Source organism: Paenibacillus sp. FSL R5-0486 (assembly GCF_037975155.1).
GTDB lineage: Bacteria > Bacillota > Bacilli > Paenibacillales > Paenibacillaceae > Paenibacillus > Paenibacillus amylolyticus.
Window position 1 is genome coordinate 1,153,426 of sequence record NZ_CP150237.1, and the last position, 115,343, is coordinate 1,268,768.

A 115,343-nucleotide genomic window follows, 5' to 3' on the forward strand; every position below is an offset into this window, starting at 1 on the left:
AACATCATGAAGAGCATCCGGACTGGATCATCTATGGTAGTGAGACGTCTTCGGTGGTGCAGAGTCGTGGCATCTATCACTTCCCGTTCGAACAGCCGATTCTGGCAGATGATGACGAGCAGTGCTCGGCTTTGGGTAACAGTACGACCAGCTGGGGCGCGAAGTCGGCAGAATACTGCATCTTGGCAGAACGGGATACACCATATTCGCTGGGTCAGTTCCTGTGGACCGGATTCGATTATATCGGAGAACCGACACCGTATCATACGAAGAATTCGTATTTTGGACAGTTGGATACGGCAACGTTCCCGAAAGACTCTTATTATATCTACCAAGCGGCTTGGACGGATTATAAGAAAAGTCCGATGGTTCACCTGTTCCCTTATTGGGATTTCAGCCCGGGTCAGATTATTGATGTACGCGTGTGCAGCAACGCGCCGAAGATTGAGCTGCAACTCAACGGTAAAACCATTGGTACGTACGATATCGATCATGCCAACGGAACACAGCTGTCTGGCTGGTGGAAAGTGCCGTACGAAGAGGGCGAGCTGAAAGCGATCGCTTACGATGAGAACGGCCAGATCATTGCAACCGATGTGCAAAGATCCTATACGGATGCGAAGAAGATTCGTCTGCAAGCGGATCGGGAGCAGCTACAAGCGAATGGCACAGACCTTATTTTTGTAGAAATTGATGTGGAAGATGAAGCGGGTAATCCGGTTCACAATGCGAACAACCGCGTGCAAGTTCAGGTGACTGGTGCAGGACGACTGCTGGGTCTGGATAATGGGGACAGCACCGACTATGATCCCTACAAAGGGTTGAGCAGAAGACTATTCAGCGGCAAGCTGATGGCGATCATCGGAGCGACAAATGAAGCTGGAACGGTACGGATTGAAGTTTCTTCCGAAGGGTTGGAAGGAGCTACGGCTGAATTTGAATCTCTACTTGTGGCGGCTGAACTTAATGATGAGAAACAAGTACAATCTGTCTTCATGAACAATGAAGAACGTCCAGTGCTTACGGGGAATGCTCAGGAAATTCCTTTGCGGAAAATCGAGATCATCAGTACTGCAGGACAGTTGCTCGATCCGTCCAACCCAGAGCTTACTGTAACCGCCAAGCTGTATCCAGAGAACACCTCCTACCGCGACATAGAGTGGGCTGTTGTGAACGATGCAGGAATTGAATCCAACATTGCCAAAGTGGAAGCTGTTCAAGCAGAAACCGGCGATAACGGTGGGCATCAACATGCGGTGAAGGTATCGGCTATAGGTGACGGGGAGTTCCGGCTTCGCGCAACCAGTACCAACGGTACGGATAAAACGAAACTCATCTCCCAGCTGGAGTTCAAGGCGGACGGTCTCGGTACAGCCTACAAAGATCCATACGGCTTCATCACGGGTGGACTGTACGATTACACCAAAGGTGAGGTTGGTAACGGCAATGAGCGCGGGGTAGCGACAAGTCGGGATGGAGAGACGCATGTAGGCTTCCGTAATATTGACTTTGGACCGTACGGCTCCGATACCATAACGATTCCTATCTTTACGCTATCCACTGAGGATTACTTCATTCAGATCTGGGAAGGTATGCCGGATGAAGAGGGAAGCACGATGATCGCAGATGTGGTGTATGACAAAGAGTCCATTTGGAATGTGTACCAGGAAGAGACCTACCAATTGTCCAAGCGCCTTAGCGGGATCACGTCGATCTGTTTTGTGCTGAAGCAGAAGATTCATATTAAAGGTTTCTCTTTCGAACGTCAGAGTCGGGCCTTTGAACAGAATGCGGCTGCATCCTGTGATCATCTCTACGGAGATACGTTCAAAATCGAAGCTGACCGTGTTGAAGGTATCGGAAACAATGTGTCACTGGAGTTTGAAAATATGGACTTTACGGCAGAAGGCACTTCGAAGCTCGTGATCTATGGTCATTCACCGATTGATAAAAATACGATTCATATTCGCTTTGCAGGTGCGGACGGACAGAGCAACCAGTTGGTTGAGTTCACGCAGTCAGGTAGATATGAGGAGCGGGTGTTTGAGCTTGAGCAAGTGACAGGTGTGCAGAAAGTAAGCTTTATCTTCCTGCCCGGCAGTCAGTTTGACTTCGGCTGGTTCAGATTCGAGAAATAAATGTGATCGAAATATAAAACCCCTTCAAGCAGGCAGCGGTTCATGGAAACGTGGATCTGAATCGCTTGCGTGAAGGGTTTTTCTTGTATGTAGGTGTGAGAGAAAACATCAATGAAACTGCTCTGCTTCAACTGAGAGATCTAAGTGATGACCTATTCTGCTATAAATGTACAACTTAATATCCGTGTCTTGTAATGCAAGCAGGTTGATCGTTTTAACACTATTTCTGCTGATAGATGTTTCCATAGGTTCACTTCCTTCATCTACATACATCTTCACATATACCGTTTGGTTGCTGTTGTTTCCAACTGATATGTTGGCATGTGTCCCATTCGAAGCAACCATTGTAAAGCTGCCGTTGTATGCGGAACGACCTTCATGTTGAGTTGGGGCAATAAGCAGAACAGATGTAGATGTTGGGAAGGAGCGCTCCATTTCATGGGCAAAAGCGGTTGACTGCCGTTCGTTCGTTGAAGCTAGAGTCGCTGTATTGGCCGAATGGGTGGATATGAGTACAGATAGAGCCAGTGCTACACCGAGCATTGTTTTTAATGTCATTAAACTAACCCCCTACTGAATGATAAATCATTAAAATTTTCGTTCCTGTTTATACATTTCTATGATTCTAAACGTTCGGGACAACGAGGGAGTTACAGATGAATGACAAATTAAGCATAATCATGCAACAAAGGATAGTATTGAACCGTTTCATAGATGAGGTGATGGAATGAGAAAAAGTATGCTTATCCTATCGTTGGCTTTAATGCTGTTAACTGCCTGTCAGGCAAATGAACCAACAACGATTGCTTCCGGAAATACGCAGGCTTTTCCAGAAATAATTGAGCCGCATAACCCAGAGCAAGCGGAGCAAGGCGGGGATGTGGTTGTGCTTCATGGAGGCATACGGAACGAAGATAAGTGGAACACATTTATGAAGAATGTGGAGAAAAAACAACAGGATCAGGTTCGTGTAACGATGTATACCATTGAAGGTGGGCCCATTATCCAGGAATTGATCTATGATGGTACAGCTATTCAATCGACTTACGATAACTCAAGGGATGCCTACGGCTCCAAACAGGGAATGAAGACTGACACCTGCAAAGGGATCGGGACAATGAAGAGTGAGCAGGGACATATTTTTTACGTGTTAACCGGGTGCGAGAAGGAAGAGAACCCCTTTTGGATGCCTAAGTTGTAAATGAGATGTATCCACATGCAAATTCTTAATAAAAACTGTGAAGCCGAGACTGGCTATGCAGGTTTTTGTTGCTATTTGAAAGGTGAAAAATCGAGATTTTATCTGTACAAAGCATTGGACTCTTTATTATAAAACCCATATGTCAAATCATTCTCAGACTGTCCACCGCCCTGAATTTCATAACCCAACTGCACTTCATGATCTGTATAGGTTGCATTACGCAGTGTGATGGTAAGCTCATCTACGGTTTTGGTTTGAAGTGGGATGTTTGAATCGGGAAGTGCGGATCCTTCTTTATTAGTTACAGAAAAATAAAGCACAAGTTGAAGTATCAATATGATAAGAGCAATAATGATAAAGATGATGATATTCCTTTTGTTCAATGTGCATCTTCCTTTCAGCGAATAGATTTTTAATGAAGTGAATTTAGTGGTTAATAACCAATTATATCATATTTTGGGTGGTGATTTAAATGAAGAGGCTTTGGGTGTTATGTATTTTGATACTTTTAGTGACAGGGTGTGGTCAGAACAATAGAGAGAAAGCCATTGATTATCTAACGCAAAATCAAAGAAATGATGCATCACTCATTGTATTTACCGACCGACCTTCGGAGCGACCATTTATTGTTGAGTTACAGACGCAATTAAATGAAGTGAATAACGAGAATTTGAGGGCAGAAGGCCCAATAACTAACGTAACCTTTTATAATGTCCGTGATGAGAATAAGTTTAATTATGAGAAGATTTTTGGTCTGAAATCATATCCGTACATGATCCTATTCGAGAAAGGCCAGATTACATTGGAGACGCAGGAACCGGAAGAGATCGTTCAGCATTTTAAGAAGAGGTAAGAGTCTACTGAAAAACGTGCACGAACACGTAAAATATCTGGCTAATGAATGTTGCCTGGATCGAGAAAGCTCGATTGGTCCAGCAAAAGAAATTGGAACTCTATCGAAACCCGCTGAACTCTATAGATGAAGTTTGCTCCCATGATCGTCTGAGTTAAACATAAAATATGATCTGTGAGGTCCTACTGGGGGAGACAATGAAGCCATGCTGGCAAGACAAAGGACAACTATAGCAAGACTCATGTCTTTTTTATTGGGCTCCCTCCATAGTTATTCGCACACTCTCCGAATGTGCTAAGGACATAGTATAGGGCATATATACTGTGTGCCTTGGCCTAAGGAGATGACCATTTTGAAGTATCTGAACAAGAGGACAGCCACCCTCAACAAATTAAGGCCCAGTCGTTCTACGTCGAAATGCAGAAACAAACACTTGGGAAAGCGAAAGAAATGCCATATTATCCGTAGGTCTTATCGGAGAAAACGCTGCTCACTGAAGCGTCCATTAAGATCACAGAAGTTGGCCTGTGGCAAAAAAGTCATTGCATTACCGAGAGGGGGAGGCAGCAACCCGGTATGTTGTGAGCCCGGCCCCCTGCTTGCTCCGTTGAGACAACATGAATTTGAGACTGTGAATCCCCCTGGAACGCAAGGTGTGGCAGGTGCCCAAGGCCCCGCAGGCCCTCACGGCGCGCCGGGTCAACAAGGGGTTCCCGGAGCGCAAGGCCCGGCAGGTCCTCAGGGTGAACCGGGTCAACCGGGAGTTCCCGGAGCGCAGGGTCCCGCTGGCCCTCAGGGTGTGCCGGGTCAACCGGGAGTTCCCGGAGCGCAAGGCCCGGCAGGGCCTCAAGGTGAATCGGGTCAACCCGGAGTTCCCGGGGCGCAAGGTCCCGCAGGTCCTCAAGGTGAGCCGGGTCAACCTGGAGTTCCCGGGGCGCAAGGTCCCGCTGGCCCTCAGGGTGAGCCGGGTCAACCCGGAGTTCCCGGAGCGCAGGGTCCCGCAGGTCCTCAGGGTGAGCCAGGTCAACCGGGAACTCCCGGAGTCCAAGGACCAACGGGTCCCCCAGGTGAGCAAGGTCCGCCGGGCACCGTACCCGGAATTGAAATCATTCCTACGGCAAACCGTTACTTCTATTTTCCGGATACCGATCTGGATTTGTCGGCATCGGTTGTAATTCCTGCCACGGAATTCACAAATGACGATGGCGACAGCATAACCGAATTTGCCGGGGTTGGACTTACTAGTTTCAACAATCTTTATATAAACGGGATTGTCCAACCAGGAAACTCATACAGTGTAAGTGCGGAGAGGTTGTTTTTTTCGTCACAAAACGGTGAGATCTTTGCAGGGACACCTATCACTATCGAGATAATTATAATAACAGCCAATATCATAAATGGTTAAAATTGGTTGTAGTTGCTGGTTCCTTTGCCTTCACTACTCCCAAACCTACCACATATACTATGTTAGGTAGGAGGTGAGAAACATGCCACTTGTGACACCATTTCAGAACAGTTTAAGATTTGTTGCAACCATTGGTGATGGGACCGGCACTGGGGCAACGTTTGCCATTGCTGCGACTGCCTTTACAAACGACGCTGGTGTAGCTGCAACCGCATTTCCAGGCACTTACAACTACTACAATCTTTATATTAACGGCCTTATGCAAACAGCAGATACATCCTCGGCTACGACGACTACAATTACAATTCCCGGTGGAGATGCATTAAATGATGGAACTCCAATTGTTGTTCAATTTGTAGTGTCTTAAAGAAGATCTAATCATGCTGTATTGTTATCTTGTGCGACTTCTATCTGTGATAGAAGTCGTTCTTTTTGTACAAGATACCCAGTCGGCTCAAAGGCATTCATCCATGCATTAATGTGCAAAAATAGTTACCCAAGGATGTTGCCGAACTACCGGATAACCTCTGAGGAAATGATCCTTCCGTTTGATTCCAAACCTCCTTCTCACTTGTTAAAATTTAGGTACATAAACTACGGTCAGGTTGGCGGGTGATAAGGAAATGCAGCGAATTGAGGTACATCCCGATCTATTGGAGGAAAAGGCCCGGTTGGTCCAGCAGAAGAAACAGGAACTGGAGAAATCAATTTATATGTTGCAATCCGAGTGGTCGGGTGTGACAGGAGAGCGTTTCTTCTGGGATTTTATGCAGGTGAAAGAAGTATTCCCGACTACAATCGGGCTGTTGGACGAAATCCAGAAAGAGTTTACGTTTATCGCGAAGAACTTCAAAACAACGGACGGCTCAGGCGAGGTTGCGCTGTACATTCCAGAGGAACTAAAGCGAAATTTCGCTGTAGGGCTACTTGATAAATCAGTAGGAGAAACAATAACGGGAATGGGTCAGACGGCAGAAGCTTTCTTCGAGAACCCATTCAGTACATTAAGCAGTGTGGCATATGCCATGACAGTGGGCAAAGTTGTAGACGTTGGGCGTGGTATTCAGTTTGCATGGGATACCGCTTGGGGCACGGGAACGGCGCGGTCTGACATAGAGCAATTTGTGGAAGAGCAGAAGAAGCAGATTGATGAGAGTGGAGCAGGGTATTACGGTGGAGCGATGACGGGACAGGCTTTGGCGTATGTTTTGTTTGGCAAAGCTTTTCGTTCGAAGGACGACATTGGTTCGGGTGGAAATAAGAAGGAGCCTCAAAAGGGAATTGACAGTCCCAGAGATCTAATAAAGCCAAGTGGATCACCTAATCCAGAAGCCTTACCAAGTGGAGCGAGAACAAAAATTCCGAATAATGCGGATAAGGCGACTAAACAGTCTTTAGAACTAGAAAATGATGCTGCTGATCAATTGGCGAGAAGTGGATATCGGATTGAACAGAACCCTAAAGTTTTAGATAGTGATGGAATTGATTCCAAAAGAGATCCCGATTTTAGAATTGAAGGGCGTATATTTGACTGTTATGCACCAACTGAGAATAAAGGTATTAGAGGTATTTGGAGTGAGGTTCAAGAAAAGGTTGTTATTAAACAACAAACCAAGAATGTGGTGATTAATTTAACAAAGTGGTCTGGAGATGATTCTGCGTTGCTTAAGCAATTTAAAGAATGGGAAATCCAAGGTTTAGAAGAAGTTATCGCAATCAAAAAGGATGGTAAGATCATATCGGTATTCCCTTAAAGTAGAGGAGACAAGTTTATGGAATATTCACTGAAGTTGAATGGAAAACAAGATCCTTTATGGTTGAAAAGATTAATTGAAAGTAAGAATTTTGAAGTGAATTATATGAACCGACAACACAATGCATTGTTCATTCATGAGTTTGATCTAAGCGGTGGTTTAAAAATTACTGTTTATGATAATAATTTTCCAGCTGATCATCCAGCAGCTTCTTATGAAACTATGTTTCAAGAAGAGGATTTTATTTATCAACAAACAATATCTTTTGAATTGGAGAATAATCAACAATATGAATTATGGTATAAAACAATGTACGAGATTTCTTTTTCTGTTATCGGATCACTCAAAGTAGATGGGGTATTCTATCACACATCTGGAGAAGAGATATTTTTCTTTAAAAACGGAAAGTATACGTTCAACGGAACATATCTTGAATTACTCCAAACGCATTACGGAGAACTTCTCGAAAATATTGAGTATTCAGTTTTTATGAAATCTCTCAACTGAATTACAGATAAATAATGCATAAAAGCAATTCTACCAGACAAACGTAGAGGTTCATTTTTATGGAATGAGGATACTAGCAAGTACTACGAATATGAGATTAATTGCTGAATGTTGGGGTGAAACAGAATGTTATTGGAAAATGCAGTATCCAAATTAAATAGTATAAATTGGGGTTCAGTAGGTACTGGTGTCTCTGAGAAGGATACTAACCTCGGCTATGAATTTCTCAGAAGAATGGCTCAGTTTTATAAAGCGGAGCAGCTGAAGCCTATGCCACCTGCATTTACAAATGTGGCGAAACTGCTAGGAGATCAAGAAGAGGAATTAGATATTTCAGCTTATTGGTATTATCCCCTCAAGGTAGACAGTGAAAAAAAGAGATCATGTTAAAATGAACTCAACACTGAAAACCGGAGGGGATTTTTGCTATGCCAGCGAAAAAGGGCCAAACTTTTAATCAATATAGTGAAGAAACGAAGAAAGAGGCTGTTCGTCTGCGATTGGAAGAAGGTTGGACATACAGTCGGATCATGGAGAAGTTTGGTATTAAGAGTGAGAGCCAGATTATTACTTGGGTACGTAAAAGCCAAAATGGAGAGAGTTTTGAGGATTATCGAGGACGTTGGACGAAGAAGCATTTTAGCAGTGCAGAAGAAGAAAATGCTTATCTGAAAGCGCAGGTAGAATATCTAAAAAAGCTCAATCCGAATTTGCACGGAGAGGGAAGCTGGATTTCGAAGCCCGGTGCCAGTCCGTTCGAGAAATAAGTAAGTGGGCACCTGTGGTTTGGTTGTGTAAAATTGCTGAAATTTCTCGTGCAGGTTACTACAAATGGAAGAAGAATATCGTCCTCCGAGAGAAACGAGCAGATCGGGATACGGATCTAAAAGCACATATTTTAGGCATTCACCGGCTTCGTCCTTATTTCGGCTACAAACGTATGCGAACCGCGTTAGGAAAGGAAGGCCTCGTGGTGAATCACAAAAAGGTACGCCGCTTAATGAGAGAACTCCAGATTCGTTCCGTGATTCGCAAGAAACGTCCATTTGCTGGCCGGAAACCGTCAGTTCTATTCCGTAATGTCTTAAATCGGGAATTCTCGGCGGTAGCTCCTGTGCAGAAACTCGTGACGGATATTACATATGTCCGGATCGGGCATGATTTTGCTTATCTCTCGGTTGTGATGGATCTATACAACAACGAGATTGTAGCTTGGGAACTCTCCGAGCGAAATGACTTAAAACTTGTGATGGAAACGGTAAAGAAACTGAAATGTGGACCGGCCTTACTCCATTCCGACCAGGGATTCCAGTATACAACACAGAGCTATGCCAAATTGCTTGAAGAGAAGAAGCTAACAGGAAGCCATTCTCGGCGTGGGAACTGCTATGACAATGCATGTATTGAGTCGTTCTTCTCCCACTTAAAGACGGAGAAGTTATATTTGGAGAAGCCTCAGAATCTGGAACAAGCAAGGAACCAAATTACAGAGTATATGTTGTTTTACAACAAGGACCGTTTCCAAAACAAACTCGGCGACCTCTCCCCAATTGAATTCCGGGAAAAAGTCGCCGCTTAATGGAGTTTCTCTTTTTTTATTGTCTACTTGACGGGGCTATGACCATATTGTAGTTCAGAGGCTGTTGCTTATTTGAATCAAAACTCATATGTGAAAAGAATATTTGAATACTATTTACAGTTGGCGAAGTACGCAGAGAATAACACGGGCATTAGTCAATATCTAGACATTTATGAACCGTTAATTAAACTTTTTGAAAGGGGTGGCTCTTTTACCATCAAACCACTCTCTCTAGAAATTATACAAGTCTCACATTTCCCACTAAACAATTGGTATGAAAAATTTGTGGAGAAAGATCCGATTGATATTAATAATTAATTGTATTCATACAAACAGCACTCCTACCAAATTATAGTAGAGGTTTGTATGTAATAGTAGGAGGAGATTAAATGGCAACTGACTGCTCCTTGAAATGTGAAGAAGTTGTGTTGACAAAAGAAACTCTGATTGAGAAATTAACTAAGATCAATATTATTTGTGATGAAGTAATACAATTAGACAAAGGATTAAAAATTGAGGAAACAGTAAATAAAGTTGGATTTTCAATTGCTTTAATTGATACTTCAGCTAGTCCATTTGGTTACGATTCAGAGTTTCTTGCCAATGATTTTAAATATAATCAGAGTTTAAATTTCCGAATAGATAATGACTGGGATAGTATAGAGGCAATTATCCGCATTCTTGTACTTGTCTTTGAAATAATCGATTCGACGGAAAGTAACCTTTTGTTTCTTCTTAATGATAATGAATGTGTTTATAGAATTGATGGGATTCTAAGAATTAATAACGAAGACGGTTTTTGGGATCGAGTAGAGTACAGAAGGTTTATTGAAACCAGAGAATATAAAGATATGTAGAAGATTTTTAGTGAGATCAATTCAACAGGATTCTACTCATCGAATAGAGGAGGATCAGTACATGGATTACGAATTATTTCTACGATCTAATTTAGATCTTAATTCTTTAGGGAAGCTGTTAGAAAGATATACCATTGAATTTGTTAACGGATCAGTTTCATTTAATAGTAACGATGAAGAAATAGTAATTGGATCTAATTTTTTCTCTTTGACTCTTGAAATTGAAGATATTTCTGACATAGCTTTTGTTAGAAATCATTACAACTTAGATGTTAATGTGTGCATTAGGGTTCAGTTATTTGATAATACATTTTATGAAGGACTTGAGCATTTATTTAAAATCATAGGAAACCTTATAGGAAATACTAGTGGTAATCTTTTATTTCTAGAAGATGGTTCTACTCAACTACTTAGAATGGAGAATGGTCTGTTGGCGGTTAATAATCGGTTGGATGAATATCAAACTAAATACCTAACTCCAAGCCTTCTTCTTTTACTTGACCGTCCTTATATTGAAAAGGAATTATCAAGTTAAAAAAAGCAGCAGGTAATGAAATAATGATACTACTCAAAGGCACTTCTACCAGGCAAACGTAGAGGTGCTTCTTACTATTAAAAACTTAGGAGAACAAATTGCTATGATATCAATGAAACGATTTGTAATGATTGGATGCTGCATTGGCCTAGCATTATTGCTTGTTCTAACCTATAGCTTTTATAAAGAAAAAAGAATGTATGAACAGTATCTAACGATGAATGTACGACAAGATATGGTTGATACGAAAAGTGCGATTATAGATAATGATATTTTATTCGACCAAATACTTAAGAATGAGAAAATAACAAACGAGATGGTGGAGGATGGAGAACAAGCCAGCCAGCTCTATTACAACTTTACAAATATGACGCAGATTATAGATAAGTATAACTTGATGAATTTAAGTTTCAGTCAAGAAGTCAATTGGTTGGTCAAACCTACAGCATTACTCACAAACGTCTTAGGTCAAGATGACATAATGCCACTTACCCTTCACCGTATGGGAATGACATTCGTAAGGCTGGATTCAATCAGTTATCCTGTAAAACCCCAACTTAAAACCAGGATCGAGGAATATCAGCAGTTAAATCAGCGATGGCTCAACATTGTTGGGGATTTTGAATCCAAGGAAACTAACGAGAAGGATTGGCCCCAAATCTTGAATGATTTGGAGCTAGAGACCCGAAATTATTTTCAAGAGATTAATGTGGATTTTGTTGGTGATGACGTTTGGAGAGACGCATTAAATCCAAGGTACGAATGAAGAAATATCTGCAGAGCTGACCGGATCGAACGGGTGGAAGTCAGTTAATCGTTTCATCAGCTTTATACGCCGGCAAAACAGTCATTTTGCCTAAATACAAAGTGCACTAACACGCAAAATATCTGGCTAATGAATGTTTCCCGCCTACTGCTTCTTTAACGAGAAAATGAATCCTACGTTTGATTCCAATCAAACTCTTCACTTGTTAAAATTTAGGTATAACGACTACAGTCAAGTTGGCGGTGAAGATTTAATGCAGCGTATTCAGGTACATCCCGATGTGTTGGACGAGAAAGCCCGGTTGGTCCAGCAGAAGAAACAGGAACTGGAGCGAATGGTCTGGGAACTGGAGAAATCGATCTATATGTTGCAATCCGATTGGTCGGGTGTGACAGGAGAGCGTTTCTTCTGGGATTTTATGCAGGTGAAAGAAGTGTTCCCGACTACACTCGGGCTGTTGGACGAAATCCAGAAAGAGTTTACGTTTATCGCGAGGAACTTCAAAACAACGGACGGCTCAGGCGAGGTTGCGCTGTACATTCCAGAGGAACTAAAGCGAAATTTCGCTGTAGGGCTGCTTGATAAATCAGTAGGAGAAACAATAACGGGAATGGGCCAGACGGCAGAAGCTTTCTTCGATAAGCCGTTCAGTACATTAAGCAGTGTGGCATATGCCATGACAGTGGGCAAAGTTGTAGACGTTGGGCGAGGTATTCAGTTTGCATGGGATACCGCTTGGGGTACGGGAACGGCGAGGTCTGATATAGAGCAATTTGTGGATGAGCAGAAGAAACAGATTGATGAGAGTGGAGCAGGATATTACGGTGGAGCGATGACAGGTCAGGCTCTAGCATATGTATTGTTTGGCAAAGCATTTCGTTCGATGGATGATAAGCATACCGATCTGGGTGGGTCGGGTGGAGGAAAGCCGGGGCATGGGGAAGGAAATAAAAGGACGGGTAGAACTCATTATTTAGAATCTGTTAATAAGTTTGAGGATCAAATTCGAAATAAACCCTTGGAACACGGGCAATTTTTTGATAAGAATGGTAATTTAATAGGAGAAACGGTTGTTGGTACTGAAAAGTCTATAAATATAAGTAACCATAAAGATGTAGCTAAAGATACGGTATTTACTCATAACCATCCAACTAACGGGCCTTTCAGTCTTGAGGATATAGCCACTGCAATAGATTTTAATATGGCTGAGATAAGAGCTGTTTCTCCAAATGGTACTAATTTGAGTATGAAACGAGGGGCAGAAGGTTGGAAAGAAAATGCAGAAGACATAGGAATTATATTCGCTAATATTCAAAAAGAGCTAAGAAGTGATCTAAAAGCACAAGAATATTTCAAAACTGGTAATAAAGATGCAGTGTGGGATATGCTATTTGACAGAGTTGCCAAAAAAATAGGTGGGGAATATACAAAACATTAAAAGGTAGGTTAAACAATGAATAAAGAATTTCTTTACACTAAGCCCTATGTTCCCGGGATAATAGACGATACACCAGTGGATCTCGAATCGTGGTTTCTAGATGATTCAAGAGAGAGGATGGAAGAGAAATTAAGAAATATTTCTCTGAATGACCTAATCATTGAGTTAATTAATATATTTAAAGACGGAGATCCGAATTATCAAGTTCTCTTAGGGTTATTAGGAGAAAAAGTGGTTAAGGAGGATAGAGAAGACAAGATTGTTTATTGTCTAGGTGATATTTTGCGTGCTGACGACGATATAAAGAGAATCGAGATTGAAATTGATGATAAGGGTCTGAATATAAAGAAAATGAACATTTTTGTTATTCCAGCCGCGCTTTTGGTACTTCAAAAGGAGATAACTAGCCTTTGTGCTGATATTCAAACTCAAAAAACAAGCGATTATTTATCAATCTTTATTAAAGATAAGATGGTAACCGTATTTTCAAACTAAGAGAGAAGACTGTCATACTAACTTATAATTCTAAGTGATACAGTGAAAAGATGATATGAGTTGCGCACATCTATACACGATTTAAAGTCACATCATTAAGCACTTCTACCAGACCACAAGTAGAGGTGCTTTTTCTATGAAATCAAACAATTAATGAAATCTTCCACAGATTGGTCGATAATATAGAAGAAGCAACTTTCAGCTACATATACATAGAGAACTATCCACAACCTTCCTAACTCTCGCGAGGTACATTCATGAAACAAGGCATATATGAACAGCTTATCAACACAATCACCAAGCATGAGATTTCGGCGCTGGACCCGGATGTGTACAACATCGGGACCGAGAAGCTAGATGCAGAGGAAGCTCGCAAGCTACTGTCCACTTTTGGCGGCGGTGACCCGGCGAGCGCTCAAGATTGTACGGGAACAGACAGAAGATAAGACAGCAGTGTTGGCACAGATCCGAACGTGTAATGAGATTATTGCTACCCTGAAAGGCACACTGGGGGAAGAAGAGTACAACGAATTGCAACTGGATGAGCAGGGGGAAGTGTTGACCCTTGTGTATTCCAAGCTGAACAGCATTCGTGCGGTCCGGGATACCAAAATCGTTCGTCCAGATACGCCGATCTCCCAAAGCTCTTTGTTCACAGGTGCCAAGTCCGAGCCGAGTATGTTATTAGAGTTGCAAAAGGAGATCGTGACCGCCGATCGGATCGATTGGCTGGTGTCATTTATCAAATTCAGCGGGCTTCGCCTGCTTCTGGAACAGCTTCAACAGTTCACGACTGGCGGAGGCAAGATGCGGATCATCACGACGACTTATATGGAAGCAACCGACCTCAAGGCCATTACTGAACTTAGCAAATTGCCTAACACGGAAATCCAGATTTCCTATGATACCAAAGTGACTCGGCTGCACGCCAAAACGTATATTTTCCACCGCGATACCGGGTTCACAACAGCCTATGTCGGCTCCTCTAACCTATCCAACCCAGCGCTGACCAGTGGTATGGAGTGGAACCTCAAGGTGACGGAGAAAGATTCACTCGATGTGCTGCGCAAGATTGAAGCGACCTTCGAGAGTTACTGGAATGACCGTGAATTCACGCGATATGTAGCTGAGGATGAAGGGCATGAGGCACAGTTGAAGGCGGCTCTGAATCGTAAAAAAGATCAGTCCAACCACTTTCACCTCGACATCCAGCCTTACGATTACCAAAAAGAAGTGCTGGAACAGCTGAACGCCGAGCGTACGTTGTATGGACGAACCCGCAACCTGATCGTCGCCGCCACAGGCGTTGGCAAAACGGTCATCTCTGCCTTCGACTACAAGCGATTCCGGGCAAGCCATACGGGAGCAAAGCTGCTTTTTGTTGCCCATCGGGAAGAAATCTTGAAGCAAAGTCGGGACACGTTCCGGTATATCCTGAAGGATATGAACTTTGGTGAGCTGCATGTCGGGAATTACCGAGCAGAGGCGCTGGATCACTTGTTTGTTAGTATTCAGAGTCTTAACTCCATGAAGCTGACGGAGATCACTAGCCCAGACTATTACGATTACATCATTGTGGATGAATTCCATCATGCGGCTGCACCTTCATACCAGAAGCTGTTGTCCCATTACGAACCGAAGATTTTGCTGGGACTCACCGCGACGCCTGAACGGATGGATGGCAAAGACATTACCGCCTACTTCGATCATACGATTGCCGCCGAGATCCGTCTAACCGATGCAATTGACCGCAAGCTCCTGAGCCCTTTTCAATATTTTGGCGTCACCGATACTGTCGATCTATCTCAGGTGAAGTGGTCGCGTAAAGGCTACGATCTGAACGAACTGGAGAAGCTCTACACTCATAACAAAATCCGTGCCAACCAGATCATCCAAAGTCTGAACAAATACGTAACCGATCTGGATGATGTGAAGGGGCTTGGTTTCTGCGTAGGGGTGGATCATGCGCTGTATATGGCCAAATATTTAACGAAGCCGGCATTCTATCCATGGCCCTTCATGGCGGGTCGAACGAACAGGAGCGTCATTCTGCGAAGGGACAACTGGTGAACGGGGAACTGCGCATGATCTTTGTCATGGATCTGTATAATGAGGGCGTGGATATCCCTGAGGTGAACACCATCCTGTTCCTGCGTCCTACCGAGAGTCTGACCGTATTCCTGCAACAGTTGGGACGTGGACTACGGATGGCAGATGGCAAAGAGTGCCTGACCGTGCTCGACTTCATCGGACAAGCACATCAGGAGTACAGGTTCCAGGATAAATTCCGTGCTCTGATCGGCGCCACCAAACATTCCATCTCGTACTACGTCGAGAACGGCTTCTCGAACCTGCCTCGCGGCACGTTCATTCAATTGGAAAAGCAAGCGAAAGAATACATTATGCGCAATCTCAAGCAAATGAGTCGCAATCGCAGAGCGCTGATCCAGAAGCTGCAAACGTTTCAGCAAGACACCGGACTGCCGCTGACCTTGGCTCATTTTGTAGAGCATTACGGGATGACACTGGTTGAATTGTATGGTGGACGTACGGGCAAAAGGTATTTCCGTGGCATGTTGGCCGAAGCCGGATTAACAGCACCTATTGAAGATGAACACGAGGAGTATATTCGCAGATTGCCATCTGTGTTGACGATCAACTCCCGAAGCTGGCTGACGTTCCTGATTGACTATATTGAAAAAGGTAAAGAAACCGCGACCGCCGATGAACGGCGCATGTTGATTATGTTCTATTACACCTTCCATCGAGCTGCGCCCGAGAAGCTAGGACTGAGTAGCATCGAAGAGGGTGTGCAGCGTGTGCTGTCTTGTGAAGCATTCCGAGTAGAACTTGTGGATATTTTTAAATATAATCTGGCTCATCTGCGATTTGTGGATAAAAGTAATTCGTTCCCGTACACTTGTCCACTGGATATCCACTGTATGTACTCCATCGACCAAGTGCTCGCCGCCTTCGGTTACTGGAATGCCCAGAAATCACCCGCCTTCCGTGAAGGCGTGAAGTATTTTGCCGATGAACAGACGGACATCTTCTTCATTACACTGAACAAATCGGACAAAGACTTTTCACCCTCTACGCTGTACGAGGACTATGCGATTAACGAGCGTTTGTTCCACTGGCAGACTCAGAGCTGGGGATCAGAGCATACGACTACCGCGCAGCGCTATATTCATCATCGCGAGACAGGCAATCGGATCGCGCTATTCGTGCGGGAGTATAAGGAAGAGCATGGCTATACGTCTCCATTTGTTTTCTTGGGTGAAGTGGGTTATGTGAGTCACGAGGGGAACAAACCGATGAGCTTTGTATGGCGACTGCGGGAAGAAATGCCTGCGAAGATGGTGGCGGTGGCGAATAAGTGTATTGTTTGAGAAACAAACCAAGCTCATCATAAGAAGTAAGTCTGGATATTCAAACAGTTATAATGTATTCTTGGGTTGGAATTCAATTTAATTTGCTTTAATTAATAGAGAAGGGAGAATATAGTAAGCAATTAACTGTTAAATAAATTAATTGGCCAGGTGATCTTAATATGGAAGAAGTAGACCTTATACAAAAAATACGTAATACAGAAGTGAGGTTTAAATTATGTCCAGATCTGTGGAACCTGCAGGATTTTGATTGGGCTAATGTGACATTTAATGAAACAAAATTCCTAGACTCTAATGGTAAAGAAATGCATGCAGAGATGGATGATTTGCCTAATAATACAGGCGGGATATACTTTTTTTATATAAGACCGGGTATACTTCCTAATACAGAATATCTTGTTTATATTGGACGTGCTCAATCGACTACGGCTCAAAACTTAAAAAAACGTTGTCGAAGTTATTTTCAAAAATATCCTCAAGAGCGCCCTAAAATAAATTCAATGATCAGGGAATGGGGACCATATTTATACATAAAATATATTGAGCTAAAGGACAATAACACTATAAATGATCTTGAAAAAAAATTGATTAATTCATTTCTTCCACCTTTTAATGATGAAATTCCAAATAAAATTATAAAAAGAGCTGTTAATGCTTTTTGATAAGGATGTGTATAAATTGAAATTGCCTGCTATTCGAGGAAATATAGGAGTATGGACTTATTACGTTTCAACTATGAGTTTCAGTGATATTTCTAAGTATGTAAAAGAGATAAATGATGAGTTACATAAATCGACTACTCTTAGCGAAATGATTCAGAGGAGTATTACAGATAATTACAAAAATATTAAGAAATATATATTGAATCAGGATGAACGCTTTTTTAATTCACTTGTACTTGCTGTATATGACGGCAACCCTCAGTGGGTGGAAGTTGAAATAGATTATGAAGATGGTGAAGAATTTTTTAATATGGGTTTTTTGCAGTTAACTGGGAGAGAGAAAATATTTCCAGTTGATGGTCAACATCGTGCAGAAGGTATAAAGAAGGCTTTGGACGAAGATTCAAGTTTAGCAACTCAATCTGTGCCAGTAATATTTATTGGACATAGTACAGATGATAGGGGGATGGAAAGAACCCGTAGATTGTTTAGTACTTTAAATCGATATGCTAAGCCAGTAAGTATGAGAGATATAATTGCATTAGATGAAGATGATATTGTAGCTGTAATAACAAGAGAACTTTTAGTTGATCATCAACTATTTAAGAATGATCGAGTATATGATTCTAAAGGCAAACCGATTCCGGAAGCTAACAAAAGAGCAATAACTTCAGTTATTACGTTGTATGATTGTAATAAGGAGTTACTCAAGTACTTTAAAGTTATTCGAAATAATAAGACTCGCATTAATGATTATTTAAGACTCCGACCTTCAGACACGGACATTGAAGATTTTAAGGTATTTGTATTCAATTATTGGGATTCATTTATGAAGATTGATGTAATACAACAATTTTTAAATACTAATGAAGATTCACCAGCAGAAAAATTTAGAAATAGAAATAATGGCGGTCATCTTTTGTTTCGTCCGATAGGTTTACTTCCTTTTGTAACAGCTAGTATAGAATTAAAGAGAAGAAATACAGAAATCACTATTGAGACAATTTTTCAAGAATTTGATAAAATTGATCTATTCCTCAATGAACAGCCATGGATAAAATTTTTGTGGAATGACCATGAAAAGAAAGTTATTGCTGGTGACAATCAATTGGTTAAATTATTATTAATGTTTATGTATAAGCCTGATATCTTAAAAGAAAATGAATTTAAAAAATTGGACACAAAATATAAAGGGAAATTAGGTGATATTAAAGAGGCGGATGGAATTCTTTCAGAATTGAAAGAAAAATCCTATCAAATTTAACGATCAAAGCTCAATTTTTTACGAGCGAATGGAAAACAACCATCACATAGATTGATGGTTGTTTTCTTGTTTTTTTTTGTATAATGATTCATCGAATAAGTAGAATAATTCATGGGGATTAAGTTTAAGAGCTGTTGTTAAAGCCAGAATTTTAGATAAAGAAGGGTTTTTGTGACCTCGTTCTATTTCGCTTACATACGATCTGTCCATATCAGCCTTCAAAGCCAAGCTTTCTTGGCTGATATTAAGTTCCAACCGTCTATTTCTGATTATTTCCCCAAAGATGACTAGTTCGATTTCCAAGAGCACAGCTCCTTTAATTTGACTAATATTCAACCTATCATAAAAATCTTACGGAAATTATGTCAACAGGTTATAGCCTACAAAGATAGAGAGTGATATAATTTTGATGTCTATAACCCACAATAATAGAAAGGTGTGAAAGATGCTTTCCAAAAGAAACGTAATCAAAATTGGTCGGTTCAAGAATGTATGTTCCTATTAGATGTTGTCTATGTTGGCTGAACTAGTGTATAATCATCCCTGGAAGGTATTAACCAGGGATGAATCCCACTTGAAAGGAAGTATCATTCATGGCATACGCAAGACATCAAAGTTTCTACATGAGAGATAAATGGCTTAGTAAGGGTTTGAAATCAGTAGAAGATAATAGTCGTTTCTTTTACAATGATGATTCTTTTGAAAAAATTGGCCTTGGTAAAAATATGGTTGAAGCCTTAAAATATTGGCTTTTTGCTTTTGGAGTTATAGAAGAGAATATTGAAGAAGGTTTGAAAGTACATTCTCTTACAAGTTTAGGACATTTGATCTATCAGTTCGATAGAGTTTTGCAACATAACGTTACTTTATCAATCTTACATTATAAATTAATTTGTAATGATAATGATCAATCTACAGTATTTGATTGGTTTTTTAATACCTATAAGGAAACAGCTTTTAAAAAAGTAGACTTAAATTCTTCATTTGAAACTTGGGTTTCTTTGAATGAGACTAAAGAAATCTCTGATAAATCATTAAAAAGAGATATTGATTGTTTGATTCAATTTTATACAAAGCAGCCGAACGAACTTGATCCTGAAGATGTAACGTTCAGCCCGTTTTCGAAATTACAACTGTTAAAAATTGAATCTTCAGTTAGTGAAAGAGAAACCATAAAAAAAGTTTCTCCTGATCTTGAAACTATAGGCGTTAATGCTCTGTATTTTGTACTTCTTGATTACTGTCATAAAAACAAGATCGAATTAGTGAGTATAAATGAGATTGTTAACGAAAAGTATTTGTGGGGTACTACATATAATTTGTCTCGGAACAAGATTATAGAGGCTTTAAATGTGCTAACTAATCATGACAAGTATCCCGTACAATACGTTCGAACTAACAATTTAGATTATATAAAAGTTGCTAAGATAGAGCCAATGGATTTTCTGAATGATGAACTTGGCAAGAGAGTGGTGTTGTAAATATGACTTTTAAAACTAGTGTTAACATTAAGTTTGATATAGGCAATACTGAATTCATTAAGAGGTATATATCCACCCCATCTCATGCAGAGGCTATTAATGGGATTATTGAAGGTTTTACTAAAGAAGATGCAAATCGAGCGCATATTTTGGTTGGCCCGTATGGAACAGGGAAATCATTATTAGCAAATATAATTGCAGGTATGGTTTCTAAATCAGTATCTTCAGAGGATGTCAATTCACTTGTTAATAAATTCATACAAGTAGATGATAGTACCGCTCATTATATAAGTGAGGCATCTCAATTAGAGCGTCGCTATCTTCCTATTATACTAAGTGGGAACGAAGGACGGTTTAGACAATCCATACTTTCAAATTTACTAAAAAAGCTACATGAAGAAAACATACATGTAACCTTACCTGGAGTAAGTACAAAGGTAATTGAAACGATTACTAGTTGGAAGCAAAGTTTTCCTGAGACATATAATTTGTTCCATACCAGATTACTTTCGGAAGGTAAAGAAATTGAACCTTGGATTACAGAAATAAATAAACAAAATGAGGAAGAGATCTCCTACTTTTCTGAATTATACTCTCAATTGACTTCTGGTGCTTCTTTTGACATTGATTACAATCAAAGTTTTATAACTCAAATAGAATATGTTTTAAGAATACTACACGAGAATAATATTGGTGTTTTCATTGTATATGATGAGTTCGCGCGATTCTTACAGGGACTAAATGATTCAAAATTTAATGAGGCTATGCAAGATATACAAGATCTCGCTGAGATAGCCAACCGCAATGAGTTAATACATCTATTGCTTGTTACACATAAAGGTCTTCGTCAGTATTTTAGTGGTTTAGGCGAAGAAGCAATCAGTGAATTTCAACGTATTGAGAAGAGGTTTAGACAATATTTCATTAAGAACGATCAAGCTACGTTTCTTCGTTTGGCTGAAATTGTTATATCTGAAAATTTAGAACATAAGCCTAAAATTAGTGAAGAGTTGTTTAAATATAGCCGCGACAAATTAAGAGAATATCCTTTATACCCAAGCTTAAACCAGACAGAAAAGGAAAAATTGATCTTGAAGGGAATGTTTCCCTTACACCCAGTCTCTCTATTTATGTTGCCACAGTTGACGAGTATATTTGGACAAAACGAAAGAACATTATTTACTTTCTTGGAAAGTCAAGATAGTGGTGGGTTCCAAAATCACATAAATAAAACGGATAACTATTATTTGCCGCATCAATTATTTGATTACTTTTTCCCTGATTCGAGAGATATAACTTCCGAGGAATTATCTGGACACTTTTTACTGTTGAAAAAGGCTATCGCGAGAATCCCAAGTGATCTTTTACAACAAGAGTTAGCTATAAATTTAATAAAGTTCGTATCACTTTGGAATATCTGTGGACTACAGTCTGAAGTAAGATTAACAGATGATTTGATGTCATTTGTATTTACTGGAAATCATGCAGACTTAGAATCAGTTATTCAAATATTAAGTGATAATAAAATACTCAGATACAATAGAGTGAGTAATTACTGGGAGTTGTTTGCAGGTAATTCTGTTAATCTCCAGGAAAGAATAGAGTCAGACAAATCTACTTTTCAAATTAATGGAAAAATACAAAAAGAAATATTGTTCAGAAATTTAAGTAAAAAATATTACTTTCCTCAACAATATAATGATACTAAAGGTATGACACGGTTTGCTTTAGTACAGTTCGTATGTGACTTAGATATTCCAGATTACAGGAATATAGTTGGACAACAAGCCGCTGACCTTAATATTCAATATCTATTGCTGGGGTCTGAATATCATAACAATGAAAAATTTGATGAGATTTTGGAGATAAGTAAAGAGAATGGTACCCTCTTATACTTACATTCTAAGCCCGTAGTCGTTATTCAAGAGGAACTAAAGAACATTTTTGTATTAGAGCAACTTTTAAAAAATAAAACATTTATTGAAGAAGACAAAGGTATTAAAGAAGAGATAAGTATTCTGCTTAATGAATCAAAATTTATGGTTTCTAATTACTTGGATGAAATAGATACCTTTTCAAAAGATTCATGGTACTACAACGGTGAAAAGTTGAGCTTTATAAACGATGTGGCGTTGGGTGATTTCCTGTCACAAAAATGCCATGAATTATTTAGATATACACCTGTCATTCTAAATGATTCGTTTAACAGAACTGTAATATCATCCCCCCAGAAAAATGGTGCTATTAAATTAATTGATTTAATGATAGAGAAACCCCGTGTTGAAAGATTTGGCATTGAGGGTAATGGCCCTGAGTATAGTATATACGCGTCAGTGTTTAAAAATAATGGGCGCTTTGACTTGAATATAAACAATGCCGAGTTTCAAAATATTAAATACGAGCCCTATGCTGTTCTAAGACAGCGATTAATAGAATTATTGGATCGTAAGCCGTATGGTGATTTTAAAGATATTATTAATTTGTTTACAGACTCGCCTTTTGGGATCAGAAAACCAGTTGTACCAGTTTTGTTAGTGGCGATGTTAAGTGATAGGCTAAGTGAATTTATGTTGTATAGCAATGAAATGTTTGTACCAGGGCTTAATGGAAATAAACTTTTTGAAATCATCGTAGAAATAGGAGCAGGTCAATATCAGTATAAGTATGAAAGAATTGATGAAAAGCATATTGATTTCTACAGGAAAATCGAAGTGGAGTTTTTCAATTCTATAGAAGGAAGACTTGTTAATAAATCTCGGACTATTTTTATCGCTGGTACATTACTAAAGTGGTATAGGACTTTACCGAGGTATACGCAGCTATCAAACAGTGTGGACGATCAATTTAGTTGGTTTAGAGAGTGTATCCGTCGCTCTGAAATTAGTCCACAAGAAAGTATGAAAATGCTGTTTGAAAAATTTTACGATGACTTCGATAATATGGTTGCTTTAAAAGCTTATGGAGAGAGTCACATTAATGTAATAGGGAAACAAATCGAAGATGATATTATTTCTATTATAGGAGTAAACAATATCGATGAGCTCTCTGAGTGGCTTGGTAAACAAGATTTGAATGAAATTCCAAGAAACAAACTATTAAATTCTTTGAAGAGAGCCCTACACAACGAAAGCGAACTCGAATCTGGATGGTTCATACGTTTCGTAGAAATGTATGTAGGTGTACGGCTTGAAGATTGGTCTGATGCCACATATGATATTCTTATCAATCAATTGAACCAAGATATTTTAGCGCATGATTCCAACGAAGATATAATAAAAACGAATGAAGGAATTCCAGTACAGATTGGTCATAGTAAAAAAATAATAAATGAAGTAGACTTATCTGTTAAATCTAAAGTAATGTATGATAATTTAGATAGGCTAATTAGTGTTACAAAAAAGAGTGTTTCTCGGCAAGAATTAGAATTCGTAGTATATAAAATATTTGAAAAATATGTAAGTGACATGGAGTGAGGAAATGGACGAAAATAAAAAAAGAAAAGTCCATGTGGCTATGTTCAGTGGTGGAGCAGGAAGTGCGTACGTAGCACATCATATGGTTCAAACTTATGGCAAAGAAAATTGTGTTTTGTTTTTTACAAACACTTTGTGGGAAGATGAAGATAACTATCGATTTATGCAAGAGGTAGCTGACTATATAGGGATAGAAATAACCCAGAGGATTGATGGAAGAACACCAGAAGAGGTATTTCATGAGACACGCTTTCTAGGAAATGCGAGACTAGCGAAATGTTCTGAAGAACTAAAAGTAAGACAAACAATTATATTTTTGGAAGATGAACTTAGAAATGAACAAGATGTAGAGCCTGTTCTTTATTTTGGCATAGGTCCTCACGAGAGTCATCGAGCAGACAATTTAAAGGATTTTTATAGTCATTTCCCCTTGGAGCCTATAGAAACTAGATTTCCCTTAATTGAACTTTTCAGAGAAGACTTAGACGCAAAAGGTATTATTCAAGAAGAGTGGGGAATTAAACTCCCAAGAATGTATACTATTGCTGAACAGTTAGCAGAAGAAGATAATGAGAATGCTAAGATATTGCTTAAACACAATATAAAAGGTTTTTCTCATGCGAATTGTGCGGGAAAATGCGTTAGGGGTGGCTTCCAACACTATGCTATACTTTATGCTATCTGGCCGGAACGTTATAAAGAACAGGAAGAGATGGAAGAACGTTTTAGAGATTCTTTTAAGAAAAATGTCTCGATCCTCAAGAAGAATGCTGGCCCCTACACATTAAAAGAGTTTAGGGAAAAGTTAGAATCAGAGGGATTTGAAAAGTATCTATTTCAAGAGGATGCTGATATTCCTTGTGTTTGTTCATTTTCATAATAGCACCTAAGTCTGGTTATTATACTACCAGACTTTTTTGTTTTCTTATAATGTTAGATTCTTGTATAAAAAGGGAATTCATTTATAATAAATGTAGAGCAAAAGTAGTGATTTTTAGGAAGGAGTAGTACATAATGACTATTATACGATCTGAATGGATCAGTTTTTTGCGGCAGTATGGTCCAATACCACGTAATGATAATATGTATGATGAGGCAATTCATAGGATAATTAGGCGGAAAAAAATAGATCCAATAATTGTTGAATCTGTTTATCTAAGTGAACTTGTTGAAAATTTTAAATCTTCTAATCCAAAGTCTGTAATTCTAACGGGTACGGCCGGGGACGGTAAAACATATAACTGTAGGGAAGTTTGGTTGTCGTTAAACGGTTCGCTACAAACTTGGCAAAATGACGATAAAATAAAAGAAGTATTACTTCCAAGCTCCAAGAAATTATATATTGTAAAAGATCTAAGCGAACTGAGAGATGAGGAAAGAGAAATCTTAAAGTTATTTGTTAATTCTGTTCTTAATTCTAATGATAGCAACGTTTTTTTAATTGCTGCGAATGACGGGCAATTGATTGAAGCGTGGAAACATATTAATTCTGACCATGAGACAGAGCGTGTAAAACAATGCGTAGAGGATTTGCTTGTTTCTGAGCTGAAAGAAATGGTTGGTTATCATTTAAAGTTATACAATCTTAGTCAAATAAGCGCGGCGACTCTTTTTCCACAAATCGTAGATGTGGTACTAGAACATCCAGGATGGAACGATTGTAATAACTGTTCTTTAAAAGAAACAGATGAAACGGATAAAAAGTGTCCCATTTGGGAAAATCGTAAAAGACTTAAAGGTTTCAAGGGGGACAAACTAATCCGTTCAAGAGTTACTGATCTGTTAGAGTTATGTGAACTAAATGGTGTACACCTTCCAATTAGACAATTGCTTCTTCTAGTATCAAATCTGCTGTTGGGTCACCCAGAGGCTAAAGATCGACTGATGTCATGCTTTGATGCGGTAAAAATAGTGGATGATAATAAAACATCGCTTGCAAGTATTTATCGCAATGTTCTAGGTGAGAACCTCACAGAAAGACGTCGTGAGTCAACAGATGTATTTGCTACATTAAGTAGATTTGGAATAGGTTATGAAACAAGCAATACCATTGATAATATTTTAATTTTTGGAGAAGATGATCCTGATCTCAATATGTACTATGAGGAACTCGTACTTAATGATTTATACTATGGTGCTGACCAAAGATTTCGCGCGAATCAGAAGGATTATTTAGAAGGTGTTATAGATAGTGGTGAGAGTTTTTTAAACTCGCTTCAATCTCAGAGACAAAGATTGTTCTTTGTAATTCCAAGAGAAAAAGAGGAAGAACTCAAACTTTGGCATCTCACAACCTTTCAATATGCCGGTGAATTTTTATCTGACGTGTACAGAGTGGCAGCTAAAAATGGAAAAGTTATGTCAAAGATAACTTCGAGAATTTCTCAAGGGTTAAATCGGATTTTTACTGGGTTATTAGCAAAGAACAATGACGAACTGATATTAGCGACATCCGGTAGCCACTCACAGGCTAAAGTTAGTAGAATTTTTGAAGAAAGAATTTCTGTTCCTAAAAAGCGCGGTGAAAATGTGCAAATTAGAATGAACGATATTGGAAAGCTTGTAGTTGAAGTGAAATTATCACCTTCAATTGCTCCTGTAGAATTGCCGTTAACATTAGTTCGATATGAGTTTTTGTCAAGGGTTGCAGAAGGAGCTTTGCCCGGCAGCTTTTCACGAGAATGTTATGAGGATATCCTTGGTTTTAAGAGTAAACTCCTGAAAAAATTGGAACTCCGTCGTAAATTGGATGAAGAAGATATCGTTGATGAAAGTGATCTTTCATTTAGGGTTATCTGGCTTAATCAGGATGGATTGATAGACGATAAAATCGTAGAGGTAAACTACAATGAAGAATAGACTCCCCCGTCCAACTCAAATTGATTCAGATATGTGGGTCGATGAAGCTATTTGGGGACATCGCTTATACGATGAGCAAACTCCATGGCTATGTTTTTTGGAATTTTTAAATGTTCTTCAAGCTGAACTAGATAAAGGAAGAGCATTTGTTGAAGTTGAGCCTAATAAGTTGGCTTATTTGCCCCAATCAAGACTATATTTGCGAAACATTTTGTTTAATAACCCTCAATTAACATTAATAGCTAGCAGATATAAATATGATAATAAAGAAGCATGGTCACAATGGTACGAAGTGATGGGAAAGGGGCAGGCTGGAATTGTAAATGCAGATTTTTCGTATTTAGAGAGGAGTTTTCCTAAATTTGAAGATTTTTCTTTAGTGGTTCAATTTCTAAGAGAGACAACTATAGAAGGAGATAACAATAAACGATGGAGTTCTCAATTTATTTTTCCATATGGACCCAAATGCCTGTACGAAGATCTAAAGGTTAAAGAAAATAAGACTCCCACAAATGACAGAAGATTTTTCGGTAGAACGGGCGAACTTTTATACTTGATGTTGACGAGAAGCGGAAAAGGCCCTAGATTACTTGAAAACTTACAAAAAAGTGTTTTAAACCCAGCTAATAAATTTAATCGTCTCGTAGCTGCATTAGAACCTACTGAAACAGTAAACTCATCTACTGTGAAGCCAGGGGGCTATTTACCTTATTTATCTCTACCAGAATATCAAGCGCTTGCAGATGATTGGTTGAGTTTATTAGAGAGTGACATTCCGAACTATGATGCAATACCTCACCTTGTTAATATAACAGGGTTGCACATGATTATATATAGTTTAAACCGGGCAAAGACTGTATTAGAGGATGACCAAAAGTTAACATTTATATTAGAGATCGTATCACCTAAGAAAACAATTGTCCGGGAGCTATCATCTGATTCATTTACAGAGCACAATAATTTCTCGCGGAAGACAATAGAAGTTTATATTAGACAGATTGTTCATACAGAAGAGTGGAGACAAATAACAGATATTAGTGAAGCAATTTCTTTGTTGAAAAATGTATATTCATGGCCTAAAGACAATAAAGAAAGTGAAATAGAGTCTGCAAATTCGCCTGAAGACGTGATAAATAAATTTGTATCTGCTGCTATAAACAGACATAAACAGCACGTCGATAAGTTTCATAGTATTTGGGGTAAGGAGATTGGACTTTCTTCCAGAAGAGGCTCAAGGAGGCTTAGATACGCTCCTCAAGATACACTATTAAAATCTTTAGTATTATGTGTTGTTCCGAAAAGAATGGAATTTCAAGACTTCTTAGAAAAGTTGTATGAGAAATACGGATTCATTATTGGTGATAAGCAAGCACTCGCCCTTACGGAAGCTGGTAGAGCAGATTTAGAAGCTTTTTCTGACAATGCAAGACGGCTCGAACAACGACTTGCTAGTATGGGATTATTACGGAGATTGTCTGATGCTTGTGCATATGTTGAAAATCCCTTCGGCATTCAGGAGGAAATAAATAAATGAATCAACTAGAATTAATTGGTCAAGTAGCAACAGAGTATCTACGTCGTCAGTTACACAATAGCCAATCTGAAGAAGGTATAGCACGTTTCTTATTGGATAGACTTACAGGCGATCAGGTGTCGTATATCTGTAAAACAATTAATCAGGATGTGTCACTTTCATCAACATTGGCCATTAAAGTTCCTAGGAAACTAGTTGAAGACAGTGGTTTACCTACTGAAATGGTTACGGATGAGAAGACCACATTTTGGAGAAATGCTTCATGTAATAAACCTGCTATTTTGCTAGCTAATACAAATGATGATCAAGGGCAATCTCTAAGAGATATTGCAAGAGTTGGGGCGGGTGATTTAAAGAGTCAACATGAAATTTGGGTTCAGGTAGCAAGCAAAAATCTACCTTTAAGTGATGATCAAAAATGGTATTGGGAACAAGCCTTAAAAGGGCTACAGCAAGCGAATGAGTGTAGCCTAGAGGAATTTAGTGAATTTATAGTAAAGGTTCGTGAAACAATTTACGAAGACAGTGTCCCTGTAGTACGAGCACTTGGTTGGGCTTTGCCAGCTCTTCGTATTCCTCGTGACTCATTTTATTTCGATGCTATTCCTGAAAAAGCATTAGGTCACGCTAATCGATGGAAGAAAATGTTTGTAGATGCATATACCAAAAGATCCTGTTATTTATATAAGCAACATCCGAATCGACAAATTATTGAAAATAGTGATATTCGGACATCTTACGATAAGGTGAAAAGCCAAATTGATCCATCCGTTCAACCCATTATGGAGTTGTTCATTGAGTCTGCTATCAATTGGTCTACTGCTGCAGAAAATCTTGCAGAGTTAGAATGGGAGTCTGATAAAGTAAATTTGTTATTTTTTGAGTTAAAGCCAATGAAAATAGATTTGGCTGAAAAAACTTGCCAACTTTATGAAGATGAGTTTCCCGAAACTCTTACGGAAGATGAATTTACCTATTTGAATGATTTCAAAGAACGGTTTAAAAAACGGCAAGTAAAGGAAGCCACAGAGGAAGATAAGGATTTTTACGATAAGCATCGACAAAATTTAGAAACAGATAAGGCTTTAAAAGCTGAGTGGGATCGGTTTGTTTATGGTAAAGCGATTGAATGCACTGACTTCTTAGTTGGACTATTAGAGGCAACTGAGAGGCTTTTTGCACAGTGTGATAGTTCTACCGGGGAAAAGAAACTGAGAATTCGAACCCAGAAGACAACTAGTAGAAAGTCTTGGTTGGAAATAAATGAAGATGTTGGTTTGTTTTTTTGCAATGCATATAGAGGCTTAGAAAAGCTAACAAATGATTGGCAAGTGACTTGGGATACGTATAATTTATTTGAGTACGATCACTTAGTTTCAGAGTCAAAACAGAGAAAAAATTACAAAAAAAACATATCAACTGCTAAATCTGCTATTCAAATTGGATTTTATCTCGAGTTAACTTATCAAGACTTGCAAGGGGCTAAGCAAAAAAATGAAATTAAGCTTATTTGGCAAGGTAATCCATTAGAGATTGGTCTTGAATTGTATGATGATCTGAGAAGATTAGCCGAGAATCCGTTTTCCTATTCAACCGTTTCACAAAATCCTGTAAGTAAAAAGGGGAAACTTCAAGGACTATCTTTGAGTGATGTAGGTACAATACAAGCGGTGTTTGGTCAGAATAGGGGATCGTTAGTTGGGGTATACAATAAAACGACGGACTTAGAAAAGTTACTCTTAAAAAATTTGAAAAGTTCACTTGAAGAAGAGAGGATCTCGCAAAAGGACTACGCTGTGCTTATAGAAGTATGGACAGAATTCTCGAAGATATATAGACAATCTATCAGTAATTGGCTGAAGGATGGTATCAGCTCTGATTCGATGATTAAACAAAGTGTGTTGTATGATAAATTCTTACATACTCTTCAAGAACACGCGTTGGGAGATTTGAATCGGATTAATATAATGCAACCTATTATGAGTATTGGGAATGTTAGGGTCGACGGGGATAAGAACAAACCAATGACTATAGTAGCTCCATGGCACCCGATGCGTATGGCGGAAAAATCTGTGAAAGCTCGACAAGTTATTGGACTAATTAATTATGTATTAACTACAGATCAAGTAGACTTTGGAGATCAACGATTATTCTTTACAGACCTTAAAGAAGAAATTTTAAGTCCTTACTATCCGGAGGTAGCGGTCGGTTATAAGGGACAGGAACCGGTGCTTCTTGCAATTACGGATTCTAAAAATGATTATACCTTAATGGAATACCCAGTACGTGAAGAAGATGATACACAGACTAATGAAGACCCTAAAGAAGCAAGTAATAAGCTGCTGAATCTTGTTGAACGTTATTTAGATTTACAACCTCATGAAAAAACCAATTTAAGTATAGTATTGTACAATTGTGACTCTACGAGACTACCTGAAACTATTGTGAATTCAATTGCTACGATGCATGAGGCAGAGGATGAAGTTCGTTGTCAAGTTATATTAAGACATCGTGACACGAATAAATTAAATGAATTGTACATGAAAATGATTGAGAATACGGATAGTGATGCGGATTCTTTTGTGGCAAGTGAAGTGACTCGTGACTTTATGGCCCGTTTGCGTGTGGGTGTAATGGCACATGAAGCTACCTCATTAGATACAAAAGAAGGAAAACCAGCCGATATCGTTTTTCTTCAAGACGTGATTTCAAGACAAGCTAGTCTTGAATGGGATGAAGTAGAGATTAGGCAGATTCCAGAGCTTCTCAATCATTACCCTCCTCGATGGGCGAGAAGAAGATCCACGGGCAAGGATGAGCTGAAATCTACCGTATACCTAACGTGTCCGAGTCAACCTTCTGTAGGATGGTCGTATCTTTCGGCAGTTTATTCTGTAGTAAGAGGTAAGGATGTTGCTCCAGGAAGATACTTCTTACCTGCGAGACAGATATCCTTTCAAAATGAAAAAGTTAAAGCTATTTTCGATGAGGCACATAAGTTAGGTGAATGGGTCGTAAACTATGACGAACTACTAGAACGCAGACAACTAAAGAATCTAGGAGTTAAAGTGATAAAATACCAACACAACAAATCTCACGGTTCTAACATAGTTGTCTCATCAAAATCGCAACTAAACTTGCTTAATGTACTAGTGAAAAGAAGACTGTCCGCTTTAAATCTTGGTTTAGCAGATATTGAGCTAGTTGAGCTTACTGATCGCTTCATCGAGGATGCCAATTCAATCTCAGGTGATATCGTACTTCGTGCTGCAAAGCGTGGCGTATTTGCAGGTGAGTTAATTGGAGTGGTGTTAAGTAAAGCGATCCTCCAGTCTGAGATGGAGAAAGAACAAACGGCAGGTTGGTTTTTCTTAGATGATTACGCAACTTGGCTTGGACAAAAAGAGGAACAGATTGCAGATATATTAGCTCTGGCACCTAAATTGATTGATAATAGGAAGCAACTACAGGTATTTATATCTGAGGCGAAGTATGTCGATGCAAAGGGTGTATCTGAAGCGAAAAAGAATTCTTCAAAGCAGTTACGTGATACTGTATCTAGAATGGAAAATGCACTTTTTGGTGATCCAGGAAGGCTTGACCGCGATTTATGGTTATCAAGATTAAGCGATATGTTGAATGATGGTATTGAACTACCTCCTGGGTCCCCATTTAATGTTGAAGAGTTAAGAGAGGGTATTCGTAATGGAGAGGTTCCTATTGAGATTAAGGGATATTCGCATGTATTCTTATCCACTTTGCCTAATATTGCACTGGACAGCGAAAGAGTTCCTATTACTAATTCTAAAAAAAGCTACCAGGAAGTGTTTACTAGGGATTTAGTAAGAGAATTAGTATTGGCATATCACAAAGGAGAGTCTTTTATCTCAATTCGTGAGAAATTGGATGATAGTAAGCCTTGGGAACTAACCGAAGCCAAGCTACCCGCTCCGAGAATCAATTATGTTGCTGCTAGTAATAATGATAACATTTCGAATCAAGGTGTTGTCCGTGATAACTCAGAAGTTGAGAAAATGGAAAGAAGTTCTGAGGAATCCTCGGCGAATACTGATGAGGGTAATAAAGATGCTAACCAAGTAGAAATGAATAATCTAGATAATTTACCAGATGAAAAAAAATCAGTTGTTGGAAGTAAAGCTGATATATCATGGGCAAGTCCTCAATTAGCTAATTGGATTCAGCAAAATTCCCAAAATACTGAAGAAAATAGTGAAGATCAAGCGTGGATTAATGAAATGGTAAATAAACTAAGGCTGGCACTAATAAGTTATAATTTGCAAGCGAAGGTTACTGGCAGTCGGTTAACGCCAAACGCTATAGTAATAAGATTAAAAGGCTCGGATCAATTAAAGGTTGATGATATCGAGAAAAGAAGATCTATACTTCTTACTACGCATGCAATTGACGTAATTAATATCATGGCTCAACCAGGAGAAATTGTTGTTTCTTTGGCCCGACCAAATAGGCAAAGTATTTCGTTGGCTGATGTATGGAAGATAAGAAAGGTACAGAATAATGCATCCGGTCTAAACATGAGTTATGTCATTGGTGTTAAAGAAATTGATGGTGAGCTTCTTTATTTGAATCTAGGTGGAGAGTTTGAAGGTGGAGCCCAACATGCACCACATACCCTTATTGCTGGTGCAACGGGCAGTGGTAAGTCAGTTTTGCTCCAAAACCTTATACTAGACATCTGTATGACTAATAGCAAGGCCATGGCGCAAATTTATTTAATTGACCCTAAGTACGGTGTTGATTATATGCATCTTGCTGATCTGCCTCATCTTGTTGAGGGTATTATTGATGATCAGGGTAAAGCTACGCAGGTACTTGAAGACCTTGTCGTAGAGATGAATGATAGATATCAGAAGTTTAAAGAAAGTAAAGTGAGCAATTTAATAGACTATAATGCCAAAGTATTGGACGGAGAAAAGCTTCCTCTTATCTTCTTAATTCACGATGAGTTCGCAGAATGGATGCTTGTTGATGAATATAAGAGCGCAGTGTCTTCTATTGTTCAACGTTTAGGAGTAAAGGCTCGTGCTGCAGGAATACATTTGATTTTCGCGGCTCAGCGGCCAGACGCAAACGTGCTGCCAGTTCAGTTAAGAGATAATCTAGGAAATCGGTTAATATTGAGAGTTGAAAGTGTGGGGACCTCCGAGATTTCATTAGGTGAAAAGGGCGCGGAGAAACTACTTGGAAAAGGACATTTGGCGGCAAGGCTTCAGGGGGAAAGTGGACTTATATTTGGACAAGTTCCTTTTATTGACTTAAGTAAGCTCCCATTATTACTATAATTTTCTAACTCCACCGTCATTAGACGGTGGAGTTTTTGCCTAATTAACATGTGAGGATATGTTAAGGGCAATCATCAGAACAAGAATAGATATTTAGGGTGGTTTCCCCACAATATCTATTCTTGTTCTCGTCTAAAAAATATAATGTAATCATATTAGAATTTTTGCACGGATAAACCTCAGAATGAGAGAGAAAACTAGGGGGAATTTATAATGGATATGATAGATGGTTCAGTATGTAGAAAAAAAAATCAGATAACAATAGTGGTTTGAATCCAAATCAATAAAGTTAAGGATAATTGTTTATCATCATGTGACTTGATAAAGTTTGAAGACAAGCCTTAATTTATTTCACTTTATTTCTTCTTCCCTTAGAACCCTGCAATATTTCTTTTAAAATATTCCTAGATAAATAGATATTATCTGAAGAAGCCCCTCTTAGCATATCAACTATTTCTTGGATCATGATATCTGTCTCGGTATTCTCAATCTCACCATTCACATAAGCGAAAAGTTGAGAAACATTAACCTCCAACGCCTCTGCAATTTTACCGAGATTCACTAAAGATATATTCTTTTCTCCACGTTCAACCTGTCCAATGTATGTAAAATGAAATCCACCTTTTTCTCCGAGCGCCTCTTGGGAAAGTCCCTTCTCTTTTCTTAAAACCTTGATTCGAGCACCGACCAAATTTAAAATTTCTCTGTCTTCCATTATATGCACCCCCTCTATTTAAAAGTGTAGACAAGATTTCGGAGGCTAAACATGACTATTTAGATCGTATAATTTTATATAAATTATATCTTTGAGTATTTATTATGCTGTATAATAATGGTATTAACTCTTTGGAGGGATGACAATGGCAAAAAAATGGTCAATTACCGAAGCGTACTCTGTTCACCAAGTAGATTTTACCCCACGTTTGCAAGACCATGATATCTCCACACAACCTAGATCCAAACATATTCCTGCTTACCATATGCTACGTACCACAATAATGGCCTATCACCAACATGCTAAGTATCATTTGAAACTTGCCGTCATCATGTGTAATCACAATCAGTTTAAAGCCTGCCTAATTCTATGTGATTGGGCTCTAGCCTCCATGATTAAGGCGCTTTATATCCATAAGTATCATTCAACACATGCACCCAAGGAACTCACGATGAACGAAATTTTGCCTCTAGTGCATAGGGACACTGAACCCGGATTGGATATCGCTTTGTTCATCGGTACGATGCAACATATGTCATCCCTAGCGGATTACCCACATGACCAGCCAATAGAACTGGACAACATTGAAAAGCTTCTTCAACGAACAGAAGAGATATTGGACGAGTTAGCCACTCGATTGGAGGATGATTCAACAGAGTAAGATTTATTTTTTTAAGTGGCTTCTCAGGGTTAAATGCTTGATTAATCTATGTTACGCTTACAAGATGACATCATCCAAATAAAGGATATATGATGCAGAGAAAACAAAGGAAGCTCTTTGCTTTGCATCTGGAAAGTAGGTGTACATTTTGAAAAGAGTGATTGCTATCGCGTTTTTTATATTATCTATATTGGAATTGGTCACTTTAATCCTAATTGGTAAAAGTATGATGAATGGGTATATGGAACCGAGTACGTTTAGAGAGATGATTACATTCCCGCTATTCGCTGCGTACCTCTCGATCTGGATGTTCTTTTCACGGCAAGAGTTTACCGGAGGACGAGTCGCGGGACAGATCAGTTTGACAGCGGCATTGTTGACTTTGTGCCCATTGGTGTGTTTATGGATTGTTTTCTATTAAATAAAGAGATTAAGAAGATTTCCTTTGAATTAGGACCTATGAAGTACGTTGTTGGAAATATTGTTATGGTGAGAAAGGAAAAATCAGGATGTTAGAAGGATGTATATACATCAAGCTTCTGCTAACATGGTAAAATCCTATTTCAAACGCGGAGAATGATATGAGTACAATTAAAGTAACACCGGAGGAGCTGCTGCATGTATCTAAACAGATCGAGCAGGGCAGGCAGCAGTTGGAAGGTATACGTAATGACCTGACTGCAAGGATCGGATTCATCCAGTCTCAGTGGGCGGGAGCAACGCAAGAACGATTTTTTTATGATTTTCAGCAGTCACGTTTTATACTGGATCGAGCACTGGAAAGTATGGTGAAGTCCTCTCAGGATCTAATGTCGATTGCCGAGAGATTCGAACAAGCGGATCAGGAACAGGTGAGCTTGGGGGCCATTGCCGGGCAGGTTGCTGCCCATAAAATGATGAACCACAATACAGGTAACATAGAGAACGAAATACGAATGGTATACAATCCTTTGTTTAGAGTTAACATGCCTGCCAGTGAAGCGGAGGATGGGATGCCAGGGCAAAAAGAGTTTGTTAAGTATTGGGAAAATGGTGGCAGTTATGAAGAAATGAGAGCTGGACCGAAGCAACCTGTGTCAAGTGGTGGGGATATATATGATGAACAGATCAGCGCATTTAAGGAAGGTCATCATCCCGTAACTGGAGAATCCATACCAGCATGGCAAGCAGCAGTTTCTATAGGAGGTCTACAGACTGCTAAGCTCGTATTGGCTTTTACTGGAATGTATAATAGGGGTTATAAGGTTCCGAAAGAAGGATTAGGATTCCCAAAAGGTATGATCGGTGGAAGAATTACAGTAAGTAATGAGAGAATTCACCATGCTTCACTTGGAGATTTTAATTCTAAAAATAGATTGATCAATGGTGGTCACGGTCAAGATAATATTAATTACTTACTTAAAAATAAGATCGCATTTAACATTACTAAAGAATATGAAAACGGTGTACGAGTTGGTAATATACCTAATCACAAAAATAAAGCAAAGCGAAGTGGAGAGGGCCAAGCATGGTTCCCTAAGGAATGGACATCGGAAGATATCAAAAAGTCAGGTGAGCATGTAGCAAATCTGCCTGAGAATAGAGTTAAGGGTGACGGTGAATGGATGTTTGGAAACTATAATAACGTTAGAGTAGGAGTGATCAAGAACGATGGACAGATCGGAACGATTACTCCAGATAACTCAAGACAACCGTGAGGAGAGTAAAACTTGGTAGACTACAGTGAAAAAGTTATCTCATTAGTAAAGAAGAGAAAAGATTTACACCCCGACGATCCAGCTATTCAAACGATATGGAATGAGATGGTAGACATTCTAAAAGAGAATGAGCAGAGCGCCATATCATTTCTAAATCAATGCGGAGAAGAAAATTTATATTGGCTGAGTGAGATATTTGAAGATCTATCTTCTGAATTCCAAAGTCCAGCATTTATAGATTGTCTCATTCAACTGCAAAAGAAGTATCCTGATCTGGATATGGAGCAGGATATAGAATATGCGATTCAATCCATTGAAGAATAATGTTAAAAACATAAGCCTATTTCAACTCCTATACGGAGTAGTCATGGGCTATTTTTATCTCCTCAATCCAATCGACTACTTTACAAAATCACCCCATCCCTTCAGTTGAAAGTATCCAAGCCCAAGAAGCTTAGGGCAGACGAAGATGATTTGTATTGGATCATAGATATAGATGGTGACTTTAACATAATTGGAGTGAGATGATGAGAGTTCAGCTTAAAGATACATTAGCATTACAAACCAATTTATCATTTGATCAAAAATATATCGTATTTGAAATAGAGTCTGCTCCTTCAGGAGATACGTATTACAGGATTGAAAATGATGCTATGCGGGTTGTTCCTTATGATTCGTCACTATTTAATGTAGTTTCAGATAAGTTAAATGGTGACTGGACTATCTTAGATAAGCCTAATCAATCATCAGCCAGATTGCCAAGAGAGATTGCATACATGACATTTTGGGAAGAGTTTTACAATGATGAACCCAAGGCTCTACGGGCGTTTAATCAATCTAAGGCTAGATTATATCTTGAAGAGTTAGATGATACCGAAATCAAAGATATTCTGGAGAGTAACAAAGAGGAAGAGATTTACTTTGTCTTAAATACGTTAATCAGGACGAAGTGTGACACGTTTACGAACGACATGATCCAGGTTGCCAAAAAGAGGCTGGAAGAAAATCGTTACTCACAGGACGACATGTTATTGGCTACATTTCAATATTTGAGTTTGTTTCAAGAAGAACATATCAATGAATTCTTTATATACTACTTGACCAACATCGAGCTTGGAAATGATGAATTAACAGAGATCGTGAGTAATTACTTTGCCTCATAACAGATATGGTGAGTGGATATGGGGCAGACCTTAAAGAATATCATCTTTGTTTTTAAGAAGAAACTTTTTGAGATGGTTACTTTTTCAGATGTAACAGGAATTTTTTTTATTGTTAATCATGATGGAGAATAAAAATGTGCTGGCAGGTAAGCAAGAATAAGATCATTGAAAGTAATCAGGAAAACATAGTTTTCAACAAATGAATAAATGGACTCTCAAGTGGGTGGCATGATGTCAAAAAGTATTTATATGAAGAACAAAGAAGAGGTGCTTGCACCGGAACTTATGGCTTATACCTTGGCCAAATTAGGTTCGTATGAATGGAATAGAACAGAGATGTATAATCCGAATAGGATCTATGAGAATCCTGCAGGTTTTTATTTTAGATTCCACAACTCTGATCAGCTTTACGAGCAATTAAAGCCTTGTATTCAGCACTTTAAGGGCAACCTTGAGTGGATGATCCATGTTAGTCCGTTAACCAATAACCAAAATTACGTTATTGAGCCGGCGGATGTACACTATGCTAAACAAACTGAGGCATATCAGGTGAATTTGGAACTTGAAGAAGTGCTTCAAGATTCATATAAAGAAATCTGTGAGCAAGCCATTCAAGACATTCCATTGTTATGTAATCATATTGAGCAATGGTTTGGTTTGGAACATAAGCAACTACATCCGCCTACAATACCGAATTAATGTGATATGAAGAATTACCTGATGTAAGAGGGTCTGTATTGTGCAAAGTTTAGAAATCATTTTAATTGATTTTAACAAAAATAATCTGGATCGATTCATTAAGAATGATTTGAACATTCAGGTGGATCAGGTCAAAAGTTCTCACTTTTATGATAACCGTAGTGAAAAGGATAATGAATTTCAGCAAATAGAGAGCCTTGAAGAGATTCTTTCTCCTAAGGGAACGGGGAATATATTATTGTCTCAGCTTAACCTAGGTCATGCCTTTAATGACGTGATGATTGTATTTTCATTCGATGAGGAATCTGGAGATATCGTTATGAATTTTCCTGAAGAGGAGTTGTTCAGCGGAGAAAATCCAGAGACAACGTTAAAAGCTCAGAAGTTAATAGAGTATATTCTTGATATTAAGAACAAGTATGCAATTGAGAAGGTTAGAATCGGTCATGAACCAGCTATGGATGATGACACTTGCTTGGTCGAGATTGATATAGAAATGATGGATACGAATGTGATTGTCTCAAAACTGTTGGCTTAGAATCCTTCTGAACCAGAGTTTGATGCAGAAAAATTAGACATTACGAATTACCGAACGCCCATTTCAACTCGAATACGAGTAGTCATGGGTTATTTTTATCTCCTCATTCCAATCCAACTACTTTACAAAATCAACCCATCGCTCTCCATGGCAAATGGTATAATGGCAAAAAGGGAGATTCTGGCGCAAAGCTGGAAAACCTCCAAAGTAGAAAGGATGTTATACCACATGCCTACATATAACAAATTGGTGCGGGACAAGATTCCGCATATTATCACATCCAGCGGTAAGGAATGCCGGACCCGCATTCTAGACTCGGAGGAGTATAAGCAAGAATTAAGAACGAAGCTACAAGAAGAATCGGATGAGTACTTAAATGCATCAAGCGATCAGGAAGCGTTGGAAGAGTTGGCAGACATGCTGGAGGTGATCCGAGCGCTGGCGGAGGTACACGGGGCGAATGCGGCGCAGCTGGATAAGCTTCGGGCAGACAAAGCGGAAGCGCGCGGTGCATTCCAGGAACGGGTGTACCTGATTGATGTCGACGAAGCTTAACGTTAAACTCATTACAGATAACCTGGTCGATGAACTGATTACCCGGATGCACCATGCGTCCGGGATTTATATTATGACGTCCTTTATCATGCAGTCCGGGGTGAAACTACTGGCCCCGCACTTAAAGCGGGCGGCGGAGCGTGGGGCCGAGGTGCGGATGCTCGCGGGAGACTATCTGTATATCACACAGCCGGAAGGCTTGCGGGCGCTCTGTGAGGTTAATCCACGAATTGAGACACGTTTGTGGCAAAGTATGGGTACTTCTTTTCACCCGAAAGCTTATCTGTTCGATGCCGATTGTATAGAAACCATAATCGCTTCATACAAAAACCTCACAAAATCCCCATCGCCAAACTGACCAAAATAACCCGCATAGCGACGATCCGTCGTATAGGTCTCCGCAATACACCTCAGAATCTCAATATCACAGACCATAAACTGCTCCAGACAACTCTTCCATTTACGCACTAACGCTTGTACCTCACGAGAAGCAGGGGACCGATCCTGATGTTTCGCCAATTCCCGAAATACCTGCTCCATGTTGACCGAGAACTGCTGATAGGCTTGTTCTTGCTCTTCCACAGACAGCTCGCTCACATTAGCTTCGAATTCCTGATATTTCTTGGTATCTCCATATACAAACTTCGCCTCGGATTCATATTGTTCTTCAATAGACAGGATGGAAGAGTCGTCAAACAGATTAAGATGAGAGATATCTGTCCCATCCACATACTCGTCCAATTGATGGATGATGGTTTCGAGCTTTTGTTTGCGTTGAACGAGTGTGTTGCGGTGCTCTCTTAGGATATCTTTTTGTTCTTCTTTGGAAAGTTGCATCATGGCCGCAATGTCTTTCAATGAGAAATTCATTTCTTTGAACAACAGAATCATCTGCAGATTCCCGAGTGCCTCTTGATCGTAATACCGATAGCCATTGTCTTCGACTTTGCTCGGTTTTAATAGATCTGTTTTATCATAATAATGTAATGCACGTTTGGTGATGCCAGTGATCTGAATGATATCTTTAACGGTGAAATAGGGTGTCTTCATTCCAAAAGTCCTTTGTTTCAGCAAGAATGACACTTGCCGGAGTGATGGTTGCTTCGGTAATCGGTGTACCTGTTTTGTTCAGATAATATTTAATTAAGTGATAACCGCAAGCATAGCCAGCCGCATAGGGCATACCTACGGGCGTGAAGTTTTGCATGATGGCAAGATCGTCGCCGTATAGATACGGATTAATTTGGTCAAAACCGGTGACATGCAACTGGTCTTTCATTTTTGGTTTGATTACGGTATTCAATGTCTCCATATCTGTTTTGGCTACCCAGGGCCCGAGCAACTCTTCTCCATACAGGGATGTCGCAAAGCTCTCAGCCAGCCCCTCACTAACAACCATCTCGCCAAGCGTAATCTGAGGATTCCACTGGATATATTGATACCTTACGTTATGATTGCATTCATGGGCTAACACGGATTGCATACGAGGTAGAGTATACCTATTGGGGATCAGGTTCGCAATAATATAACCCGGGATTCCACCATCTCCGCTGATGCCTTCGTTCATGGTGAGTGAAGGACTGTTCCTATCGCCTAATAAAATCGTGTATAGATATTCGGAGACCGATAGCTTAATCCCATAATCTGTAAAGGTAGATAGACTCGTACAAACAGCTTCATGACACTGTTGCCAAAATGCTTCGGACGAAATCGATGCTAACGATTGGTTAATCTCAGGTGTGATATCTGCGGGAGCGATATTCATAAAGTTATTCATCATGATCACGTCGAAGCCGTGAGGCTCTTGAGAGCGAAACGGGATCTGTTGAATGTTCCATTTGTTCATGAATGGACTCATCATTCGTTCACGGTATAACTCCAATTTCTCATCGGGTGCAGCCTGAATGATTTCCTCATAGATTTGATCTGAACGTAACGCGGTAATCTTCATCCTTAATCTCTCCTTCATGTAAGCTTGAGATCATTATCAAGTATGACCTAACGTAACAGTCAAGCGTTGATGTTACGCTGCTGGCTCTCAGAATGATTCTGCATCTTCATTGCGAATATCAGAGCAGACAGGATATAGATCAGGCTTAACAAGAGATAAGGGAGTTGCAGCGAGAATACGCGATCGAAAGTCGTTTCACTAACCCTCACCAATAATCCGCCAAGAAGCGTACCAATGGCACTGATCCCAAAGGACAAAAAGCGAAACACACTTCCGACCCGGCCAAGCATCTCATTAGGAACGGAACGTTGCAGGATGGAGGAACGGGTAACATTGTAGACAATAATGAAAAATGCAGCACAGAAGTACAGGCCGCCTACCATATACGCATTTGTAGAAAGACCCACCACACCGTAGATCATTCCCATGCACAAAATGGAGGAAATAATCAATTGTTTTGTACTCCATCTCTTACGCATATAAGCAACAGCCTGGCTCCCTACAATGCTGCCGATTGTTGCAATGGAGATGAGGATACCAAATGCAAAAGCATCCAACTGAAGCACATCTCGTACAAAGAAAATCTGAGTAGCCAGAATGATCGAATACATCAGCGTAACGGTGACAGACAGAATGGCTAATCCGCGGAGAAAACGATCATGATAGACATATTGAATACCGGTCCACATCTCACGTTTCCAATTCTTCATCGGGCGAACTTCCTTCTTGGTTGTTTCCGTATCCCCTGGGTAGAAGTTTCCCTTCAAACTGATTAAAAAAAGCAGAGCAACTACAGCCGTTACGGCGTCTATGGCAAAAGGAAATACAATATGCAGGGTTATGATAAACCCTCCCAGAGCAACGCCCAGAATATCACTTGTGATTAACTGTCCGGCGGTGAACTGCCCATTCGCTTTCTCCAATTTACTTTGATCTACAAGTTGTGGGATTACCGTCTGCACCGTACTGTCGAATACAACTCGGCTCAGGCCAATCCCAAACATGAACAGAGCTAGAATCGGAATGCTCACCCATCCTCCCCAGATGCATAACGTCAGTCCAAGCAGAAGGATCATTCGAGTAAAGCCTGCCCCAATCAGCATATGTTTGCGTGAGTAACGGTCGATGAGGACACCTACAGGAAGACTGAATAGTAGCCAGGGTAAACGAAGTGCCGTCATGGTGACAGAAGCATACAGCGTATCGCTTGTAAGGGTTGATATGAGCCACGGAACCGCAGCGAGTGTAAGTCCATCACCCAAAAATGTAAGCGAAAATGCACCAAATAACTTGGTATAGTTCGACTTGATTTTCATCGTTCCCTCCATCAATAAGATGTTAAGCATAGCAACTTTGAGGTTGGAAAATAATGTGTTTTCACTTAAACCAAATTTAAGTTATTCTAAAATGGTTTTCAATCCTATTTTTACAACAAATAACTTCACAAAACGCTTACAAACTTTCAATTCTACCCTACCTTTTCCGCTACGAAGCTGAGATAATGGGAGAGGAATAAGGCATGAAACAGATGCAACAACCATGTTCACCAACGCCAAAAAAATAAAAGCTGCATATCCATAGGAGGATTATTAATGACGACACAACCATTGAATCTGATCCAATCCACGGAGGGCCAAGCGTTGCTTGCCCAAATGTATGGACAATCACAAGTAGAAGAACAGACTGCACGTTACACAAAGCTGAACGCAACGTTCGAAGAGTACTTCGGCCCGCAAGAGGGAAGCAAGTTGTTCAGTGCAGCAGGACGCAGCGAGATTGGCGGAAACCATACGGATCATAACCATGGTAAAGTGCTGGCGGGCAGCATCACGCTGGATACGATTGCAGTGGCAACACCAACTGCGGATTCCGTTATTACGTTTTACTCAGAAGGTTATGACAAGAAATATGTAATCGATCTCACGAATCTTAAGCCAAATACGGAAGACGATGGCACAACAGCATTGATTCGCGGTATGGCTGCGGGATTTGGAGAATTCGGATATAAGGTAGGCGGCTTCCAAGCGTATCTCTCGAGTAACGTGTTTTCGGCATCTGGGGTGAGTTCCTCGGCGTCATTTGAGATGCTGATCTGTACGATTTTGAATCATTTCTATAATGATGGAGCACTGGATGTTGTGACCTTGGCCAAAATAGGTCAGTATGCGGAGAATCACTATTGGAACAAACCTTCAGGTCTGCTGGATCAGATGGCTTGTGCGTACGGCGGACTGATTGCCATTGATTTTGAGAATCCTGCACAGCCGGTTATCGAGCCTGTTCAATGGGATTTCCAACAGAACGGTTACTCATTGGTCATTGTGAATACAGGTGGTAACCACGCCGATCTGACGGAAGATTACGCTGCTGTGCCATATGAGATGAGAGCGGTTGCTCAGGCGCTGGGTAGTGAGTATGTTCGGGAAATTACAGCTGACGCAATCTACGCCAACCTCAAGAAGGTTCGTTTAGCTGCTGGGGATCGTGCCGTGCTGCGTGCGCTTCATTTCCTGGAGGAAAACAATCGTGTCGATGGTCAGGTTCAGGCGTTGCGTGATGGACGTTTTGCTGATTTCTTGAAACTGATTACGGCGTCCGGTAACTCATCATGGAAGTGGCTGCAGAATGTATATCAGAGTGGTGCTGTGAAGGAACAGGAGATTGGCATCGCGCTGGCACTGACCGAGAATTATCTGCAAAACCTGGGTGATGGCGCTTGTCGTATTCATGGTGGTGGATTCGCAGGGGTTATTCTGACGATCCTTCCGAACGAAAAAGTAGAAGAGTATATGTCCTGGATGCACGACATGCTGGAAACGCCGATTATTGTCGTTAATGTGCGCGCACAGGGTGCAGTATGCCTGAATACATTGATTGCTAACGCGAGCTAAAAATCACTTAAATAAATAGTTCTAGCATGATTCAACGAAGTCCGGGCTATGCCCGGGCTTTTTAGATTGTCCATTTTTTTTAAAAACTTCAAACCTTGAAGGTCTGTAATGTGTTATTTAAGTAGTGGCTATATCTCAATAATGTTCTCATGGGAGGAAGGATCAGATGATTACACCTACAGCAGCTGGGCAGGAAGAGGCTCAATTATACGAGGAGTTGCGGCGTACGATCGATGAATTCGAAGAGGGCGAGCAGCGGCAAATAGTTCTCAATCGGATGATCAAACGGCTCAGGTTCGCCAAGTGGCGCAAAGATCGGATGCGCAAGGTCGATGCATACTGTCAAAGGATCAAACCCGCGACACTTTGGATCATATTAGCCACAGGCGCACTTGCACCAGTCTTGTTATTTAGCATGTTCATCTGGGTTTCGTTGTGGGTGGAATGAAGCTGTAGAGAAGAGGAAAAAGTGTGAAAGCCAGGCGCTGACTGTGGTGGTGTAAAGTGAATTACTGTGTCTGCTGCTCGTAATCCAATTGATGAATCAGGAGGGCTTCATATTTCACGTATCTGATTCGAGTGAGGAGCTAGCATTATGAGTGTATAGACAGTGACGAGTGTAAAGATGTATATAGAGCGTCGCTGCCTGACAAAGTTATAAACCGTTACTTTCACATATTTATGCAAATTACTGAAATTATTCTGGTAACAACGTCCTATAACTTATAATGTGTAATATTTAATGCCTGAAATTTATAAAGACTTTGTGCTCATTTCTTATATGTCGTATACACGATTCAGAGAAGATGGACTATAATGATTCTACTTCTTTGGAAAACAGAGGATAAGATTAGGATATGAAAACCCTGTTATTACATATGAAAGAGCCATGTATCTGTACAAGGCCCTAAAGTTATAAAAGTTAAAATTTCTTATAAACTACTTAAGAGGTTTGATGTCTTCGGGCACTGAGCCTGTTTTGACTTCATAAGTATCATAATCCACCATTGAGAATATTTCTTGGGTCTTATTTCCTTTTACGTACCCTGTCAGTGACACCGTATGAGACAAGTCAGACGGAATGAACTTGTGGCCTGTAAACTCAACATCAATTCCATAGGTTTCTTTAAAATAAGCTAGGCTTGCGATTTCGGCTTTTTGTACAATTTCTTTTTGCTCGTTGGACATGCAACCGCAAAATACAGTGATACTTAAACCAATCAATATTAATAGGGTTAGAGGTGTACGATATTTAATAATAAGCATATCTACTACTCCTTTTTGGAACTTACTTGATTTTTTGGTCAAGTAACTCTTTCGGTACAACGGCTGTTTGAACTTCAAACGTGTCATAATCAATGAGGATGGTGATTTCGGTTTCTTTATTATTTTTAACATGACCACTCAAACTGATATTGTGACTAAGATCTTTTGGCATAAATGTATGATCAGTGAATTCCACTTCAGTATTATAGTGATCAATAAAGTATTGATGACCCACTTGAGTTGCTTCTTCAATAATTTTGTCTTGATTCGGCATAGAATTACATCCTCCCAATATAAGGGCTAAGGTTATAAGTGGAATAGATACAAATTGAATATTTTTTAAAATATTCTTCAACCTCCTATATATGTTAACTTAGCACATTATAATATACTTTAACTTTTTAGATCAGTAAACAGAGAAGAGTTTTTATGGATACCTATATAACTGATAAAACATATAAGGAAATTTCGGAACTGCCCTATCTTAATTTGTATGAAGGAGAGAAGATTTCGTAATCGCTGATCAGCAACGACTGATACAACAGGAACGGAAGATACGTACGATTCATGGAAGGTTGTAGCAGGATACAGTAATTGTCTAAATCTGCTCATAAGTAAATAGTCAGATAGGAAGTAATCCTCCTACCTAACTATTTACTTTCCTTGGGTAAGCAGTGCTATAACTGATTAGTGTATATCAGTAGTATTCTTGTTCAAAGGTTGAATTTTCTCTTGGATATACTGGTGGTAATCGCGGAAGCTGCTGATGTGATGCAAGGAATCGGAATTCTCGGACTGAATCTTAATTTTACCGTCCTGAGGCAGATTTTTCATCTCAGCAATGACGGATTTGGAACCTTGGATATCACCGGACATGTCCTGGATTCGTTGTAATAATGCTGGATGTCCTTCATGCTGGAGCATTTCGGCGAGCGGTCTCATTTCCTCCAGCTTTTGGCTCGACCGTTCAAGTGTGGTCATCACTTTGTCTCCATCTGTACTTGCGCTAAGCGAGACCATTCGGTGAATATGGTCTTTCTCCATACGTTCAAGCGCCTCAAGATGGGAAGCTTCCAGTCGTTTGGGATCGCTCCAGCTCTCCGATCGAACGGTGTCATTCTGTTGCTGGGATGTATTATTCGCAGTGCCATTGCCACAGCCCCATAACAGAGTTGAGCAGGTTAACACGGCTCCAACGGCGATGATACTTTTTAACCTCATGCTGTCACTCCTTCGATAATTTCCTGAAGGTAGTATGAGCAATAATATCCAAAATCATGCTTGATCTGTTCATTTCTTTCCCATAATTAACAAAGGCAAAGAACGAGCTAACTGTATGTATCATTGCAGTTTAGCCGGACCTTACTTTTTTGGATTGCGTCTATCGATGAACCACCCCGGTCCTGTAACACTGATGACTTCCCGTGTGTCATAGTTATATGAAACGGTAATGTGCTCATCTTCATGACCCGTTACATGACCATACAGGTACAAGCGGGAGTGGACCGAAGGGTCGTCAATATCATGACTCGTGATGACAAAGTCTGCGTCGAAATACTCCTTAATGTATTGGATGCTGACGGGTGTAGCTTTTTCAAGAATGTTTTGCTTATCTGATGTGGACAGGCTAGAACATCCTCCTATTGCAAGTGTAAAAACAAGTAAGAATATAGCCAAAAGTTTTGTTTTCATCAAGCTTTCATTCTCCTATTTGGTGATAAAATCTAACGACACTTTTATTCTAATTTTTCTGCTAGTACAATTGCAACGGAATGTAACGAGGTGAGAAGTTTTATGAATCTTTATACTAATAACATCTGGCGCTGGACCATCAATCTTCTGTATCCGGCCATTATATTTGTCTTCCAGAGCTGGGGGCCAATATTGGATTCATGGATTATGCCCATCTTGTTCGTCGCGGTGTTCTGCTTTCTATGGAGCGATGTGAAAGACTTGTTCGTCTCGACGGGATTGACATGGTTTATTGCCATCCCGTGTTGGTGGTATTGGATTGCGCGTCCTAAACCATCATTCGGTGCAGAACATTTTGCCGCACATCTATGGTTAATTGTACTTATGTATATTGTCTTTGTGCTCATTCCTCAGACCTTAATCCTGACTACTCGGTTGCGGGTAATGCATTATTATAAGAAGTGAAAGTTAGATGAGAGTAGGCGGCCGTTGGTCGTCTTTTTAAATGAAATGAACGCATGGGAGAGAGTTCGATTGTTAAGCAAAGATATAACAAGAAGTAAAGGAGAACGAAAAGATACCTCTTTCCTTACTGGATCATGCAGTTGCCATTGTTATGGATTGCTGCATGGATGCTGGTAGATTACTTCGGGGCAGCACTATCTGACATACCATTTCTACGATAATTAATTGTTTATAGAAATTCAATTTTAAGGAGAGGTTAATCTATGCCCAAGACAAGCAACCGTCGACGGGTAGCGTACGTGTTGTTCTTTGTATTGGTCGCTCTGTTTTTGATACGCTCTTGTGGTCCGCAGGACCTCGATTCAGTGCTCAGCAAGAATGGTATTAATGCCGAACTGGTAAAGCTAGTTACAACTTTTGAACCGCGAACACAATTGGTTTTATATCAAGATCTAACTACGAATAACCTGACTCCTGCTTTGATCCAGCAAAAGATGTGGTTCTCCGAACTGGCCAGAATAGGCGGTGGTCTGCAGGATAATCCGGTCGAGCCGCTTTCTTCTCATATATCAGGATACGAGGAGTCTAAAGGCAAAATGATCTATATTATATACGGGTATCTCCACGATGCTGACATTACCCAGGTGCATATTCGCTACGAACCAAATCTGGCATCTTCACGGTTGGAAGCGGAAATCGTGGAATCATCTTCCGATCAATCCAGCCGAAGGTTGTGGTATGCGGTAATCCAGCAGCCGATTACGAGATGATATGGGACATAAAAGGGTTGAACGACGAAGGTCACGTCATCTACTCATCTCTCGATAGTGAGGTTAGGAGGTAACATATGAGTCGTTTAAAAAGAATCAACAAGCCATACTTCATCTTCCTCATATGGAACGTACTCATGATTGGTGCTGTTCGTGGATTAACCTTCCAGCATGAGCCTGGTAGAGGCGTGTCTGGTAACGGTAACCTAGGACTTCTTGTGTTAGCTCCATCTCTTCTGACCTTCCTGATTCTATGTATCTGGACGACAACTTTGTCCAAATGGTGGTTATATGATCAGCGTCAGCGCTGGGGAGGAAAGGTACATGTCTGTGTACCCCTGGTTGCTCTCCTACTGTGTGTGTTGTCAGTCTTTCTGGAGTTACGTATCATCGATGACTTACGCATGCAACTCAATGGATTTACGAATGATCCGAATTCGGCAGTATACCGTTTTGGTTGGCTGAACCAATACACAAACACACTATTTTACAACGTGCCGATCCTGCTGTTCGGCCTGTCTTTCTCCATATTTATAGGATGGCTGATGGAATGGAAACTTCGCAGTTACAAATCCGCATGACCCGAACTACAAACGAACTACCTCCATCTACACAAACACCCCTTATCCGGCTGCATACCGGACAAGGGGTGTTTCGCGTTCTGGCTACACTTTCCTTTTATATTTCCCTGTATATGGGATGGTGAGATGGATTTTCAGATCTTTAATCGAGTCTTCGGTAAGCATCATCTTGCTGCCATTGTTTGATAACTTACGCCAGAGCTTTGGATTTTTACGATACAGTTTCTCCTGAAGACCGTAAATATCCACACCACGCTCAAGGCCGTGACGATAGGTCTGCATGATCTGCTCCCGTAACTTCACTTCACTAATCTGGATCATCTCCTCATAAGAGGTGGGCACCAGGTATTCGTACAGGGCAGTGAGGTAGTGGGCGTCAATGTTAAACGTAACGTGCTCACCCTGAACGACAGGTTTAATTTTGATCTTTGGTAATCCTACACTGAGCGCCCCGTAGATCGTTCCATCCTTCTGGACAAGTAGAGGGGCCCGCCGCATGTCTTTGATTAGCCAGTGATAACCGGGAAGCTGACTGCGTGGGAAATATTCAAAGTCATAGCCAGTCTTTTCGAAAAAGGCCCCTTCCACCAGAAACAAATCATGTTTCTTCTCATTCTCAGCCCACTGGGTATCGTTCAATGCAAGACTCGGCAGATACGTCGTGGTAGCGGGATCATTATGTGTTGCAATGAGCTTAAAGCTAAGCACAGGCGGGTACAACGATTCTTCCATGTATGTGGGGAGTGGATTGTGAAGAATGCTGTCCAGTGGCGACATATTATAGATGGACGTTGCACTTAGGATTTTCTCCAGAGGCTCTCGTGTTCCATACACCCAGGTTGTATAACGGGATTCTGGGAAACGTCCTAGCATATCGAACACTTCTTTGATGTGTTTGCTGGTCAGCACACCTTCGGCCATGACGATGGCTGTCACATGCCCCCAAGCCATATGTAATTGAGCCGTGCGGAACAGCTCGTTCAGCGCCAGACTCATGGTTTTCCCTTCGGCATGTCCGACCCATACAGGTGGTGTATCTGCACTTTTGGTTGAACTTTCACTTTTGGCGACACTGGCAAAATCCAGCGTTTGTACATACAGGTGATACATGCCGTCCTTATAATCAATCCCAAATGCTTTGGCGTAGTCTACCTGTTGAATCTCAAAGGCACTCCAGCATCCACTCGTCATCACGCACATCGATAGGCTTAACAGACCTAGCATATATCGCCGTAACAAACGTTTCATCGTTCATTCCCTTTCTTGCGGGGCTCCTGGGTCTCGAGATAGACGGGTCTTCGTTTACCTAACCCCTTTGGCAGCTTGAATAATGAAGCTATTGCTTGTTTGAAATGAAGGGGTGTTAACGGAGTCAGATATGGAATGCCAAATGATTTGAGATCGGTCAGGTAGATGAGGAACATAATCAACGACAGGATGAACCCATAGATGCCGAGGGATGCCCCCAGGACAAAACAAAGGAACCGCAGGATCAGCACAGAACTGGTCATGACCTGATTCACAATGGTTGCTCCAGCTACGACGGTAACTGCGATGATGACAATCATGAGGGGAGAGACCATGCCGGCTCGAATGGCGGAATCTCCGATAATCAGACCTCCAACGACAGTTAGTGTCTGGCCGATGGCACTTGGCAAACGCACCCCTGCCTCACGGAACAGCTCCATCAGCAGCATAATGAGAAACATCTCCATTCCCGATTCCATCGGAAGTCCCATGCGTCCAACCGAGATCGTCGCGACTAGAGGAAAGGGGATCTGATCCATATGAAAGGATGTCAGCGCAATATAAAAGCCAGGCAGGAACACGGTGATCATCAGGCCAAGAAAGCGCAGCATCCGTCCTACGTTCACAGGCAAGAAGGGAAAGCTGGCATCCTCCGGGGATTTGAGCAAAAGAAACAGATTGACTGGCCCAATGATGGCGCTGGGATTGCCGTCGACAATGAGGATAAAACGTCCATTCAGGAGACATTCTGCAGCAAAGTCAGGCCTGCCCGTATAATGGGTGACGGGAAACAAAGTAATCTTCGAAGGCGACAGCAATTCTTCCAGTTCATTGGCGGTCAAGATGCGTTCGGTCTCAATCTTACGCAACCGATCCTGGACGTCTTCGATTAGCTCCGGATTGGCGATATTCTTGATATACATTAATGCCACCTTGGTTGCAGAACGTGAACCGATCAGTTCGATATTACAGGCCAGTTGGTTCGTACGCAGACGGGTGCGTATCAAGGCAACATTAACGGCAAGTGGTTCAATGAACCCATCTCTTGCCCCGCGGATCGAAACTTCGGTGGTCGATTCCTCCGGTGTCCGAGTAGGGATGTTAGATATATCAATACTCCACATGGCTTGCAGGGAAGGAATACAGATCAACATATGGCCTTCAAAAACACGGAGAGACATCAGTTCAGTTCCAAATGCCGGATCTTGCAGATCCATTCGGGTCCAATCTAGGCTGATGCACTTTTCAATGTCGGATGTACGGATAAAGTGTGTATTTTCATATGTTCGTTTGAGTTCCGGGAGAATAATATCGTAGATCGCTTCACTATCTACCATACCGCTGCAATAGGTCATAAGGAGTTGCATCGGAGGTTCTCCGATCATATGACTATTGATGATGACATCATCAGATCCGGCAAAAAAGGTATTCAGGTTATGCTCGTTCATTCGGAACGGTTCAACGTCAGGATTATTCTTGGGTTGGGTTGAGATCGGCACGTTTGGGAGCCTCCTTGTCCTTTTTGTGGATTAATGCGGCAATGGTCAATATTACGGTAACGATGGATACATAAGCGAGCATGACCGGGAACTGAATATGGTCCACATAATAATCCACGTAATCAATGCGCCACCATTGCATCGCCATGAAGCTCATGATGACGGTAATGGTGAGAATCGCGATATATCGTTTCTTCGGTCTGCGGAAATTCAGCAGATCCACGATGAGATACATGGATATGGCGACCCTTGCGAAGGAACCACTGAGCCACTGATAGATGGACAGAAAATCAACGTGTTGCAAAAGTTTGCCGATATTCACAAGTTTCCATTGCTCATAGGGACTGTTTCGTTGTTTGGCTGCTTCTTCGGGACCAAATTCCACGATGGCTCCGATGGTTGGTCCGATCGCCATACTGAGCATAAACACGCCAAGGATCAGAACGTGCCACCAACGAATTTTGCCTTTGACTTCATGTTGGAATAACATAAGAATCCAGATTTCCATAAGCCCGGCAAGAGAGTAGATCATGCCCCGCCACACGGGACCCATGCCGTTCTCCATAATCGGGAACAATAGACTGTAGTCTTTGTATTTCATATTGGCGGACATTACAAAATAACCTAGCAAAATGACAAAGGGCAACAGCAGACTGGAAGTCATCGCGATGGAGCGTATGCCTTTAGCCGCTGCCCACGCAGCAACCAGTGCTCCGCCACCTGCCAGAACATAGGGAGGTGTGAATTGAAGATACGTGGATACGGTCCAGTTGGTTGTCTCATACAACGTATGTGTGCCAAGCGTGAACAGCAGAATGGAAGCGGAGATTCGGAAGATCCAGGAAGGGACCGCACCGAATTCTCGCGTAATCCAATCTGTTAATCGCTGTCCACGTACACGGCGAATAATGATGTACATCATACATAGAAACAACATGAAAAAAGGGCCAGCCGCCACGACAGACAACCATCCATCCCTGCCTGCTGCTTCGAGAATTCCTGGAATGGACAAGACATGGCAGACCAGTCCGGCACTTAATAAAATGATGGAAAAGGATAACCAGATGGTAATTTGACCTTTTTCACGACTCATGCGAATCCTCCTTTCCAATGAAGGAAGTTTCCGTTAGGTTGTACAGCATACAGGAAGTTGATTCCTTTTTCAGATTTTTTCACAGAAAGCTGCAAGCGATATGGACGGACTACGCAGAAAGCTTTAACATACAGATATAGCAATGTCGAAGACAAGCACTGAGCGAAGCATAGAAAAATAGGGAGGAAACCTGCGATGACAAATACAACGAAGGCACCTGGAGAGACAAAAGTTGGCTTTATTGGTACAGGCGTGATGGGTAAAAGCATGGCTGGGCATATCCAGCAAGCGGGATATCCGCTGCATGTGTACACGCGAACTGCTGCCAAAGCGGAAGCGTTGGTGAAAGAAGGTGCCGTATGGCATGACACACCAGGCAAACTGGCTGCTGCGTGTGATGTCATCATAACGATGGTGGGGTATCCGAAAGATGTAGAGGAGATTTATCTCGGTGAGGATGGTCTCGTAGCCAATGCCAAACCGGGTTCATATCTGATTGATATGACAACATCCAGTCCGTTACTGGCTGCACGAATCTTTGAAGCTGCGGAAGCCAAAGGACTGCATGCACTGGACGCGCCTGTATCGGGCGGTGATATCGGAGCGCAGAACGCCAAGCTTTCCATTATGGTTGGTGGTAGTTCGGAGGCCTTTGAAGCTGTGCGTCCGCTGTTTGAGCAGATGGGCACCAACATTGTGTTGCAAGGCAAGGCGGGAGCCGGGCAGCATACCAAAATGTGCAACCAGATTGCCATTGCCTCTGGCATGATGGGTGTATGCGAAGCACTTGCCTATGCCAAGACGTCTGGTCTGGACGCGGAGACCGTGCTGAAGAGTATTGCTACCGGTGCAGCCGGAAGCTGGTCACTCAGCAATCTCGGTCCGCGCATGATCGCAGGCGATTATGAGCCTGGATTCTATGTGAAACATTTTATCAAAGACATGGGAATTGCACTGGAGTCTGCAAAAGCGATGGGCATGAAAACACCTGGGCTGGCTTTGGCCGAATCCTTGTATCAGGAAATAGCGAATAATGGTCTGGAAGAGAAGGGTACTCAGGTGCTCTACACCTATTATCTTCAGGCTTAACAACCAAGAGAACAGCAGCGTATTCTTTTTCTATTCAGGAAAGGGTTGCGCTGTTTTTTTTAATTTTGCGGCTTGTTTATGCGTCTAAAGTCACGAAATTGGTTAAATATTCATATGTGCTTTGCGTATTGGAGAGATTTTGATCGTTTTCCCTTTATTTTTACCCCGCTTTATCCGACATAAGTAATAGAAGTTTACATAATGAATGTGTCAAAGGATGTTATTCCTCCTGTAATGGTCACCCGTAACCCACACTATAATAGAACGGAGCTTGCCCATGTTCAAGAAAATCCTGTCTCTGTTCAAGACACAACCAGAGCTTGCGAACCAGATTACAGCCTCCGCTTCAGCGTTACCATCAACGACAACCATTCCCCCGCGTATGGTCCGTAGTAAGCGCAAGAAAAAGGCGGAAGGGGATTGGATACGCCAGCCGGAGGAGCCTAGTACAGCAGATCAGCTGATAGGTCTTCCAAGTCAATATAAAGTGCTGAACGACCTGCTCGTTACCAATCCGAAGTCACGCTCCGGTTATTCGCAGATTGATCATGTCGTGATCGGCCCTCGGGCAATCTTTGTAATCGAAACTCGAAATCTGACGACAGGTGAGATTCGCGGCGGAAGAAGAGAGGCCAATTGGTCGGTCAGCAGCAGCCGGGTCAAAATGTACAATCCACTTATGCAGCATCGTGCACATGTGGAAGCCATTCATGCACACCTCGGAGACTACAAAAGAGTACGTCTTGTCTCCATGGTGACCTTCACCAACCGTTGCCGCATCAGTGTTGATCCTGCTGTGAGGTATGTGAATTCGGATGAACTGATCATCTACGATCATGAGTTGGTGGAAACGATTCAGCGGAAGACGGAACGACTTGAGAGTGAGGTTCCCGAAACCGTATTTCAAGAGAAAGATATTCAGGCGATCTACGCTCTGTTATCATCGGTTAATTCCACGGATCCTCAGATTCGGTCAGAGCATATGGAGAAGGCTAAAGGGATCAAATAATTACGCTTCACAAACACTGTTGTCCATACGGGCGGCAGTGTTTTTGCGTTGCGGTGGTAGTTAATGCGCGCCTAGTAAAAGGCTTTAGACACAGGTATATCGTCGTATACAACCGGTTTTTAACTTATGATAGAATGTAGACCATGTCCAATTGTGTGAATCAAGCATGTTATATGAAAGGATATTTTTGTAAGTAGGTGTTCAAGTCTTGGAGCCAGAGGTTAATGGTTCTCAGGAATATACATACGATAGGGGAAGATTATACGATGAAATGGAATTATACGATAAAGACGTTCACAGTTATGCTTGGTTTGGCAGCGATTCTGACAGCTTGTGGTGGCGGAGCTAAAGAGACGTCATTGCCGGAGTCTGCTTCCGGTACAGAAGTTGCTTCATCAGAAACAAGCAGCTCGAATGCTGCTGTAACAGAAACCGCAGCAACCGGTTCGAAGGGGAGTGAGGAGACAGGTTCAACTACAGAAGAATCTTCTTCAACTGACGACGGCAAGATTGGAAAGGACTCCACACTGGAAGAGTTGAAGCAGCAGTATGCCGATAAACTTGGTTATATCCGTATCCCGCTTACAGATCATCCGGTGCGTCGAGTCAGTGAGGAGGGTTCCAAAAATATTAATGTGGCCAACTATAGTGATGCCGTTGTGGACATGAATGCAGAGGTTCCAATTCATTCCGATTCGCAGCGGTTAATTGATGATGCCTTTCCATTTTTCACAACCGTACAAGCACCTGATGAATCTTATATAACTTGGGAAGAAGCAACCAATCTGGAGCGTGCCTTGGTGAAAACACTGTTTATCGCCCGTGAAGGTCTGCTAATTACTGAGGATGCGATGAAAAATAAGGATTATAGCAGCACATCGTTCCAGGATTCGATGGATTTCTTCAGAGTTACAGCGAAATTTGAATCCATGGCACCTGTTGCACAGCATCCGCGTGACATTACGTTGAGTACGCTATACGACAAAGCACGCACGTCATGGGGCAAGCTTGCTGCGATGGACCCGGAGCAGGATGAAGCGGCGTTTGCCGAGATGTACAAGACGACGAGAACCGATGCCAATAATGCCATGGGGTTGCTTAATGTTCTCTTGTCTACCAATGAAGAAGAACGGGTCAAAGAGATTTACGGGGAATAAAAATGCCGTGATCCAGAGTTAATATGGAACATCCCGGTAACATGTCTGGATCACATGCCTTCAAACTCTGACTACCGCTTGAAGCGGGGTCAGGGTTTTTCTGGTTTTTTCCAATAGGTGTATGATATGTTTTTAGGAGTAAGACATGTACGGAATATAGGTGAGGTGTGTGAAAGATGTGGTGGATGAACTTTTGTAAACGCTTTAAATTTAAAACGAAGCTAATCTTGTTTTTATCTACCGCAACGGTCTTAATCTCCGGAATCACAGGGTTGATCACCTATCGTATCCATATCGACCTGTTCAATGAAGAGGTCAGTCGCCAGTATAGTCTTACCGCAGAGCAGATTCTTGCACGTCTGGATTCGAGGGTACACGACATGTATAAAGTCACCGATTATATCACACTGAATCCCTCCGTAAAAAATGCCATCAAAGCACAGACCTCTGGCATCTCGTCCTACGATCAGATGAAGCTAGAAGATGAACTGGATGATCAGTTGTATCAGGTAAGGCTGGATGCACCGGAGATCATGGGGCTCCGCATATATGACCTGAAGGAAAACATATTTAATCTCGGCGCCTTTGCTGGCTCATTTCAACAGATGGATCCTTCCTATCTGGCAGAGATGGTTCATAGACTGGAAGGAACGGGCGGCGAATATGGTTGGAATCGATTGGGGCCGGATGCCTTCTTGCAGGAGGAACAATCCAATTGGATTCTGGCGGGACGATTAATGCGGTCTGTTGATCTGGAGACCTATGGCGTCATGCTAATTCTGTTTAACACCTCGTTGTTCGAATCGTATCTCAAAGATCTGCGACTGAATGAGGAAGTTGCTGTCTACTTGTTTGACGCAGATGGTGGGCTTCTTTATGCCTTTCATAATCAGGATGCGGATCCACCACCACTTACCGAGCTAAGCCTAGGGGCGACGGAGATCAGGGACGAGCAGGGAACAACCCAATTGTATACGAAGCAAACGTCAGACAAAGCGGGCTTCACCCTGGTCAGCAAGGTCTCACTGGCTCAGATTCAGAACAAGGGAAAGATTATTGTAAAAGTTGCTGTGTTCTCTGCGGTAGCCAGCATATTATGCTCCTGGTTCATCATTACCGTAATTAGCGGCAGACTGTTGCGTCCACTTGCGAGTCTAGTCAACGCGATGAAAAGAGTGCGTGATGGACAGTTCGATACACGGGTACGGATCGAGACACGGGATGAGCTCGGTTTCATCGGTGAACGATTCAATGCAATGGCTTCCCGGATTGATACGCTTATACATGAAGTGTACGAGCGCGAACTCAGTGAAAAAGAGGCTGAACTCAAAGCTATTCAGGCCCAGCTGAATCCCCATTTTCTGTATAACACGCTGAGCATGTTTTTCTGGAAGTTCTATATGCTTGGTGATGAGAAATCGGCTCGCCTGGTCACTGCCTTGTCCGAGATGCTGCAGTATACGCTGGAACCCGTGCAGCAACTGACGACCGTTCAGGATGAGATGAAGCAAATAGATCACTACCTGCAGATTCAGCAGGCCCGGTATCAGGAAGCCTTGTCGATTGAAATTGCCGTTCCTGCTGAATTGCTTCGCTGTCAGGTGATCCGGCTGTTGCTTCAGCCCATCGTGGAGAATGTTTTTGTTCATGCCTTCTCGGACAAAAGGAACAACCGCCATCTGGAGATTCGTGGCTCGCGGCAAAACGGGCATGAAGGAGAGCCGGATCTGCTCATCATCGAAATTTCAGATAACGGCTGCGGCATGCACGCATCGGTCATTGAACGCATTATGAAGCCAGTGGCACATGCCGATGAGGAACGTCAGCACATTGGCATGCGGAGTGTACTTCGAAGAATTGAGTTGATTCACGGTGAACCCTACGGTGTACAGATCGAGTCGACTGTGGGAGAGGGTACGCTAGTACGTCTTTGTTTGCCTTATCAGATCGGTGAGGACTTATGCCGGGAAATTCAGGTGACTGAGAGGAGTAGGTTCTGTTGAATGGACGTATGCTTGTAGTGGATGATGAAGCATTATTTCGTCAGGGTCTGATTCATCTGGTTCGCAATAACCCCCTCGGTTGGGAGGTTGTTGGGGAAGCGGCCGATGGAGAAGAAGCGATACAGGCTGTACACAGCTGCACACCTGATCTAATCATTACGGACATCAACATGCCTGTGATGGATGGTCTAGATTTGGCTGAACGCATACACGAGAGTGGACTGGACATTATGATTATCATTTTGACAGGTTATCGAGAGTTCGAATATGCACAGCGTGCCATCCGATATGGAGCAATTGAATTTTTGTTAAAGCCGTTCTCGCTCGATGAAGCATGCCAGGTGTTACAAAAGGCACATGAACGATATCGCCGAAAACAGTCCGACATTCGGATCAGGGAACAATACAGCCAGGTGGACCGTACCGAGAGACTGCGAGAGGAACTGACTTTGTTGCTGCTCCACCATCAATTCGGATCGATAATGAATCGGATCGAGATGTTGCTGGAAGAAGCGTCCGTGATGAGCTTGTCACAAGGCAAAGCGGAGATTCATATGCTTATGAAGGTCATGACGGACTTACTGGTACAACAGCTTCAGCCTCAGGAATCCAGTGGTATGGACTCAACTGCCCCAGATCCACTGCTCTGGATTCATACCATACCTGAAGTCATCGCTTGGGCCAGATGCAAGAGCGAAGAGTGGGTGGATATGCTGATGCGGCTAACTCAGGAACAGCAGGATCATGTTGTTACACGTGTTATACAGTATATTGAAATGAACTATTCCAGCACATGCACGTTGCAGGCCGTGGCTGCCCATGTTCATGTGACACCCAACTACTTGAGCCATTTGTTCAAAAAAGAAACAGGACAAGGCTTCAGCCAATATGTCAGCAAGCGCCGAATTGATAAGGCGAAGCTACTGCTGCACAGCACTCGGCAGAGCATGGCAGATATCGCGGAACTGACCGGGTTCGATAACTCCAGTTATTTTACAACTGTATTCAAACAGATGACGGGGGTATCGCCCCGCGAATATCGCAAGCAAGTAGCCAAGTGAAGTGCCCGGTAGCAATCCCCCTTGAACTGCTGCAGGGTCACAATTAAAGAGAAGCCTCCTCTTAATATCTGTTTGTTTCCAAGGGCAACCCCACCATGTGGGGTTATTTTTGCGTAGAAAATTATAAAAGGATCGTTAAATAACAAATGTTTACGCTTACATTTTTATCTAAAATACAACTATAGTACATCAACAGCAGAGAGGAGTGATGGATGTGAAGGGGGAACTGACCGCAGGTCCGCCGTCTGGATTACAACCGCCGGACAGTGAAATGAAGCATCGGATTCGGCAGCAGCGGCTTCGACAATTCAAGATGAATATACCGTTAATCTTGATGTTTGTTCCGGTGATTATGTTCTACCTTACCTTTCGTTATGCACCCATCGGAGGGCTGGTCATGGCCTTTAAGGATTACAACTTCTATGATGGGCTGTGGAACAGTCCATGGGTGGGCTTTCAGCATTTTCAGACGCTGTTCAGTGATCCGCGCACGGTGGAGATTATTCGCAACACCTTGTTCCTCAGTCTGTTAAGCATCATTATCGGGTTTCCCATTCCGATCATTCTGGCCATTATGCTAAATGAAGTGCGAAACATGGCCTTTAAGCGAACGGTGCAGACGGTGGTCTATATGCCACACTTCTTTTCCTGGGTCATCATTGCGATGATGATCATGACGGTTTTCTCTTTGGAAAATGGGATCGTCAACCGCTGGGTCGAGGCCTGGACGGGAGCGCCTTATCCGTTCATGTACAACAAGGGTTCGTGGGTAGCGGTGTTTGTTGGCTCAGGGATCTGGAAGGACATGGGCTTTAATGCCATCATTTTTCTCGCGGCACTAACGACCATTGATCCGAGTCAATACGAGGCTGCACAGATGGATGGGGCCAGCAAAATGCGCCAGATCTGGCATGTCACCCTTCCGGGTATACGCTCCACCATTATTCTCCTGCTTATTCTGTCGATGGGGCGGGTGATGGAGGTCGGATTCGACCAGGTATATATGCTTCAGAATTCCAATGTCAATGAGATAGCAGATGTAATCAGTACGTATATCTACCGCACCGGTCTTCAGGGAGCACAGTTCAGCCTGACAACGGCGATGGGATTGTTCGAATCACTGGTTGCATTTATCCTTATTTTCAGTGCAAATTATATCGCGCGTCGATTTAACGAAGGTTTGTGGTAGGGAGGGAGAACAGCATGAGAAAAACCAAAGGAGAAAAAGTCTTTTATCTAATCAATTATGTATTGTTGTCATTGGTTGCCGTCAGCTGTATCCTGCCCTTACTGAACATTGTTGCCTTGTCATTTAGTGATGCGAGAGCGGTTGTTTCAGGTCAAGTGGGGTTATGGCCCGTCGATTTCACCTGGTTCTCCTATCACAGCCTAATTACGGGAACGCCGATTCTGAATGCATTCTGGAACAGTGTGGAGATCACATTGATCGGTACAGGGCTCAGCATGGCGGTGACGATTATGGCGGCATATCCGCTGTCACGTAGACATTTTTATCACCGGCGCTTCTTTACGATGGCGATGGTGTTCACGATGATTTTTAACGGTGGACTCATCCCGACTTATTTGGTCGTGCAAAATCTCGGTCTTGTGAACAGTTACGGCGCGCTCTGGCTACCGGGCCTGGTGAGCACTTACAACATGCTGATTATGCGATCTTATTTTGAAAATCTGCCGGGGGAAGTGGACGAGGCTGCGCGCATCGATGGTTGTGGTGAACTGGGGCTTTTGTTCCGAATCGTGTTGCCATTATCCAAACCTTTGCTGGCGACTATTGCTCTCTTTTACGGCGTGGGTTACTGGAATTCGTTCATGAGTGTGATGATTTATATCAATGATACGTCCAAATACAACATGACCGTGCTCGTCCAAAATATGATTATGTCCAATCTGAATGTACAGGATTTTACTGATCCAACGATGATATCGAATCTGACCCCGGAAGGCATCCGGGCAGCAGCTGTCATTGTGATGGTCATACCCATTTTGGCAGTGTATCCGTTCTTGCAGAAGTACTTCGTTAAAGGGGTCATGCTTGGATCAATTAAAGGTTAAAGCAGGCTGTGGGTTAACCCGCATGGGTTCATAATACAGGAGAGAAAGAGGGTCTTATCTATGGCGTTAACGATGAAGGCATGGATGAAGTCGGGTCTCGTTCTGGGCTTGATCGGTGGTTTGCTGGCGGGATGTACAGGAGGTAATGGTAGCGAACAGGCGGAAGGCGAAGGCAACAGGGGGAACATTACGTCAACGATCTATGATCGGGGCGCGGTCCCAAGCGGCATGGGTACGATCGAAGATAATATGTGGTCCAAGTGGATTAACGAGAATGGCCCGGCAAATGTAAAATATACAGCAGTTCCCCGCTGGGAATCTCAGTCGAAACTTAACGTATTATTCGCTTCTGGCAGTGCACCGGATATCATTTTTGAATTCGGTACGCCCATCCGTAACACACTGTTTAATCAAAAACAGCTGATGCCACTGGATGAGTTGATCGAGAACTCGAGTGTGGAATACAAAGCCTTGATGGAGAAATATCCCCAGCTCAAGAAGGCCGGCATCAAAAGCGATGGTAAGCTCTATGAAGTGGGACGTATGAACGAGGTGTTTCCACTAACGAGCTTTTTCATTCGGGAAGACTGGCTGGAAAAGTTGAATCTGGAGGTACCGACCAATGAGGAAGAGATGCTGGCGGTAGCCAAGGCATTCACGGAGAATGATCCCGATGGAAACGGAGCTAAGGATACATATGGCATCGGTGGATTTCAGTTCGGCGATACAGCGGGTCTGTTCCGCTATATGTACAACGCCAACTGGGTGAATGTGGAGGACGGGGAGATGGTGGTTGGTCCCAACAACATGAAAGAAGCCACGGCATTCAAACGTGCATTATATGAAGCAGGAGTGGTGGATAAGGACTTATTGACCGACAAGGATGGGGCCAAGGCAAAGCAGGATTTCCTGAATGGCAAAATCGGTATGTACGCAGCCATGACTTCGGATTATACCGGGTTTGCAGCGAAGGAACTGGATACACTGATGCAGAATGTTCCCGAAGCCAAATTAAAGGTCATCGCTCTGCCAACCACGTCCGTAGGACAGCACACGATGGTGTGGAATAACCCGGTTCAGATGACTGCAGCTGTGAATGCACGAGCCAAAAATCCGGAAGCAGTTATGCAATATATCGATTTTCTGACCAAAATAGAGTCAGGCCGAACCTTCAAAAATGGATTTGAAAACACGCATTATACGCTGAACGATCAAGGCTGTCCGCGGATCTCGGAGCAGGAGAAATACAAGCAGGAGATCAGCTGGGCAGGCGATTACGCCATGTTGTACAGCCGTCTGGAGGAAGGCAAATGCGGGTACACAGAAATGCTGTTCAGCGAAGAGATCCCATCCCAGAAGGAAGGACTTCGACTATTCAAGGAAGCGCGTGAGGTATACATGACGGATCTTCCGGTAGGAGAGGGTGTTACCCATTCGGAACATATGCCGCAGCTACCCAAGGATCTTCAGGTGAAGTTGACCAATGTGACAACAGCGATCAATGATATCTTTACCCGTTCCATCATTGGCGGAAGCAAATATACAGTCGAACAGGCTGCAACGGAAGCACAGCAGAAGTGGGAGCAAGGCGGGGGCCCGGAGATTGAAGCATGGTACAAAGACTGGTGGAGCAAGGAAAAGGATAATGTACTAGTCTGGGACGACTTCTATGAAATCTATGAACAACAACAGGCTGATTTTGAAAAATCGGAATAAATTCACGGATTCAAATCATTCATGAAATTTATAATTTTGGTGTTGGTAGAAATAAGCGCTCTGATCCCCTGATCAGAGCCTTTTTATGTTTGGGCTTCAAATAGGGGAATATTTGACTGAAAAATGAAGTGAATAGAAAGTTCTCGCATCTCGCTTGAAACTATATCCAGAACAATGCGTATCATAAGGTATTAATTGTTTTTTAATGTAGAAAATTGCCGTATTTCAGAGTATAGTTAAGGAATAATTTAACTTATATTCAACATGATGTAGATATGAAAGTTACTGAAAAATCTTGAAAAGAATGTACGGAACACCAGGTTGAAACTATTGGAGGTTGAGTATGAGTTCATTTAAAAGCTGGTTAAATTCAACAAAACAAGGACTTGAAGAGCAAGTCAAAAAGTTTAAAAATAAAGATTTTATGGATGCCGTGGTTGCAGGTTGTGCACTGGTTGCTTTTGCAGATGGTTCCATTGACGAAGCGGAAAAGAACAAGATGGCCGGTTATATCAACCTGAGTCAGGAATTGAAAGTATTTGATATGGCTGAAGTGATTACACGCTTTAATCATTATGTTGCGAACTTTGAGTTCTCTCCAGAGATCGGGAAGCAGGAAGCGCTGAAAGCTATTGGGAAATTCAAAGCCAAGCCAGATGTAGGACGCGTTATTGTGGGTGTATGCAGTGCGATTGGTTCAGCTGATGGCAACTTTGATGATCAGGAGAAAAGAGTCGTTGCCGAGATATGCATTGTACTTGGACTGAACCCGAGTGAATTCAATCTCTAAGTAGCTATTTTGCATATGAAGGGAGGTGAAAATCAGTGGCAAGCATTAATTTGGTCAAAGGACAGAAGATTGATTTAACCAAAGGCAATGCAGGACTTACTGAGGTGATTGCTGGTCTCGGTTGGGACCCGGTAACTGCCAAAGGTTTCTTTGGAAGAAAAAAACAAGCGGATATCGATTGTGATGCATCGGCGATCATGTTGAATGAGGAAGGCAAGTTGGTCAAGGACTCCAACCTGGTTTGCTTCCACAACAAGCAAAGTGCATGTCGTTCGGTTATCCATTCAGGTGACAATTTAACAGGACAGGGAGACGGCGACGACGAACAGATCAAAATGGATCTGTCCCGTATTCCTGCTGATGTTCATAAAGTATTAATCGTTGTTAATATCTACGATTGTGTCAATCGCAAGCAAGATTTTGGCATGATTGAGAAGGCTTATATTCGTATTCTGGATGGTAAAAATTCCAGTGAGCTCGTGAAGTTCAATCTATCCGAAAACTACACAGGTTCAACAGCGTTGATCTGTGGTGAATTGTATCGTCATGGAGGCGAATGGAAATTCTCGGCAATTGGAGAGGGTTCCCATGCGGTACATATCAACGAACTCGCTCGCAGGTACTCCTAAGTACAAGATTTAACCTAAATCGACAATAATCCTGATATTCATATGTCACGATAACTACAATACACTTAAATAAGCGAGGATGATCATACGATGGCAATTAATCTCTCTAAAGGTCAAAAAATCGATCTGACTAAAACGAACCCAGGTTTGACAAAAATCACAGTAGGCTTGGGCTGGGATACCAATAAGTATGATGGCGGAAAAGACTTTGACCTGGATGTATCGGTATTCTGTGCCAATGCAAACGGTAAAGTAGAAGGCGAGAAAAACTTCATCTTCTTCAACAATCCACAAAATGAAAATGGTTCTGTTGTTCACACCGGTGACAACCGTACAGGAGATGGCGATGGTGATGACGAGCAGATCAATATCGACCTGCCTAACGTACCCGCAAATGTAGAGAAAATTGCATTCTCCATTACGATCTACGAAGCTACAGAACGTAGCCAGAACTTCGGACAAGTCTCCCGTGCTTATGTGCGAATCGTTAACGAAGCAAACAGCGAAGAACTGATTCGTTTCGACCTGGGAGAAGACTTTTCCATCGAAACAGGTGTAGTTGTTGGTGAATTGTATCGTCATAACGGCGAGTGGAAGTTCAGTGCCATTGGTAGTGGTTACCAGGATGGATTGGTTGGATTGACACGCGACTACGGTTTGCAATAGGACGTACAGTACGACTTACAGGATGGGAAGAACCGTCTCCTGGACGGTTCTCCTTTTCATTTAATCACATATTTTGGAAAGGTGGAAAAACAAATGACGATCAGTCTTGCCAAAGGACAACGTATTGACCTGACTAAGACGAATCCGGGCCTTACCCGTGTGGTGGTTGGTTTGGGTTGGGATACAAACAAATATAGTGGTGGAGTCGACTTTGACCTGGACGCTTCGGCTTTTTTGTTGTACGAAGATGGAAAAGCCAAAGGTACGGATGACTTTGTTTTTTACAACAATCCAAGCGGCGGTGCGGGTTCAGTAACACATACTGGTGATAACCGTACAGGTGAAGGTGATGGCGATGATGAGCAAGTTGTTGTTGATTTCAGTAAAATCCCTGCGCACATTCACCGGATTGGTATTACCGTAACCATCTATGATGGAGATGGACGAGGGCAGAATTTTGGACAAGTCTCCAATGCTTTTGTTCGTGTTGTAGATGCTGCAAGTGATCGGGAAGTGCTTCGTTTCGACCTCGGAGAAGACTACTCTACCGAAACAGCTGTAGTGTTCTGTGAGTTTTACCGTGCAGGTGCGGACTGGAAATTCCAGGCGGTAGGCAGTGGCTTCACAGGTGGACTATCTGCTTTATGCAAAAATTACGGGCTGGATGCACAATAACATAACTTGGCATAGAAAGGTGAATCTGCTATGGCGATTTCTGTCGTGAAAGGCCAGAAGAGTGATCTGACCAAAACCAATCCGGGCTTGTCCCGTCTAACGGTAGGCATTGGTTGGGAGGCAGCCTCGGGTGTAGAGCTGGACACATCAGCATTCCTTCTGGGTTCAGACAATAAAGTGGCTGGAGATGAGGATTTTATCTTTTATAATCAGCCCTCTACCTCGTTCATCACGTACATGGATGGTGGACAGGTTGGTGGCGAGAAGAAACAATTCGCCATTGATCTTGGCAAAATCCCTGCCCGAATTGAGAAAATCGCCTTCAGCCTGACGATTCATGACGGTGAAGCACGACGCCATCATTTTGGACAGGTTCAGCATGGTTTTCTACGGTTTGCCAATGCAGCTACAGGTCAGGAAGTAATGAGATATGATCTGGGAAGCGGTTTTACAGTGGAGACCGCGATTGTCATCGGTGAATTGTATCGTCATAACGGAGAATGGAAGTTCAATGCGATAGGATCGGGTTTTGCAGGCGGATTGAATGCACTCTGCGCTAACTTTGGTGTGGATGTGGATGGTGGATCGGACCCTGTACCAACGACTTCAACCGTTCCTCCGACAGCTGTACCGACTCCACCACCCCCGGCGCCCGCACCAGAACCGACGCCTGCTCCTGTGAATTCGATCAATTTCAGCAAAATTGAATTGAAGAAGAAGGGCGACACCATTAACCTCAAGAAAAATGCGGGGGGACTTGGTGAAATCCTGATTAACCTGAACTGGAATCAACAGGGTAGCAAAGGGTTGTTTGGTCGTAGCAAGAGTGTGGATCTGGACTTGGGCTGTCTGTTCGAGATGAAGGATGGTACACGAGATGTGATTCAGGCATTGGGACAAACGTTTGGTTCACTGAATCGTTTCCCTTATATTGCACTAGATGGGGATGACCGGACGGGATCTGTTAAGACGGGAGAGAATCTGCGGATTAATGGTGCCCGTATCTCGGAAATTGAGCGCATCTTGGTATTTACCTATATTTATGGTGGTGTGGCCAACTGGTCTCAAGTAGATGGTGTGGTAACTATCCAGCAGAAGGATGGCCCGGATATCATTGTCCGAATGAATGAATACGGGAGCCCGCTTGGCATGTGTGGCATCGCGATGTTACGCAATGTGAACAATGAGACATTCAGTATTGAACGAATCGTGCAGTTCTATAATGGCCATCAGGCGTTGGACGAGGCTCATGATTGGGGAATGCAGTGGGTTGCGGGAAGAAAGTAATCATTTGAATTTAATCAATATATAAACGCTGTATCGGTCAGCGCCATTGCAAGGATACTGTTGACCAACGTTATCCTCGATAATAGACCATCAATCCCTCCAGACTAAGGAGGGATTGGTTTTTATGCCCCGACAGCTGGAATCAACTATTGCAGATTGGCTATTGCCAAAGGTGCGAGGAGGAGACAACCCTGAAATATTTTAACTTTTTGAGTCTGGAAGAAGAAGATACTTTATTTTTCTCTTCACCCGTCTCGTTCAATCACCGGACTTCCAAAGATCTACTGGCATATGCTGTTGGGGCTGCTCTATATATGCCCGCGACGCGCACACATATCGCGGACGACATTATGAATGGTAAACATGAAGGTCTGACGACCATTATTATTGATCTGGAGGACGCTGTGGGTGACGATCAAGTAGAGTTTGCCGAGCAGTGTCTGGTACAGCATCTAACTCAACTGATGACTTATATGGAGACAGGCATGCTGAGTCAGGATCAAATGCCTCTTCTGTTTGCTCGTGTACGTTCACCAGAACAGTTGGAACGTCTCATTGATACGTTGGGAGCATTGGTGTCCATGCTGACAGGCGTGGCTTTGCCCAAGTTTTGTGTGGGCAATGGAAGAGCCTATTTCGACCAGATCCGCAGTTATAATCAACGGAAACCGGATCATTATCCCGTTCTCTATGGAATGCCTATATTGGAAACGGCTTCAATAATATATCGGGAGACACGTTGGGAGACCTTACTGGGCCTTCGGAACATCCTAGATGAAAATGTTGAATATGTGCTCAATGTACGCATAGGTGCGACCGATTTCTCCAGCCTGTTTGGATTACGCCGAAGCCCGGAATTGACTATATACGATATCGCCACGATCCGTGACTGCATCTCGGATATTATCAATCTGTTTGGACGGATGGACAAGCCGTATGTGATCTCGGGTCCTGTCTGGGAATATTTCAGTCAGCGGGAGCGCGTGTTCAAACCTCAATTACGACAGACTCCATTCGAAGAAACCCTTGGCAAATCAGGGCTGCATCTGAGGATGAAATATATTACGAACACAATGGATGGATTGATGCGTGAAGTCATGATGGATAAGGAAAATGGAATTGTAGGCAAAACGATCATTCATCCTTCTCATATTAAACCCGTACAAGCGATGTACGTTGTTACACATGAGGAATATTCCGATGCACAAGACATCATCGCCCGTAATGACGGTAGCCTGGGTGTGTTCAAAAGTAATTACTATAACAAAATGAATGAGATTAAACCACACTTGAGCTGGGCGAATCGAATTCTAATCCGATCACAAATATATGGGGTGTTACATGAACAGCAGCATTTTGTCGGGCTCTTGCCCAAGCACGAACAACAACATAACTACGTTCCCAATTCTTGATCAATTCAGTCTGAACGTTCAGGTTACACATAACCCGTTACAACTTCCACTAGAATCTCTATTTTCCATGGCTGCACGCATCAATAAGAAACGTTCATTTCTGTTTGTAAGCAGACTGCTGGGCAAGCACATCCCGGTTAACCCGTATACCTCGCTTCTGAGTGGCGCGGCATTGGCTGTTCTGTTATATGAGCACCTGACTGAAAAGACGGAAGAGACGAAAGTTCAGATCACCGAGTGGAAACGGGAAATGGTCGAGGGGCTGATTGATCCCAAGCAAGCCCGGCAAGTGTACAACATGCTGTTGCAAGAAAGCTTGAGTTTGCCGGAAACGATTCGTTTTGTTGGTTTTGCCGAGACCGCTACAGCGTTGGGTCACAGCATGTACGAGATGTTTGCTGATCAAGCTTCTTATATTCACACCACTCGCGAGTATGTTCCAGCGATGCATCCAGATATTCAATTTGAAGAAGAACATTCCCATGCGATGGCTCATCGTTGTTATGCGTTGGATCATGAAGCTTTTGCAGGAGAGGGCCCGATTGTTCTGGTGGACGACGAGATTACGACGGGCAAAACGACGTTGAATATCATTAGGGATATTCAGGCCAGATATCCTCGGAAGCAATATGTGATTGCTTCGCTGTTGGACTGGCGTACGGAAGCGGACGAACTTCGGTTTGCCGAACTGGAAGCTGAATTGGGGATTACCATTACACCGTTAAGCCTGTTGAAGGGCCGTATTGAAGTAGTGGGTACTCCACAGTTGGAAGCAACACAGCAAGATGAGCAGCTATCCCATCCTGCCGTAACGCTTCAAACCTCTACCGTTGCCGATGCCTTCGATCAGCTGCACGCTACTTCGGAGGATGGTGAAGGTAAACGTAGCACAGCGAGCTACGTCCAGCATACGGGCAGGTTTGGTATGCAATCCCGTCATAATGGCGAATTGCGCCAGGAGATTAGCCGGATTGCAGAACGGCTTCGGACGCAGCGTACGGGAGAACGGACTTTGGTGATGGGAACAGGGGAGTTCATGTACATTCCGATGCGTATTGCTGCCGAGATGGGAGAAGGCGTGTTGTATCAATCCACTACCCGCAGTCCAATCCATACACATCCGGCTCCAGGATATGCTGTTCGTAGTGGTGCCGGATATGCCTCACCGGAAGACGCATCTGTTCGTAACTTTATCTATAACATCGCTCCGGGACAATATGATGAGATTTTTGTTCTGCTGGAGAGACAGATGTCCGAAGAAAGAATGGAACCGATGTTGAAGGTACTGGGGCAGTTGGGGTGTGGACACATTCATATCGTATATTGCGGCTTGCCAGAGAAGACAGGGGACAACGAGCAATGAACTTAACTACACTGGAGCTAATCAGACAACGTGAGATTCCGTCTCCTGAGCCAATGGGCAGTTATGCTGCATCAGACGTTGTTTTCCTACTGAAGGATATCAGCCATGTGGATCTGGAAAAGGGAACGGGTGAACGGGAGCAGGCGATCCAATCCGGGGTTCATTATTCGGAGATGCTGCCCGTGGAATACCAGCCCACAGCAGAATACATTGAGCTGTTCCATCAGACGCTGGAACAATCCGCTGCAAGAATCGCGCGTCATACCGCCATTGTGGCTGAGAAGATTGTAGAGCGCAGGGGACTGAATCTTGTGCTAGTATCTCTGGCTCGAGCCGGAACACCTGTGGGCATCCTGATCAAACGTTATATTGAATTGAAATACAAAGTGACGATTCCGCATTATAGCATTTCAATTATTCGTGGCAAGGGTATGGACGAGAACGCAATTTTATATATTTTACAGCAGCATGGTCTGGAAACAGCTATTCAGTTTGTAGACGGTTGGACAGGCAAAGGGGCTATTCGCAAAGTGCTGAAAGAGTCCTGTGACCAAATGGAACGGACTTATGGCATAAGTCTCGATGATGATCTTGCCGTGTTGGCCGATCCGGGGCAATGCTCAGGCACCTTTGGGACAAGGGAAGATTATCTTATTCCTAGTGCTTGTCTGAATTCCACGGTATCGGGACTGGTGAGCCGTACAGTACTTCGCGATGATCTGATTGGACCGTCAGATTTTCACGGGGCCAAATGGTATCGTGAATGGTCCTCTGCGGATGTGTCGACCGAATACGTGGATACTATTGCTCAGCATTTTCCGCAGATGATGGACCTGACGGAGATTCAAACGGAGGACAATGCTACTGGTACTTCGGAAATCACCTGGAAAGGCTGGCAGGATATCGAGTCCATCCAGCAATCCTTTGGCATTGCGAACATCAATCTGATCAAACCTGGAATCGGAGAAACAACCCGGGTGTTACTGCGCCGTGTCCCTTGGAAGATTCTTGTGGACCGTCTGGATAATCCGGATTTGCAACATATCATAATGCTCGCCAGAGACAGAAATGTGCCGGTTGAGGTATATCCGGGATTAACCTATTCCTGTTGCGGCATTATTCAATCCCTGGGAGGTGGAGGAGAATGATGATCTACGCAAGTGATCTGGACCAGACGCTGGTGTACTCCCGTCGTGCGCTCCGTATTCCCGAAGATACACCGGGACTTGTTCCCGCAGAGTGGATTAACGGCAAGTTGTCCGCTTTTATGTCAGCATATGCACTGGAGCGGTTGCAGTCTTTGCCACAAGACATTGTATTCATGCCTGTGACGACACGTACCGTGGAGCAGTACCGGCGCATTCATATTTTTCAGAGCGAATGTATTCCGAAATATGCGGTGACGAGTAATGGTGGCAACATCATTGTTGACGGTCAGGTAGACGATGAATGGAATCTGCATATTCGTTCTTTGCTTCGTCAGCAGGCAGCTACTCCCGAAGAGATCCTGAATTTATTTGACGATGTGCTGAGCCCGGAGTGGGTAATTAATCAGCGATTGTGTGATGAGCTGTTCTTTGCATTGCTGATCGAACGTGACAAGCTTCCAATGGAGCATATTGCGGAAAAGATTCGGGTGTTAGAGACGCTGGGATGGGAGAGTTCGATTCAGGGGCGGAAGCTCTATCTGGTGCCTTCGGCCGTGAACAAACGAGCTGCAGTGGAGCATATTAGGCAACGTATTGGCGATATGCCTGTGATTGCTTCGGGTGATTCCTTGCTGGATCGTTGTTTGCTGGACTTTGCGCACTACGCCATTGCTCCGTCTCACGGAGAGTTACATGTGGAGAGACAGCGTGTACCTGAGCAGGTACCGTATCAATTTACGGAACAATTCGGTGCTTTTGCAGCAGATGAGATTCTCGATTACGTTCACCGTATTCATAACGATCAACAGACCCAGATAGACCATGCCGAGATAAGGGAGACCGTATAAATGAAAAAAATGAAGATTTACTTCAACCGTTGGTTCTCTGTAACGTATCATTATATGAATGCGATTCGGGACAATGAGGACGGTATGGAATTTGAGATCTACGGTACTCATCCTGATCCTGGACATATGGCATTACAGGGCTGTGATGTTGCAGAAGTTGAACCGCGTCTAACGGGCCGGGAGTATGTTGATTTTTGCCTCGACTTTTGCCGTCGTCATCAGATTGATGTGTTTATTCCACGCTGGAACATGCTGGACATCAGCAGACATATCTCCCTGTTCGAAGAGATCGGTACACGGGTTATCGTATGCTCGGACACGGAATTGCTGGAACAATTGATGGAGAAAGACCGGTTCTATGAATCGGTGCGTGAGAAGGGCATTATGGAGATTCCGGATTATTTCACGGTCAGTAATGCTGCACAATTCCAGCAAGCCTATGAGGCGCTACGTGCACGTGGACACGATGTATGCTTCAAACCATGTAATGGTGAGGGTGGTATGGGATTCCGAGTGATTAATAATGAACGTGATCCGTTGCAGGAGTTGTTCGGATACGCGCTTAACTCCATTTCGTATGAAGATGCCCTGCGTGCGTTCTCTTCTGCTCCGTCCTTTCAAAATGTCATGGTGATGGAGGTACTGGAAGGATATGAATACAGCATTGATTGTCTTTCGAATCGCAATGGGAAACTATTAACGGCTATCCCGCGTAGAAAAGAAAGAGGACGTTTGCGCTTGCTTGAAGAAAACGAGGAATTGCTGGCGATTGCCCGCAATGTGGCAGAAGTATATCGGATTCCTTATAATTTTAATATACAGATGAAATATCGCAAGGATACACCGAAGTTGCTGGAGATCAATCCGCGTATGTCGGGTGGGTTGCACATGTCTTGTCTGTCGGGCGTGAACTTCCCGTATCTGGCGGTCAAGTCTGCACTTGGCCATGATATTGGACCACTTCATCCGAAGTTTGGCATACTGGGAAGTCATATCGAACAACCATTTATAATCGACGTTCAGAAGGTAAGCGGAGTACACCACGTCTAGCTGAGAATTTCCCTCAACATTGACACCTTCTGGATGGTTTTTTTACAATACGGATATGTGTTGTTAAGGCAGGAGGACAAGTAATGTTACGGAAAACGAAGATAGGTATAGGCGCATTGGTCGGTTATGGTCTCGCGGCGATCACGAGTCCCTTTCTACCGGATGTCATCACGTGGGCAATTCCGGCACTGGCAACTGTGGTCGGAGGATTGATTCCTTCACGTTCCACGCCACGTACACAGGTCCAGGGTTCGTCATCAGCCCCTGTACCCATTACAGATATCGGAAATGAACCATCCCGCTTGAATGGTGGACAAGCACCGAGCACAGTGCCAACAGGGGCGCGAGAAGCTTCTCTGGCAGAGCCCCAACCGAGTTCCACTCCCGCACAGCATGCAAGCACAGAACAAGCGAAGCCTTCCCGGACTGAACCAGATCCTGTATTTGATCCGGTGATTGAATACCTGGAAGTTCTGGAGGATATGATCATCTCCGAAGGTCAGAAGAACGAGCTGGATAATGAGATCGTGGAGAAATCATTGGCGTTGTTTGCCCGTTTGCAGCGTGTGATTCCTTCCCTTCAGGAACTAAATAACGGAGATATCAACCATACGGTGCGCAGACTGATTTTAAAAGACCTGAACGGTTTTATTAATCCATTTTTACGTTTAAGTGGAGAAGCCAAACGCAACAATCGGCGTATGCTGCTGAATGGTCTTCGAGACGTGGATTCCAAGATATCGGATATTGTATCAACGATTGAACATAAAGACTTAATGGAGCTCCAGAACAAAGCGGAACTAATACATCAACGGTATAACAGCTCTGAATTATAGGAGGGATTGGCATGGCAACGGAATGGGCTCAGTTGAAGCAGGAAGATGAGCAACGGATTAACCAGGAAGCAACACAGCTTATTCAGAAAGTGTCCCAAAGTGATCCGGCTCATCTGGATACCTTAATGGATGATATCGGCAAGTTGGGCGTGAAAACACAAGAGAGAGCAGGGCAGACTCTCAAGTTGCTTGATCGTCCAGTCAATGAACTGATGTCCGGGAATCGGGCAGAGGTATCAAACATGATCCTGAAGCTCCGTGATGAATGTGAGAGTTTGCAGCAGAGTAAAAATGTGAGTTTTGTCGGGAAGTTGTTACGTAAAAGCCCGCTGAAAAACTATGTATACCGTTATCAATCCGTTCGCACGAACATTGATGCCATCATTAACGGGTTGCGGGACGGCAAGGACAACCTGGAAGAAAGCATCGTAAATATGCGCCAATTGAAACGTTCCTCCATTCAGGAGATCTACAATCTGCAGACCAAAATCTCTTTTGGTAATCAATTGAAAGCATTGTTCGAAACCGAGATTGCCAAGCCTGAGAACGAGAATCGTAAAGCACATCTGGAGCGTGGGTTGCGCAAAGTGGTTACACGTACCCAATCCATGACAGAGATGATCATGCTGTACAATCAGGCAATCGCAGCTACCGACATCATTAATGATAACAATGACAAGCTGATTGATTCCGTTAATAATGCCATTGATAAAACAGCGAATCTGATCACCGTTTCGGCCATGATTGCGATGGCTCTTAATGATCAGGAGAAGGTCATTTCTGCTGTGGAAGCTACGAATAAGACGATTGAAGATCAATTCAAGGAGAACGCCAGATTGTTGAAGACAACAACAGAGAAAACAAATGAACTGTTGTCCAAACCGGCGATGTCCCTTGAAGCGGTCAATCAGGCGATGGGTGATCTGATGTCTGCGCTGGATCTGTCCGAGCAGTCTAATCGCCGGATCATCGAGAGCTGTAATGACTATACCAACAAAATGACAACCCTTAACGCTAAAATGAGCGATCGACTGGGTCTGGAAGGGCCGAAGGCTGCTGCCATTCCGGAGAAAAACAAACCGGATTCCAGTGCATTAGGATCTTTCCTGGATTAGGGTAGGACTCGCTGCATATCGTATCGAGATTGCTACATGGTTTTATTTTCTACGAGGGACGCCGAGTGCGTCTCTTTGTTTCATTTATTTGATAGAATGAAGGTAAAATCTGGGGTTGTGCGAAGGAGCTTGCTGAACATGCTGGACTTTTCATTCGAGATTATTGATGAGACCAAGATTAATATTCAATACAAATATGGCAGTGAGTTCTTTAACTTTAACCTGTATTATGCAAACGGGGAGTGGACGCTACATCCTTTTGACGGCATACTGATCCAAAACCGTGAAATGTGCAGTCTGATTGTATCGGAGCTACTCCGTAACAAAGATTTTCATGTCATGTTGGCTAAAGAGAAAATCATCTTATCCCAATTACGCACCAGTGTTAACCTCCAGTCCAATGAGCCGGATGAATGGGTAGCAGATCGGAGAAACGCAGATTATTCCAGTCCTGATGATGAGTTGATGGATTACATAGGGAACCACAGTTTCGAAGACATATTACAGCTTGAGCAAGAACAGATTGAGGCCAGAGTGCAATTCTTCCAACAGATCATTCAGAGAATGTTTATGGAGGGGCTTGGACCGGAAGATGCTGATTTCATCAAAGTTCAGGCCGTGATTCGGATATATAAAGAGACATACGATCGTCTTGGTGAGTTGAATGATCATAATAGGGGTGATCGTGGACGCAGAAGATGGTAGGATGTAAAGGTGAAAAAAAGGTTCATCAGCCATAGGCAGATGAACCTTTTTGTTCTTCTGATATTCAAGGGAGATGAATGGTTTGGATATGATCGGTATGCATAATTAAAGAAGTCCCATCCGCTTCTACCAACGCAAGCAAGTGGCTGTCTGCACTCTTCAATAACCCTGCTCTGTAGGGCTTGCAACCGAGGTTGAGTACAACAAGTTCACCTATCATTTTATGAAGTTGCTGATCAAGTGTACGGGAGAGTGACATGGACGAAGGTTGCATAGGGAAATGTTGTTTACTAAGGGAGTAGGGTGTGCTGTTAACAGGTGAAGGAATGATATACTTCAGATGATTAATGGAGACATAGATAGAATGATATAACGGAGAGTAGAACATAAAGTAGTCATTCATAATATTTGTAATATACCCATGCAATGTTTTCCCTCCGATGGATATTTCACTGAAACGTCCACGGGCGTTCATCAGCATTTTGCGGTAAGAGATGTTGGTGTGATCCATCTCGGGGTCAGGTGTTGGCACAATCATACTTGAATCATCTGCTGTGCCGACATGCATGGATTGAACATGATGAAGTGGAATATAAACAAATCGCTGGTTTCCGTAGACTACAATCAGATCCTGGCCTACATCAATGATCTCACCCTGGATCGGTAGTTTACAGCCAGACAGCTCCAATTCGACGGATTTACCCAGCCAATGCGTAAGAAGTTCCACAGTATTCCTCCTCTCAATAGAGAATAGATGTCCAAATATATAGTGAAATTAGGCTAACAATTAGACTGATTGGTATCACAATAAAGGTAACTTTCATATACTGTTTCCAGGAGATTCGAATATGATGGGTCTTTAATATATACATCCAAATTAACGTTGCCAAGGTGCCAATAGGCGTCAGCAAGGCTCCGATATCACTTCCCAGAATGTTAGCAAGATATGCAAGATGCAGTTGAGATTCACTTAGTGGAAGATCTGTAACAGCAAAGGTCCCAATCATGACGGAGGGCAAATTGTTGAATAGATTGGAAAGCAGAGTGAGCATTAACCCCGATACAGCAATGATGCTGGCATTTCCTCCTTCTATTATAGGTTTCATCCACTGAATGATCCAAGCGGTCATGCCTGCGCGGTGAAGACTATCCACAATAACATAAATGCTGAAGGCAAAGAGTAGAATGTGCCAGGGCGTTTGTGTTATCACATCTTTGAGTCCAGTCCGGGTGCGATACCAACGCACAGCGAGCATGAGAATAACACCAGTGATTGCAACTACCTCCATGGGTATACCAACTTGCTCAGCTAGAAAATATCCTGCACGGATAAATACAACGATGCCTATACAGACACGGAACAGCCACCAGTCTACTTTATTCTCGGATTCAGCCGTCTGTAGCGGATGATATCCTGAACCGGATGAAGACTGCAGGGATACAGGGAAATGATGAATAACTTTGGGAATACTTCTACGAAAATAATAGAACAGCAGTACGGTCATCACCATGATCGCAAGCATGGATGGCACAAACATCATCTGAGTATAAGTATTCAGATTTAAGCCAACCATTTGCAAAGCAATCAGATTTGCCAGATTACTAAGTCCAATTGGCGCACTGGAAGCCGTGGCGATGAGCGCACCTGAGATCAGGTAGGGTAACTGTTGATGCATTTTCAGACGAAGTATAGAACAGATTCGAATAATAATCGGAGTTGTGATCAGAATACTGCCATCATTGTTGAAGAAGATGGTCATGAGAAAACAAAGTAATAGAATTAGCCAGAACAATCGAAAGCCGGAACCTCTTGCTTTCTCAATCATATTCAAAGCGATCCAGCGAAAAAAACCGATGCTATCTAAAATAATCGACATGACAATGGTAGAGAGGATTGTTACGGCTGCACCAGATACGATCCCGAAGATTCCAACAATGTGAGCATAGCTGCTCACTCCAGTTAAAATAAGAAGAAGGGCGCCAAGCGAGGTGGGTATAGATTCATTCAATCCGCCAGGACGCCACATCAGGAAAATGACAGTGATGATAAAGACCCCGAAGGTTAACCACAACTGGTAGTCAGGCATTTACTGTGATTCACCTCCCAGGGGGAGAAGTCCTGACGAAGCCTGAAGCAGATGTTCATGGGATGGAGTGGGCCTTCCGGGTGCAACGATCCAGTAAAAAGGCACACCAATCAAGACTAATGCGACGAAGATCAACATGATAATTCCCCCCTTTAAGCTGGTAGATAACTTAAGTTGTCAGTTTATTTCAGTTACTTCTTTTTACCGCCGGATTTGTTGCCACGGGACTGGTTGCCTTGATTGCCTCGCGACTTGTTACCACCAGATTTATTTCCTTGGGATTGGTTGCCTTGAACTCGTTGCCCCTGAGAACGATTGCCTTGGTTGTTCCGTGACTTGTTGCCGCCGGACTTATTACCCTGGGATTGGTTCCCTTGAGCTGCTTGGTTCCCTTGAGAACGGTTGCCACGAGACTGGTTGCCTTGAGCCGCCTGATTACCTTGGGCTGCTTGGTTCCCTTGACTTGTATTACTACTGTTGTTGTTGTTCCCACCACCACGTACGAGGGATACAGATTTCACATGTTGCATCGGAATACGAACAATCTCCTGATTTTTCAAAGTCATGATCAATTGGTTCTGGTTGGCATCGGCCAGGATGCCTTCCACTTTTTCAGGTCCTCCCCGGTTAATCTGAACACGGCGGAAGCGGAGTGCTTGCATAACGCCCAAAAACGTGTTGGAAGGAATAGGATTCCCCATGGCTGCATTTCGGTTACCACCGGAACGGCCTGTATCTGTTATGCTTTTGACATGTGATTCATTAACGTAGACAATCCCTTCTTTGCAGTTCATCGCCATATAGTCCCAGCGTACGTCCGTGAGTGTACCTTGTACTGAATCAGGTCCTCCCCGGTTAATCTTAATCTCTCTTCCCAACAAACCTCTCATTCCTTGACCATTCATAGACATTGTGTTTGACCCCTTCCATGATATAAGTTCAGATGGACAAAAATGGTGGATGTAATTATGATCCCTTCCATTCGTCATTCGTGTCTGTCTGTAGTTTAAGCATATGTGACATGCCTCTTGGAGGGACTAGCCAGTTAACTATATTTATACCATTTCAGCTATAATCTATGAAAATGATGTAAATTTATAGATTAATAACCCGGTTATTCCGCATTATGACAAGTGAATTGGGATGTGATAAGTATCAGGACTGTGCATTCGCCCGTACGACTTTCTGTGCATCTGCATAGGATGGTGTAAGAGCCTACGGGCGAATCTTACAGGTATTCGAAAGGCGGATGGAAATGGCTCTACCTGTCTACCATATCAGCTTGTCTCCAACCGAATATCAACAGTTAACGTCCAATATATGGTCAGAGACGTTTGTGAACAGCACGATGCAGATGGACGGCAAGCCGTTTCCGATCCGGCTTCGATACCGTGGAGGACATACGCGCGGTTATCCCAAAAAATCATTTGAGGTTCGTACATCCAGCCGGACGTATCATTTTAATGCGGAGTATGATGATCCTTCGTTGTTGCGCAATGCACTTTCTTTTCGTTTTTTTGAGTCGATTCGTGTACCCGCACCGTCTACACAACACTGCGTACTCTATCTGAACGGGCAACTTTTGGGTGTATACCTGCGGATCGAAGGGGTGAAATCCTTCTTTTTTCGCCAAAGGAAAATCCCTGTGCGCAGTATCTTCTATGCGGTGAATGATCATGCTGGTTTTACGATGAATTCGGAATCCTCTTCAACAAGTACCGATTTATTGTCCGGATACAGCTTAATTCGTGGCAAAGATGTGGATCGCACAAGGCTACGTAATTTTATTCAGCAGTTGAACACAAAGTCCAGGTTGGAATTGTTACGTTTTTTACAGTCGAGGGTGGATACAGACAATTATTTACGCTGGTTAAGTGGAGCTGTGCTTACAGGGAACTTCGATGGATTTCATCAGAATTACACATGGTATGAGAAAATCAAAAGCGGTAAATATGGCATCCTGCCTTGGGATTATGAGGGTACTTGGGGGAGGAACTGTTATGGAACACGAGTTGACCCCAATCTTGTTCGTATTCAGGGGTATAACAGACTTACCGGACGATTGCTGGCATTCCGCAGTTTCCGTGAGCAATATAAGAAGTTGATGCGTCAGCATCTGATGAATGCTTTTACAGAGAAGCGAATTATGCCTTTAGTCCATCGATTGCACAATGAGATTCGTGAAGATATCTACAAAGATCCTTACATGAAATGGCCTATGGACGTATTTGCAGGTGAACCGGAAAGAATTCGCGAATATGTGGTGAAACGTCGGGAGTATCTAAGTGAAAAACTACGTCAGCTGTAAGCACATAACTAGCGCGGGGAAGGGAGACCTTCCTTTTTTTACTGCCAAAATGAAGAGAAGTTTATTGTATTGGGAAAAGTAGGGTAATAAGAATAGAAGCGGCATTGTAAAATACGCTATAATAACCATATGTGTACATAGAAATGATTACATATTGGACGCTGTGGAGAAAACAACATGTCTAATGGAGGCTCTGAGCTGGAACGTGTTATCGGTTTAGGGTGCTCCGAGCCGGAGGAATGCTTATGATCAAGCTGTTGTACTACTTGAAGAAGTACCGAGTTGCCGCGATTGCAGCCCTGGTCATGATGTTAATTGAGCTTGCGGTGGAGCTGGCTCAGCCTTATCTGATCTCCAAGATCATTGATAACGGGATTCAGCAGGGAGACCTTTCTGTCGTCTGGTTGTGGGGCGGTGTGCTGGTTGGCAGTGCTGTTGTGGCTTTTGCTGCTGGAATTGCCAGTTCGTTCTTTGCATCCCATGCAAGTCTGGGGTTCGGATACGATCTGCGGGAGAAGTTGTATGAGAAAGTGCAAACGTTCTCTTATGCCGTCTTTAACCGGTTCGCAACGTCGTCCCTGATTACCAGATTAACGGGGGATGTGACCCAGGTTCAGGACACCGTCTTCATGAGTCTGCGCTTCATGACGCGTGTGCCCCTGGTGGTGATTGGTAGCATGATTATGGCAGTGATCGTGAACCCGAGGTTGGGTCTGCTGCTGGTTGTCATGGTGCCTGTACTGCTCATTGTTGTAGTGTGGATGATCAAAAAGGCAGCGCTGCTGTTCCGCAATGTGCAGCGCAGACTGGATGCCGTCAATGGAGTCATCCAGGAGAATCTGACAGGCATTCGGCTGATCCGTGTTTTCGTACGGATGGGCCATGAGATTGAACGCTTTGCCGGATTCAGCGGCAAGCTGATGAAAGGCACCATTTCCGCGCTGCGCCTGACGGAGACCACGATGCCGTTCATGCTGCTTATGATGAACGTTTGTATCATCGCCGTGTTATGGTTTGGACGAGTCGACATTGCCTCCGGTAATGCAACCGTGGGTGAAGTGGTCGCCGTCATTAACTACCTGCTTCGCACAATTGGTGCCATGTCTGCGTTGTCATGGATTCTGGTGACGTTCTCCAGAGCAAGCGCTTCGGCGCAACGGCTGAATGAAGTGTTTAATACGGAGGACACGTCGGAGACTGAACAGACGATATCAACGTCTGCACCATCTGCTGGATCTATGAAATCTTCGCATTTTCCGCAATCTGTATACCCGGCGAAGAAACAGCGCGCTGTGCAGGGAGCGGTTGAATTCCGCAGTGTAGGCTTCAGTTATCCGAATAGTGAAATTACAGTACTGGATAACATCACATTCACGGCAAAAGCGGGGGAGCGTATTGCCATTATGGGAGCAACTGGCTCAGGCAAATCCTCGCTGGTACAGCTCATTCCGCGGTTATACACAGAAGATCAAGGAAAGTTACGGATTGATGGTGCCGATGCATCAGAGCTGGATCTGTCCATGCTGCGTGGTGCGATTGGTTATGTACCGCAGGAGGTTGTCCTGTTTACCGGTTCCATCCGGGAGAATATTGCCTGGGGTCAGGAAGATGCTACCTTGGATGAGATCGTGGAAGCCGCAAAGCGCGCGCAGATCCATGAAACAATTGAGAATTTACCAAACGGTTATGATACATTGCTGGGTCAACGGGGAGTGAATCTCTCCGGTGGACAGAAGCAGCGACTTTCCATTGCACGAGCACTGGTACGTAGACCAAGAATTCTGATTCTGGACGATAGCACGAGTGCGCTGGATGTGGCTACAGAAGGCAGACTGCTCGATGCGCTGGAGGAATTGTCGTGTACCACGTTTATCATCACCCAGAAGATCAGTTCAACCACTTCGGCGGACCTGATTCTGCTGCTTGATGATGGACAACTCATTGGACAGGGAAAACATGAAGACCTGATGGAATCGTCAGAGCTGTATCGTCGAATCCATGAATCACAATACGGGGAGGGTGCACAGCATGTTCAAAGCATTCATTGAGCCTTTCCGTCAGCCGCCACCGCCGATTGATCCGGAGACGTTACGATCAGGTGGTGGTCGTAAACCCAAGGCACGGGCGAAGAACTGGTCAGGTACGCTAGGTCGTATCTGGACCTATCTGGCACGGCGCAAGGTTAAGCTGTCCATGGTACTGTTGATGGTGTTTGCCAGTTCCGCACTCGCTTTGCTTGGCCCTTACATGGTAGGGGTGGCCGTGGATGATTTCATCGCGGGCGAAGCCGGGGCAAGCTGGACTCGGTTTCTGATTGGATTAACCGCAGTGTATGTCTTGTTCTCTCTTACATCCTGGTTACAAAATATATGGATGATCGAAATTGCACAGGAAACCGTGTTCCGCATGCGGTATGATCTGTTCTCCCATCTGCACAAATTACCGATTCCATTCTTCGGTAAACGCCAGCAGGGGGAGATTATGAGCCGGGTGACCAATGATATCGAGAATGTCAGCGGTACGTTGAACAGCTCGGCGATCCAGATTTTTTCGAGTGTATTAACACTGCTCGGAACGTTTGGGGTTATGCTCTGGCTCAGTCCGCTACTGACCCTGCTTACCTTTATCGTTGTGCCTCTGATGGCCATCGGCATGCGTTGGATTACGCGCAGAACGGGACCGCTCTTCAAAGAGCGGCAGCGCAATCTCGGTGAACTTAACGGTTACATCGAAGAGACTTTATCCGGGCAGCGGATCATTAAGGCATTCTCCCAAGAGGAGCGAGTGATTCGCGGTTTTGAGGAACGGAATACCCGCATCCGGATTTCCGGTTTCTGGGCACAGACGATCTCTGGCTTTATCCCGAAACTGATGAATGGATTAAATAACCTGAGCTTTGCGATTGTGGCGGGCATCGGTGGTATTCTGGCGATTCAGGGTTCGGTTACAGTCGGGGTGATTATTATCTTTGTGGAATATGCCCGTCAATTCACCCGTCCGCTGAATGATCTGGCGAACCAGTGGAATACGTTATTGTCCGCGATTGCGGGGGCTGAGCGCGTATTCGAGGTGCTGGACGAAGATGAGGAAGCGAAGGATGAAGGGGCAGCGATATCTCTGGACAAGGTAGAGGGAGCCGTTCGTTTCGACAAAGTATCCTTTGGATACGATGAAGGACGTAACATTTTGCATGAGATCAGCTTTGAAGCTAAACCGGGGGAGATGATTGCCCTTGTGGGTCCGACCGGAGCGGGGAAAACAACATTAATTCAGCTGTTATCCCGTTTCTATGATCCAACAGGTGGCACATTAACGGTAGATGGTCGCGATATGACCACCATTCGGCGTGAGAATCTGCGGTCACATATGGCATTTGTGCTTCAGGATTCATTTCTGTTTCAGGGCACGATTCGAGAAAATATTCGATTTGGGCGTCTGGACGCAACGGATGAAGAGGTGGAAGCAGCCTCCCGGCTGGCGAATGCCCATTCCTTCATTGTGCGAATGAAGGATGGATACGACAAAGTGCTCCAGGCCGACGGGAGCGGCATTAGTCAGGGGCAGAAGCAACTACTCGCCATTGCCCGGGCAATCTTGGCAGATCCATCCATACTTGTACTGGACGAAGCGACGAGCAGTATTGATACTGTTACGGAGATTAAAATCCAGGAAGGGTTGCAACGCCTGATGCAAGGTCGTACCAGCTTTGTCATTGCCCACAGGCTGAACACGATCCGTCAGGCCGACCGGATTCTGGTGCTGAAGGATGGGCAACTACTGGAGCAAGGCTCGCATGATGCATTGCTGGAACAAGGCGGTTTCTACAGAGAGCTGTATTACAGTCAGCTGCGTAAAAAGGCGCAATAGTCATTTTGGAAAATATGGGACATGTATTAGAGAACTTGTAGGTATGTAAAAAGAGCAGGGATGAGGGCACGATGCTCCTCAATTCTGCTCTTTTTGCATATTCAATTGAAGGAAAATGGAAAACGGAACTGTGATTGTATGTTAAAATAAGGATATATTGGAATAGGTCCGTTTTTGGACGGTTGCCAGCGGTTTTGAAGCATGAGAATGAATTTTTACACGTATGCCTGTAGTCAGTCATGTGATGCATTAAAAGAGAGGAGGGCAATGCGGAATGGAATTCAAATTTGGGAATGTTGCTATTCTTCTACCCCCTGTTCACATTATTATTATCGCAATCATTATTATTTTCATTCTAGTAAGGTGGAGCAAGCAGTTAGAAACAAGACGTTTTACGGTTTTCTTTTACTTTTTAATTAGTACGTTCATTACGCCAATTTATTCTCAAAGTACAACAAATGGTGTCTTTGAGCTATGGATCCCCGCAGGGTTTATTTTGGTTTTCTTTTATTTGATTCGTAGCGAAAGATATCATCCATCTAAAATGAAAGCGAGTATCTTAGGATTTTCAATAGCATTATATCAGTTAATCCTTCAATATGTCGGATGAAGGGACAGGACAGGATAGGATAATTCAACAAGAACAAGTAAGCAATAGGTTGAAAACAAAAGAGCAGATCCTGATCACAGGACCTGCTCTTTCTCATTTAACTTCCGATAACTTTCCAGTTATTAGCCTGCTCCACCGTTAACGGCTGGTGTCTGCGGATGTAATCTTCCACCAGTGCGGCCATGTCCGTGGCACCTTCGTGCAGTACCTTTTTGCCCGGATACATTGCATAATCCCCGCCGCCAGCAGCGCGGTAGCTGTTCATCACCACAGAGTACATGCCATTCATGTCCATTGGCTGGCCTTCATGTTCCAACTTCACAACTCGACTGCCAACAGGTTGGGAGATATCTAGCTCGTATTCCATGCCAGCCCACATATCGTAATTATAATGTTGAGGTTTGGGTTCCATATAAGCCGGATTAACTGCCACCTCACCAGAAGCATTCACTTCAAAGTAACGTGCCGTTTGTTCCAGTGCCTCCCGGATATCCTGACCACTCAACTCCAGCACCGTCAGAGTATTAGGATAGATGAAGTTGGATAACACGTCCCGAACGGTGATGTGACTCCCGAAACCGCGAGCTTCTTCACTCAGCATGGCGGTATTGGAGAGCTGCGCTCCAGTCGCTTCCATCTGCACTTGATGTACAAAAGCAATGAATGGATGTGCCTTGAGTCGCAGAGCCGTAGCATTGGTGATGGATAAATCCCCAGCCACCTCGCCAATGGGTTGATCAAGCCATGCTTGTGCCTCAGTTTCCAGCTCTTCCGTCAGTTTCATGACGCTTGCATCAGGTTCAACCTCATGATGTTCATCCAGAAGTAACAACCGAGCCTGCTTATCTGTAATTTGCCACTTGCCGCCCGATGATTGTTCCAACTGAACGGATACATGCCCCGCACCATTTCCACTGAATCCCGGTTGAATGACGGTTACACCATGAATATTAGCGGTAAGCTGACGATGCTGATGTCCGGTAAGCAACACATCAATGCCTTCGATGTCCCGGCAGATGGCATAGCCTTGATTTTCTCCAGTTAACCGTTCGGTGGGCTCGCCTGTCTCCAGATCACTCTCAAATCCACCGTGATAACTCACAACCATTACATCTGGTTGTTCATGATCGCGTATATAGCTAACCCATGTACGAATGGTCTCCAAGGCATCAAGGAACTGTAACCCCTCAATATTTTTTGGATGCTCCCAGTTCGGTATGTAGTGCGTAGTTGCGCCCAAGAGGGCAATTTTGACACCCGTAGACAATGTTTTGATTAGATACGGAGGACCGAAGGCAGGTACGTCTGGCTGCTCACCTTTTACAATATTGGCAGACAGCCAAGGGAAATTGGAAGCTTCAACTGCTCCGCGCAACAGATTCTGACCATAGTTAAACTCGTGATTGCCCATCACCGCAGCATCATAACCGAGTTCATTCAGTACCGTTATGAATGGATGCACCTCGTTTTTGGAAACCTGTGAAGCTGCATAGGAGGCCAAGGGTGATCCTTGCAGCAGATCCCCGTTATCCACCAGCATCAATTCAGGTGAACGTTCACGTTCCTTCCGAATCAGGGAAGCCAGCAGGGCAAGCCCAGCCGGGCGGTAGGCATTGGTATTGTAATGAATGGGACGGATCGCCCCGTGCAGATCACTGGTATACAGAATATCGAAGCTTGCCGTATGGTTTGTGGATGTCATTTTACAATCTCCTCTAATATATAAGTTCAGATATATGGAATTACTATAAAACGGAGAAGAATGAATAGCTTGAAGAACCGAAGTATGCGCCGTTATCTCCGATGTTCTTCCTATATCTTCAACCATAATGAGCCTATTCTAACAGATACAAGTCGCGCTGACAGCCTGACAGGAAACTTTACAAAACTCCAAATTTCGTTTCACATCGCGCTAATATTTGGCAACTATAGTAGATAAGTACTGAAAAATAGAAACTCTTTGGAGGGTGTTCGTTTGAAGAAGTCTGCTTTATTTTTACCATTGTTGATTTTGGTTCTGTTTCTGAGTGCTTGTGGGTCTAGCAGTAGTACAACAGGTTCGGCTAACGGGGATAATTCGAGTTCGAATGCATCCGGTACGTCTACGGCAGAGACAGAGAAAGCTGTCGAAGGTTATGTGCCAACTGAACTGACGGTTCAATTTGTTCCTTCCCAGAACGCAGATACGCTTGAAGCCAAAGCGAAACCGCTGGAGAAGTTGCTTGGTGACAAACTGGGCATTCCGGTAAAAGTCAGCGTATCCACCGACTACAACACAATTATTGAAGCAATGGCTTCCAACAAAGTAGACGTAGGTTTCTTGCCTCCGACAGCTTATGTACTGGCTAAAGAAAAAGGCGCTGCGCAGGTTATCTTGCAAGCACAACGTTTCGGTGTAAATGATGAGACAGGTGCTCCAACCGAAGAGTTGGCGGATTCCTATAAATCCATGTTCATTGTAAAAAAAGACTCTCCGATTCAATCCATCGAGGACCTTAAAGGTAAAAAAGTCGCTTACCAAAACGTAACGTCTTCCGCAGGTTATGTATGGCCAGCAGGTCTGTTGCTGGACAGGGGCATTGATCCATTAAAAGATGTAACACCTGTAACGTTGAAAGGTCATGACCAAGGTGTTATCGCTGTATTGAACGGTGACGTTGATGCAGCAGCTATTTTCCAAGATGCCCGCAACACGGTAGCTAAAGACTATCCGACTGTATTTGAAGATACACGTGTACTGGCGTTCACTGAGCCTATTCCTAACGATACCATTGCCGTTCGTACAGACATGAATGCAGATTGGACTGCGAAGATCAAACAAGCCTTCATCGATATCGGTAAAGATACTGAAGGTCACCAGATCATCAAAGAAATCTATACGCATGAAGGTTATGTAGAGTCCGATGATAGCAAGTTTGAGATCGTTCGTCAGTATGGCGAAAAAGTGAAAGGTGAATAATTCTGATCTAAAAGTAGTTCGGGATCTGTTCACTTTGTAGTAGCTTTCTTGGATGGGAACAGCTTAATCGTAGCAATGGACAGGCCAGTTCAGCGTGATCTACGCTGCGCTGGCTTGTGCCATTACAGCAAGGACTCATGTATGGTTGATCATTATGAATGAAAGAAGGATATTGTCATGATTGAGCTTCATAACGTTACCAAAACTTACGCTAACGGTACCAAGGGCCTGGATAATATTAATCTGAAATTTAAGCAGGGTGAATTCATTGCTGTTGTGGGTCTGTCCGGTGCGGGTAAATCAACGCTCTTACGCTCCATTAACCGACTGCACGACATTAGTGAGGGCGAGATTCTGATTAACGGAAGTTCCATCACGAAGGCACAAGGCAAACGGCTGCGCATGATCAGACGTGACATCGGCATGATTTTTCAGAGCTTCAATCTGGTGAAACGCTCTAGTGTACTACGTAACGTACTCGCTGGACGGGTTGGATATCATTCCACTATGCGTACCATTATGGGTCGTTTTCCAAAAGAGGATATTGAACTGGCATTCACTGCGCTGGATCGTGTGAATATTTCGGAGAAAGCTTATTCCCGTGCAGATCAGTTGTCTGGTGGACAGCAACAGCGTGTCGCTATTGCTCGTGTACTGGCACAGGAAGCAAAAATCATTCTGGCCGACGAACCGGTTGCTTCACTTGACCCGCTTACAACAAAACAGGTCATGGATGACCTGAAACGCATCAATCAAGACCTTGGGATTACGACGATCGTCAATCTTCACTTTATTGATCTGGCGAGAGAGTATGCGACCCGTATTGTCGGATTGCGAGCAGGTGAGGTGGTCTTCGACGGCCCGGTAGAAGAGGCAACGGATGAGCGCTTTGCAGAAATTTACGGCAGACCAATTCTGGCTGACGAATTGTTGGACAAGCAGGCTGTGCATGAGCAGGGAGAAGTTGTGGTATGAAGGGGCAGTCCAACGTTCCACTTCAGAATTCAGGCGGAGTGGGGAAGGAACTTGGTTCCAGCCCGGCTCAGGTTGTGAATCGCCCAAAACCGCCTGGGCGTACGAAACATTTGCTCACCTTAGTGATCATTCTGCTCCTTCTGTGGGCCAGTGCCAAGCAGACGGATGCCAGCTTCACGGAGTTGTTTGAAGGTTTTCCCAACATGCTGGATCTGCTGAAGGAGATGTTCCCGCCCCGGTGGAGTTACTTTGATAATATCGTGCAAGGCATGCTTGAAACGATTCGAATGGCCCTGATTGGGACAACCATTGGTGCGATTATTGCGATTCCAGTCTCGATTATCTGTGCCGGTAACCTGATGCCAAGTCGCTGGATCTACTATCCGGCGCGCTTTCTGTTGAACCTGATTCGGACCGTGCCGGATCTGTTGCTTGCTGCTTTGTTCGTTGCTGTGTTTGGTTTGGGGCCAATCCCCGGAATCTTGGCACTGGCTGTGTTCTCGATAGGTCTGATCGCGAAGCTGACGTATGAGACGCTGGAAACCATTGATCAGGGGCCACTGGAAGCGATGACGGCTGTTGGTATGAACCGGATTCAGCTCATTGTATATGGCGTGGTGCCGCAACTGGCTGCCCAGTTCACATCCTATGTGCTGTATGCCTTCGAAATTAATATACGTGCTGCTGCCATTCTGGGACTGGTGGGAGCCGGAGGGATTGGACTCTACTATGAGGCCACACTTGGGTTCCTGGAGTATGACAAGACCAGCGTAATCATTCTGTTTACCCTCGTCATCGTTCTGGTCATTGATTATGTAAGTACTAAGCTGCGGGAGAAATTGCTATGATGAAAAATGAAATAAGCCGCATCCGGCCTAAACCACGGAAGAACCCGCTACGCTGGGTCATTGTGTTACTGTTAATCCTTGTGTATGTCTGGGCGCTTGCCGGTGTACCGTTTACTGGTTTCAAGGAAACCGCCGCTCAGATTATGAAGGCTATTGTAGCCGGGATTTTCTCACCGGACTGGGATTTTGTATATTTGCCTGAGGGGGAAGACCTGCTGCGGGGATTGTTGGATACGCTGGCGATTTCCGTGCTGGGTACTGTAATCTCGGCCGTGCTCTGTATTCCGTTTGCCTTCTGGTCTGCCCGTAATATGAGTGGGCATCGTTCCATCTCGGGTGCAGGTAAAATGGTACTCAGCTTTATCCGCACATTCCCTGAGATTATCATGGCCTTGTTGTTCATCAAGGCAGTAGGCCCCGGATCGTTCGCAGGGGTACTCGCCCTTGGGTTGCACTCCATCGGCATGTTAGGCAAGTTGTACGCAGATGAAGTTGAAAATATCGACTACGGCCCATCCGAGGCGCTGCTTGCCTCCGGAGCCAATCGTATGCAGCAGTTGTGGTTTGCCATCCTGCCACAGGTTATGCCTGGCTTCCTGAACTATACATTGTATCGTTTTGAGATCAATGTACGTTCCGCGACTATACTGGGTGTAATTGGAGCAGGGGGGATTGGTACACCGCTGATCTTTGCGTTAAGTACTCGGAACTGGCCGCGAGTAGGTATAATCCTGCTGGGTATTATCGTGATGATCACGATTATTGACTTGATCTCGGGGTATATTCGTAAGAAGCTGGTGTAAGGGTTAATGTGGCGCTACGAATATACTAGATGATAAATTAAGATAAGTTGATAGAGGAAGAAGAGAGGGCTATTCGGTGCCGGAATATTGGCAGGGGTAGTCTTTTTTTGTGTCTGTAAATAAACATCGGTGCGTTCTTGTTGCTCAGCTAACCGTCGAGGAATAAGAGGATTCCAAGAATATGCATCACAATGATTGAGTTATTTTCCAAATCCATGTAATATTAATAGGTTTCTATATAAAGGGAATTAAGGATATTAATCAATACTCCTCTTAAATACCCATACAAGAAATGAGTTTTTCGAAAGGAAGGTGACCTATGGAAATATTTTATTTTATATGGATTGTATTTATGGTATTGATATTGCTGTACAGAATGATCTTTCAGAAGTTTAAAAAACATAACAGAGAAAATATTGGACTCAGTGCAATCCTGATCATTTTCACGGGAAGCAGTTATACGTTTACACAGATGAACTTGATTTTTGTCATTAGTGTCATCGCCGTGGCCGCTTATTGTGCTGTATGGAACAGCATTCTATTTGTTAGAAATGGATATGAGCCGGAACGTTTGAAATGAACCAGGGTTCTGTATCGGCGATAAAGAATTTAAACAATGTAGCATAGCCTTGCGGGAACTGGGCTAAGGAACCTGAGAGTCCCTATTTAGCCTTATAAGGCATCACTGGAATTATAACGAATCGTAGTGGCGCTATTTGTTGCGTTTTGCCCGTTTTAACCCTTTGGCAACTGAAATGTAGTTAAATAGCGATGCTGAGGTTCGTTAGATTTTAAAATTCGGCCCAAATGGCCGAATAAGATCTGTCGGGTTCTTTAGCAGTGGCAGCTTTTTTAGATACTTTCCAGCCAAGGAATTCCTATGTAACTAGAATTGATCTGACGGGAGTGGAGAATAAAACGGTTAAAATGATTTCTCCTCTAGCTCCAATGTTTCCTTCTCAAGTAAGATAAGTGATGTGCTGATTAACTTATTGACCATTGGTGTGAACTGGAGGTTCTAATGACATATAAATCATCTATTCTGGTTATGTTGATCGTACTGCTGGTTGGCGGTGGTCTATTCGCTTATTTTTACAAGTTTCCTAAAGAAGTCAATGTTACACATGAAGCTGTAACCTATGCACAGGTTGATCCGGAAACTACCGAATCGACTGCAATTAAGGTAGAAGGAACGATGTACCGTCCACTATTTCGTCAGTCTACGTTCGAAGGCAGAATTACAATCGAAGGTAAAGATTTTACAACAACTGGAGATATGATGACTATCTACGTAGCGGAAAGCCAAGGAGGCATTCATATGGGAAACCTTCATTATCTAAAATCAGGTGAACCCTTGGAAACGTTATGGCATGGACTAATTTGGTTTGATTCAGCATGGGAGAATATTAATCTGAATCTTGGCGGAGCAGGACAGACGTCAGACCAGAATTTTTATGTGGTCGCTACAGCTCGTAATCAGCAAGAAGCTTACAAAGTTCAAGCGCGTATGAGTGAGCAATTTGGAGACGGATTTGCTCCTCGAAACAACATAGAATAAATAGAAAGAGGGCCTTTCTCCGTTAAACGGAGAAAGGCCCTCTTTGCGGATTATACAAGTTTAAATAATCGAAACTCTTAACTAGCCAAAGGCAATGCATTGGTAACTTGAACCGTAATTGTCTCGGTGCTGGTTACGCCTGCAGCGTTGATCAGCTCAGCACGGTACGTATACGTTCCGTTAGCGCGACCCGACAATTCAGTTGTAGCACTTTGGGAAGCTGGTGTTGCCGCGTTCAACGCTTGTGTATCAATCAATACATCATTCTCATAGAGACGGTATTCGGTTGCATTTTTACCCCACCAGAGGTTCATGGATACGTTGTAGTTGCCGTCACCATCCCAGTTGTTTTGGGACAACGTAGCTTTGCCTGGAGCAGCATTGGTTACTTGTACCGTCAGCACGTCACTGCGTGTTGTGCCTTTGTCATTGGTCAGCTCAGCTACATAGGTATACGTACCGTTGGCTTTACCTGTAATAGCTGTTTTGGAGGACTGAGCCGATGGTGAAGCTGCAGTCAACTTCTGTGTATCAATCAGAACGCCGTTCTCATACAGTTTGTACTCAGAACCATTTTCGCCCCACCAGAGGTTCATGCTTACGTTATACGTACCTTCGAACAGGCCAGTAGTATATCCATTATCAGAAGAAAGCACCGGTTTACCCGGTGCTCCTGCAGCTGGAGTGGAAGGCACTTCGCCGCCACCTTGCTCTTCAGCAGGTACAAAATCATTCAAACTTCTAGGTTTCAATTGATATACATCTTTGAAAATAGCGGAAACGCCTGTGATATCGATTTTGTCACCAGCAGCATAAGGGAAGGAAGTCTCCGTCACACCTGTACGGGTGTCTACACGGATGTGTGTGCTCGTTCCATCTGCTGCTACCGCGTCGAATTCAAAAGATCCAACTGGTGTAGCACTGATGATATTCTCAATCGTTACATTTTTCAATTGAACCAGTTGACCCTGGTTCGCATCTGTAATTGCAGTAACCTCGATTGGAGCAGGTACAGAAGCCGTACCTGTTTTCTCAATCGCAACGATATCGGTAAGCTCGAACTCGCTGTTATAGATGGTTGTTGCTGCTGTTACTTTCACCTTGTCACCAGCATGGAAGCCGCTAGTGTGCTGGAATACGTAGATTCCAGCAGTTTCATCTTGAAGATAGAAGGCTTGTCCACCAAATGCACCCGGCTCTGTCGTCACAACACCTTCGATGGTTACGGTAGTGCCAGCAGCTTTGGTGCGTGCTTCAGCAACTGTGATAGCTGCTGGAATCGGTCCTTCTTCTTCCGGAAGCTGTTCTGCTGGCACATTGCCAACAGTCACGGCATTGGTGATCAGGTTGCTGCCATTCAGACGCAGACGCAAGCTGGCAGCGCCAGTTGTACCTGGTTTGATCCGGACGTTCAGATCTTTGATCCCGCGACCTTGGCTGTCCGAGGTTACACTGAATGTGGAACTATAGCCGTACGAAGTTGGCCAAGTACCACTTTCATTCTGGATCATGGCGACCTGTGTTCCGCCAGTCAGATAGATACCGGCACTATAACCGGATACGGTTGTGTTTGGAGCCATATTCTCCACAACTACACGAATCTGGAAGTCTTCTGCATTCGGAAGGGTATCCTGTTTAACGAAGCTGTATGCAGCGTTCGCGCTGGATGCAGGTCCACCGTAAGAACCAGCCTTGAACGTGGAACGATCGTACCACTTATATCCGGCAGCAGGTGCGGACCAAGGTTCAGCCTGTGGTTCTGTGGAAGCAGCCGGCTCTTCGAATGGCAACAGCGCTGTAGCTGTGTCCAGTTCAAGTCCGTTCACTTCAGTTAAGCTTGTGTAGTTCTCTTGTGTAGCGAGCCAGTTTACGGTGTTCACGAGCAACACGGCATCATCGGCTTCTTTAAAACCGTCATAAGTTGTTTTGCGTGTGCCTGTCTCTTCACGCAAGTATTTTGGTGATGCATCTTCTACTGGAGAGGAGTCACCGATGAAGGCAGCTTTACCTGCGCCCAGCTTGGATACAGCCACGTAAGGACCTTCTTCAATCCCGCCGCCGTTGTAAACACCTTGGTCTACCGCGTTATTCCATTTTGCGTTGGTTTTTGGCAGGTACACAATACCTTTTGCCTTTTCCGGATCGGTGATTGCAAGTGTTGAACCGGCGTGCATGGCTACAGCCGATACGCCTTCTGTGATGCCGAAGGCTTGATCTGCCGGTACAACGATATTGGCGTTGATATCGCCAAGTGCGTTATAGCGGAATCGTACGCCAAAGTTATCGGACAACCAGTCCGAGCCGGTTACATTTTGCATCGCTTCAGAATTACGCTCATCGGTGCTCATACCTTTGGCCGGATCTTCGAATGCTCCCCGACGATAGCCGTTGATGACTTCAGAGCCATCCCAGCGGTTTTTATTACGGTCTGCATTATAGTGATCTCCAACAAAGAAGATGCTGCCGCCCGTTTCAACATATTGTTTCAGTGCTGCTTGTTCGGATGTTTTGAAAGGAATTTGAGGCTCTGCAATAACGAATACGTTATACTCTTTCAGATCATCATAGGTAAATGGAGTTGTCTTGCGAAGTTCTTTGACATAGTAACCATCATTCGCGAGTGCATTCCCGAAGTCGGAGAAACCTCCATCAATGACCCAGTCTGCAGCTCCAGCCGTTTGGCCGTGAGAGTTGTCGAACAATACTTTTTTACCTGCATTTTGGTTCACAACCTTTGCCTGGATGAACGGTGCCGGGTCTGTCGGTCCTTCCGCATGAACCGATGCATCTCCGTTCCATAATCCGACCTGAAGCGGCAAAGCCATGGACAATGCCAGGAGTGATTTTAAAAATACTCCTCGCATACCTGTTAATTTACCCAACCAAATCCCTCCCAAATATTAGTTGATTCATGAGTTCGTCCATATTCTACCACATGAAAATCTCACATAGTCATAACAATTTGTAAAAATTAACTCGATATTTGTAAAATTGGGTCTTTTGACATATCCATAGGTATTTCGGTCCCGTCATAATCCATCCAATTCTGCGTGCATATTGATTTTACGCAAATAAAAAGCCATCTCTTATGAGATGACTTTGGCCCGAATTCGATTGACGGCATGGAAGACAGAGGATTTAATCATGCCTTCACTGCGATTCACCAGCTCTGCCGTTTCCTTAATGGAGTATCCATGGATGAGGCGAAGTTCTAATATTTTACGATGTTCGGTGTTGTTAATATGGGAAACAAGATCATGAACACCTTCGCTAATTTCAAGGTGGGATGTATCGACGTGATGGGTAGGTATCTCCAGACGACTGTCTCGTCTGAGTGTACGGGTTCGCCTGCGGAAGCTGTCCATCGCCAGGTTACGGGCAATGCGTTTGAGATAATAGAGAATGCGATCTTCAGGGATATCCACGGTAACGTTCATTAGTCGAATGAAACAATCCTGTGCCAAATCTTCTGCATCTTGCGGTTGTTTGACGATATGGGATAGATACCTTGTGATTTCTGATTTATAGTTGATATAAGCATCATTAATTTGTGTGCTGTTCATATGATGTGAATCCCCCTTGGATACAGATCAGGCTTGGGTCCGGTCTGGTATGAGTCTCTTTATGATCCAAGTATATCGGGATGTTGTTTCCAAAAGGTTCAGAGTTGTATCGGAGTTGTAACATTTCGTGCTTCCCTCTATTCAAGCATACGGCTTGGGATACAAAATAAAGGCAGATGAAGGAAATTCATAGAGCAGGGAGATTACGAAAGTATCATGAGACAAAAAGAGATTTTAATTATTGAGGACGAGGAGTCCATTCGCGATATTTTGTCCTATTCGTTACGTAAGGAAGGATTTGAGATCAAGGAAGCAGCTACGGGAAAAGAGGGTCTGGATCTGCTTCGGGATTCGAAGCCGGATCTGATCCTGCTGGATCTGATGCTGCCAGATATGAGCGGTTTTGATGTGTGCAGGCAACTATCTGTGAACTCCAAGATACCTGTCATCATGATCACTGCGAAGTCGGACATGCTGGACAAGGTACTTGGCATGGAGCTTGGGGCGGATGACTATATCACGAAGCCTTTTGATATCCGTGAGGTGGTTGCGCGCATTCGGGCGATTTTTCGCCGGATTGATCTGATCAGCGAGACACTGGAGAATCAGTCCTATGAGGTGGTAAGGCTAGGCAAGCATATTGAGATCCGCAAGGATGAACGGGAAGTGTGGAAAGACGGGGAACGGGCAGGACTCACGAATAAAGAATATGATCTGTTGTTATTTCTCGTGACCCATCATCGTAAGGTGCATACACGTTCTGAACTACTGGACAAGGTATGGGGATTTGATTTTGCAGGGGATACCCGAACGGTGGACATTCATGTACAACGGATTCGCAAGAAACTGGATAGTGGTGTGCAAGGCATTTCGATGATTGAAACGGTATTCGGTGTGGGGTACAAGCTGAATATTCAGGTACAGACATGAAGTGGACGATCCAGTTCAAAATGGTGGTGCTATTCTCGGTCATTGTATTTATCGGATTCTCCGTCCTGTTGATTCTGTTCAATAAGGTAGCCCAGGAGAATATGTATCGGGAAGTGCATGAGGATATGGTGCAATCCAAAAGAAATCTGGACATCGCGCTGAATCAGTACTTTCTGATACATAACAAACGCATGAGCAGAGACTCGCTCGAAGCAGGGAGTCGCGAGCTCGCGGAGCAGATTGGATCAGCCGTTGGTGGGGAGATTATAGTATATCGCCCCGATGCTTCGCCATACGAATCTGTTGGCAGCGAGGTTAACGTTGCTAAGCGGTCTGACCATCCTGATGTGGAGGAAGCCGTACATTCCCGGATTGCTTACACCACAGTTGTGGATAAGGGTCGGGTCACAGCCAGTCTGTCCTTCCCTCTCCAGATGGATCAACAATTGATTGGAATCGTACAGATGAAGAAGGATTACACGGAATTGTTCAAACGCAACCTTCGTTTTCAAAATACAATCAAGTTTTTTGCAGCAGTTATTTTCGTATTTGTATTTATCGCATCCATCTTTATTTCCCGGAAAATTACACAACCCATCCGTGTACTCACGAAACGTTCTGCGGAAGTGGCCCAGGGAAGTCTGAATGCGGACATTCAGATTACAACCAAGGATGAGATCGGTGAATTGGCTTCAAGCTTCACCGTCATGATTGATCGGGTTCGGGAGCAGATTGATGTGATTGAGCGAGAGCGGGACGAAGTGAAGCAAGTACAGGCGAGAAGCAAAGTCTTTTTTGACAATGTGACACATGAATTGAAGACACCCTTAACGACGATTCTGGGATACGCCCAGATTTTACGGGATAACGGATTTACCGACCAGGACTTTTTTGACAAGGGCATGAATTATATCATCAAGGAAAGCCAGCGTCTCAACACGATGGTTGCGGATATTCTGGAGGTCTCGGTCTCCTCTGCGGTCATTCAGGCATACCGGTTCGAACGTATCGATATATCAGATATTATTCGTGAAGCTTGTGAGGACATGTCGATTAAGGCGAGCAAGTACAATATAGGCATTCACTATGAGCTAGAGGAACATCAGTATTTACAGGGAGATCGGGATAAGTTGAAAGAGGTCTTCCTCAACATCCTGGATAATTCGGTCAAGTACAGTGATGTGAACTCCATTATCGAAGTACAATCCTTCCGGTTAGGTGATTCTATCGCTATTGTGATCCGTGATCAGGGGGAAGGAATCGGTGCTGAAGCGCTCCAACATGTATTTGAACCCTTTTACCAGGATAAAGGAATCAACAGGGCCGAGAAAGGCAGTGCCGGGCTGGGTTTATCTATTGTGAAGAACATCGTTGAGCGTCATGGAGGAACAGTGGAGATGAAGAGCATCATGCGGGAAGGGACACAAGTGAATATCAGTCTTCCGGGGGAAATGAACGCATGAGACATCCTGGATTTTGGCGTAAAAACCGTGACAGATTGATGCTGTCAGGGTTGTTGATCGCATTTGTCAGCGGGATTTTTGGGATTGGGAGCCTGTTCAGTCTCGGAAATCTCAAACCAAGAACGGTGATTTTGCCAAGTGAGCAGTTCAACAGCCGTCTGGCACCACCACCGAGCAGTACGATTCAGATCGAGTCGGCTACCAAGATTCCAAATGACTTTGCGATCTTTGATTTTGAAGTGTTAGACCGGAATACGATTATATTTAATCAGCCGGAATTTTCCTATTCAGGGCTCAAGTTGTCTCTCCTGCATCTGGATGATAAGGAAGTGAAGAACATTGCGGCTAATACGGATTACGGTGTAACGATCAGCCCGGATCACAAGAAAATCATTTACTCCCAGTATCGGGCAGGTCAGACGCAGAAGACAACGTATGAGTATATAATACAGAGCGGGGAACGTCGCAAGCTTCCGTACGACAACTCGTATTATCGAGTGTTTGTAGGGAACGAATCCTACATCGGTCAGGATGATCTGTTATTCAAACAAGTTGATCTGAGCCAGGGGACGAGTCATGTCATCTACACGTATGAAGAGCTGATGAGCATGTTCACAGGACCAAAACAAGGGAAAGGTTCGAGTGATACGTTTATCGTTATGGATGTGTTGCAGGTCAGTGAGGATCACCAACAGTTTTATATACTGGTGATGCTGAAAGACAAGTATGCTATCTATCGTGTATCGCTTGAGGATGAGCATGAAGTGAAGGCGTATGCTGCAATGGAAGACATCCAACAGTACAAGTTGCTGAAAAATGGTGACATGCTCATCCAGGGAACGATGAATAAGGTACAGGGGCTGTATCGGTATCACGCAGCAGAGGAGCAGTATGATCTGTTATTACAAGGTTCGATCTGGAGCTTCGATCTGGATGCAGATGAATCCCGAATAGCTTACTTTTTCCCGATGGACAGTCAGAATCAGAAGAATGAGTTGCATGTTGCCTACCTGAATGACAGCAAAATTTCGTCGGATACGGTGATCTATCGCAATATTGATAACTTCATCAGTCTGAAATGGAATGACGATGAATTATTTGCTGTAAGCAGCTCAGTGGATAAAAGTGAAATGTACCGCTTTAGTTTCAGAGCCTGGTAAGCTGCGGAAGGTATACGAATATAAGACCTTGGTCTGATGGAGCGATAGCTGCTCTGTGGACAAGGTCTTTTTTTGTTATGACATGTTACAAGTTGGATACAACTCGGGCCAGCCCGGATACATCTCCACCCTATAATGATAAGGGAATGTGCTACACGAATCTATACATACAAGTTCAAAAAAACTGGTTTTCAGTACCGAGAAGATGGGATGAAGCTAGAAATGGAGTAGCAGAGCGTAGGGAAAACTACGTGAGCAACGGACATTTCGGCTGAATTCTATATTCGATGTTGATGATGTCATTAGACATCCTTCGTAATCAAAAGCGGGCTTTTTTGAACAACCTCTGTACATATTTAGCAAGTAGAAAGGAAGACATGTAGTAATGCTTCAAGTTGAACAATTATCTCACTCGTTCCGCAATGGCCAGGGAACCGTGCCGGTGCTTCAGGATATCAACCTGACGATTGGAGAAGGCAAGATGGTAGCCCTGCTGGGCAGTTCTGGTTCGGGTAAATCCACACTGCTGAATCTGATGGCGGGGCTGATGAAACCGGATCAGGGCAAGATTCTAATTGCGGGACAAGATATTGTACGTTTCAGTGAAAATCGCCTGGCTGAGTTCAGGCGCAGTCATATCGGGTTTATTTTTCAATCCTATGAACTGCTGTCCAATCTTACGATCCGGGAAAATGTAGAGTTACCCTTGGTATTTATGGGGATAAGCCCTTCGAAACGCAAAGCAAAAGCATTGAAGCTGCTGGAACAGGTTGGACTGGGTGAAAAAGCAAAATTGTTCCCGTCCCAGTTGTCAGGCGGTCAACAACAACGTGTCAGTATTGCACGTTCGCTCATTACCGAACCCTCGGTGATCTTTGCAGATGAGCCAACGGGAAATTTGGATACCGAGACGGAGGAAGAGATTATTGCGATTTTGCAGCAGCTTAACCGGGATATGAATACAACCTTTGTCATTGTGACACATGAAGCAGAGGTCGCGGAGCAGATGCAAGTTGTGCTTACACTGCAACATGGAATATTGGTTGAAGAGGCTGTAAGGGAAGTTTGAGGCAAAAGGAGAGGAAATGTGAGAATACGGGATGTAGCACGTATGGCCTGGGGACAGATCATTCGCAGAAAAATGGTCACACTGCTGTGCATGATGGGGTTGTCCATCGGCTCTGCCGCCATGATCATTGCACTTAGCGTGGGGCAGTCCGTACAGACCTATAGCGAGAAAACATTGAACGACAATTACAAGATGGATGAAATTACGATTACGCCCAATGAAGGCATACGTACTGGGAACGGCAAGGGGAATGGTCAGACATCGAAGTTTGAACGGGGAGCATTGACGTTGGAAAAGATTCAGATTATCCAAAGACTTCCTCATGTTGTTGCCGTGGCTCCCATGTTAAAGCTGGATTCGCTGGAAATGGTGCTTCCGGATGGTCGCAGCACGTATGTTGAGGTCATTGGTACCCAGCTGGAGACCCTGGGCGGGTTTGGATACAACTATGCTGAGGGACGTGGGGCAGAGGATGGTCGTATGGCGGTAACCAGTTATGGGGCTGCATTTGGACTCGTGGACCCCAAAGTAACTCAGAAGTTATTTGAGCAGTTGAATGCTGATCCATATAACAACGAGCTTTTGGAACAGTTTACGGAAATGTCCGCCAAGCAGGATCAGCTGGTTCAGCAGCGTATTCAGTTTCGATATGAAGATTATGCGAATGCGAGCAAAACCAAAATGAGTGGTTCTATACGCGTGTCTGGAGAACTGATGAAGCCTTCCAACATGGATGAGATGAGCGCTCAAAACGATAAAAAAGTATATCTGCCGCTCGATACAGCTCGTGCATTGCAGGATGAGCTTGGATTACAGCAGGCCGACAGCAGTGCGGCCAAGCATCTTAACTCAGCTCTGGTCAAGGTTGAGGACAAACGTTATGTATCCCAGGTGGAAGAACAGATTAAAAAGCTGACGTTAAACACACAGAGTAATCTGTTCCAAGAGGAAGCGATGGCAGGTCAATTGGCGATGTACCAAAAAGCGGCATTGGGGATCGGTGGTTTTATCATGCTGCTGGCCTCATTATCCATTATTGTAGCGATGATTATGTCTACGCATCAGCGTCGTAAACAGATTGGTGTGATGAAGGTGCTGGGCGCAAATCTGTGGCAGATCCGTCAGATGTTTATTACGGAAGCAGCGATGCTTGGATTAATGGGCGGCGTGGCTGGTGTGGGGATCGCCTTTGCTGCCCTCGGCGGGGTGAACAGTCTGCTGGCGAGTCAGATGGCAGATCAGATGAATGGTCCGATGACCGTCGTTATTCAGCAGTCGGCTCTGCCACTTGGCATCGTTTTTGCTATTCTGGTTGGCATTGTATCAGGTATATATCCGGCAATCAGCGCATCTCGGACCAATGCATTAACTGTGATCAAATCAATGTAATTTTATCAGCGAAAGGGAAATTGGGCACATGAAGAAATGGATTAAAATTATCATCACCGTTGTACTTTTGGCAGGTGCAGGGTACTGGCTGTATGAAAAGTACAAGCCAAAACCGGAGGCGCCTATAGAGATTCCACCCCCGATTACCTTTGATGTGACACAGGAAACGATGACGCAAACGATACAGGTGAAAGGGAAATCCGTATACACCGATCAGACGGATATCTTCGCTCCGTATGCTTCCAACATCAAGCAGTGGCACGTGAAAAGTGGTGAGCAGGTGAGCAAAGGCGATATCCTGTTTACCCTCGATACTTCCACGTTACAAACGGAAGTAGAACAGTTGCAGAGTGATCTGGAGAAAGCTCAGCTGGAAAACAAGATGAATCAGGTTACCCTGGATCAGGCGAATATGAGTGAGACCCTTGGCGTGACGGAAGAGGAGCGCAAGAAGGCATTTGCAGATCGGGAAGGTAAACGCCTGACGAATGAATTGAATCAAAAAGCGTTGGCCCTCAAGGAGAAGGAGATACAGAAAAAGCAGGCAGTAATAAGTAAGTCTGTTGTGTATGCTTCCGCATCCGGTATATTTCAGATGAATGAAGAGGATAGCAAGACACGTGCGGTGACGGAAGGACAGCTGATCGGGTCGATTACAAACATCAGCAAACTGAAATTTATGACGATTGTTGGTGAGGAAGAAATGTTCAGGCTCAAGGTGGGCATGCCAGTTAAGGTGCGAATGACAGCGCAGAAAGACCTGCAATTCACCGGGAAGGTGAGTAAGGTGTCCAAATTCGCCCGCAAGAGTACCGATACGGACCTCAAGCAAGCTTCACAGTTTGACGTGGTCATTGATCTGAAGCCGGACGCCAGGATGTATGGAGGCGTGAGTCTGGAAGGCGATATCGAGACAATGCGGAAGGATAAAGTGACGGTAGTGTCAAGCCTCGCGATCATGCGGGATCAGACCGAGCCTTACGTACTGTTAGACAAAGGCAATGGACAGACCGAGCCGCTGACGATCCAGGCTGGAATGGAATCGGGGGACAAGACGGAAGTGGTTAGTGGCTTGAAACCGGGAGACATTGTCGTTTTGCCTTAGATGTAGGAATATAAGAACAAGACATTATATGTAGTGACTAGCTAGACGAGCGGGTTAATTCGGCATTGAAAAACACGAGGTTCATTGTGGCAGATTGCCACGATGGACCTCGTGTGTCTTTTGGAGCAAGGGATGTCCAGATTCCTGCCTGAATTATGGAAAAAAATATAATTAAATTTATATAATTCAATTTACAGTAAAATTTACATGTCGTATAATCAGAACATAAGGAGGTGACACCGAACATCATGTTTGTAGATGGATAGGCGAAGACCTTTTTTTAACCGTTTGAAGAAAGCGCTTACCCAATTTAGGATTCAGACATCCCATAAGTCATTGTTCACACTTCTTCATGTCTAACACACTTTCAACCACACCCACCATATTATACTCATTCACATGATTCGCCCTCACACACCATTTGTTTGCTCAAGATTCCAGTTATACAACCATTTCTTTTGGAGGTGATACAACCAACTCATCCGAACGTTCTCTTCGTGCTAAGCATCATAATGACACAGAGGATCAGACATGAGTACAACCCAATCTAACTAAAGGAAAGGTGGAACTATGAAGACTAAATTGAAAACCAAATCAAGAGGTAAGAAGATCCTGCGCAAAGGTGTAAAGCAAATGTTGGCAGCAACGCTGCTCGCGGCGGGGATTTTCCCTGGACTGTCTCCCGGCTTGGCTCAGGCGGCTGAAGCACATGTGGATAATCCATTTGTAGGGGCAACGGCCTATCTGAATCAGGACTATTCAGCTCTCGTGGATACATCCATTGCACTGACCAACGATGCGTCGTTGAAGGCCAAGATGGAGACCATCAAATCGTATCCAACCGCAGTATGGGTTGACCGGATTGCTGCAATCTATGGCGGTACGGACAACGCTGGTCGCAAAAGTGTAGAGCAACATCTTGATGCCGTTCTCGCTCAAAAGAAACCGGGTACACCAATAACGGCTTCATTTGTTATTTACAATCTGCCCGGACGGGATTGTCATGCACTTGCATCGAATGGTGAGCTTCCACTAACACAGGCGGCACTGCAGATCTATAAAACGGATTATATTGATGTGCTCGCAGATATCTTCGCAGATCCGAAGTATCAGGATATTCGTATTATTGCTGTCATTGAACCGGACAGTCTGCCTAACCTTGTGACCAACCTGAGTACACCAGCTTGTGGTCAAGCCAGCTCAACAGGTATCTATGAGGCGGGTGTGAAGTATGCATTGGACAAGCTGCACGCCATTCCAAATGTGTACAACTATCTGGATATCGGCCACTCCGGCTGGCTTGGATGGGATAACAACCGTTCTGCAGCAGTCGCGCTGTATACAAGTGTTGTGCAAGGAACAGCCGCAGGTCTGAGCAGTGCAGATGGCTTCATTACAAACACAGCGAACACCACACCGCTGGGGGAGCCAAACCTGTCTAACCCTGATCTCAATATCGGTGGACAACCGATTAAATCTGCCAAGTTTTATGAGTGGAATCCTTATTTTGACGAAACCGATTTCACTGCTGCGCTGTATGCCGATTTCGTACAAGCTGGCTGGCCAAGCAGCACAGGTTTCCTGATTGATACTAGCCGGAATGGGTGGGGCGGGGTAGACCGTCCAGCATCTGCTACGGGCAGCAACATCAACGATTATGTGAATTCTGGACGTGTAGATCGCCGGGAGCATCGGGGGAACTGGTGTAATGCCAGTGGTGCAGGTATTGGTGAAGCACCTAAGGCTGCACCAGGACCAGCGCATCTGGATGCTTATGTATGGGTGAAACCTCCGGGTGAATCCGATGGCTCCAGCTCCGAAATTCCGAATAACGAAGGCAAAGGTTTTGACCGGATGTGTGATCCAACCTTCACAACTCGGGATGGTGTATTAACAGGTGCATTGCCTAATGCTCCGGTATCGGGTCACTGGTTCCATGATCAATTCGTGGCACTGGTGAAAAACGCATTCCCTGTACTTCCTGCAAGTAACGGTGGAGGTAATCCTCCGGGCGGAACAACAGCTCCGGCAGCACCAGCAGCATTGACAGCTTCTGCCGGTAACGCTCAGGTCTCCTTGACGTGGACAGCTTCTACAGGGGCTACAAGTTATAGTGTGAAGCGGGCACTGAGTGCATCAGGTCCATTCACAACAGTTGCAGCTAATGTAAGTGGAACATCTTACAGCAACACCGGTCTGATCAATGGTACAACCTATTATTATGTGGTAACGGCAACAAATGCAGTAGGTGAAAGTGTTAACTCTGCAACAGCAACAGCTACACCTGTTGCAGGTGTAACGGCGCCAGCTGCACCGACTGCTCTCACAGCAACTGCAGGCAATGCGCAGGTGAGCCTGACGTGGACAGCTTCTACAGCTGCAACAAGTTATGATGTGAAACGCGCACTGAGTGCAACAGGTCCGTTCACAACGATCGCGGCGAATGTGAGTGGTACGTCCTACACCAACACTGCCCTGACGAACGGCACAACGTATCATTATGTGGTAAGTGCAGTGAATGCAGCAGGGCAAAGTGCCAATTCCGCTGTAGCTTCCGCGACACCTCAAAGTGTCGTTGTACCAACGAGTGATCTTGTCGTGCAATATCGTGCTGGAGATACCAATGCTCAAGATAGCCAGATCAAACCGTATTTCAACATCAAAAATCTGGGTAGTACTGCTGTGAATCTGAGTGATCTGAAGATCCGGTATTACTTCTCCAAAGAAGGCTCGGCTGCGATGGATTCTGCCATCGATTACGCTCAAGTTGGCGGAGCCAATATCCAGCGGACCTTCACAGACTCGTACGTTGAGCTGAGCTTCACATCTGGCGCTGGCAGCATTCAGGCTGGTGGACAGACTGGAGACATCCAGCTTCGCATGTACAAAACAGACTGGTCTAACTTTGACGAGACTAATGACTACTCTTTCGATCCAACGAAAACATCCTACCAGGATTGGAACAAGGTAACACTCCACCAAGGTGGAAACCTGGTATGGGGTATGGAGCCTTAAACTTTATTTGTAACTGTCTTAACCGCGATCCTCTGTGTGTTAGAGGATTGCGGTTTTTTGTTATGCATTACAATTGTCATTCTAGATTGAAGTTCTCACATGAAAATGTATTTAGAATCGCTTGAAGATCCGTAATTAGGATGTGAGAGCGGATATATTAAGCAGGGCTGTCCTCAGGTCATGAAAATGATCAAGAGGAAGCCCTATTTCTGTTCTAACGAACAGAGGGCACGCTATTTAGTTGAATTGATGCAGTTGAAAATTCTAACGAATTGTAGACACGCTATTCAGTAATTTGGGTGGGTTTTGCCCCGTTTAGACCCGATTTGGTCCAAATAAGGTTGCTGAGATTCGTTAGGATTCGTTGTTGGAGTTTAACGCCCCAATAGGGTGTTTGAGATTCGTTAGAAAAACTTGGCGGTGAGCTTAAATCATCCTTACGACTGAAGCGTCATCGGGTTGATATTCCAAATGACTCCTAAAAACACTGATTATTAATCGTTTTGGACGGATATTTGCCTAGGGTCTGGCAGACAGGATGTCTATAATAGAACCCGATGGGCGGGATCACCTCGCTCGGATTGGAAAGAGAATGGAAGGGGGACCGCACTCTGGTAGTCGGGCAAGCTGATTTCTCTTTTTTAATTTTGTAAGCGTAATCATTTCGGGTTGAAACCTTCTTTCGAAGAAGGTCTGTGTGGATTATCGAACGTCTAATCATCATCGATGTGTACAAGCGTTACCCATTCTGTCTCAAGGAGCGTGAAGGTGGATGAACTCAGAAACAACAGCGCCGGTACATAAGGGATCGGTGTCAGGTCGGCAATCCGGTCGCAGGAAGGCTCGTATGCCACTTGCAGCCAAGGTGCTCTCTTCGGCACTCAGCGTAGCTTTGCTCATTGGAGGAACCGCTGGGATTACCGGAGCAGAAGCTTCGAACGGTAATGGGGCGACGGAGGCTGGCCTGCAATCACATAAGGGGGACAGTCACGTGAAAGAGATTCAACTGGAATATCTGGATCGGGGTTTGGTGGCTGCATCGACATCTGAAGGTGTTTTTCTCAGTTGGAGATTGCTTGGTGACGAGGCCACAGGGTATAGCGACAAAGGGCTGACAGGTACGGACTTTAACGTCTATCGTGATGGCAAAAAGATCGCTACCGTCACCGACAGCACCAACTATGTAGATGCCGCGGGCAAATCTTCTTCCCGTTATGAAGTGGCAGCGGTGAACAAGAAGGGGAAGGAGAGCAAACGCAGTGCATCCGTCAAACCTTGGGCGAACGGGTATGTGGACATTCCACTGCAAAAACCCGCCGATGGTGTGACGCCTGCGGGAGAAGCTTATACGTATTCCGCCAATGACATGAGTGTGGGTGATGTGGATGGGGATGGTCAATATGAGTTTTTCGTCAAATGGGACCCTTCCAACGCCAAGGACGTATCGCAAAAAGGATACACAGGTAAAACCTACATTGATGCTTACACCTTGGACGGTCAGTTGTTGTACCGGATCGATCTTGGGGTCAATATCCGTGCAGGTGCTCATTATACACAGATGCTAGTTTACGATTTTGACGGAGATGGCAAGGCCGAGATGATGTTCAAGACCGCTCCGGGCACGAAGATTATCAAATATAACAAAAAAGGAAAAGTGACATCCGAGAAGTACATCACACTTCCGAAGCAGGATCGCAAGGCAGGGTACTCAAACGAAGATGATTATCGCTTGAGTGCTGATGGGTACTACGATCATATGGTGGATATGTTCAGAAACTGGCATAAGCACGACGAGGTTGTGAAGGGGAACTGGCCTGCGACATTAGAAGAAGCTTTTGGAATCGAGAAAAAATATAATTACCCATTATCTCAGCAGGATGCCGAAAGTCTGGCCGACTACTTCATTGATGTGTACGCGGTAGAACGCAGTAACCGCAATGAGCTGCGCAAGTTTGAAGGTTTTATCGTGGATGGACCCGAGTACGTTACGGTATTTGAAGGTAAATCGGGCAAAGAGCTGGAGACCATCCCATATGAACCCGAGCGTCATGATGATGGCCTGATGTGGGGCGATTATGCCATGGCACGGATCGAACCGGGCAATCGAGTGGACCGTTTCCTAGCCGGAGTGGCTTATCTGGACGGCAAGAAGCCGTCTGCAATCTTTGCACGCGGATACTACACACGTTCGACGATGGTTGCCTACAATTGGGACGGCAAGAAACTGAAAAAGGAATGGAAAGTGGACAGCGGTTGGACGCCGATGAAGAACCCATTCAATGACGGACCGCACGGCGTAGATGGTACAGATCCGCAGTACGGCTCCATTACAACTCAGGGAGCGCACTATTTCAGTGTGGCGGATGTGGATGGCGACGGCAAACAGGAGATTATCTATGGCTCCGCTACAATTGATCATGACGGCAGCGTGCTGTACAGCTCCACAGACCTGATGCCAGCCGAGAGTGCTGCACCGGGAACGATTGCCCGTCTGGGTCATGGGGACGCACTTCATGTAGCAGATATTGACCCGGATCGTCCGGGACTTGAGATTTTCATGGTTCACGAGGGTGGCCCTTGGGCGCCATACGGCTACTCCCTGCGTGATGCGAAGACCGGAGAAGTAATCTATGGTGGGTACACGGGGAAAGATACCGGTCGCGGCATGGTGGGTGATGTTGATCCGACTCGCCGTGGGCTGGAGACATGGGCTGTAGGTTTGTGGACAGCTAAGGGTGAGAAAATCAGTGATCAGGCGCCGGGCACAAATATGAATATCCGCTGGGCTGGTGATATGACGACACAGATCGTTGATGGTGCGATTGATGTTACACCAACCATCAAAGACTGGAATCGTGGCACGTTGCTGACGGCAACAGGCACATTGACCAACAATCACACCAAAGGTACACCTTCTCTTGTAGCTGATATCTTCGGGGATTGGCGGGAAGAGATGCTGGTGAGAACCACCGACAGTTCAGCGATTCGTATCTATCTGAGTACCGAGAAGACAGACCGCAAGCTGTACACGCTGATGCATGATGCGATGTATCGTGTGGGCATTGCCGGACAGAACAGTGGATACAATCAGCCGTCCTATCCGTCCTTCTACATGGCATCGGATATGGACTGGTCGAAAGTAACGCTACCTAAGTTCTACACACCAGGTAAGGGCGGAAAGTAAGCAGGCCGGAGTAATAATAGCTAACAATAGCAACATAACATGTGTTCATGATCAGGATATAACGTAACGCAGCGTCGTTAGTTTTAAGCGTTGGCATCGAAGCTTGGAAGCTCTGGAATTCCCATGTGTCTCGCACATGGGGTTTCAGAGCTTTTTTCACATAAGGATCTGCGGATAAAGCTTGGCGTTTGCTCAGCCATCCATGTTACGTCATTTTTTTACATCGTTGGAGTCTAGATGCTCGGTAGAAGCGAACGCTTTAATTGTGCAGTTTCCTTGATCATGGATCAATGTGGTGATGGAGCACTCGGGGATCAATTGGTTCTGCATAGCTATAAAATCGGAATGCCAGACGTTAAGCTCACGCTCGGTAAAGGTTTGCACCAGAAAATCAGTAATAAGTCCACCATGTGTAACCACAATAATGTTACTGTTCTCTGGCTCTTCATTAGCTAATTCGGTTAGGAGGGAGGCCAGACGTTCACCAGCCTGTTTGGCCGAGTCTCCCACGGGTGGAATGTAATCTGGCTCAGACGTACATCGATCCCACATCGCAATGAATTCTTCGAATGTCTGATCCGGGTAATCGCCCCAATTGGCACGTTCGCGCAGGCGAGGATCTTCGGTTATATGAAAACGGGTGTGGCGGGCAATCATACTTGCAGTTTCTCGGGCCCGTTGAAGTGGGCTGGTAAGGATTTTAGTAACGGGAAAGATAGCTCTGGCAAAATGAAGTGCTGTGGCTTCGGCTTGTAAAGCCCCTTCGGCAGTGAGGGAGACATCCCCGATTCGTCGTTCTTTGAAACCATGTCTCACTAGATGAAAGGTGGTACTCATGAGTGGAAACCTCCTTAAGTATAGACAGTTTACACAAAGGATTAGATAGTATACTAATTATATATTTATCTAATTAAGTAATGCAATGATGGTTTTAACGAAGACAGTTTATATTCAACCTACAGAATTGCTACAATGGAGAAAAGTGAGGATTGATCGTGTAGAAATGGGGGTATGGACATGAGCATCACAAAGCGCTGGACAGGAAGCCTGTATCAGGAGGCATTGCGAACAGAGGATTGCGGGCCGCGTTTCTACGCGTACTATTACAAGCAGTGGTACAACTATCGTATGTCCTATCACCATCATGATTCCACAGAGATCATGTATATTATTTCGGGAATGTGCCGGGTGGATGTGCAGATGCCGGATGGGAGTTCAGAGCAGGCCGTTTTGAAAAAAGGGCAGTTCATTATGCTCGACGCAGGTGTCCCGCACCGTTTGCTGGTGGAAGATGGTGTCCCTTGCCGGATGCTCAATGTGGAGTTTGGTTTCTCCACCTCGTCTCCCGGACAGCTATCCATCCGCCAGCTTGCGCTGGAAGAGGAAGAAGTCCACACTCTACTCACTAATGCTTCTCCATATCTGGTACTGCCTGACCCGGAAGAAGTGTATCATATTATGAAAAGTCTGGTGCTGGAACTCGATCAGCGTGGTCTACTGGAGCAAGGAAGAGCGCCCACGTCAATGAGGATTATTCCACCTGAGGAAAGGTTGCATCACCGCGAAGCCCGGAATCTCTCGTCCCCGGAACAGGGTATGCTGGTGCGTACACTGTTTATTCAGTTGCTGGTCCGTGTTGCACGTCTGCGCGGAGAAATGAGCCGGAGTGCGCCAGATCAGGCGGAGCTGTATGTCAAACGAACCATTGAATTCATGCATCACAATATGGATCGCAACATTCAGATGAAGGATATCGCGGCAGCAGTCAATCTGCATCCTAGCTATTTACATCGTATTTTTCGTCAGCACACGCAGCGCACACCTACCGACTACCTGACGATGCTTCGCATGGAAAAGGCCAAGATGCTGCTTCAGCAGACGAATATCCCGATTTCGGAAATCTCTGACTATGTTGGAGTAGGCAGTCGTCAGTATTTTCATATGTTGTTCAAAAAATATACAGGTCGTACGCCGGTTGAATTTCGCTCCTCTATGGAACGACATGTCAGTCAGTACCCGTCCGATGAATGAGCCGATTGCAGTTATTTCGAATACAACTGGATTATTGGAGCTAGCGCGTAAAAGTTAGGATTTTTGACAACAAGATCTTGAACAGGTCATGATTTTGATAACGCTTCCCTATATGCGGTTGGTACAATGATTTCATGAAGAGAGTCATTAACCGAAGCGAAAGATTCGGATTAAGGGAGGACATAGGGATGTCTTTTAAAGTGGCGTTTATCGGGGCAGGAAGTATCGGATTTACACGGGGATTGTTAAGGGATTTGCTCACGGTACCCGAGTTTAACAACATCGAGATTGCGTTCTGCGATATTAGCCAGCACAATCTGGACATGGTGACTGAGCTGTGTCAGCGGGATATCCGTGAGAATGGATTGAATATTCAGATTCAGCCAACAACAGATCGTAAAGAAGCGTTGAAAGATGCAAAGTATGTACTGTGTACGATTCGTGTTGGGGGACTGGAAGCATTTGCAACCGATGTGGACATTCCACTGAAATATGGGGTAGACCAATGTGTCGGCGATACGCTGTGTGCAGGCGGGATTATGTATGGACAACGCGGAATTGCTGAGATGCTGGACATCTGTAAAGATATTCGTGAACAGAGCGCACCGGACGTGCTGCTCTTGAACTATTCCAATCCGATGGCGATGCTCACATGGGCATGCAACAAGTACGGTGGTGTACGGACGATCGGACTGTGTCATGGCGTACAGCATGGCCATCATCAGATTGCGGAAGCTTTTGGATTGAAAAAGAGTGAAGTGGATATTGTCTGTGCCGGCATCAACCATCAGACCTGGTATATCCAGGCATCACATGAAGGTAAGGACCTTACAGGAGATCTGCTCGAAGCTTTCGAGAAACATCCGGAGTACAGCCGCACCGAGAAAGTACGGATTGATATGCTGCGGCGCTTCGGGTACTACAGTACGGAATCAAATGGTCATCTGAGTGAATATGTGCCGTGGTACCGCAAACATCCGGAAGAGATCAACGAATGGATCGACCTGGGCAACTGGATCAATGGAGAGACAGGTGGGTATCTGCGCGTATGTACCGAGGGGCGCAACTGGTTTGAGACTGATTTTCCTAACTGGATGAAGGATGAACCGATGCAATTCATTCCGGAAAAACGGGGCGAGGAGCACGGTTCATACATTATTGAAGGGCTGGAGACGGGACGTGTCTATCGTGGACATTTCAATACCGTTAATAATGGAGTCATCTCCAACCTGCCGGATGATGCGATTATTGAGGCACCGGGATATGTGGATCGCAACGGGATCTCTATGCCGCATGTAGGGGATCTGCCCCTTGGCCCGGCGGCGGTATGTAATGTGAGTATTTCCGTGCAACGGCTCGCGGTTGAAGCCGCGGTGAACGGAGATGACAAATTACTTCGTCAGGCGTTCATGATGGACCCGCTCGTGGGTGCCGTATGTAATCCAAAAGAAATCTGGCAGATGGTCGACGAGATGCTCGTTGCACAGGCCGAGTGGTTGCCGCAGTACGGAGATGCGATTGCAGCTGCAGAAACAAGACTTGCTGCAGGTGACCTTATTCCAACAATGGAATATGAAGGAGCGGCAAGACTCAAGGTGAAAACGGTGGAAGAAATGAAACAGGATCGCGATGCTGCGAACAAAAATGCGGGCGAATCCGATAAAGGAAAAGATCGCGAGAAAGTGCAGCAATAGTTTTTAAGAAAGGCCAGATTCTCCAGACGGAGAGTTGGTCTTTTTTACATAGACCGTATCGATTCCTTTCCTTAATTTGGACACTGAATCAAACGAGGTAAGAGGTTTTTTCACAGATTGTTGACAATTAAGCTACATGAAATAGAAGGAAATAAGCAAGAGACTCGACTCTTCTCCCATGCTATGTTATTATAAATCTCTGATAACGTGGTAACGAACTAAAGCGTTTTGGTTTTGGTTATAGACATGGAGGGGTTCGAGAGATGAGAAAAAAAGCGATTCTACTATTATTCATTAGTATATGTGTATTGATTGTGGCTGGTTGTTCCAGTTCCGCAAGCAAAGACGATAACACGATTGTTGTAGGAATTGATGACAAGTTTGCTCCAATGGGCTTCCGAGACGAGCAAAATGAAATTGTTGGTTTTGATATTGATTACGCAAGAGCTGCAGCGGAGAAAATGGGTAAAGAAATCACATTCCAGCCAATCGACTGGTCTTCCAAAGAATCAGAGCTGAACAGTGGCCGGATCGATATGATCTGGAACGGGTACACCATTACGGATGAGCGTAAAGAGAAAGTGCTCTTTACGAAGCCGTATCTGGAAAACAGTCAGGTAGCTATTACCTTGGCAGACTCGCCAATCACAAAGCTGGATGAACTCGATGGTAAAAATGTGGGATTGCAGGCACTATCCTCCGCGGCAGATGCACTAGCAGCAAGTCCACTGAAGGATAAAGTGAAAGCTTCCGAATTTAAGGATAACGTGCTTGCACTGACGGATCTGAAGACAAAACGTCTGGATGCGGTCATCATTGATGAAGTGGTAGCGAGATACTACATGTCCAAAGAAGAGGGAACATTCAAACTGATGGATGAATCTCTTGCACCGGAACAATATGGCATTGGTATTAAAAAAGGCAATGAAGAGCTTCTGAATCAGCTGCAAAAAGCGTTGGATGAGCTGAATGCAGACGGAACAGCTGCTAAAATCTCCACCCAATGGTTGGGTGAAGATAAGGTTATGAAATAGGCAGGTTATACACCTGATATATAGTTAGAAACAAAACGGACCCCGTATTCCATGCTGGAGCGATTTATGCCCCAGAGGAATGCGGGGTTAACAGATTAGAGGAGACAAAACAATGAGTTGGGATTATTTATCGACCATTTTAAAACCTATGCTAGAGGGTGCGCAGACCACCATTTTCATGTTCTTGCTAGCGATCGTGTTATCTGTACCGCTTGGATTTGCGGTCACGCTTGCGATGAGAAGCCAGATCAAACTGCTGGCGTGGATTGCCCATACGTATGTATACGTGATGCGAGGAACACCGCTACTGCTCCAAATTCTATTCTTCTGCTTCGGTTTACCGTTGCTTCCGGTGATTGGAGAGTATCTGGTGTTTGATCGTTTTGTTGCAGCGGGGATTGCGTTCATCTTGAACTATGCGGCGTACTTCGCTGAAATCTTCAGGGGCGGACTGCTTTCCATTGATAAAGGTCAACATGAGGCAGCGAAGGTACTGGGGTTAACAAAGTGGCAGACGATGACCAAAGTCATTATTCCTCAGATGATTCGTGTAGTATTGCCCGCAACGGCCAATGAGTCCATTACGCTCATCAAGGATACGGCACTGCTCTATGCCGTGGCTGTGCCTGAGCTGTTGTATTACGCCCAAGCGGCGGTAAATCGCGACTTACAGCTGATCCCTTTCTTCGTGGCGGCGGTTATGTATCTGCTCATGACACTCGTACTCACGGTGCTGTTCAAGGCACTTGAGAAGCGGTTTTCATTTGAATAAATTAAATCTGATCAATCAAAGGACTGTCTGCATATGACACATATATTAGAAGTAAATCAGTTGAGAAAATCATTCGGTACACTTGATGTGCTGAAGCAGGTATCTTTCAAAGTGGAACCAGGCGAAGTGATTGCCGTGATCGGGCCTTCGGGTTCGGGAAAAAGTACGATGCTGCGCAGCCTGATTCATCTGGAGGATATTTCGGGCGGAACGATTCGCATTCAGGATCAGACGTTGGTTGATAATGGCCGTTACGCGGGTGCCGCAGATATTCGCAAGATGACGGATCGCATGGGTATGGTATTCCAGCATTTCAACTTGTTCCCGCACCTGACTGTACAAGATAATTTGGAACTTGCACCGAAAACTTTGAAAAAAGAAAGTTCAAGTGTCATTCGGTACCGCAGTCTGGAATTACTCGGCAAAGTAGGGCTTTCGGACAAGGCCGATGTTTACCCTGGTAATCTGTCCGGTGGACAGAAACAGCGTGTAGCTATTGCCCGCGCACTGATGATGCAACCGGATATCCTCCTGTTCGATGAGCCGACGTCGGCACTTGATCCGGAGCTGACCGGGGAAGTGCTGCGTGTCATCAAACAACTTGCACAGGAAAATATGACCATGATGATTGTCACGCATGAGATGGGCTTCGCCCGTGACGTTGCGGATCGTGTATTTTTCATGGATAACGGGGAGATTGCAGAGGCAGGTCCACCAGAACAGATCTTCGGCAATCCGAAGCTCGCACGTACCCGGACGTTTTTGCAGCGGGTGAAAGTGGAAGGATAGAAGACATTCCAAGTCTAAGAAATATCAAAAGAACGCAATCCTATGAGTAATAAGGGAGTGCGTTCTTTTTTTTGAAACTAATAGCTTATGTCCACAGGTATATGTTCCAGATAATCAGTACAAGGGTCAACAAGATATAAGTTGCTACATTCCAATGGGTTCGAATTCTAAATGTCGTATAACTCATGATTCCAAACAAAATAATACTAAAACATAGTACAGCTACATTATTTCGATAAACAGCGATGATCACAAGCATCAAAATCATAAGTATATTCATGACTTTATCGATTCTCATCGTAGTGATCCCCCAAAGATATTCAGAAAAGTATTACGACTATAATAATATCTATATGTTAGAAGTATTCTTGATTTATATCATCACAAGGATAAACGGTTCTTAAATTCATATCCTTGAAGTACAATTTATAAGATTATGGATTTATATGGTAATTTATAATTAACACAATATGGATATTGTTTTTCCTAATAATCGATTA

Annotated in this window: 100 protein-coding genes and 2 pseudogenes (1 of these 102 running past the window's edge); 80 read left to right on the top strand and 22 right to left on the bottom strand. The window is 43.9% G+C overall.

Annotated features, from left to right (window positions below; translation table 11 throughout):
* On the top strand, positions 1-2,138 hold the 3' portion of the coding sequence (locus MKY01_RS05110; RefSeq protein WP_339285681.1) for a glycoside hydrolase family 2 TIM barrel-domain containing protein. Its footprint begins 1,336 nt before the window's first position; 2,138 of the gene's 3,474 nt are visible here — the last part of the coding sequence; the start codon falls outside the window, past its left edge; it ends in the stop codon at positions 2,136-2,138.
* A gap of 108 nt (positions 2,139-2,246) precedes the next feature.
* On the opposite strand, the gene MKY01_RS05115 is transcribed toward MKY01_RS05110, so the two are convergent.
* Complete coding sequence (locus tag MKY01_RS05115; RefSeq protein ID WP_127550398.1) at positions 2,247-2,696, bottom strand: hypothetical protein; 450 nt, start codon at positions 2,694-2,696, stop codon at positions 2,247-2,249.
* Positions 2,697-2,865: 169 nt separating this feature from the next.
* On the opposite strand from MKY01_RS05115, the gene MKY01_RS05120 reads away from it, so the two are divergent.
* Positions 2,866-3,339: a DUF4362 domain-containing protein gene (locus tag MKY01_RS05120; protein WP_339285684.1), complete on the top strand. Its 474-nt coding sequence runs from the start codon at positions 2,866-2,868 to the stop codon at positions 3,337-3,339.
* Positions 3,340-3,437: 98 nt separating this feature from the next.
* Here MKY01_RS05120 and MKY01_RS05125 read toward each other — a convergent pair whose 3' ends face one another.
* Entirely contained in the window at positions 3,438-3,722 is a 285-nt protein-coding gene (locus MKY01_RS05125; protein ID WP_339285686.1) for a hypothetical protein, read from the bottom strand.
* A gap of 89 nt (positions 3,723-3,811) precedes the next feature.
* Here MKY01_RS05125 and MKY01_RS05130 point away from each other — a divergent pair, with 89 nt between their 5' ends.
* The 15 genes and pseudogenes from MKY01_RS05130 to MKY01_RS05200 all read left to right on the top strand — a co-directional run bounded on the left by MKY01_RS05130 (position 3,812) and on the right by MKY01_RS05200 (position 18,846).
* A complete protein-coding gene (locus MKY01_RS05130) occupies positions 3,812-4,192 on the top strand; it encodes a hypothetical protein (RefSeq protein ID WP_076253429.1) in 381 nt (126 codons plus the stop codon).
* Between the two features lie 520 nt (positions 4,193-4,712).
* Entirely contained in the window at positions 4,713-5,597 is an 885-nt protein-coding gene (locus MKY01_RS05135; RefSeq protein ID WP_339285688.1) for a DUF4183 domain-containing protein, read from the top strand.
* 82 nt (positions 5,598-5,679) lie between these two features.
* On the top strand, positions 5,680-5,964 hold the full coding sequence (locus tag MKY01_RS05140) for a DUF4183 domain-containing protein (protein ID WP_036606220.1): 285 nt from the start codon (positions 5,680-5,682) through the stop codon (positions 5,962-5,964).
* Between the two features lie 256 nt (positions 5,965-6,220).
* On the top strand, positions 6,221-7,351 hold the full coding sequence (locus MKY01_RS05145) for a hypothetical protein (RefSeq protein WP_339285690.1): 1,131 nt from the start codon (positions 6,221-6,223) through the stop codon (positions 7,349-7,351).
* Between the two features lie 18 nt (positions 7,352-7,369).
* On the top strand, positions 7,370-7,858 hold the full coding sequence (locus tag MKY01_RS05150; RefSeq protein ID WP_127547391.1) for a hypothetical protein: 489 nt from the start codon (positions 7,370-7,372) through the stop codon (positions 7,856-7,858).
* 126 nt (positions 7,859-7,984) lie between these two features.
* Positions 7,985-8,248, top strand: coding sequence for a hypothetical protein (locus MKY01_RS05155; RefSeq protein WP_339285692.1), 264 nt, complete (start codon positions 7,985-7,987; stop codon positions 8,246-8,248).
* Positions 8,249-8,286: 38 nt separating this feature from the next.
* Positions 8,287-9,437 (top strand): annotated as a pseudogene (locus tag MKY01_RS05160) (IS3 family transposase).
* Positions 9,438-9,826: 389 nt separating this feature from the next.
* Complete coding sequence (locus MKY01_RS05165; RefSeq protein WP_282319287.1) at positions 9,827-10,294, top strand: SitI3 family protein; 468 nt, start codon at positions 9,827-9,829, stop codon at positions 10,292-10,294.
* 61 nt (positions 10,295-10,355) lie between these two features.
* Entirely contained in the window at positions 10,356-10,829 is a 474-nt protein-coding gene (locus MKY01_RS05170; RefSeq protein WP_127547385.1) for a hypothetical protein, read from the top strand.
* Positions 10,830-10,932: 103 nt separating this feature from the next.
* Positions 10,933-11,595 (top strand): hypothetical protein, encoded by a 663-nt coding sequence (locus tag MKY01_RS05175; protein ID WP_339285695.1) that lies wholly within the window; start codon positions 10,933-10,935, stop codon positions 11,593-11,595.
* A 166-nt stretch (positions 11,596-11,761) separates the two neighbouring features.
* Positions 11,762-13,033, top strand: a complete 1,272-nt coding sequence (locus MKY01_RS05180) for a WXG100 family type VII secretion target (RefSeq protein WP_339285697.1) — start codon at positions 11,762-11,764, stop codon at positions 13,031-13,033.
* Between the two features lie 15 nt (positions 13,034-13,048).
* Complete coding sequence (locus tag MKY01_RS05185; protein ID WP_127547379.1) at positions 13,049-13,528, top strand: hypothetical protein; 480 nt, start codon at positions 13,049-13,051, stop codon at positions 13,526-13,528.
* Between the two features lie 257 nt (positions 13,529-13,785).
* Positions 13,786-16,920: pseudogene (locus MKY01_RS05190) on the top strand (DUF3427 domain-containing protein).
* A 161-nt stretch (positions 16,921-17,081) separates the two neighbouring features.
* Positions 17,082-17,582 carry a hypothetical protein gene (locus tag MKY01_RS05195; protein WP_339285699.1) on the top strand — a complete coding sequence of 167 codons (501 nt, stop codon included), beginning with the start codon at positions 17,082-17,084 and terminating at the stop codon, positions 17,580-17,582.
* A gap of 16 nt (positions 17,583-17,598) precedes the next feature.
* Positions 17,599-18,846: a DNA sulfur modification protein DndB gene (locus tag MKY01_RS05200; protein ID WP_339285701.1), complete on the top strand. Its 1,248-nt coding sequence runs from the start codon at positions 17,599-17,601 to the stop codon at positions 18,844-18,846.
* 42 nt (positions 18,847-18,888) lie between these two features.
* Here the strand turns inward: MKY01_RS05200 and MKY01_RS05205 are convergent, their stop codons facing one another.
* The gene (locus tag MKY01_RS05205; protein WP_339285703.1) at positions 18,889-19,149 is read right to left on the bottom strand and encodes a helix-turn-helix transcriptional regulator; all 261 of its coding nucleotides are present in this window, start codon (positions 19,147-19,149) and stop codon (positions 18,889-18,891) included.
* Positions 19,150-19,439: 290 nt separating this feature from the next.
* On the opposite strand from MKY01_RS05205, the gene MKY01_RS05210 reads away from it, so the two are divergent.
* From MKY01_RS05210 to MKY01_RS05235, 6 genes are all read left to right on the top strand, one after another.
* Positions 19,440-20,327 carry a DUF4007 family protein gene (locus tag MKY01_RS05210; protein WP_339285705.1) on the top strand — a complete coding sequence of 296 codons (888 nt, stop codon included), beginning with the start codon at positions 19,440-19,442 and terminating at the stop codon, positions 20,325-20,327.
* 2 nt (positions 20,328-20,329) lie between these two features.
* Positions 20,330-23,800: a hypothetical protein gene (locus MKY01_RS05215; RefSeq protein ID WP_339285707.1), complete on the top strand. Its 3,471-nt coding sequence runs from the start codon at positions 20,330-20,332 to the stop codon at positions 23,798-23,800.
* 4 nt (positions 23,801-23,804) lie between these two features.
* Positions 23,805-24,680: a hypothetical protein gene (locus tag MKY01_RS05220; protein WP_339285709.1), complete on the top strand. Its 876-nt coding sequence runs from the start codon at positions 23,805-23,807 to the stop codon at positions 24,678-24,680.
* Between the two features lie 134 nt (positions 24,681-24,814).
* Positions 24,815-26,659 (top strand): hypothetical protein, encoded by a 1,845-nt coding sequence (locus MKY01_RS05225; RefSeq protein ID WP_339285711.1) that lies wholly within the window; start codon positions 24,815-24,817, stop codon positions 26,657-26,659.
* On the top strand, positions 26,649-28,193 hold the full coding sequence (locus MKY01_RS05230) for a hypothetical protein (RefSeq protein ID WP_339285713.1): 1,545 nt from the start codon (positions 26,649-26,651) through the stop codon (positions 28,191-28,193). Before MKY01_RS05225 ends, MKY01_RS05230 begins: the two co-directional genes overlap by 11 nt.
* Positions 28,190-33,514, top strand: coding sequence for an FtsK/SpoIIIE domain-containing protein (locus MKY01_RS05235; RefSeq protein ID WP_339285715.1), 5,325 nt, complete (start codon positions 28,190-28,192; stop codon positions 33,512-33,514). The genes MKY01_RS05230 and MKY01_RS05235 overlap by 4 nt, the downstream gene beginning before the upstream one ends.
* A 346-nt stretch (positions 33,515-33,860) precedes the next feature.
* Here the strand turns inward: MKY01_RS05235 and MKY01_RS05240 are convergent, their stop codons facing one another.
* Positions 33,861-34,229: a helix-turn-helix domain-containing protein gene (locus MKY01_RS05240; protein ID WP_339285718.1), complete on the bottom strand. Its 369-nt coding sequence runs from the start codon at positions 34,227-34,229 to the stop codon at positions 33,861-33,863.
* Between the two features lie 145 nt (positions 34,230-34,374).
* Here MKY01_RS05240 and MKY01_RS05245 point away from each other — a divergent pair, with 145 nt between their 5' ends.
* From MKY01_RS05245 to MKY01_RS05280, 8 genes are all read left to right on the top strand, one after another.
* Positions 34,375-34,890 (top strand): HEPN domain-containing protein, encoded by a 516-nt coding sequence (locus MKY01_RS05245; protein ID WP_339285720.1) that lies wholly within the window; start codon positions 34,375-34,377, stop codon positions 34,888-34,890.
* A 148-nt stretch (positions 34,891-35,038) separates the two neighbouring features.
* Positions 35,039-35,311 (top strand): hypothetical protein, encoded by a 273-nt coding sequence (locus MKY01_RS05250; protein WP_339285722.1) that lies wholly within the window; start codon positions 35,039-35,041, stop codon positions 35,309-35,311.
* A 160-nt stretch (positions 35,312-35,471) separates the two neighbouring features.
* A complete protein-coding gene (locus MKY01_RS05255; protein WP_339285724.1) occupies positions 35,472-36,587 on the top strand; it encodes a WXG100 family type VII secretion target in 1,116 nt (371 codons plus the stop codon).
* A 12-nt stretch (positions 36,588-36,599) separates the two neighbouring features.
* Positions 36,600-36,911, top strand: a complete 312-nt coding sequence (locus MKY01_RS05260) for a hypothetical protein (RefSeq protein ID WP_047841781.1) — start codon at positions 36,600-36,602, stop codon at positions 36,909-36,911.
* Positions 36,912-37,111: 200 nt separating this feature from the next.
* A complete protein-coding gene (locus MKY01_RS05265) occupies positions 37,112-37,750 on the top strand; it encodes a hypothetical protein (protein WP_339285727.1) in 639 nt (212 codons plus the stop codon).
* Positions 37,751-37,978: 228 nt separating this feature from the next.
* Entirely contained in the window at positions 37,979-38,449 is a 471-nt protein-coding gene (locus tag MKY01_RS05270; RefSeq protein ID WP_339285729.1) for a hypothetical protein, read from the top strand.
* Between the two features lie 40 nt (positions 38,450-38,489).
* Complete coding sequence (locus MKY01_RS05275; protein WP_339285731.1) at positions 38,490-38,987, top strand: hypothetical protein; 498 nt, start codon at positions 38,490-38,492, stop codon at positions 38,985-38,987.
* Positions 38,988-39,215: 228 nt separating this feature from the next.
* Positions 39,216-39,542, top strand: a complete 327-nt coding sequence (locus MKY01_RS05280; protein WP_339285732.1) for a nucleoside triphosphate pyrophosphohydrolase — start codon at positions 39,216-39,218, stop codon at positions 39,540-39,542.
* Positions 39,543-39,821: 279 nt separating this feature from the next.
* Here MKY01_RS05280 and MKY01_RS05285 read toward each other — a convergent pair whose 3' ends face one another.
* The 3 genes from MKY01_RS05285 to MKY01_RS05295 are packed head-to-tail and all read right to left on the bottom strand — an operon-like array spanning position 39,822 to position 42,809.
* Positions 39,822-40,592 carry a MerR family transcriptional regulator gene (locus tag MKY01_RS05285; RefSeq protein ID WP_339285733.1) on the bottom strand — a complete coding sequence of 257 codons (771 nt, stop codon included), beginning with the start codon at positions 40,590-40,592 and terminating at the stop codon, positions 39,822-39,824.
* Positions 40,567-41,493, bottom strand: a complete 927-nt coding sequence (locus MKY01_RS05290; protein ID WP_339285735.1) for a DUF2268 domain-containing protein — start codon at positions 41,491-41,493, stop codon at positions 40,567-40,569. The genes MKY01_RS05285 and MKY01_RS05290 overlap by 26 nt, the downstream gene beginning before the upstream one ends.
* Positions 41,494-41,552: 59 nt before the next feature.
* Positions 41,553-42,809 (bottom strand): MFS transporter, encoded by a 1,257-nt coding sequence (locus MKY01_RS05295; RefSeq protein WP_339285737.1) that lies wholly within the window; start codon positions 42,807-42,809, stop codon positions 41,553-41,555.
* Between the two features lie 276 nt (positions 42,810-43,085).
* Here MKY01_RS05295 and MKY01_RS05300 point away from each other — a divergent pair, with 276 nt between their 5' ends.
* Entirely contained in the window at positions 43,086-44,384 is a 1,299-nt protein-coding gene (locus MKY01_RS05300; RefSeq protein WP_339285739.1) for a galactokinase family protein, read from the top strand.
* A gap of 166 nt (positions 44,385-44,550) precedes the next feature.
* Positions 44,551-44,832, top strand: coding sequence for a hypothetical protein (locus tag MKY01_RS05305; RefSeq protein WP_339285740.1), 282 nt, complete (start codon positions 44,551-44,553; stop codon positions 44,830-44,832).
* A gap of 491 nt (positions 44,833-45,323) precedes the next feature.
* On the opposite strand, the gene MKY01_RS05310 is transcribed toward MKY01_RS05305, so the two are convergent.
* The 4 genes from MKY01_RS05310 to MKY01_RS05325 all read right to left on the bottom strand — a co-directional run bounded on the left by MKY01_RS05310 (position 45,324) and on the right by MKY01_RS05325 (position 47,342).
* On the bottom strand, positions 45,324-45,650 hold the full coding sequence (locus tag MKY01_RS05310) for a DUF1433 domain-containing protein (protein ID WP_339285742.1): 327 nt from the start codon (positions 45,648-45,650) through the stop codon (positions 45,324-45,326).
* Between the two features lie 22 nt (positions 45,651-45,672).
* Positions 45,673-45,924, bottom strand: a complete 252-nt coding sequence (locus MKY01_RS05315; RefSeq protein ID WP_339285744.1) for a hypothetical protein — start codon at positions 45,922-45,924, stop codon at positions 45,673-45,675.
* A 413-nt stretch (positions 45,925-46,337) separates the two neighbouring features.
* A complete protein-coding gene (locus MKY01_RS05320; protein ID WP_339285746.1) occupies positions 46,338-46,871 on the bottom strand; it encodes a hypothetical protein in 534 nt (177 codons plus the stop codon).
* A 141-nt stretch (positions 46,872-47,012) separates the two neighbouring features.
* On the bottom strand, positions 47,013-47,342 hold the full coding sequence (locus MKY01_RS05325; RefSeq protein ID WP_339287088.1) for a hypothetical protein: 330 nt from the start codon (positions 47,340-47,342) through the stop codon (positions 47,013-47,015).
* 102 nt (positions 47,343-47,444) lie between these two features.
* On the opposite strand from MKY01_RS05325, the gene MKY01_RS05330 reads away from it, so the two are divergent.
* The 3 genes from MKY01_RS05330 to MKY01_RS05340 all read left to right on the top strand — a co-directional run bounded on the left by MKY01_RS05330 (position 47,445) and on the right by MKY01_RS05340 (position 49,158).
* Positions 47,445-47,807 (top strand): hypothetical protein, encoded by a 363-nt coding sequence (locus tag MKY01_RS05330; RefSeq protein ID WP_339285748.1) that lies wholly within the window; start codon positions 47,445-47,447, stop codon positions 47,805-47,807.
* Between the two features lie 263 nt (positions 47,808-48,070).
* The gene (locus tag MKY01_RS05335; protein WP_339285750.1) at positions 48,071-48,577 is read left to right on the top strand and encodes a hypothetical protein; all 507 of its coding nucleotides are present in this window, start codon (positions 48,071-48,073) and stop codon (positions 48,575-48,577) included.
* A gap of 77 nt (positions 48,578-48,654) precedes the next feature.
* Positions 48,655-49,158, top strand: a complete 504-nt coding sequence (locus MKY01_RS05340; RefSeq protein ID WP_339285751.1) for a hypothetical protein — start codon at positions 48,655-48,657, stop codon at positions 49,156-49,158.
* An 84-nt stretch (positions 49,159-49,242) separates the two neighbouring features.
* On the opposite strand, the gene MKY01_RS05345 is transcribed toward MKY01_RS05340, so the two are convergent.
* From MKY01_RS05345 to MKY01_RS05355, 3 genes are read right to left on the bottom strand one after another with little or no spacing between them, the layout of a single operon-like run.
* A complete protein-coding gene (locus MKY01_RS05345) occupies positions 49,243-50,406 on the bottom strand; it encodes a Ger(x)C family spore germination protein (RefSeq protein ID WP_339285753.1) in 1,164 nt (387 codons plus the stop codon).
* Positions 50,403-51,905 carry a spore germination protein gene (locus tag MKY01_RS05350; RefSeq protein WP_339285754.1) on the bottom strand — a complete coding sequence of 501 codons (1,503 nt, stop codon included), beginning with the start codon at positions 51,903-51,905 and terminating at the stop codon, positions 50,403-50,405. Before MKY01_RS05350 ends, MKY01_RS05345 begins: the two co-directional genes overlap by 4 nt.
* Positions 51,877-52,998 carry an endospore germination permease gene (locus tag MKY01_RS05355; RefSeq protein ID WP_076253397.1) on the bottom strand — a complete coding sequence of 374 codons (1,122 nt, stop codon included), beginning with the start codon at positions 52,996-52,998 and terminating at the stop codon, positions 51,877-51,879. Before MKY01_RS05355 ends, MKY01_RS05350 begins: the two co-directional genes overlap by 29 nt.
* A gap of 195 nt (positions 52,999-53,193) precedes the next feature.
* On the opposite strand from MKY01_RS05355, the gene MKY01_RS05360 reads away from it, so the two are divergent.
* The 21 genes from MKY01_RS05360 to MKY01_RS05460 all read left to right on the top strand — a co-directional run bounded on the left by MKY01_RS05360 (position 53,194) and on the right by MKY01_RS05460 (position 75,630).
* A complete protein-coding gene (locus MKY01_RS05360; RefSeq protein WP_036606250.1) occupies positions 53,194-54,087 on the top strand; it encodes an NAD(P)-dependent oxidoreductase in 894 nt (297 codons plus the stop codon).
* A gap of 277 nt (positions 54,088-54,364) precedes the next feature.
* Positions 54,365-55,096 carry a nuclease-related domain-containing protein gene (locus MKY01_RS05365; RefSeq protein WP_076319386.1) on the top strand — a complete coding sequence of 244 codons (732 nt, stop codon included), beginning with the start codon at positions 54,365-54,367 and terminating at the stop codon, positions 55,094-55,096.
* A 266-nt stretch (positions 55,097-55,362) separates the two neighbouring features.
* Positions 55,363-56,253 (top strand): hypothetical protein, encoded by an 891-nt coding sequence (locus MKY01_RS05370; RefSeq protein WP_253505920.1) that lies wholly within the window; start codon positions 55,363-55,365, stop codon positions 56,251-56,253.
* Between the two features lie 227 nt (positions 56,254-56,480).
* Complete coding sequence (locus MKY01_RS05375) at positions 56,481-58,256, top strand: histidine kinase (RefSeq protein WP_339285757.1); 1,776 nt, start codon at positions 56,481-56,483, stop codon at positions 58,254-58,256.
* Complete coding sequence (locus tag MKY01_RS05380; RefSeq protein ID WP_339285759.1) at positions 58,253-59,317, top strand: response regulator; 1,065 nt, start codon at positions 58,253-58,255, stop codon at positions 59,315-59,317. Before MKY01_RS05375 ends, MKY01_RS05380 begins: the two co-directional genes overlap by 4 nt.
* Before the next feature lie 271 nt (positions 59,318-59,588).
* Positions 59,589-60,506 (top strand): ABC transporter permease subunit, encoded by a 918-nt coding sequence (locus MKY01_RS05385; RefSeq protein WP_339287089.1) that lies wholly within the window; start codon positions 59,589-59,591, stop codon positions 60,504-60,506.
* 14 nt (positions 60,507-60,520) lie between these two features.
* Positions 60,521-61,390, top strand: a complete 870-nt coding sequence (locus MKY01_RS05390) for a carbohydrate ABC transporter permease (RefSeq protein WP_036606256.1) — start codon at positions 60,521-60,523, stop codon at positions 61,388-61,390.
* A 60-nt stretch (positions 61,391-61,450) separates the two neighbouring features.
* Positions 61,451-63,106, top strand: a complete 1,656-nt coding sequence (locus MKY01_RS05395) for an extracellular solute-binding protein (protein WP_339285760.1) — start codon at positions 61,451-61,453, stop codon at positions 63,104-63,106.
* A gap of 343 nt (positions 63,107-63,449) precedes the next feature.
* The gene (locus MKY01_RS05400; RefSeq protein WP_036606259.1) at positions 63,450-63,896 is read left to right on the top strand and encodes a tellurite resistance TerB family protein; all 447 of its coding nucleotides are present in this window, start codon (positions 63,450-63,452) and stop codon (positions 63,894-63,896) included.
* A 35-nt stretch (positions 63,897-63,931) separates the two neighbouring features.
* Positions 63,932-64,525 carry a TerD family protein gene (locus MKY01_RS05405; protein ID WP_036672556.1) on the top strand — a complete coding sequence of 198 codons (594 nt, stop codon included), beginning with the start codon at positions 63,932-63,934 and terminating at the stop codon, positions 64,523-64,525.
* Positions 64,526-64,615: 90 nt separating this feature from the next.
* On the top strand, positions 64,616-65,191 hold the full coding sequence (locus MKY01_RS05410; protein ID WP_062837432.1) for a TerD family protein: 576 nt from the start codon (positions 64,616-64,618) through the stop codon (positions 65,189-65,191).
* 93 nt (positions 65,192-65,284) lie between these two features.
* Complete coding sequence (locus MKY01_RS05415; RefSeq protein ID WP_036606267.1) at positions 65,285-65,866, top strand: TerD family protein; 582 nt, start codon at positions 65,285-65,287, stop codon at positions 65,864-65,866.
* A gap of 30 nt (positions 65,867-65,896) precedes the next feature.
* Complete coding sequence (locus MKY01_RS05420; protein WP_339285762.1) at positions 65,897-67,153, top strand: TerD family protein; 1,257 nt, start codon at positions 65,897-65,899, stop codon at positions 67,151-67,153.
* A 191-nt stretch (positions 67,154-67,344) separates the two neighbouring features.
* Complete coding sequence (locus tag MKY01_RS05425) at positions 67,345-68,565, top strand: HpcH/HpaI aldolase/citrate lyase family protein (RefSeq protein WP_339287090.1); 1,221 nt, start codon at positions 67,345-67,347, stop codon at positions 68,563-68,565.
* Positions 68,495-69,928 (top strand): phosphoribosyltransferase family protein, encoded by a 1,434-nt coding sequence (locus MKY01_RS05430; RefSeq protein WP_339285764.1) that lies wholly within the window; start codon positions 68,495-68,497, stop codon positions 69,926-69,928. Before MKY01_RS05425 ends, MKY01_RS05430 begins: the two co-directional genes overlap by 71 nt.
* Positions 69,925-71,076, top strand: coding sequence for a cysteine protease StiP family protein (locus MKY01_RS05435; RefSeq protein ID WP_339285766.1), 1,152 nt, complete (start codon positions 69,925-69,927; stop codon positions 71,074-71,076). Before MKY01_RS05430 ends, MKY01_RS05435 begins: the two co-directional genes overlap by 4 nt.
* Positions 71,076-71,924, top strand: a complete 849-nt coding sequence (locus MKY01_RS05440; protein WP_315373228.1) for a hydrolase — start codon at positions 71,076-71,078, stop codon at positions 71,922-71,924. The genes MKY01_RS05435 and MKY01_RS05440 overlap by 1 nt, the downstream gene beginning before the upstream one ends.
* Entirely contained in the window at positions 71,925-72,974 is a 1,050-nt protein-coding gene (locus MKY01_RS05445) for an ATP-grasp domain-containing protein (RefSeq protein ID WP_339285768.1), read from the top strand.
* 83 nt (positions 72,975-73,057) lie between these two features.
* A complete protein-coding gene (locus MKY01_RS05450; protein ID WP_036606279.1) occupies positions 73,058-73,810 on the top strand; it encodes a hypothetical protein in 753 nt (250 codons plus the stop codon).
* A gap of 11 nt (positions 73,811-73,821) precedes the next feature.
* Entirely contained in the window at positions 73,822-74,925 is a 1,104-nt protein-coding gene (locus tag MKY01_RS05455) for a toxic anion resistance protein (RefSeq protein WP_036606281.1), read from the top strand.
* Positions 74,926-75,063: 138 nt separating this feature from the next.
* On the top strand, positions 75,064-75,630 hold the full coding sequence (locus tag MKY01_RS05460; RefSeq protein ID WP_036606283.1) for a hypothetical protein: 567 nt from the start codon (positions 75,064-75,066) through the stop codon (positions 75,628-75,630).
* A gap of 64 nt (positions 75,631-75,694) precedes the next feature.
* Here the strand turns inward: MKY01_RS05460 and MKY01_RS05465 are convergent, their stop codons facing one another.
* Genes MKY01_RS05465 through MKY01_RS05480 form a run of 4 tightly spaced genes read right to left on the bottom strand, consistent with a single transcriptional unit; the run spans position 75,695 to position 78,628 of the window.
* Positions 75,695-76,357: a DUF2642 domain-containing protein gene (locus MKY01_RS05465; RefSeq protein WP_282319257.1), complete on the bottom strand. Its 663-nt coding sequence runs from the start codon at positions 76,355-76,357 to the stop codon at positions 75,695-75,697.
* Between the two features lie 13 nt (positions 76,358-76,370).
* Entirely contained in the window at positions 76,371-77,717 is a 1,347-nt protein-coding gene (locus tag MKY01_RS05470; protein ID WP_127547309.1) for an arsenic transporter, read from the bottom strand.
* The gene (locus tag MKY01_RS05475; RefSeq protein ID WP_161799422.1) at positions 77,718-77,855 is read right to left on the bottom strand and encodes a hypothetical protein; all 138 of its coding nucleotides are present in this window, start codon (positions 77,853-77,855) and stop codon (positions 77,718-77,720) included.
* A gap of 53 nt (positions 77,856-77,908) precedes the next feature.
* On the bottom strand, positions 77,909-78,628 hold the full coding sequence (locus MKY01_RS05480) for a hypothetical protein (protein WP_282319256.1): 720 nt from the start codon (positions 78,626-78,628) through the stop codon (positions 77,909-77,911).
* A gap of 344 nt (positions 78,629-78,972) precedes the next feature.
* Here MKY01_RS05480 and MKY01_RS05485 point away from each other — a divergent pair, with 344 nt between their 5' ends.
* From MKY01_RS05485 to MKY01_RS05500, 4 genes are all read left to right on the top strand, one after another.
* Entirely contained in the window at positions 78,973-80,025 is a 1,053-nt protein-coding gene (locus MKY01_RS05485) for a CotH kinase family protein (protein ID WP_282319255.1), read from the top strand.
* Between the two features lie 245 nt (positions 80,026-80,270).
* Positions 80,271-82,073: an ABC transporter ATP-binding protein gene (locus tag MKY01_RS05490; protein ID WP_339285771.1), complete on the top strand. Its 1,803-nt coding sequence runs from the start codon at positions 80,271-80,273 to the stop codon at positions 82,071-82,073.
* Positions 82,054-83,892 (top strand): ABC transporter ATP-binding protein, encoded by a 1,839-nt coding sequence (locus MKY01_RS05495; protein ID WP_339285773.1) that lies wholly within the window; start codon positions 82,054-82,056, stop codon positions 83,890-83,892. The genes MKY01_RS05490 and MKY01_RS05495 overlap by 20 nt, the downstream gene beginning before the upstream one ends.
* Positions 83,893-84,166: 274 nt before the next feature.
* Complete coding sequence (locus MKY01_RS05500) at positions 84,167-84,502, top strand: hypothetical protein (RefSeq protein WP_282319252.1); 336 nt, start codon at positions 84,167-84,169, stop codon at positions 84,500-84,502.
* Between the two features lie 97 nt (positions 84,503-84,599).
* Here MKY01_RS05500 and MKY01_RS05505 read toward each other — a convergent pair whose 3' ends face one another.
* Positions 84,600-86,204 carry a bifunctional UDP-sugar hydrolase/5'-nucleotidase gene (locus tag MKY01_RS05505; protein WP_282319251.1) on the bottom strand — a complete coding sequence of 535 codons (1,605 nt, stop codon included), beginning with the start codon at positions 86,202-86,204 and terminating at the stop codon, positions 84,600-84,602.
* 273 nt (positions 86,205-86,477) lie between these two features.
* Between MKY01_RS05505 and MKY01_RS05510 the strand changes: the two genes are divergently transcribed.
* The 6 genes from MKY01_RS05510 (at position 86,478) to MKY01_RS05535 (ending at position 91,645) form a co-directional block, all read left to right on the top strand.
* Positions 86,478-87,461, top strand: coding sequence for a phosphate/phosphite/phosphonate ABC transporter substrate-binding protein (locus MKY01_RS05510; protein ID WP_036672542.1), 984 nt, complete (start codon positions 86,478-86,480; stop codon positions 87,459-87,461).
* A gap of 177 nt (positions 87,462-87,638) precedes the next feature.
* A complete protein-coding gene (gene phnC, locus MKY01_RS05515) occupies positions 87,639-88,436 on the top strand; it encodes a phosphonate ABC transporter ATP-binding protein (RefSeq protein WP_076253378.1) in 798 nt (265 codons plus the stop codon).
* A complete protein-coding gene (phnE, locus tag MKY01_RS05520) occupies positions 88,433-89,284 on the top strand; it encodes a phosphonate ABC transporter, permease protein PhnE (protein WP_339285776.1) in 852 nt (283 codons plus the stop codon). The genes phnC and phnE (MKY01_RS05520) overlap by 4 nt, the downstream gene beginning before the upstream one ends.
* Positions 89,281-90,087, top strand: a complete 807-nt coding sequence (gene phnE, locus MKY01_RS05525; RefSeq protein WP_339285777.1) for a phosphonate ABC transporter, permease protein PhnE — start codon at positions 89,281-89,283, stop codon at positions 90,085-90,087. The genes phnE (MKY01_RS05520) and phnE (MKY01_RS05525) overlap by 4 nt, the downstream gene beginning before the upstream one ends.
* Positions 90,088-90,406: 319 nt before the next feature.
* The gene (locus tag MKY01_RS05530; RefSeq protein WP_076329415.1) at positions 90,407-90,667 is read left to right on the top strand and encodes a hypothetical protein; all 261 of its coding nucleotides are present in this window, start codon (positions 90,407-90,409) and stop codon (positions 90,665-90,667) included.
* Positions 90,668-91,108: 441 nt separating this feature from the next.
* The gene (locus MKY01_RS05535; protein WP_339285779.1) at positions 91,109-91,645 is read left to right on the top strand and encodes a hypothetical protein; all 537 of its coding nucleotides are present in this window, start codon (positions 91,109-91,111) and stop codon (positions 91,643-91,645) included.
* 77 nt (positions 91,646-91,722) lie between these two features.
* Here MKY01_RS05535 and MKY01_RS05540 read toward each other — a convergent pair whose 3' ends face one another.
* Together MKY01_RS05540 and MKY01_RS05545 are read right to left on the bottom strand one after the other, a co-directional pair.
* Complete coding sequence (locus MKY01_RS05540) at positions 91,723-94,470, bottom strand: DUF5689 domain-containing protein (protein ID WP_339287092.1); 2,748 nt, start codon at positions 94,468-94,470, stop codon at positions 91,723-91,725.
* 261 nt (positions 94,471-94,731) lie between these two features.
* Positions 94,732-95,208, bottom strand: coding sequence for an RNA polymerase sigma factor (locus MKY01_RS05545; RefSeq protein WP_339285781.1), 477 nt, complete (start codon positions 95,206-95,208; stop codon positions 94,732-94,734).
* 216 nt (positions 95,209-95,424) lie between these two features.
* Here MKY01_RS05545 and MKY01_RS05550 point away from each other — a divergent pair, with 216 nt between their 5' ends.
* From MKY01_RS05550 to MKY01_RS05585, 8 genes are all read left to right on the top strand, one after another.
* Positions 95,425-96,138, top strand: coding sequence for a response regulator transcription factor (locus MKY01_RS05550; RefSeq protein WP_036606313.1), 714 nt, complete (start codon positions 95,425-95,427; stop codon positions 96,136-96,138).
* On the top strand, positions 96,135-97,601 hold the full coding sequence (locus MKY01_RS05555) for a HAMP domain-containing sensor histidine kinase (protein ID WP_339285783.1): 1,467 nt from the start codon (positions 96,135-96,137) through the stop codon (positions 97,599-97,601). Before MKY01_RS05550 ends, MKY01_RS05555 begins: the two co-directional genes overlap by 4 nt.
* Positions 97,598-98,761, top strand: coding sequence for a hypothetical protein (locus MKY01_RS05560; protein WP_339285785.1), 1,164 nt, complete (start codon positions 97,598-97,600; stop codon positions 98,759-98,761). The genes MKY01_RS05555 and MKY01_RS05560 overlap by 4 nt, the downstream gene beginning before the upstream one ends.
* 385 nt (positions 98,762-99,146) lie before the next feature.
* Positions 99,147-99,830, top strand: a complete 684-nt coding sequence (locus MKY01_RS05565) for an ABC transporter ATP-binding protein (protein WP_076319402.1) — start codon at positions 99,147-99,149, stop codon at positions 99,828-99,830.
* A gap of 18 nt (positions 99,831-99,848) precedes the next feature.
* The gene (locus MKY01_RS05570) at positions 99,849-101,219 is read left to right on the top strand and encodes an ABC transporter permease (protein ID WP_143781110.1); all 1,371 of its coding nucleotides are present in this window, start codon (positions 99,849-99,851) and stop codon (positions 101,217-101,219) included.
* Positions 101,220-101,247: 28 nt separating this feature from the next.
* Entirely contained in the window at positions 101,248-102,324 is a 1,077-nt protein-coding gene (locus MKY01_RS05575) for an efflux RND transporter periplasmic adaptor subunit (RefSeq protein ID WP_076319403.1), read from the top strand.
* Positions 102,325-102,894: 570 nt separating this feature from the next.
* A complete protein-coding gene (locus MKY01_RS05580) occupies positions 102,895-105,339 on the top strand; it encodes a glycoside hydrolase family 6 protein (protein WP_179088686.1) in 2,445 nt (814 codons plus the stop codon).
* A gap of 847 nt (positions 105,340-106,186) precedes the next feature.
* The gene (locus tag MKY01_RS05585; RefSeq protein WP_339199914.1) at positions 106,187-108,523 is read left to right on the top strand and encodes a rhamnogalacturonan lyase; all 2,337 of its coding nucleotides are present in this window, start codon (positions 106,187-106,189) and stop codon (positions 108,521-108,523) included.
* Positions 108,524-108,733: 210 nt separating this feature from the next.
* Here MKY01_RS05585 and MKY01_RS05590 read toward each other — a convergent pair whose 3' ends face one another.
* A complete protein-coding gene (locus tag MKY01_RS05590; RefSeq protein ID WP_339197455.1) occupies positions 108,734-109,360 on the bottom strand; it encodes a histidine phosphatase family protein in 627 nt (208 codons plus the stop codon).
* A 180-nt stretch (positions 109,361-109,540) separates the two neighbouring features.
* Between MKY01_RS05590 and MKY01_RS05595 the strand changes: the two genes are divergently transcribed.
* The 5 genes from MKY01_RS05595 (at position 109,541) to MKY01_RS05615 (ending at position 114,843) form a co-directional block, all read left to right on the top strand.
* The gene (locus MKY01_RS05595; RefSeq protein ID WP_339197457.1) at positions 109,541-110,554 is read left to right on the top strand and encodes an AraC family transcriptional regulator; all 1,014 of its coding nucleotides are present in this window, start codon (positions 109,541-109,543) and stop codon (positions 110,552-110,554) included.
* Between the two features lie 188 nt (positions 110,555-110,742).
* Positions 110,743-112,248: an alpha-glucosidase/alpha-galactosidase gene (locus tag MKY01_RS05600; RefSeq protein ID WP_339285788.1), complete on the top strand. Its 1,506-nt coding sequence runs from the start codon at positions 110,743-110,745 to the stop codon at positions 112,246-112,248.
* Positions 112,249-112,511: 263 nt separating this feature from the next.
* Entirely contained in the window at positions 112,512-113,282 is a 771-nt protein-coding gene (locus MKY01_RS05605) for an amino acid ABC transporter substrate-binding protein (RefSeq protein ID WP_339285789.1), read from the top strand.
* 112 nt (positions 113,283-113,394) lie between these two features.
* Entirely contained in the window at positions 113,395-114,054 is a 660-nt protein-coding gene (locus MKY01_RS05610; RefSeq protein ID WP_149846333.1) for an amino acid ABC transporter permease, read from the top strand.
* Between the two features lie 33 nt (positions 114,055-114,087).
* Positions 114,088-114,843: an amino acid ABC transporter ATP-binding protein gene (locus MKY01_RS05615; RefSeq protein ID WP_339285790.1), complete on the top strand. Its 756-nt coding sequence runs from the start codon at positions 114,088-114,090 to the stop codon at positions 114,841-114,843.
* The last annotated feature ends 500 nt before the right edge of the window (positions 114,844-115,343 follow it).

Coding starts and splice junctions, on each gene's coding strand:
- MKY01_RS05330 (WP_339285748.1), top strand. CDS start 47,445: ATGAATCTTTATACTAATAACATCTGGCGCTGGACCATCAATCTTCTG.
- MKY01_RS05500 (WP_282319252.1), top strand. CDS start 84,167: ATGGAATTCAAATTTGGGAATGTTGCTATTCTTCTACCCCCTGTTCAC.
- MKY01_RS05410 (WP_062837432.1), top strand. CDS start 64,616: ATGGCAATTAATCTCTCTAAAGGTCAAAAAATCGATCTGACTAAAACG.
- MKY01_RS05270 (WP_339285729.1), top strand. CDS start 37,979: ATGATGTCAAAAAGTATTTATATGAAGAACAAAGAAGAGGTGCTTGCA.
- MKY01_RS05450 (WP_036606279.1), top strand. CDS start 73,058: ATGTTACGGAAAACGAAGATAGGTATAGGCGCATTGGTCGGTTATGGT.
- MKY01_RS05395 (WP_339285760.1), top strand. CDS start 61,451: ATGGCGTTAACGATGAAGGCATGGATGAAGTCGGGTCTCGTTCTGGGC.
- MKY01_RS05300 (WP_339285739.1), top strand. CDS start 43,086: ATGACGACACAACCATTGAATCTGATCCAATCCACGGAGGGCCAAGCG.
- MKY01_RS05140 (WP_036606220.1), top strand. CDS start 5,680: ATGCCACTTGTGACACCATTTCAGAACAGTTTAAGATTTGTTGCAACC.
- MKY01_RS05460 (WP_036606283.1), top strand. CDS start 75,064: ATGCTGGACTTTTCATTCGAGATTATTGATGAGACCAAGATTAATATT.
- MKY01_RS05245 (WP_339285720.1), top strand. CDS start 34,375: ATGGCAAAAAAATGGTCAATTACCGAAGCGTACTCTGTTCACCAAGTA.
- MKY01_RS05235 (WP_339285715.1), top strand. CDS start 28,190: ATGAATCAACTAGAATTAATTGGTCAAGTAGCAACAGAGTATCTACGT.
- MKY01_RS05545 (WP_339285781.1), bottom strand. CDS start 95,208: ATGAACAGCACACAAATTAATGATGCTTATATCAACTATAAATCAGAA.
- MKY01_RS05615 (WP_339285790.1), top strand. CDS start 114,088: ATGACACATATATTAGAAGTAAATCAGTTGAGAAAATCATTCGGTACA.
- MKY01_RS05230 (WP_339285713.1), top strand. CDS start 26,649: ATGAAGAATAGACTCCCCCGTCCAACTCAAATTGATTCAGATATGTGG.
- MKY01_RS05240 (WP_339285718.1), bottom strand. CDS start 34,229: ATGGAAGACAGAGAAATTTTAAATTTGGTCGGTGCTCGAATCAAGGTT.
- MKY01_RS05325 (WP_339287088.1), bottom strand. CDS start 47,342: ATGAAAACAAAACTTTTGGCTATATTCTTACTTGTTTTTACACTTGCA.
- MKY01_RS05120 (WP_339285684.1), top strand. CDS start 2,866: ATGAGAAAAAGTATGCTTATCCTATCGTTGGCTTTAATGCTGTTAACT.
- MKY01_RS05145 (WP_339285690.1), top strand. CDS start 6,221: ATGCAGCGAATTGAGGTACATCCCGATCTATTGGAGGAAAAGGCCCGG.
- MKY01_RS05370 (WP_253505920.1), top strand. CDS start 55,363: ATGAAATGGAATTATACGATAAAGACGTTCACAGTTATGCTTGGTTTG.
- MKY01_RS05565 (WP_076319402.1), top strand. CDS start 99,147: ATGCTTCAAGTTGAACAATTATCTCACTCGTTCCGCAATGGCCAGGGA.
- MKY01_RS05400 (WP_036606259.1), top strand. CDS start 63,450: ATGAGTTCATTTAAAAGCTGGTTAAATTCAACAAAACAAGGACTTGAA.
- MKY01_RS05255 (WP_339285724.1), top strand. CDS start 35,472: ATGAGTACAATTAAAGTAACACCGGAGGAGCTGCTGCATGTATCTAAA.
- MKY01_RS05295 (WP_339285737.1), bottom strand. CDS start 42,809: ATGAAAATCAAGTCGAACTATACCAAGTTATTTGGTGCATTTTCGCTT.
- MKY01_RS05505 (WP_282319251.1), bottom strand. CDS start 86,204: ATGACATCCACAAACCATACGGCAAGCTTCGATATTCTGTATACCAGT.
- MKY01_RS05265 (WP_339285727.1), top strand. CDS start 37,112: ATGATGAGAGTTCAGCTTAAAGATACATTAGCATTACAAACCAATTTA.
- MKY01_RS05180 (WP_339285697.1), top strand. CDS start 11,762: ATGAATCCTACGTTTGATTCCAATCAAACTCTTCACTTGTTAAAATTT.
- MKY01_RS05585 (WP_339199914.1), top strand. CDS start 106,187: ATGCCACTTGCAGCCAAGGTGCTCTCTTCGGCACTCAGCGTAGCTTTG.
- MKY01_RS05335 (WP_339285750.1), top strand. CDS start 48,071: ATGCCCAAGACAAGCAACCGTCGACGGGTAGCGTACGTGTTGTTCTTT.
- MKY01_RS05455 (WP_036606281.1), top strand. CDS start 73,822: ATGGCAACGGAATGGGCTCAGTTGAAGCAGGAAGATGAGCAACGGATT.
- MKY01_RS05195 (WP_339285699.1), top strand. CDS start 17,082: ATGGAAGAAGTAGACCTTATACAAAAAATACGTAATACAGAAGTGAGG.
- MKY01_RS05540 (WP_339287092.1), bottom strand. CDS start 94,470: ATGGCTTTGCCGCTTCAGGTCGGATTATGGAACGGAGATGCATCGGTT.
- MKY01_RS05130 (WP_076253429.1), top strand. CDS start 3,812: ATGAAGAGGCTTTGGGTGTTATGTATTTTGATACTTTTAGTGACAGGG.
- MKY01_RS05420 (WP_339285762.1), top strand. CDS start 65,897: ATGGCGATTTCTGTCGTGAAAGGCCAGAAGAGTGATCTGACCAAAACC.
- MKY01_RS05170 (WP_127547385.1), top strand. CDS start 10,356: ATGGATTACGAATTATTTCTACGATCTAATTTAGATCTTAATTCTTTA.
- MKY01_RS05310 (WP_339285742.1), bottom strand. CDS start 45,650: ATGCTTATTATTAAATATCGTACACCTCTAACCCTATTAATATTGATT.
- MKY01_RS05285 (WP_339285733.1), bottom strand. CDS start 40,592: ATGAAGACACCCTATTTCACCGTTAAAGATATCATTCAGATCACTGGC.
- MKY01_RS05315 (WP_339285744.1), bottom strand. CDS start 45,924: ATGCCGAATCAAGACAAAATTATTGAAGAAGCAACTCAAGTGGGTCAT.
- MKY01_RS05415 (WP_036606267.1), top strand. CDS start 65,285: ATGACGATCAGTCTTGCCAAAGGACAACGTATTGACCTGACTAAGACG.
- MKY01_RS05175 (WP_339285695.1), top strand. CDS start 10,933: ATGATATCAATGAAACGATTTGTAATGATTGGATGCTGCATTGGCCTA.
- MKY01_RS05320 (WP_339285746.1), bottom strand. CDS start 46,871: ATGAGGTTAAAAAGTATCATCGCCGTTGGAGCCGTGTTAACCTGCTCA.
- phnE (WP_339285777.1), top strand. CDS start 89,281: ATGATGAAAAATGAAATAAGCCGCATCCGGCCTAAACCACGGAAGAAC.
- MKY01_RS05480 (WP_282319256.1), bottom strand. CDS start 78,628: ATGTCTATGAATGGTCAAGGAATGAGAGGTTTGTTGGGAAGAGAGATT.
- MKY01_RS05605 (WP_339285789.1), top strand. CDS start 112,512: ATGAGAAAAAAAGCGATTCTACTATTATTCATTAGTATATGTGTATTG.
- MKY01_RS05470 (WP_127547309.1), bottom strand. CDS start 77,717: ATGCCTGACTACCAGTTGTGGTTAACCTTCGGGGTCTTTATCATCACT.
- MKY01_RS05435 (WP_339285766.1), top strand. CDS start 69,925: ATGAACTTAACTACACTGGAGCTAATCAGACAACGTGAGATTCCGTCT.
- MKY01_RS05440 (WP_315373228.1), top strand. CDS start 71,076: ATGATCTACGCAAGTGATCTGGACCAGACGCTGGTGTACTCCCGTCGT.
- MKY01_RS05355 (WP_076253397.1), bottom strand. CDS start 52,998: ATGAGTCGTGAAAAAGGTCAAATTACCATCTGGTTATCCTTTTCCATC.
- MKY01_RS05345 (WP_339285753.1), bottom strand. CDS start 50,406: ATGAAACGTTTGTTACGGCGATATATGCTAGGTCTGTTAAGCCTATCG.
- MKY01_RS05495 (WP_339285773.1), top strand. CDS start 82,054: ATGTTCAAAGCATTCATTGAGCCTTTCCGTCAGCCGCCACCGCCGATT.
- MKY01_RS05155 (WP_339285692.1), top strand. CDS start 7,985: ATGTTATTGGAAAATGCAGTATCCAAATTAAATAGTATAAATTGGGGT.
- MKY01_RS05560 (WP_339285785.1), top strand. CDS start 97,598: ATGAGACATCCTGGATTTTGGCGTAAAAACCGTGACAGATTGATGCTG.
- MKY01_RS05365 (WP_076319386.1), top strand. CDS start 54,365: ATGTTCAAGAAAATCCTGTCTCTGTTCAAGACACAACCAGAGCTTGCG.
- MKY01_RS05610 (WP_149846333.1), top strand. CDS start 113,395: ATGAGTTGGGATTATTTATCGACCATTTTAAAACCTATGCTAGAGGGT.
- MKY01_RS05115 (WP_127550398.1), bottom strand. CDS start 2,696: ATGACATTAAAAACAATGCTCGGTGTAGCACTGGCTCTATCTGTACTC.
- phnC (WP_076253378.1), top strand. CDS start 87,639: ATGATTGAGCTTCATAACGTTACCAAAACTTACGCTAACGGTACCAAG.
- MKY01_RS05210 (WP_339285705.1), top strand. CDS start 19,440: ATGGCATACGCAAGACATCAAAGTTTCTACATGAGAGATAAATGGCTT.
- MKY01_RS05360 (WP_036606250.1), top strand. CDS start 53,194: ATGACAAATACAACGAAGGCACCTGGAGAGACAAAAGTTGGCTTTATT.
- MKY01_RS05340 (WP_339285751.1), top strand. CDS start 48,655: ATGAGTCGTTTAAAAAGAATCAACAAGCCATACTTCATCTTCCTCATA.
- MKY01_RS05445 (WP_339285768.1), top strand. CDS start 71,925: ATGAAAAAAATGAAGATTTACTTCAACCGTTGGTTCTCTGTAACGTAT.
- MKY01_RS05185 (WP_127547379.1), top strand. CDS start 13,049: ATGAATAAAGAATTTCTTTACACTAAGCCCTATGTTCCCGGGATAATA.
- MKY01_RS05595 (WP_339197457.1), top strand. CDS start 109,541: ATGAGCATCACAAAGCGCTGGACAGGAAGCCTGTATCAGGAGGCATTG.
- MKY01_RS05550 (WP_036606313.1), top strand. CDS start 95,425: ATGAGACAAAAAGAGATTTTAATTATTGAGGACGAGGAGTCCATTCGC.
- MKY01_RS05220 (WP_339285709.1), top strand. CDS start 23,805: ATGGACGAAAATAAAAAAAGAAAAGTCCATGTGGCTATGTTCAGTGGT.
- MKY01_RS05280 (WP_339285732.1), top strand. CDS start 39,216: ATGCCTACATATAACAAATTGGTGCGGGACAAGATTCCGCATATTATC.
- MKY01_RS05385 (WP_339287089.1), top strand. CDS start 59,589: ATGAAGCATCGGATTCGGCAGCAGCGGCTTCGACAATTCAAGATGAAT.
- MKY01_RS05590 (WP_339197455.1), bottom strand. CDS start 109,360: ATGAGTACCACCTTTCATCTAGTGAGACATGGTTTCAAAGAACGACGA.
- MKY01_RS05575 (WP_076319403.1), top strand. CDS start 101,248: ATGAAGAAATGGATTAAAATTATCATCACCGTTGTACTTTTGGCAGGT.
- MKY01_RS05430 (WP_339285764.1), top strand. CDS start 68,495: ATGAACAGCAGCATTTTGTCGGGCTCTTGCCCAAGCACGAACAACAAC.
- MKY01_RS05490 (WP_339285771.1), top strand. CDS start 80,271: ATGATCAAGCTGTTGTACTACTTGAAGAAGTACCGAGTTGCCGCGATT.
- MKY01_RS05215 (WP_339285707.1), top strand. CDS start 20,330: ATGACTTTTAAAACTAGTGTTAACATTAAGTTTGATATAGGCAATACT.
- MKY01_RS05580 (WP_179088686.1), top strand. CDS start 102,895: ATGAAGACTAAATTGAAAACCAAATCAAGAGGTAAGAAGATCCTGCGC.
- MKY01_RS05165 (WP_282319287.1), top strand. CDS start 9,827: ATGGCAACTGACTGCTCCTTGAAATGTGAAGAAGTTGTGTTGACAAAA.
- MKY01_RS05390 (WP_036606256.1), top strand. CDS start 60,521: ATGAGAAAAACCAAAGGAGAAAAAGTCTTTTATCTAATCAATTATGTA.
- MKY01_RS05475 (WP_161799422.1), bottom strand. CDS start 77,855: ATGTTGATCTTCGTCGCATTAGTCTTGATTGGTGTGCCTTTTTACTGG.
- MKY01_RS05305 (WP_339285740.1), top strand. CDS start 44,551: ATGATTACACCTACAGCAGCTGGGCAGGAAGAGGCTCAATTATACGAG.
- MKY01_RS05530 (WP_076329415.1), top strand. CDS start 90,407: ATGGAAATATTTTATTTTATATGGATTGTATTTATGGTATTGATATTG.
- MKY01_RS05600 (WP_339285788.1), top strand. CDS start 110,743: ATGTCTTTTAAAGTGGCGTTTATCGGGGCAGGAAGTATCGGATTTACA.
- MKY01_RS05535 (WP_339285779.1), top strand. CDS start 91,109: ATGACATATAAATCATCTATTCTGGTTATGTTGATCGTACTGCTGGTT.
- MKY01_RS05290 (WP_339285735.1), bottom strand. CDS start 41,493: ATGAAGATTACCGCGTTACGTTCAGATCAAATCTATGAGGAAATCATT.
- MKY01_RS05555 (WP_339285783.1), top strand. CDS start 96,135: ATGAAGTGGACGATCCAGTTCAAAATGGTGGTGCTATTCTCGGTCATT.
- MKY01_RS05225 (WP_339285711.1), top strand. CDS start 24,815: ATGACTATTATACGATCTGAATGGATCAGTTTTTTGCGGCAGTATGGT.
- MKY01_RS05150 (WP_127547391.1), top strand. CDS start 7,370: ATGGAATATTCACTGAAGTTGAATGGAAAACAAGATCCTTTATGGTTG.
- phnE (WP_339285776.1), top strand. CDS start 88,433: ATGAAGGGGCAGTCCAACGTTCCACTTCAGAATTCAGGCGGAGTGGGG.
- MKY01_RS05485 (WP_282319255.1), top strand. CDS start 78,973: ATGGCTCTACCTGTCTACCATATCAGCTTGTCTCCAACCGAATATCAA.